Source organism: Bradyrhizobium sp. JYMT SZCCT0428, from assembly GCF_018131075.1.
In the GTDB taxonomy this organism is placed as follows: domain Bacteria; phylum Pseudomonadota; class Alphaproteobacteria; order Rhizobiales; family Xanthobacteraceae; genus Bradyrhizobium.
Genome location: NZ_JAFCLS010000012.1, coordinates 111,357 through 200,773 on the forward strand (window position 1 = coordinate 111,357; position 89,417 = coordinate 200,773).

At 62.4% G+C, this 89,417-nt stretch carries 72 protein-coding genes and 2 pseudogenes (1 of these 74 only partly in view); 40 read left to right on the plus strand and 34 right to left on the minus strand.

Going from position 1 to position 89,417, the window contains the following annotated elements; translation table 11 throughout:
• Positions 1 to 1,134, plus strand: the 3' portion of a protein-coding gene (locus JQ575_RS14570) for an NAD(P)/FAD-dependent oxidoreductase (RefSeq protein WP_212033893.1). Its footprint begins 372 nt before the window's first position; only the last 1,134 of its 1,506 coding nucleotides appear in the window; the start codon falls outside the window, past its left edge; its stop codon occupies positions 1,132 to 1,134.
• 45 nt (positions 1,135 to 1,179) lie between these two features.
• Here JQ575_RS14570 and JQ575_RS14575 read toward each other — a convergent pair whose 3' ends face one another.
• Genes JQ575_RS14575 through JQ575_RS14585 form a run of 3 tightly spaced genes read right to left on the minus strand, consistent with a single transcriptional unit; the run spans position 1,180 to position 3,785 of the window.
• Positions 1,180 to 2,196, minus strand: coding sequence for a methyltransferase (locus JQ575_RS14575; RefSeq protein WP_212033895.1), 1,017 nt, complete (start codon positions 2,194 to 2,196; stop codon positions 1,180 to 1,182).
• A gap of 19 nt (positions 2,197 to 2,215) precedes the next feature.
• Positions 2,216 to 3,343, minus strand: coding sequence for a tripartite tricarboxylate transporter substrate binding protein (locus JQ575_RS14580; RefSeq protein ID WP_249166658.1), 1,128 nt, complete (start codon positions 3,341 to 3,343; stop codon positions 2,216 to 2,218).
• Complete coding sequence (locus tag JQ575_RS14585; RefSeq protein ID WP_212033896.1) at positions 3,282 to 3,785, minus strand: MarR family winged helix-turn-helix transcriptional regulator; 504 nt, start codon at positions 3,783 to 3,785, stop codon at positions 3,282 to 3,284. Before JQ575_RS14585 ends, JQ575_RS14580 begins: the two co-directional genes overlap by 62 nt.
• A 175-nt stretch (positions 3,786 to 3,960) precedes the next feature.
• Here JQ575_RS14585 and JQ575_RS14590 point away from each other — a divergent pair, with 175 nt between their 5' ends.
• From JQ575_RS14590 to JQ575_RS14600, 3 genes are read left to right on the plus strand one after another with little or no spacing between them, the layout of a single operon-like run.
• Positions 3,961 to 5,010 (plus strand): aromatic ring-hydroxylating dioxygenase subunit alpha, encoded by a 1,050-nt coding sequence (locus JQ575_RS14590; RefSeq protein ID WP_212033898.1) that lies wholly within the window; start codon positions 3,961 to 3,963, stop codon positions 5,008 to 5,010.
• Between the two features lie 4 nt (positions 5,011 to 5,014).
• Entirely contained in the window at positions 5,015 to 5,767 is a 753-nt protein-coding gene (locus JQ575_RS14595) for a GntR family transcriptional regulator (protein WP_212033900.1), read from the plus strand.
• 8 nt (positions 5,768 to 5,775) lie between these two features.
• A complete protein-coding gene (locus tag JQ575_RS14600; protein WP_212033901.1) occupies positions 5,776 to 6,753 on the plus strand; it encodes a PDR/VanB family oxidoreductase in 978 nt (325 codons plus the stop codon).
• Here JQ575_RS14600 and JQ575_RS14605 read toward each other — a convergent pair.
• The 7 genes from JQ575_RS14605 to JQ575_RS14635 form a co-directional block, all read right to left on the minus strand.
• Entirely contained in the window at positions 6,750 to 7,604 is an 855-nt protein-coding gene (locus JQ575_RS14605) for an arylamine N-acetyltransferase (RefSeq protein WP_212033903.1), read from the minus strand. The two genes, JQ575_RS14600 and JQ575_RS14605, sit on opposite strands and share 4 nt — an antisense overlap.
• A 19-nt stretch (positions 7,605 to 7,623) precedes the next feature.
• Entirely contained in the window at positions 7,624 to 9,261 is a 1,638-nt protein-coding gene (locus JQ575_RS14610) for a GMC family oxidoreductase (RefSeq protein WP_212033905.1), read from the minus strand.
• A 29-nt stretch (positions 9,262 to 9,290) separates the two neighbouring features.
• Positions 9,291 to 9,884 (minus strand): GNAT family N-acetyltransferase, encoded by a 594-nt coding sequence (locus JQ575_RS14615; RefSeq protein ID WP_212033907.1) that lies wholly within the window; start codon positions 9,882 to 9,884, stop codon positions 9,291 to 9,293.
• Between the two features lie 143 nt (positions 9,885 to 10,027).
• Positions 10,028 to 10,954 carry an SMP-30/gluconolactonase/LRE family protein gene (locus JQ575_RS14620; protein WP_212033908.1) on the minus strand — a complete coding sequence of 309 codons (927 nt, stop codon included), beginning with the start codon at positions 10,952 to 10,954 and terminating at the stop codon, positions 10,028 to 10,030.
• Between the two features lie 185 nt (positions 10,955 to 11,139).
• Positions 11,140 to 12,282 carry a hypothetical protein gene (locus tag JQ575_RS14625; RefSeq protein WP_212033910.1) on the minus strand — a complete coding sequence of 381 codons (1,143 nt, stop codon included), beginning with the start codon at positions 12,280 to 12,282 and terminating at the stop codon, positions 11,140 to 11,142.
• Positions 12,283 to 12,780: 498 nt separating this feature from the next.
• Entirely contained in the window at positions 12,781 to 13,617 is an 837-nt protein-coding gene (locus JQ575_RS14630) for an AraC family transcriptional regulator (protein ID WP_212033912.1), read from the minus strand.
• 132 nt (positions 13,618 to 13,749) lie between these two features.
• Positions 13,750 to 14,100 carry a hypothetical protein gene (locus JQ575_RS14635; RefSeq protein WP_409364788.1) on the minus strand — a complete coding sequence of 117 codons (351 nt, stop codon included), beginning with the start codon at positions 14,098 to 14,100 and terminating at the stop codon, positions 13,750 to 13,752.
• Positions 14,101 to 14,284: 184 nt separating this feature from the next.
• Here JQ575_RS14635 and JQ575_RS14640 point away from each other — a divergent pair, with 184 nt between their 5' ends.
• Positions 14,285 to 14,503, plus strand: a complete 219-nt coding sequence (locus JQ575_RS14640) for a hypothetical protein (RefSeq protein WP_212033914.1) — start codon at positions 14,285 to 14,287, stop codon at positions 14,501 to 14,503.
• A 237-nt stretch (positions 14,504 to 14,740) separates the two neighbouring features.
• Here JQ575_RS14640 and JQ575_RS14645 read toward each other — a convergent pair whose 3' ends face one another.
• Entirely contained in the window at positions 14,741 to 14,878 is a 138-nt protein-coding gene (locus JQ575_RS14645; RefSeq protein WP_212033915.1) for a hypothetical protein, read from the minus strand.
• A 264-nt stretch (positions 14,879 to 15,142) separates the two neighbouring features.
• Positions 15,143 to 15,796, minus strand: coding sequence for a glutathione S-transferase family protein (locus JQ575_RS14650; protein WP_212033917.1), 654 nt, complete (start codon positions 15,794 to 15,796; stop codon positions 15,143 to 15,145).
• Between the two features lie 193 nt (positions 15,797 to 15,989).
• Between JQ575_RS14650 and JQ575_RS14655 the strand changes: the two genes are divergently transcribed.
• Complete coding sequence (locus JQ575_RS14655; protein ID WP_212034004.1) at positions 15,990 to 17,213, plus strand: polyhydroxyalkanoate depolymerase; 1,224 nt, start codon at positions 15,990 to 15,992, stop codon at positions 17,211 to 17,213.
• Between the two features lie 812 nt (positions 17,214 to 18,025).
• Here the strand turns inward: JQ575_RS14655 and JQ575_RS14660 are convergent.
• Positions 18,026 to 18,955, minus strand: coding sequence for a helix-turn-helix transcriptional regulator (locus JQ575_RS14660; RefSeq protein WP_212033919.1), 930 nt, complete (start codon positions 18,953 to 18,955; stop codon positions 18,026 to 18,028).
• Between the two features lie 456 nt (positions 18,956 to 19,411).
• Between JQ575_RS14660 and JQ575_RS14665 the strand changes: the two genes are divergently transcribed.
• Entirely contained in the window at positions 19,412 to 20,992 is a 1,581-nt protein-coding gene (locus JQ575_RS14665) for a L,D-transpeptidase (protein ID WP_212033920.1), read from the plus strand.
• Positions 20,993 to 21,210: 218 nt separating this feature from the next.
• On the opposite strand, the gene JQ575_RS14670 is transcribed toward JQ575_RS14665, so the two are convergent.
• Both JQ575_RS14670 and JQ575_RS14675 read right to left on the minus strand, forming a co-directional pair.
• Positions 21,211 to 21,369 (minus strand): hypothetical protein, encoded by a 159-nt coding sequence (locus JQ575_RS14670; protein ID WP_212033922.1) that lies wholly within the window; start codon positions 21,367 to 21,369, stop codon positions 21,211 to 21,213.
• Positions 21,370 to 21,620: 251 nt separating this feature from the next.
• Entirely contained in the window at positions 21,621 to 21,998 is a 378-nt protein-coding gene (locus tag JQ575_RS14675) for a nuclear transport factor 2 family protein (protein WP_212033924.1), read from the minus strand.
• Positions 21,999 to 22,193: 195 nt separating this feature from the next.
• Between JQ575_RS14675 and JQ575_RS14680 the strand changes: the two genes are divergently transcribed.
• A complete protein-coding gene (locus JQ575_RS14680; RefSeq protein ID WP_283842615.1) occupies positions 22,194 to 23,450 on the plus strand; it encodes a M20/M25/M40 family metallo-hydrolase in 1,257 nt (418 codons plus the stop codon).
• 215 nt (positions 23,451 to 23,665) lie between these two features.
• Here the strand turns inward: JQ575_RS14680 and JQ575_RS14685 are convergent, their stop codons facing one another.
• A complete protein-coding gene (locus tag JQ575_RS14685) occupies positions 23,666 to 24,403 on the minus strand; it encodes a cupin domain-containing protein (protein WP_212033926.1) in 738 nt (245 codons plus the stop codon).
• 295 nt (positions 24,404 to 24,698) lie between these two features.
• Between JQ575_RS14685 and JQ575_RS14690 the strand changes: the two genes are divergently transcribed.
• On the plus strand, positions 24,699 to 25,493 hold the full coding sequence (locus JQ575_RS14690) for an extracellular solute-binding protein (RefSeq protein WP_212033927.1): 795 nt from the start codon (positions 24,699 to 24,701) through the stop codon (positions 25,491 to 25,493).
• A 187-nt stretch (positions 25,494 to 25,680) separates the two neighbouring features.
• On the opposite strand, the gene JQ575_RS14695 is transcribed toward JQ575_RS14690, so the two are convergent.
• From JQ575_RS14695 to JQ575_RS14705, 3 genes are all read right to left on the minus strand, one after another.
• On the minus strand, positions 25,681 to 27,420 hold the full coding sequence (locus JQ575_RS14695; RefSeq protein ID WP_212033929.1) for a bifunctional protein-serine/threonine kinase/phosphatase: 1,740 nt from the start codon (positions 27,418 to 27,420) through the stop codon (positions 25,681 to 25,683).
• Positions 27,421 to 27,484: 64 nt separating this feature from the next.
• Complete coding sequence (locus JQ575_RS14700) at positions 27,485 to 28,297, minus strand: formate/nitrite transporter family protein (RefSeq protein ID WP_212033931.1); 813 nt, start codon at positions 28,295 to 28,297, stop codon at positions 27,485 to 27,487.
• 599 nt (positions 28,298 to 28,896) lie between these two features.
• Positions 28,897 to 29,646, minus strand: a complete 750-nt coding sequence (locus JQ575_RS14705; protein ID WP_249166659.1) for a transporter substrate-binding domain-containing protein — start codon at positions 29,644 to 29,646, stop codon at positions 28,897 to 28,899.
• Between the two features lie 222 nt (positions 29,647 to 29,868).
• Between JQ575_RS14705 and JQ575_RS14710 the strand changes: the two genes are divergently transcribed.
• Positions 29,869 to 31,488, plus strand: coding sequence for a GMC family oxidoreductase (locus JQ575_RS14710; protein ID WP_212033935.1), 1,620 nt, complete (start codon positions 29,869 to 29,871; stop codon positions 31,486 to 31,488).
• A gap of 37 nt (positions 31,489 to 31,525) precedes the next feature.
• On the opposite strand, the gene JQ575_RS14715 is transcribed toward JQ575_RS14710, so the two are convergent.
• Positions 31,526 to 32,704, minus strand: coding sequence for an MFS transporter (locus JQ575_RS14715; RefSeq protein ID WP_212033936.1), 1,179 nt, complete (start codon positions 32,702 to 32,704; stop codon positions 31,526 to 31,528).
• 127 nt (positions 32,705 to 32,831) lie between these two features.
• Between JQ575_RS14715 and JQ575_RS14720 the strand changes: the two genes are divergently transcribed.
• The 4 genes and pseudogenes from JQ575_RS14720 to JQ575_RS14735 all read left to right on the plus strand — a co-directional run bounded on the left by JQ575_RS14720 (position 32,832) and on the right by JQ575_RS14735 (position 35,986).
• A complete protein-coding gene (locus JQ575_RS14720) occupies positions 32,832 to 33,632 on the plus strand; it encodes a helix-turn-helix transcriptional regulator (protein WP_249166653.1) in 801 nt (266 codons plus the stop codon).
• Positions 33,633 to 33,748: 116 nt separating this feature from the next.
• On the plus strand, positions 33,749 to 35,101 hold the full coding sequence (locus tag JQ575_RS14725) for a malonyl-CoA decarboxylase (protein ID WP_212033940.1): 1,353 nt from the start codon (positions 33,749 to 33,751) through the stop codon (positions 35,099 to 35,101).
• A gap of 40 nt (positions 35,102 to 35,141) precedes the next feature.
• Positions 35,142 to 35,234, plus strand: a pseudogene (locus JQ575_RS46425) (IS1595 family transposase); the annotation flags it as partial.
• A gap of 104 nt (positions 35,235 to 35,338) precedes the next feature.
• On the plus strand, positions 35,339 to 35,986 hold the full coding sequence (locus tag JQ575_RS14735; RefSeq protein WP_212033941.1) for a hypothetical protein: 648 nt from the start codon (positions 35,339 to 35,341) through the stop codon (positions 35,984 to 35,986).
• Between the two features lie 161 nt (positions 35,987 to 36,147).
• Here JQ575_RS14735 and serA read toward each other — a convergent pair whose 3' ends face one another.
• From serA to JQ575_RS14770, 7 genes are all read right to left on the minus strand, one after another.
• Positions 36,148 to 37,407 carry a phosphoglycerate dehydrogenase gene (gene serA / locus JQ575_RS14740; RefSeq protein WP_212033943.1) on the minus strand — a complete coding sequence of 420 codons (1,260 nt, stop codon included), beginning with the start codon at positions 37,405 to 37,407 and terminating at the stop codon, positions 36,148 to 36,150.
• A 175-nt stretch (positions 37,408 to 37,582) separates the two neighbouring features.
• The gene (locus tag JQ575_RS14745; RefSeq protein ID WP_192740083.1) at positions 37,583 to 37,840 is read right to left on the minus strand and encodes a DUF3297 family protein; all 258 of its coding nucleotides are present in this window, start codon (positions 37,838 to 37,840) and stop codon (positions 37,583 to 37,585) included.
• The gene (locus JQ575_RS14750; RefSeq protein WP_212033945.1) at positions 37,837 to 38,313 is read right to left on the minus strand and encodes a glutathione peroxidase; all 477 of its coding nucleotides are present in this window, start codon (positions 38,311 to 38,313) and stop codon (positions 37,837 to 37,839) included. Before JQ575_RS14750 ends, JQ575_RS14745 begins: the two co-directional genes overlap by 4 nt.
• A 73-nt stretch (positions 38,314 to 38,386) precedes the next feature.
• Positions 38,387 to 39,787, minus strand: a complete 1,401-nt coding sequence (locus tag JQ575_RS14755) for an amidase family protein (protein ID WP_212033946.1) — start codon at positions 39,785 to 39,787, stop codon at positions 38,387 to 38,389.
• A 70-nt stretch (positions 39,788 to 39,857) separates the two neighbouring features.
• Positions 39,858 to 40,424 carry a c-type cytochrome gene (locus JQ575_RS14760; protein WP_212033948.1) on the minus strand — a complete coding sequence of 189 codons (567 nt, stop codon included), beginning with the start codon at positions 40,422 to 40,424 and terminating at the stop codon, positions 39,858 to 39,860.
• Between the two features lie 103 nt (positions 40,425 to 40,527).
• Positions 40,528 to 41,811, minus strand: a complete 1,284-nt coding sequence (locus JQ575_RS14765) for a sorbosone dehydrogenase family protein (RefSeq protein ID WP_212033949.1) — start codon at positions 41,809 to 41,811, stop codon at positions 40,528 to 40,530.
• 248 nt (positions 41,812 to 42,059) lie between these two features.
• On the minus strand, positions 42,060 to 42,317 hold the full coding sequence (locus tag JQ575_RS14770; RefSeq protein ID WP_212033951.1) for a DUF6894 family protein: 258 nt from the start codon (positions 42,315 to 42,317) through the stop codon (positions 42,060 to 42,062).
• A 307-nt stretch (positions 42,318 to 42,624) separates the two neighbouring features.
• On the opposite strand from JQ575_RS14770, the gene pqqA reads away from it, so the two are divergent.
• From pqqA to JQ575_RS14830, 12 genes are all read left to right on the plus strand, one after another.
• On the plus strand, positions 42,625 to 42,705 hold the full coding sequence (gene pqqA, locus JQ575_RS14775; RefSeq protein ID WP_012029362.1) for a pyrroloquinoline quinone precursor peptide PqqA: 81 nt from the start codon (positions 42,625 to 42,627) through the stop codon (positions 42,703 to 42,705).
• Between the two features lie 150 nt (positions 42,706 to 42,855).
• The gene (pqqB, locus tag JQ575_RS14780; protein WP_212033954.1) at positions 42,856 to 43,785 is read left to right on the plus strand and encodes a pyrroloquinoline quinone biosynthesis protein PqqB; all 930 of its coding nucleotides are present in this window, start codon (positions 42,856 to 42,858) and stop codon (positions 43,783 to 43,785) included.
• 20 nt (positions 43,786 to 43,805) lie between these two features.
• Positions 43,806 to 44,561: a pyrroloquinoline-quinone synthase PqqC gene (gene pqqC, locus JQ575_RS14785; protein WP_249166660.1), complete on the plus strand. Its 756-nt coding sequence runs from the start codon at positions 43,806 to 43,808 to the stop codon at positions 44,559 to 44,561.
• A gap of 31 nt (positions 44,562 to 44,592) precedes the next feature.
• Positions 44,593 to 44,904, plus strand: coding sequence for a pyrroloquinoline quinone biosynthesis peptide chaperone PqqD (pqqD, locus tag JQ575_RS14790; protein ID WP_212033958.1), 312 nt, complete (start codon positions 44,593 to 44,595; stop codon positions 44,902 to 44,904).
• Complete coding sequence (gene pqqE, locus JQ575_RS14795) at positions 44,901 to 46,106, plus strand: pyrroloquinoline quinone biosynthesis protein PqqE (protein ID WP_212033959.1); 1,206 nt, start codon at positions 44,901 to 44,903, stop codon at positions 46,104 to 46,106. The genes pqqD and pqqE overlap by 4 nt, the downstream gene beginning before the upstream one ends.
• Entirely contained in the window at positions 46,096 to 47,076 is a 981-nt protein-coding gene (gene pip / locus JQ575_RS14800) for a prolyl aminopeptidase (protein WP_212033961.1), read from the plus strand. The genes pqqE and pip overlap by 11 nt, the downstream gene beginning before the upstream one ends.
• Before the next feature lie 11 nt (positions 47,077 to 47,087).
• The gene (locus JQ575_RS14805) at positions 47,088 to 47,759 is read left to right on the plus strand and encodes a DUF4286 family protein (protein ID WP_212033963.1); all 672 of its coding nucleotides are present in this window, start codon (positions 47,088 to 47,090) and stop codon (positions 47,757 to 47,759) included.
• A 238-nt stretch (positions 47,760 to 47,997) separates the two neighbouring features.
• Positions 47,998 to 49,797, plus strand: coding sequence for an FAD-dependent oxidoreductase (locus JQ575_RS14810; protein ID WP_212033965.1), 1,800 nt, complete (start codon positions 47,998 to 48,000; stop codon positions 49,795 to 49,797).
• Positions 49,767 to 51,617 carry a 2-oxoacid:acceptor oxidoreductase subunit alpha gene (locus JQ575_RS14815; protein ID WP_212033967.1) on the plus strand — a complete coding sequence of 617 codons (1,851 nt, stop codon included), beginning with the start codon at positions 49,767 to 49,769 and terminating at the stop codon, positions 51,615 to 51,617. The genes JQ575_RS14810 and JQ575_RS14815 overlap by 31 nt, the downstream gene beginning before the upstream one ends.
• A 97-nt stretch (positions 51,618 to 51,714) precedes the next feature.
• A complete protein-coding gene (locus JQ575_RS14820) occupies positions 51,715 to 52,770 on the plus strand; it encodes a 2-oxoacid:ferredoxin oxidoreductase subunit beta (RefSeq protein WP_211997397.1) in 1,056 nt (351 codons plus the stop codon).
• 286 nt (positions 52,771 to 53,056) lie between these two features.
• Positions 53,057 to 53,869, plus strand: a complete 813-nt coding sequence (locus JQ575_RS14825) for a DUF4344 domain-containing metallopeptidase (RefSeq protein WP_249166654.1) — start codon at positions 53,057 to 53,059, stop codon at positions 53,867 to 53,869.
• Between the two features lie 442 nt (positions 53,870 to 54,311).
• A complete protein-coding gene (locus JQ575_RS14830; RefSeq protein ID WP_212033970.1) occupies positions 54,312 to 54,716 on the plus strand; it encodes a hypothetical protein in 405 nt (134 codons plus the stop codon).
• A 34-nt stretch (positions 54,717 to 54,750) separates the two neighbouring features.
• Here the strand turns inward: JQ575_RS14830 and JQ575_RS14835 are convergent, their stop codons facing one another.
• The 3 genes from JQ575_RS14835 to JQ575_RS14845 are packed head-to-tail and all read right to left on the minus strand — an operon-like array spanning position 54,751 to position 59,522.
• On the minus strand, positions 54,751 to 56,289 hold the full coding sequence (locus JQ575_RS14835) for a SpoVR family protein (protein WP_212033971.1): 1,539 nt from the start codon (positions 56,287 to 56,289) through the stop codon (positions 54,751 to 54,753).
• The gene (locus JQ575_RS14840; protein WP_212034006.1) at positions 56,286 to 57,557 is read right to left on the minus strand and encodes a YeaH/YhbH family protein; all 1,272 of its coding nucleotides are present in this window, start codon (positions 57,555 to 57,557) and stop codon (positions 56,286 to 56,288) included. The genes JQ575_RS14835 and JQ575_RS14840 overlap by 4 nt, the downstream gene beginning before the upstream one ends.
• Positions 57,558 to 57,578: 21 nt before the next feature.
• Positions 57,579 to 59,522 carry a PrkA family serine protein kinase gene (locus JQ575_RS14845; protein ID WP_192740101.1) on the minus strand — a complete coding sequence of 648 codons (1,944 nt, stop codon included), beginning with the start codon at positions 59,520 to 59,522 and terminating at the stop codon, positions 57,579 to 57,581.
• Between the two features lie 951 nt (positions 59,523 to 60,473).
• On the opposite strand from JQ575_RS14845, the pseudogene JQ575_RS14850 reads away from it, so the two are divergent.
• The 8 genes and pseudogenes from JQ575_RS14850 (at position 60,474) to JQ575_RS14885 (ending at position 69,293) form a co-directional block, all read left to right on the plus strand.
• A pseudogene (locus tag JQ575_RS14850) lies at positions 60,474 to 61,084 on the plus strand (hypothetical protein).
• Positions 61,085 to 61,115: 31 nt separating this feature from the next.
• Positions 61,116 to 61,565: a DsrE family protein gene (locus JQ575_RS14855; protein ID WP_212033973.1), complete on the plus strand. Its 450-nt coding sequence runs from the start codon at positions 61,116 to 61,118 to the stop codon at positions 61,563 to 61,565.
• 270 nt (positions 61,566 to 61,835) lie between these two features.
• Positions 61,836 to 64,682, plus strand: a complete 2,847-nt coding sequence (locus JQ575_RS14860) for a bifunctional transaldolase/phosoglucose isomerase (RefSeq protein ID WP_212033975.1) — start codon at positions 61,836 to 61,838, stop codon at positions 64,680 to 64,682.
• 29 nt (positions 64,683 to 64,711) lie between these two features.
• Positions 64,712 to 65,707 (plus strand): phosphogluconate dehydrogenase (NAD(+)-dependent, decarboxylating), encoded by a 996-nt coding sequence (gene gnd, locus JQ575_RS14865; protein WP_212033977.1) that lies wholly within the window; start codon positions 64,712 to 64,714, stop codon positions 65,705 to 65,707.
• Between the two features lie 5 nt (positions 65,708 to 65,712).
• Positions 65,713 to 67,224: a glucose-6-phosphate dehydrogenase gene (zwf, locus tag JQ575_RS14870; RefSeq protein WP_212033979.1), complete on the plus strand. Its 1,512-nt coding sequence runs from the start codon at positions 65,713 to 65,715 to the stop codon at positions 67,222 to 67,224.
• A 2-nt stretch (positions 67,225 to 67,226) separates the two neighbouring features.
• Positions 67,227 to 67,979: a 6-phosphogluconolactonase gene (gene pgl / locus JQ575_RS14875; protein ID WP_212033981.1), complete on the plus strand. Its 753-nt coding sequence runs from the start codon at positions 67,227 to 67,229 to the stop codon at positions 67,977 to 67,979.
• Between the two features lie 28 nt (positions 67,980 to 68,007).
• Positions 68,008 to 68,493, plus strand: coding sequence for a gluconokinase (locus tag JQ575_RS14880; protein ID WP_212034007.1), 486 nt, complete (start codon positions 68,008 to 68,010; stop codon positions 68,491 to 68,493).
• Positions 68,490 to 69,293 carry a Cof-type HAD-IIB family hydrolase gene (locus JQ575_RS14885; RefSeq protein ID WP_212033983.1) on the plus strand — a complete coding sequence of 268 codons (804 nt, stop codon included), beginning with the start codon at positions 68,490 to 68,492 and terminating at the stop codon, positions 69,291 to 69,293. The genes JQ575_RS14880 and JQ575_RS14885 overlap by 4 nt, the downstream gene beginning before the upstream one ends.
• 261 nt (positions 69,294 to 69,554) lie before the next feature.
• Here JQ575_RS14885 and JQ575_RS14890 read toward each other — a convergent pair whose 3' ends face one another.
• Entirely contained in the window at positions 69,555 to 71,354 is a 1,800-nt protein-coding gene (locus JQ575_RS14890; RefSeq protein WP_212033985.1) for a glycoside hydrolase family 15 protein, read from the minus strand.
• Positions 71,355 to 71,378: 24 nt separating this feature from the next.
• Positions 71,379 to 73,325 (minus strand): 4-alpha-glucanotransferase, encoded by a 1,947-nt coding sequence (malQ, locus tag JQ575_RS14895; RefSeq protein ID WP_212033986.1) that lies wholly within the window; start codon positions 73,323 to 73,325, stop codon positions 71,379 to 71,381.
• 300 nt (positions 73,326 to 73,625) lie between these two features.
• On the opposite strand from malQ, the gene treS reads away from it, so the two are divergent.
• The 5 genes from treS to treY are packed head-to-tail and all read left to right on the plus strand — an operon-like array spanning position 73,626 to position 85,693.
• On the plus strand, positions 73,626 to 76,916 hold the full coding sequence (gene treS, locus JQ575_RS14900) for a maltose alpha-D-glucosyltransferase (RefSeq protein WP_212034008.1): 3,291 nt from the start codon (positions 73,626 to 73,628) through the stop codon (positions 76,914 to 76,916).
• Entirely contained in the window at positions 76,913 to 79,060 is a 2,148-nt protein-coding gene (gene glgB, locus JQ575_RS14905) for a 1,4-alpha-glucan branching protein GlgB (RefSeq protein WP_212033988.1), read from the plus strand. Before treS ends, glgB begins: the two co-directional genes overlap by 4 nt.
• A 3-nt stretch (positions 79,061 to 79,063) precedes the next feature.
• Positions 79,064 to 81,139, plus strand: a complete 2,076-nt coding sequence (gene glgX, locus JQ575_RS14910; protein ID WP_212033990.1) for a glycogen debranching protein GlgX — start codon at positions 79,064 to 79,066, stop codon at positions 81,137 to 81,139.
• A complete protein-coding gene (gene treZ, locus JQ575_RS14915; RefSeq protein ID WP_212033992.1) occupies positions 81,136 to 82,893 on the plus strand; it encodes a malto-oligosyltrehalose trehalohydrolase in 1,758 nt (585 codons plus the stop codon). The genes glgX and treZ overlap by 4 nt, the downstream gene beginning before the upstream one ends.
• Positions 82,894 to 82,897: 4 nt before the next feature.
• Entirely contained in the window at positions 82,898 to 85,693 is a 2,796-nt protein-coding gene (gene treY, locus JQ575_RS14920; RefSeq protein ID WP_212033994.1) for a malto-oligosyltrehalose synthase, read from the plus strand.
• On the opposite strand, the gene JQ575_RS14925 is transcribed toward treY, so the two are convergent.
• A complete protein-coding gene (locus tag JQ575_RS14925) occupies positions 85,690 to 86,001 on the minus strand; it encodes a polyhydroxyalkanoic acid system family protein (protein WP_212033995.1) in 312 nt (103 codons plus the stop codon). The genes treY and JQ575_RS14925 overlap by 4 nt on opposite strands.
• A gap of 164 nt (positions 86,002 to 86,165) precedes the next feature.
• Between JQ575_RS14925 and JQ575_RS14930 the strand changes: the two genes are divergently transcribed.
• Complete coding sequence (locus JQ575_RS14930; RefSeq protein ID WP_192740124.1) at positions 86,166 to 86,330, plus strand: DUF3309 family protein; 165 nt, start codon at positions 86,166 to 86,168, stop codon at positions 86,328 to 86,330.
• A gap of 134 nt (positions 86,331 to 86,464) precedes the next feature.
• On the opposite strand, the gene ligD is transcribed toward JQ575_RS14930, so the two are convergent.
• Positions 86,465 to 89,131, minus strand: a complete 2,667-nt coding sequence (gene ligD, locus JQ575_RS14935; protein WP_212033997.1) for a DNA ligase D — start codon at positions 89,129 to 89,131, stop codon at positions 86,465 to 86,467.
• Positions 89,132 to 89,417 lie beyond the last annotated feature (286 nt).

The following is an 89,417-nucleotide window of genomic DNA, read 5'->3' on the forward strand; positions in this document are numbered from 1 at the left end:
CAGAATCTCTGGACCATCGAGGCCACGCGGAGCGACACCGGCGAAAATCTTCGCTTCACTACCAATTTCTTCTGGATGTGCCAGGGCTATTACCGCCACACCGAAGGCTATACGCCGGAGTGGAAGGACATGGCCAGGTTCAAGGGCCAAATCGTCCATCCACAGAAATGGCCTGAAGATCTCGACTACAAGAACAAGCGCGTCATCGTGATCGGCTCCGGCGCCACGGCCGCAACGCTGATCCCGGCGCTGGCCAATGACGTCGCGCATGTCACCATGCTGCAGCGTTCGCCGACCTATTTCCGCACCGGCCGCAACGCGATCGAGATCGCCGAGCAACTGCGGCAGCTGCAGGTCGACGAGAAGTGGATCCACGAAATCACCCGGCGGAAAATCCTGTTCGATCAGGACGCGTTCACCCGCAAGACGTTCGAGGAGCCGGAAGCGGCGAAGAAGGATCTGCTGTCGGCGGTGGAAGCCCATCTCGGCAAGGACTACGACATTGCCACCCACTTCACGCCAAAATACCGGCCGTGGCGGCAGCACATCGCCTTCATTCCCGACGGCGATTTGTTCCAGGGCATCAAGTCGGGCAAGGCTTCGGTCGTCACCGACGAGATCGAGCGCTTCACCGAGAAGGGCATCCTGCTGAAATCCGGCAAGGAGCTGGAAGCCGACATCATCATCACCGCGACCGGTTTCAACCTCTCGGCCAATGGTGACATCGAATTCGCGGTCGACGGCAAGAAGCTGGATTTCGCCGATACCGTGACCTATCGCGGCATGATGTTCACCGGCGTGCCCAACCTGGTCTGGGTGTTCGGATATTTCCGCGCCAGCTGGACCTTGCGCGTCGACCTCGTCGCCGACTTCGTGTGCCGGCTGCTCAACCACATGAAGAACACCGGCGCCAAGAAAGTGGTGCCGCAGCTTCGGCCGGAAGACCACAACATGCCGCTATTGCCGTGGATCGACCCGGAAAATTTCAATCCAGGCTACATGATGCGCGGCATGCACTTGTTGCCCAAGCGCGGCGACAAGCCGGAATGGCAGCACAACCAGGACTACTGGGCGGAGAAGGATGAATTCCCGGCCATCGACCTGAAGGACCACGTCTTCGTCTACGGCTCCTGATGATGGGCTGCCCGAGTGACGGAGACATCCGTCACTCGGCCGATATCAGCGGAGATGAGCCTCAATCACGTTGAAGCGGCCGGCTGGATAAATCGCGGCGAGGACAAAACCGCTTTGGGCCAGCAGTTCGGCATACTGCCGCTCGGTGCGCTCGAGCCCGCCCGGCCCGCGAAGCATGTTCAGATCGCTCAGTGCGTGCGCCCTGTGCTCTTCGGTCGTCGTTGGCGATTCCGGCATCAGCCGTTCGACCAGCAGCAATTTGCCGCCGCCCGGCAGCGCCTGGCGGCAGTTGCGCAGGATTGAAGTGCTGCGGGCGTCGTCCCAATCGTGGATCACGCTCTTGAGGATGATCGCGTCGGTGGCCGGCGGAACGCGCTGAAAGAAATCGCCGGCTACGAAATCCACGCGGTCGCTCACGCCGATATGTCGAAGATGGCTGGTCGCGGCCTCCGCGCATCGCGGAAGGTCGAAGACAGTGCCGCGCAGCTGCCGGTGTTGCTTCGCGATAGCGCCGAGCAATTCACCGGACCCGCCTCCCACATCCATCAAATGCGACAATCCGCTGAAGTCGTAGCATCGCAGAATTTCCGGTGTTACAGCCCGCGTCAGGTCCGTCATCGCAGCATTGAATTTGGCGACGTTAGCAGGCGTTTGAGCCATCAGATCAAAGCTGTTCTCGATGCCCAGAAGTTGCGCGGCGGTTTTGCCGGTCATGACCGATTCGAGCATGCCGCTCCAAGACTTCGTGAGCATCTCCGCTTCCAGGATGGCCCACGCCTTGAATGATTGCTCGGATGCGCCGTCGAGGCAGGCACCCACGTCGGTCAATGCGTAGGAATCCTCGCCGGTTCGCGCGCACAGGCCGATGGTGGAAAGCGTGGTGAGCAGACGTCCGAGCGCTCGCTCCTCGGCGCCGGCCGCCTCCGCAAGCTTGCCCACGGTCTGCGGGCCGCCTCGCAGAAGCTCCGCCAGCCCCAGTCGCACCGCGACATGGATCGCCGCTGTAACGCGGTGCGACTGTATTAAGTCGAGAAGCTTGAGGGCCGGCTGTTGTGACGACATGGCTTCTCCGATCGCAGGTTTATTGCGGGTTCCGGATATCAATCACTTTGGTGAGTTGGTTGACCGCGGCTCGTTGCTTTTCGATCGCTTGTTTCAGCTCCTCGGTCGTTCCGCTCAGCACGTTATGCCCGCTTGTCTCCAGTTTGCGGCGAACATCGGCGTCGCGGCAGATCGCGGCGACATCAGCGGCAATCCGGTTTCTCACGGCTTCGGACAAGGCCTTGCCGCCATAAATTCCTGCCAGCCCATCGATTTCAAGCTCGGGGTAACCGAGTTCGCGCACGGTCTTGATGTCCGGCAGCGTAGCTGCGCGGCTTGGATTGACTACGGCAAGAAAGCGCGCCTTTCCGGCCTGAACAGGCGAGGACGAGGCGGTCAAGGAGGTCAGAAGCGCCTGTATCCGGCCCTCACCCAGATCAGCCTGCGGCTGGGAGGCGTCGCGATAACTGACGAAATTCATCTTCAGATCGTGTTGTTTCAGGAATGCTGAAAATACAAATCGCGGCAGCGTGGGTCCGGACGCCCAGGCATATTTCTCGGGGCTGGCCCGCAGCGCCGCGATCAGTTCCGGAATGCTGTTGACCGACAGCTGGTTGCTGACCGCAAGTGTCAAAACGATCGCTGTGGTCGACGCAATCGGCACCAGATCGTGGTTGACGTCGTATGGCAGCCGGTCGACGAGCAGTGGCGCCACCGTGATGGAGCCGGCCACCGTATACAACAGCGTATGATCGTCCTGGCTTGCGACGAACGATCCGACACCAATCGTGCCTTCGGCGCCAGGCCGATCCTCAACCACGACTGGCTTGCCCCATTTCTTGCCCAGAGCATCGGCGAAGATCCGGGCAGCGGCATCATTGGCGCTTCCGGGCGGAAAGGTCACGATCAGCTTGACCTGCCGCTCGGGCCAATCCGCTCTTGCGGACATCGGCGCAACAAGCGCCGTGACACAAGCCGCAAGAACAGCGATCGAGCGCAGCCCTCGCGCCTTGCACGAGGCGGATTTTCCTTGAGCTGGGCGATGGGCCGACCATGTTGAACCATGAGACATTTGCGAGAACATTGTCACGACTGCCTCCCATTCTTTACTGGCTGAATTTGCGTTGCGGCTTTCGGCGACCGTTTCCGGGACGGGCGTAGGAATCATTCGCTTCAATGACGCGCACGAGCATGTCCAGCATCGCGCGCCGTTCCTCTGGCGATAGCGGCGCCAGCAGGCGTTCCTGAGCGGCGAGCAAGTCGGGACTCAAGCGGCGGCGCAACGCCGCGCCTCGTTCGGTCACGTAGAGTTTGCGCGCGCGCCGGTCATCGGGATCGATCTTCCGCTCGACGAGACCCTTGCCCTCCAGTTCGTCGATCATCTGGCCAAAATTGACCACATCGACGCCCATGCGCTCGGCCACCTGTCTCTGGCCTCTCCCCGGCTGCTCCAGGACGGCCACGAGAACGCCAAAAATCATCGGCGTCAGATCTTCCCCGCCCAGGATTTCGGCGGTGACACCAAGGCAGATTTGATTGAAGCGACGGGCCAAATGAGCCGGCACCCGGTGAGACGGCAATACTTCCGGAGAAGTGTGCGGTTCGGCCATGATCATCTCAAAAGATAAGAATTATTATTATAATAATTCACACGATATGTCAAAAGCAGAACGGTTTTATATATGTATACTATGTAGGTATTATATAGCCTTCAACTTCTAATATTTGCCATCGGATAGCAGCTTATGTATACATCTTGAATTCATAGTGTGATGGAGTGCAGCCATGCCGTCATCGTTCGCGCTCAATGCCTGGTACGCCGCCGCCTGGGACGTCGATCTCAAGCACGCACTGTTTCCCCGCACGATCTGCGGCAAGCATGTGGTGATGTACCGTCGCTCTGACGGCCAGGTGGCCGCGCTTGAGGACGCCTGCTGGCACCGGCTTGTGCCGCTATCGAAGGGGCGGCTCGACGGCGACACCGTCGTCTGCGGCTATCACGGGCTGAAATACAACGCGCAGGGCCGCTGCACCTACATGCCCTCGCAGGAGACCATCAATCCGTCGGCCTGCGTGCGCTCCTATCCCGTGGTCGAACGGCATCGCTTCATCTGGCTGTGGATGGGCGACCCGGCGCTGGCCGATCCGGCGCTGGTGCCTGACATGCACTGGAACGACGATCCGGCCTGGGCCGGTGACGGCAAGACCATTCAGGTGAAATGCGACTACCGCCTCGTGGTGGACAATCTGATGGACCTCACCCACGAGACCTTCGTGCACGGCTCCAGCATCGGCAACGACCACGTCGCCGAGGCCCCGTTCGACGTCACCCATGGCGAGCGCACCGTGACGGTGACGCGCTGGATGCGCGGCATCGAGGCGCCGCCGTTCTGGGCCGCGCAGCTCGGCAAGCCCGGCCCGGTCGACCGCTGGCAGATCATCCATTTCCAGGCGCCTGGTACCGTCAATATCGATGTCGGGGTGGCGCCCGCCGGCACCGGCGCGCCGGAGGGCGACCGCTCGCAGGGCGTCAACGGTTTTGTCCTGAACACCATGACGCCGGAGACCGACACCACCTGCCACTATTTCTGGGCCTTCGTCCGCAACCACCGGATCACCGAACAGAAGCTGACCACCGAGATCCGCGAAGGCGTCTCCAACATTTTTCGCGAGGACGAGATCATCCTCGAGGCGCAGCAGCGCGCCATGGACGAGAACCCGGACCGCACCTTCTACAATCTCAACATCGACGCCGGCGCGATGTGGGCGCGGCGCGTGATCGATCGCATGGTGGCTCACGAGACATCGCCGCCGACCGCGCAAGCGGCGGAGTGAGGCCATGAGCGAACGCGATTCCGAACGCTCGATCTCGCAGACGGTGCGGGCCCAGCTCGCGCTGCGCGACATGATCCTGTCAGGACAGTTGCGGCCGGGCGAGCGCATCAGCGAATTGCAGGCGGTCGAGATCACCAGCGTGTCGCGGACGCCGGTGCGGCTGGCGCTGGTCCGGCTCGAAGACGAAGGCCTGTTGCAGGCGATCCCGTCCGGCGGTTTCATGGTGAAGGCGTTCACCGAGCGCGACATCCTCGATTCGATCGAGCTGCGCGGCACGCTGGAGGGCCTCGCCGCCCGCTTCGCCGCCGAACGCGGCGCCAGCGCGCGCAGCCTCGAGCCGCTGAAGGAGTGCCTCGCCGACCTCGATCAGCTGGTTCGGCAGGATCCGGTCTCGGTCGAAGCCTTTTCCGCCTATGTGACCATGAACGCGCGCTTCCACGCGCTGCTCACCGAGCTATCCGCCAGCCCGCCGCTGATCCGGCAGATCGACCGCGTCTCGGCATTGCCGTTCGCGTCGCCGAGCGGCTTCGTGATGGCGCAGTCGGCGCTGCCGGAAGCGCACCAGATCCTGCTGATCGGCCAGGACCATCACCGCATCGTGGTGGACGCGATCGAGAACCGCGAGGGTGGGCGCGCCGAAGCCATCATGCGCGAGCATGCGCGCCTCGCCGCACGCAATCTGCGGCTGGCGCTGCGCAATCGCACCCATCTCGATTTGCTGCCCGCGCTCGCTCTGCTTCAATCCCCAGCCCAATAGAGGCCATCATGCGCTTTGCCGAACATTGGAGCTGGTGCACGGTCGACGCGATCCGTGACGTCACGCCTGGCATCCGCGAATTCCGCCTGCGCCCGGACGGCGGCGTGGCGCCCTACCCGGCCGGCAGCCATCTCAACGTCGCGGTGCTCATTGATGGACAGCCAGCGCGGCGGTCCTATTCGCTGGTCGGCGATCGCGATCCGGAAGTGTATCGCATCGCGGTGCGGCTGGCGCCGGACAGCCGCGGCGGTTCGCGCGCGATGTGGACCCTCAAGCCGGACGCGCGGATCGAAATCTCCAATCCCACATCGCTGCTCGATATCGACTGGAACAGAAAGAATTATTGCCTGATCGCTGGAGGCATCGGCATCACCCCGATATCAGGCATCGCCAGCGCGCTGCAGCGGCGGAATATCGACCTCACCCTGCACTACGCGGTGAAGTCGCGCGGCGACGCCGCCTATCTCGACGAATTGTCTTCCGTACTCGCCGACCGACTGGTCGTCCACGCCAGCGACGAAGGCGAGCGGCTCGATCTCGATGCCACTTTCCGCGCACTGCCGTTGGACGCGATCGCCATCATGTGTGGCCCGATGCGGATGCTGGAAGCCGCGCGGCGCGCCTGGAACGATGCCGGGCGAGCCCCCGCCGATCTGCGCTACGAAACCTTCGGCTCCAGCGGCCTGCTGCCGACGGCCGAATTCCGTGTGCGCCTGAAGGACACCGGCGCCGAGCTTGTGGTCTCGCCCAACAGCTCGATGCTCGACGTGCTCAACGATGCCGGCTTCGAGGTGATATCGGACTGCCAGCGCGGCGAATGCGGCGTCTGCGCCGTCGATGTCATCGCCGTTGATGGCGAGATCGATCACCGCGACGTGTTCTTCAGCGACCAGCAGAAGAAAGACAACCGCAAAATCTGCCCCTGCGTGTCACGCGCGGTGGGCGTGGTCACGATCGACACCCTGTACCGGCCCGAAGCAGTCTAGGCGAAAAACGGATGCGGCGCGCCATGCACGCCCTTCTGCGCGACGGTATTGAGCGCAGTCGAAAGCTCCTCATCGGATAGCACGATGCCAAAGGTTTCGGTCAGAACGTCGCGATACTCACTCTTGTCACCCAGCATTCGCCGTTCAGCTTCGCCCGTGGCGTGACGCACATTCAGCCTTGCATTGAACAGCGTGATGCGGGTCCTGTTTAGTCCGGGACGCGCCGCGATCAGGTTGCTGCGATAGGGGCTGTCGGGATGGCTGGCGGTAAACCAGTTGCAGATCTCGTATTCGGCGTCGACGCGCGGCAGCAGCACGACGCGATAGATGTGCTCCCACCGGTTGCCCAGACGCGACTGCAGGGTCAGCTCGTCTCCCATTCGGATGAAACGCATGACCTCGTGCGGCGTGTCCTGTTCGACGTCGGCCACCAAATGCAGCGGCGCCGTCGGCGCCAGATTGCCGAAGCCGACGTCAGCCAGATATGTACCTTCCGGCAAATTGACCAGCAACACCATGTGAAACATGGGCCGCGGCGCGTCGATCGCCAATCCGCGCACGACGCGGGCCTGCAGACTGGTGACGTCGAAGCCCAGGGAACGCAGCCCGCCGCGAAACAGCATGTTCTGCTCGAAACAATAGCCGCCGCGGCGGCTGCCGATCATCTTCCGCTGCAGTGATGCCAGATCGAGCTTCGGCGCCCGGTCCAGCAGCACGTCGATACTCTCATACGAGATCGCGCTCGAATGCGCGTCGACCAGGCCGCGCAACGTCGTAAGCGTGGGTGCACGCGATCCCGAGTAGCCGATGCGACCGAGCCAGGCGTCCTGATCGAAAAGGTCATCTGGCATGGCAAAATCCACCCGGGGTTTACGCCGGCAGTCTTGCCGCCTCCGGCGCGGCCTTGCCGCGGATCATGTCGGAGGCCTTGTCGGCGATCATCATGGTCGAGGCGTTGAGATTGGCCGAGATCATCCGCGGCATGATCGAGGCGTCGACCACCCGCAGGCCCTGCAGCCCGTGCACGCGCAGCTGGTCATCGACCACAGCCCATTTGGTATCCGCCGGCCCCATCCGGCAGGTGCAGCCGGGGTGGAACGTGGTGGTGCCGCGCTCGGTGGCCGCGGCGAGAAACTCGTCGTCGCTCTGAACCTTGGGCCCGGGGAAATCCTCATAGGCGTAATATTGCGCGAGTGGCGCGGAGGCGAGCAGCCGGCGCGCCAGCTTCATGCCGGCGACGACGACGCGGCGATCGAGCTCCTCGACGAGATAATTGGTCTGAATGATCGGCGGCGCAAACGGATCGGCTGAGCGGATCCGGACATAGCCGCGGCTTTCCGGGCGCTGCTGCCATGATGCGATGGTCATGCCGGGCTCGTCTTCGAGCTGGCCCTGCACGCCCTCCTTGTAGCTCGCGGGCGTGAACGTCAGCTGCAAGTCGGAGCTTTCGGTGGTCTCGCCGGAATGCCAGAAGCAATAGACCATGGTCGGCGACAGCGACAGCAGCCCGCGCCGCGTCGTCGCCCATTTCAGCGCCTCGACCCAAAGACTGAGCCCGCGCCGAAGCTCGTTAATGGTCTTGATGTTCTTGACGCGCGCGACCGAACGCGGCGCGTAATGATCCTGCAGGCCCTCGCCGACGCCGGGCAATGCATGACGGACCTCGATGCCGTGCGACTGCAACAGCTCCGGCGAGCCGACGCCGGACAATTGCAAGACTTGAGGTGAATTGTAGGTACCGCCGGAGAGGATGACTTCCTTGCTGGCGCGCACTTCGGTGGGCGTGCCGCCCTTGCCGCCCTTCAGGTAGCGAACGCCGACCGCGCGCTTGCCCTCGAAGATGATGTTGGTGACATGTGCATGCGTCCGCACGTCGACATTCCCGCGTTTTACCGCCGGATGCAGGAACGCGGTCGCGGCACTGACGCGCAGGCCGTTCTGAATGGTGCGCTGGGCGTAGGAAACGCCTTCCTGAATCGCGCCGTTGTAGTCGGGGTTGCGCGGAATGCCCAGACTCATGGCGCCCGCCATGAACGCCTCGCACAGCGGATCCCGCCAGTCCATAGTCGTGACGGTCAGGTTGCCGTCGCGCCCGCGATAGGTTTCATCGCCCTCGCCGACGCGCCGCTCCAGCCGCCTGAAATAGGGCAGAATGTCCGGGTAGCCCCAGCTGCGATTGCCGAGCTGCGCCCAGGTATCGAAGTCCTGGCGCTGGCCGCGGTTGTAGATGTGGCCGTTGATCGACGACGAGCCGCCGAGCGTCTTGCCGCGCGGCGCGTAGATGCTGCGGCCGCCGGTCCACGGGCCGGGCTCCTGCTGATACGCCCAGTTGATGCTCTTCATGTGGAACGTCTTGATGAAGCCGGCCGGCAGATGGATGTAGGGATGCCAGTCCTTGCCCCCTGCTTCGAGCACACACACGCGGGTGCCCGCGTCTTCGCTGAGCCGGTTGGCGAGCACGCTGCCTGCGGAGCCCGCGCCAATGATCACATAATCGAACGTTTCCATCACACTTTTTTCTGCCGCGGACTGAAAAACTACCGCAGTCTATCGTTGAGTTGATAATTGAGATGCGCCTTCACCGTCGGCCACTCGCTGGCGATAATGCTGAAGACGACGGTATCGCGCAACGTGCCATTCGGCGCGATCACATGGTTGCGCAAGATGCCATCCTGCTTGGCGCCCAGGCGTTCGATGCCGCGGCGGCTCTGCTGGTTGAAGAAGTGCGTGCGGAATTCCACCGCAATGCAATCGAGCGTCTCGAAGGCATGCGTCAGCAACAGCAATTTGCACTGCGTATTGACGGCGCTGCGCTGCACACGCTTGGCGTACCAGGTGGAGCCGATCTCGACGCGCCGGTTGGCGGCATCGACATTCATGTAGGTCGTCATGCCAGCGATCTTGCCGTCAGCATCGAACACCGTGAACGGCAGCATCGAGCCTGACGCCTGCAAGCCGAGCCGGCGGTCGATCTCCTTGGTCATGTCATCAGGCGCCGGCACGAAGGTGTACCAGAGATTCCACAGCTCCCCGTCCCGCACCGCTTCGGACAGGCCGTCGCGTTGATCGTGCGACAGCGGTTCGAGCCGCGCGTGAGCGCCGCGAAGGGTAACCGGTTCAAGCCAGGGCATCGTATTTGTCCTCTCCCCCTCATCCTGAGGAGCGCTTCACTTGAAGCGCGTCTCGAAGGATGAGGCCATCGCAATTCATTCATGGTTCGAGACGCGTCGCAAGTGCGACGCTCCTCACCATGAGAGTATCGCAAGCAGCGCCATTATCTGTTCAAGAAATTCAGCGGCAGGCCGGGGCGCGGCCAGTCCATCGCGACCAGTTCGCCCTTGCCTGACAGCGTAATGTAGGCGGTCTTCAGGTCGGGCCCGCCGAAGGCGATATTGGTGGTCATGCGGTCGCCGGTCGGCACCTGCTCGACCAAGGTGCCGTCGGGCGCGATCACGGAGATGCAGCCCGAGATCAGCGTCGCGACGCAGATATTGCCTGAGGCTTCGACCGCGAGCGAGTCGAACATCTGGTAGCCGCCGAGGCCCGTGATCGGCTTGCCGCGTTCACCGCGATAGATCGGCTCGCGCGGCTTCAACGTGCCGGGCGCGGAAAGTTCGTAGGCCCATAGCCGCGCAGTCGGCGTTTCGGCGATGTAGACGGTGTTTTCGTCTGGCGACAGCCCGATGCCGTTGGCCGGGAGTACGCCGTGCACGACTTCGACGATCTCCTTCATGCCGGGCTTGACGTAGTAGACGCCGCCGACATCCATGTCGCGAGCCCGGCGCTTGCCGAGTTCGGAGAACCACAGCCCGCCGTGCTTGTCGAACACAAGGTCGTTGGGACCCCGCAGCGGGTACTCGCCGCATTTGTCGACCACCGTCTCGACCTTGCCGTTCGAGAGGTCGACGCGCTGGATCGAGCCCCCGAGATAGTCATCGGGCTGCGGACCAGGCATGATCACCTTGCCCGTCGGAATCCAGCTAAAGCCGCCATTGTTGCAGAAGTACATTTTGCCGTCGGGGCCAAGCGCCGCACCATTGGGGCCACCGGGGACCTCCGCGACCACCTCCTTGCGGCCGTCCGGCCAGATCCGTGTCAGCCGCCGGCCACGGATTTCGACCAGCACGACCGATCCGTCCGGCATGACCACAGGGCCTTCCGGAAACTCCAGATCGGTGGCGAGAACGCGGACATTTCCCATGAAATCCTCCCGGCTTTTTATGGCTGCAGGCGGACTCCAAGCTCATTTCCGCACGCGCAACGCTGACGTTGCGTCATGTTATGGCAAAGCAGATCAGGCTTGCCAACCCGACGACCTGCGCAACAGGTATGCCGCGCTCCCCGGCCTCGCCACCAGCGAACGCAGGCGTATGCGCCTTTTTCCGTTCACTCGTACAAATACCCGACCGGCTTGCCTTCGTTACGCAGCGGACGAACGTCCTTCCGCGTAATGATTTGACCAGCCAGGCCGTCAATTTCGTCGCGCTGCGTCGGCGTCCAGCTGCGAAGATTTTCCATACCTTTCAGCAAGCCCAGCCGGAGGATTTGGGTATTTTCGCTTAAGCCCACCAGATCGATCGTGTTCTTGCCCGCCGTGACCGTATCGCCGGTCGCAAGTTCAAAATTCTCCCCCGCGCTATTCGTGAATTGGGCCGTGCCGCGAATGACGCGATAGATGACGACCTCACCTTTCCCGAGAAAGGCGGTTTCCGCTGCTGCGGAGGTGCTCTTCGGCAACAGTGACTGGCCACGCGGGTCGGTCGCGATGATATGTCCGGTTGTAAGGCGGCCGCTCGGAATCTCGATGCCGATATCGCGCACGTAGACCGGCCCGGCGGATTTGATCGACGAGCCTGCCGCCAGCGGCTTGTAGAGCGCTTCCAGCTCCAGCGGATCCTGCAGCCAGAAACAGGCATCGGCAGGACGGTCATGCAGCGGATGGCTCCAGGCTACACGCGGCGTTTCCTCTTCGTTGATGTGCTCATGATCAACCACCGTCGGATTGGGGAAGGTCGTGGGATCGGTGATGAAGGCTTCAAGAAATTTGCCGGAATAGCCCATCGACATCGGATCCGGCACCACCGTCTGCGGCGTTTTCAGGTTTTCTTCGGTGGACAATCCCGACCATGTGTAGAAGAGCTGGCGATGCACGATCGCGCTCTGCAGCATCACCGCACCGGGACCGACGTAGTAAAACCGGCCATCGTAATCGAAGGTGAACACGCCGGACGTGACCAGCACGAGCTGGTAACCGCCGGGTGGCAGGTGGAGATGGAAATCGGTGGGGCCTGTATCGGCGCGGTAAATCGGCAGATTTGTAGAGACTTCGTGGAGGAGGAAGGTTTCGTTGTTCGCGTGAAAGCCTTCGTTCGCGCGATTGTAGAGGGCTTGCGGGCGATAGGTCGGCTCGTGCAAGGCATCCCGATCGCGATCGATAGCCACGAAGTTCGTTTTATTGAGGCGGAGGGCATCGCCGTCCGGGCGAGTAAGGCCAGGCCATTTGAGATCAACCGCGGCATGTATATTCATGACGTCCTCCAATCCCTGAACTTCAGCGCGACCCAGCCCTGTTCAAATGTTCAAATGCGCTGCTCAGCTTTGGCAGAGCGCTTGGAGGCACCGGTCGACGCTGACGGGCTCATGCTGCAATGCGAATTCCGGGCCAGTTCGCGCACGGGGCATGGCGCCGATTCCCAAGGCACGCTTCGGGGCGGGGCGGTTGAAGAAAATACAAGGCGCACAGGACGTTAGACAGCCCGCCGCTTGGCGCTGCCTTGCCCCTCGTCGCCAACCTCGCAACTCCAGGGGGAATTGGCGAGAGTTGCCTTGCGTAAATTGTCAGCAAGCATTGCCAGGAAACGCGCAGCTGGATGCCGCGAGACTGATCTGCCGCCACGCGCTGCTTTGGTTGGTCATGCGGTCGAAATCAACCAGAGAGAGCTCATGCTCGGCGCGTCGGCCTCGCGCTCCGGCGCTCACCTCGAAGGTGATGGATTTCGCTTCCGCCAACCCATTCCACGAGCTGTCCTACTCCCTCACCGGTATCCATATCTCGAGCCCGCCATTGCCGGTCGCGGGATCGAACTTCCCGTCATAGCGCTCGAAGCACGGCGCGTCGGCGGCCTTCATGCCGGACGCCGGCAGCCAGTGATTCCAGATCGTGTTGACGGTACGGCGAATGGTCGAGATGTGCTCGGCGTGGGTAAACACGGCGTATTTCTGTTCGGGAATCCGCACCCGCTGGAATTCGCGCGGCAGGTCGGAGAAGTCGGCCACTTCGACGGCGGCGACATAGTCGAAATTGCCGGCATCGTCGGCGTTGCAGCAGACGCCATAGGCGACCTTGCCGATCCGGCCCGGTACACGGTCGATGGTCTGATTGAAACGCTGCCACAGGCTCGGAATGAAGGCGCCTTCGTTTTCGTGGGTGCAGCGTTCGCCGATGCCGGCGACTAGCAAGGCCTTGCCGGTCTCGAAACGCGGGGGCTTGAGATGATCGAGCGCGGTTGAAATCATGACGATGGGCTCCTGAAGCTTGAGACGATCAAGGCACGTTCCTGATCGAACCATCTCGGGCGTGATGCCGAAATGGTCGCGGAACGCGCGGGTGAAGGCTTCGTGAGAGCTGTAATCCGCATCCAGCGCGAGGCTGAGAATGTCAGGCGCGCCGGCGCCAAGCGCACGCGCCGCGTTGCTGAGGCGACGCGCACGTACATAGCGCATGACCGAATATCCGGTCGCGGCGGCGAACGCCCGCACCAGATGGAAGCGCGAGACGCCGGCGACCGCGGATATCTCGTCGAGGGTCAACGAACTGGCGAGATGACTCTCGATGTACCAGAGCGCCTTCTGGGCTGGGTTCATCGGTGACGGCTTTCATTCGAAGCGGCCGCATCATGAACGCTTGCTGCGCGCTGCATTTGACCGGCGTTGCTCTTGCGGTCGCAATTGCGCAGCTAATGACCGAGGCCGGGCATTATCCCGCAACGGCGGCAATTATTTCGCCGCAGGCGCCGCATCCTTGGCCGCCGGCGCGTCGGCCTTCTTTTTCAATTCCTCCGCCGTCTTCTTCTGCAGATCGTCCACGAACTTCTGCAGTGCGATCACCGTTCCCTTCAGCGCCTCGATCTGCCGGTTGGCGGCATCGAGCTTCTGCTGATTGTCCTGCGTGATCTTGTTGATGGTCTTTTGCAGGAAGTCGACATTGCTCTGCAGGCAGGAGGTGCGCCGCTCCATGGTTTTTTCGACGGTGCAGATTTCGATGCCGGGAACATCCTGCGCGTAAGCCGCGCAGGGCATCAGCAGCGCTGCAACGGCGGCGGCGGTTCTTGCAATCCGGGCGATCATCCAATCCTCACTCAAACTTCATTCGGTCAATCACATCAATTTGCTCGTATCAGGCCGCTGGCTGCAGCGATACCACACTGATACCGCATTCAGGCGGTGAGCTTCCGCTTTATTGGTGTGGATGGACTTTCGCCGGGGAACCCAAACGCAAGGTTTGCACGCCCCGGCAGTGGAGATTGAACCTATGGCAACGCGCGAGAAGCGGCTGGCACAGTTCGATGGCAACGGGGAACCGCCGCCGGACCGGCCGGTGGAGGTGCTTTGCGAGGATCACAGCGGCACGTATCAGTTACCATTCGCCTGCCGCTGGATCGAGGGGCAATGGCGCAATGAGCGGACCGGCGGCGCCCTCGAGGCGACCGTGGTCGGCTGGCGGCTGCCGCGGGTGAGCAGTCAAGTTTGACCGGCATTTTCCGAGGCTAGAGCCTTTTCCGTTCCGATGGAATCGGAACGGAGCTCTAGATTCTTGTTTTGACGCGTTTTCTTCGCGCGAACCGGTGTCCACTTCGCTGGAAAACGCTCTGCGCGGCTTGCAGGCGCAGCCGGACGCGCGGCGCATTGTTCCAGAATGCGACGATATCGCGCGTCATCCGGAGCGGCTTTAAGTTTCGGAACGCGGACGGAACGAATCGCGCCCGAATCACTGCTTGGCGGATGTACTCGCCTGTTCACGGCTAGATATCGGCTGGAACGTGATGCGGCGCACCACATGCAGCACCGCCACGATCGGCCGCAACCAGCGGCCAACGACAAAGGTTAATTCCTCCGGGGATGACATGGCATCACCTCCAGGGGGTCGGCGTAATGCCGAGGTCGCGATAGCGGAAGTCGTTGCGCACGATTGCGGTGTGATTCATCGAAGCCTCCACGGTTCTTCGCGATCGCGACCACGCAAGGCGTCCAGATTTTCAGGCAGCGCCGCATCGTCGCGTTCACAGCTGCAAGCTGCCATGCGAAATCCGCGCCAGTCGCGTTGCGCTGCAGCGATCACGACGGTCACCGCTGAAAGCCCGTCAAACGGGCACAGCGCCGGGTGCGCTGCCTAATATTCGACCTCGAGCTCCTCGATGTCGGCGGGCTCGGCCTTGGCAGCTTCGATCCACTCGACCATCTCGGGCATCGCCATGATGGTTTTTGCGTAGGCAGCTAGCTTCGGGTCGAGCTTGACGTCATAGGTCATGAAGCGGGTGACGACCGGCGCATACATCGCGTCCGCCATGGTGCGCTCGCCGAACAGGAACGGTCCGCCGGACTGGGCCAGGCACTCGCGCCAGATGGTGCAGACCCGGTCGATGTCGGACTGTGCGCGCGACCAGATCTTGAAGTTCGGGAAATGGCCCTTGAGATTGACCGGCAGCGAGGCCCGCAGCGTGGTGAAACCGGAATGGATTTCACCGCAGATCGAGCGGCAATGCGCCCGCTGCACGCGGTCCGCCGGCAGCAGACCGGCGTTGGGCATCACCTCGTTGAGGTATTCGGCGATCGCCAGCGTGTCCCAGACGGTGGCGCCCTCGTGCCGCAGGCACGGCACCAGGATCGACGACGACAGCAGCAGGATTTCCGCCCGCGCCGACGCGTCATCAGGTGCGGTCACGACCTCTTCGAAGGGAAGACCTGAGAATTTCGCGAGCAGCCAGCCGCGCAGCGACCAGGACGAATAGTTCTTGCTGCTGATGGTCAGTGTCGTATTCGCCATAGGGCCTTCCCTCACGCCTGAACGTCTACTGCAAGGCTAAGTGGCCGGCCGCGCCAGCGCGCCGCCGCCGATAGCTTACGCCGGTCACATGCGCCGGTCACGTTCCGCAGCAAGCCACGTGCCAGTTTTTCGGGCGGTTCGCTCCGCTTTGGCTTCGATATTGCATGGCATCATCGGGCAAGGGCGGATGCGTATGATGTCATTGATGTACCAAGCTTATCAGAACCATATGGACCTCACGGCGCCGTGGCGGACCGGGGCCGGAGCGGCGCTGAAATATCTCAACCTCGTGCCGCAAGGCGTGTCCGACAAGGCGTTCGGGCGGCTGGCCGCAGCGCTCGAACTGATCTCGCGCACCTCGCTGACCTACACCCGCCCGGCCTACGGTATCGACAAGGTCATGGTCGGCAATCAGGAATTGGAGGTGACCGAGGAAGTCGCCTTTGCCACGCCATTCGGATCGCTGCTGCGGTTCAAGAAGGAGCACGCGCCGGAGCAACCCAAACTGCTTTTGGTGGCGCCGATGTCCGGCCATTTCGCGACCCTGCTGCGCGGCACCGTGAAGACCCTGCTTCAGGACCACGACGTCTACATTACCGACTGGCATAATCCGCGCGAGATCCCGCTCAATGCCGGCCGCTTCGGCCTCGAGGATTATACCGACCACCTCATCACCTTCCTCGACAAGATGGGCCCGCGCTCGCACATGGTGGCGATCTGCCAGCCCTCGGTCTCGGCGCTGGCGGCGGCCGCCGTGATGTCGGAGCAAAATCACCCGGCGCGGCCTGCGACGCTGACGCTGATGGCGGGGCCGATCGACACCCGCATCCAGCCGACCAAGGTCAATGATTTCGCCAACAGCAAGCCGATCAAATGGTTCGAGGAAAATTTGATCAACTACGTGCCCGTTCAATGCAAGGGCGCGTTCCGCCAGGTCTATCCGGGCTTCGTGCAGCTCACCGCGTTCGTCTCGATGAACCTCGAGCGTCACATCAAGCAGCACATCGATCTTGCCCAGCATCTGGCCAAGGGCGAGAAGGAGAAGGCGAAAGTCATCAAGACCTTCTACGACGAATATTTCGCCGTGATGGACCTGCCGGCGGAATTTTACATCGAGACCGTGCGCGACGTTTTTCAGGAGCATCTGCTGCCGCTGGGCAAGCTGATGCATCGTGGCAAGCCGGTGAACCCGGCCGCGATCAAGCGCATGGGCCTGATGACGGTCGAAGGTGAAAAGGACGACATCTGCTCGATCGGCCAGACCCTGGCCGCCCAGGACCTCTGCACCGGCGTGCGCGCCTATCGCCGCGTCCATCACATGCAGGCCGGCGTCGGCCATTACGGCGTGTTCTCCGGCAAACGCTGGAACAACGAGATTTATCCGCTGCTGCGGGATTTTGTTCATGTGAATTCGTGAGGGGATGCGCTTTCGCTTGGCGCGATTGCGCAAACTTTCTCGTCGTCCCTGCGAACGCAGGAACCCATGACCACCAGCGATAATTGCTTTTGTACGCAGTCGTTATCTTCCTTTTTCAACAACGAGAGCCGTGGCGTATGGGTCCCCCGATGCGCAATTGCGCATCTGAGCCTTCGCCGGGACGACAAGATACAGTTTCGCCTTCTCGCGACGCATTGCGCCCGAGCTTTGCTGGAAACTTCCCGCCCCCAAAATGAGAGGGCGCAGGGAAGACCGGGTGCGCGCTGCACCCGCGGTCCCGTGTGCGATTTGCACTAAAAAAGCTGCACACGAGCATACAGGGCAGCGGAGAACACCCGGCCTTCCCTGCGCAGTGGCTTTACGGCTTATGCCGTGATCTCCCCGGAGACGAGTTCTTGGTTGACTCCGTCGCTGCCGGTTCAGCTCACGCCTATCCGACAGCTTGACGCCAGCAACGGGCGCCAGGACCACACGGTTTTGCCGTACGCTTTTGTCGCGTTACGTCTTCGCGACATCAGCGTCCACCGCAACCCGTCCAACGTCCGTGACGACGGCCGACGCCCTTCTGAGTGGGACGGGATGCGATATACGTGCACCTGATTTGCCGTTCTGTAAAAGCGAAATATTTTTTATTTCGGGGCTTGACACGATTTCCGTAAATCAGAACTGATTTGCCCGACGGGTTGTTTTGCCGCACCCGCCGCGCTCACAATGCTCTTGCGCACGAGGCGACGCAGTTCGCAGGGCATCGGTGGGCGGCAACATTCAAGTGCGACAGCCATCGTCCCAGTTCACGTCTCGCTTTCCGCCGCACCCTGTGCTTCGCGGCGCCACACGGCCGGGCTGACGCCGACCAGCGCCGAAAATACCCGCGTAAAGTGGCTTTGATTGGCAAAGCCGGCCGATATTGCGATCTCCGCAAGCAACAGGCCACGGACGGTCATCAACTGCTTGGCGGCGTTGATGCGCTGGCGAAGGAGCCACTGATGTGGCGGCAGGCCGACGGACGTCCGAAACGCTCGAGAAAAATGGCTAACCGAGAGATCCAACTCAGCCGCGATTTCCTGCAGCGTAAGTTTTCCGCTGAGGTCCGATGCAAGCCTTTCGCAGGCCCGCTTCACTTGCCACGGCGCAAGGCCGCTGCTCACCGGTTCGGCATTGTGCAGTCCGCCATAGGTCTGAGCGACATGCGCCGTGAGCGCCAGCATCATGTGATCGACGAAAAGCTGGTTCGCTTCGGATGGCCGGCGCAATCCCTGCAGGAGCGCTGCGCCGATGTGATGCACAGCGTTGTCGTCAAAGCCGGTACCGAACTGACAGTCGAGCTGGCCGACACGCCGCGCGCCGAACCGCTCCGCGACGCCGTTGAGCGCCAAGGCCGGAACATAGAAATGAACGGAGTGGAACGGCTTTTCGATCACAAAGCGCGGATCGCACTTCATGTCGTACAGATATGTCGTGCCTGCCCGGATATTGGGCTTGCCCACGCACTTGCCGTGCTCCCAGTATTCGCAGTCGGGATAATCGCGAAGTTTCAGGCTAACGAGATAGGCATCCTCGGGTGCGATGGCGCCGCAAAGGCCGGGCACGGGATTGTCATCCCGCGTTTCGGTGGCTGTGACCTCGACACCGCGCATGGACCGCGTGATCAGCGACGACGGTGTATCCTGAAGGTGCAACAGGTCCTTGAACGCCTGACCGTGAAAACCGCTCTGTGTCATATGCGTCTACCAACGCGGACCGGCGGATCAGCATCATTGCTGCGCCGTCCCGCATTATCGTAGATCAGCGAGGGGCCGTCCAGCGCGGCCGATGACAGGACCGTTTACCCTGCGATTTCAAGGTACCGTGGATTCCACGGTTCGCTTCGAGCGAATTTCGGAACCTGGACTCCATGACGGGAAGCTTATCCACCTCAGGACCGGCCGTGATTAGAGCGAGAGACTGTTGGTGATCCGCCCGTCCGGGTTGTTTTGTCGCACCGATGTATCCGGATCGTTACAATCCAAGCCGCGGGCCGCTCTTTCTCCTGCGCAGGCTGTCGTATAAAAGTGAATCGCCCCCGGAACGGGCCGAATTCGCGGCGTCGATAGTGGTGGCGATTGGTTGATCCAAAATTCATGAATCTGACATCTGATCGACGCACGCGCGGACAGACATTTGAACCGGGGCAAGGAATGGCAATTCGATTGGCGACGGCGCGATCCTCCGTGGCGATGCGGCGTCGGGGTGTTCCTGCCCGGGGTGTTCCTGCCATTGTGACATTCGCGGCAGTGGCCGCACTGACAGCCTTGACGGGACTGGCCGCCGACGCCGCGCCGAAACAGGCGCGCCCGAAGCCCGCCACCGAGGCGACGGCGCCGCGCGATGCCGGCGAGCCGCTGATGGCGATCGTGTCGATCAAGAGCCAGCAGGTCACTTTCTACGACGCCGACGGCTGGATCCTGCGCGCACCGGTGTCGACAGGCACCAAGGGACGCGAGACGCCCGCCGGCGTCTTCGCCATCCTCGAGAAGAACAGGGAACACCGCTCGAACATGTATGACGATGCCGAGATGCCGAACATGCAGCGCATCACCTGGAACGGCATCGCGCTTCATGGCGGGCCGCTGCCCGGCTATGCGGCCTCGCACGGCTGCGTGCGGATGCCGTTCGGCTTTGCCGACAAGATGTTCGACAAGACGCGGATCGGGATGCGGGTGATCATCTCACCCAACGACGCCGAGCCGATGGAATTCTCCCATCCGGTGCTGTTCTCGCCGAACCGCGAAGCCATCGCGGCCGCGCCGGCCAAGGCCGAAGCGCTGCCCCGCGAGGCGGCCGAGGCTGCCAAGGCGGCCGACGAGGCGAAGAAAGCCATCGCGACGACGACGCGCGAGACCGCGTCGCTGACGGCGTCGCTGCGCAAGCTGCAGGGACTGAAGGCCCGCACCGATGGCGAGCTTGCCTCCGCCGAGAAGGCGGTCGCCGGTGCCAAGACAGACGAGGCCAAAGCGAAGGCCGAGGACCTCAAGCAAAAGGCCGCCGCCAGGGCCGCGGACCTCGGGACCCAGCTCGAGACCGCCAAGGCCGACGCGAAATCGAAGCTCGACGCCGCCGCCGCCGCCAAGGAAGCGGCCAAGGCGGCCCAGACCAGGAAGGCCGACACCGCCAAGGCGGCGAGCGAGGCCAAGCTCGCGCTCGAGCCGGTCTCGATCTACATCAGCCGCGCGACGCAAAAGCTGTACGTGCGCCGCCCGACGCATAAGCCGGCACCTGATGGCGGCGGCATTGTGTTCGATGCGACGATCGAGGTTCCGGTCACGATCCGCAATTCCGACAGGCCGATCGGCACGCATGTGTTCACCGCGGTGGCGCAAACCGGTTCGGGCCTGCGCTGGACCGCGGTCACGATCGATGACGCCGACAACGCCAAGGCCGCGCTCGACCGCATCACCATCCCGCAGGAGGTGCTCGATCGCATCGCGCCGACCGCCGTACCGCGATCCTCGATCATCATCTCGGACGAGCCGCTGAGCGTCGAGACCAACTATCGCACCGAGTTCGTGGCGGTGCTGAGCACCCAGCCGCAAGGCGGCTTCATCACGCGCAAGCCGACGCCCCCGGTCGATGTCTACGCTTCGAGCGACCCGGTCCAGGGCGACGGCTTCAACCCGTTTTTCCAGCGCAGTTGGGAACCCCAGCCGCCCCAACCCGCCAATACGCGCCGGCGCGGCGGCGGCCAACAGTACTGGCAACCGGGCACGAACTGGTGGTAGGGCAAGGCACGCTGGGCGCGCTCAGGGTCATTCGCGCGATTTGATCTGCCTCTCGATGTCCGACTAGCGGCGCGGCTCAATCCGCCCGCGAGGGCCTCGGTCTCAGCAAGTAGCCTTAAGCGACGCACCAAACGGGATCACGTTACCGCGAAACCCCGGATGTCGCGGAGCCTGTCATCGGGCGCGCATTTGGCTCATCCGGGATCCGCTCGCTGAATTCAGTCGGCGTCCGTAATTCTTCCCTTGCCGGCACAGGCTTCGCACTTCGCCGGATAGATCTTGCGAGTTGCCAGCACGGGCTGCTTCACCGCAGGGAATCCCGTTCCATTGCAGGCAGCGCAAGTGTGCTCTTTGATCTTTTGCGTCATGGCGTTCATTCGAACCCCTTCCACGCCGCCATGTTTGGCAGCCCTCGTACAGTATGTATGGCAATGAGACGCGGCCAGCGATTTTCGCCCGTGTGATTGCGGAGACCCCAAACGCGCGCATGGGAGCGCACAGGTGTGAGCGCCTCAGCAAGTAGCCCGAACAAGCGAAGTGCCATACGGGCTCACGTCACAGCGAAAACCCTGAAATCGTGGAGCCTGTCATCGGGCGCGCATTCGCGCGGCCCGTTGGCTCAGCCGCGCTAGACTCGCTCAACAAGATGCGCACGCGAGGCTGCAGGGTCAAAACGATCGGCGAAATATTGCGTTTCGTGGGCCACCAGTCCTTCGCGGAACTCCATGATGCTCACGGTGTAAGACGGTATGCCGTCATAGGTAAGCACGAATTCAGTGATCCAGAGATCGCCGCTGCCGATCATTCGCCGCACCGCAAAATGTTTCTTGTTTGGCTGGACGGTTCGGCTCTCCTGAATGTTGCGCCGGCCGCGGATCCGCTCGCCCGATTGCGGATAATCAAGCACCGCATCCTCGCGGTAGATTTCATGTTCGGCCTCGAAATCGCTCGCGTCCGAAGCATCCCAATGGCGCTGCAGTCTCGCCCGCACGGTTCGATCATCCATCGCAATCTCCTACCAGCGCTTCCGGCTATTATTTTCCGAAACCATCGCATTCATTTAGCTGTAAACTCCAGAACGCCTCGCTCGAATGCTTGAAGCAAGGACCGTAGGTGGGTAGAGCCACCCTACGAACAATCAATATGGTCAGATCATTCGAAAGGCTCGCCGCGTCCCCTCCGGTTCCCTCTGCGTTTCCCGCTGGCCTGTATCGCCGCCTGCACCCTGGCCTTGTCGCCCCTGCCCGCACCGGCCGCGCCGGTGGCCAGCATCCACGAGCTGGCGCAGCAGGAAAAGGCCCCGCTGCTCGACACGCTGCGCGACCTCGTCAACATCGAGTCCGGCAGCAAGGATGCCGAAGGCCTGGCGCAGCTGGCGGCGTTGATCGCCGAACGCCTGACCAAACTCGGCGGCAAGGTTGCGATCATCGAGCCTACCGACATCTACCGGATGGAAGACACGCCGCCGAAGCCGGGTTCCATGGTGCATGCGGAGTTCAAGGGCACGGGAACCAGGAAGATCATGCTGATCGCCCACATGGACACCGTCTATCTGAAAGGCATGCTGAAGGACCAACCCTTCCGCATCGACGGCGACCGCGCCTATGGCCTCGCCGTCGGCGACGACAAGCAGGGCATCGCGCTGATCCTGCACGCGGTGGCGATGCTGCAAAAACTGAAGTTTACGGATTACGGCATGCTGACCGTGCTGATCAACGGCGACGAGGAGATCAGCTCACCGGGCTCGCGCAGCACCATCACCCGCATGGCGGGCGAGCACGACGCGGTGTTCTCCTATGAGGGCGGCGGAATGGACGGCAATTTGCGCCTGGCCACCAGCGGCATCGGTGCGGCGTACCTGACGGTGGACGGCAAGGCCTCGCACGCCGGCGCGGCGCCGGAAAAGGGCGTCAACGCGCTGTACGAGCTGTCGCACCAGATGCTGCAATTGAGCGACCTGTCGCGGCGCGAACAGGGCCTGTCCCTGAACTGGACGGTCTCGCAGTCCGGCACCAACCGCAACGTGATCCCGGCGCAGGCCACCGCGCAAGGCGACGCAAGGGCGCTGAAGGTGTCTGACTTCGCCGAGCTCGAGGCCACGCTGCAGCAACGCATCAAGACCCAGCGGATCCCCGACGCCAAGGTCCAGCTGCGGTTCGAGATGCGCCGCCCGCCGCTCGAAGCAACCCCCGCCTCGCGCCGCCTGGCCGCCCACGGCACCGCGATCTACGAAGAACTGGGGTTGCCGTTGAAGGTGCTGGAGGTTGCCACCGGCGGCGGCACCGACGCCGCGTTCGCGGCGCTGAAGACCAAGGCCCCCGTCATCGAGGGTTTTGGTCTCAGCAGCTTTGGCGCCCACTCCAACGACGCCGAATACGTCAAGCTCGAGACCATCGTGCCGCGGCTTTATCTGTCGGCGCGCATGATCATGGATGTGTCGCAGGACAAGGTGAAATAATGCGGTGCAGCGGTGGCTGCGCCGCTGGAACCTGCCTCGTTGTCACGAGTTCCAAAATTAAAAGGCCGCTGAGTGATGTCAGCGGCCTTCGTTAAAATTTTTAAGTATGAAATCCTGCCTGGCAGTTTGATAGCGCAGAACCGTTCTGTTGTGGATTCCGGGCTAATACGGTGTCCTGAGCTGCGAAGGCAGTCGCGCCGCCAACAGCGCAAGTGCTAGCCGCGCTTGCCGCCGATCGAGACGAAGGCCATCAGACAGGGCTCCGATAGCGGGTTGCGCCAGCGATGCCTTGTGCCGTTCTGCACGATGCAATCGCCCTGGCGCAGATGGACCTTCTGGCCGTCGTCCAGTTCCAGCGTCATCTCGCCGCGAACCACGACGCCGTAGTCGATGGTATCGGACGTATGCATGCCCGGCGCGCTGCGGTCGAAAACGTCACCCATGCCGGGGAGCTTGTCGGACAATTCCTTCAGCCCGCTTTCGAACGTGACGCCGGCCGGCGGCTTGTAGCCTTCGGGCCGCCTCGGCGGATACGAGATCAGGCGGAACATCGTGCCGCCCGGGCCGGGAAAGCCTATTGTGCCCTTGAGCATCGGGTCCGGCTCGAGGCCGGTGAGCTGCGGCACGCCCTCGGTCATGTAGAGTTCGTAGAATGTCAGCCCCGGATTGCTATCGATCTCCACGACCTTGGACGTGACGTCAACGGACTTGAACACCGACTTGCCGGCCTCATTGCGGCCGGTCAGCGCCCGCTTGGGCGGCGGCAGGTCGCTCGAATCCTTGGCTCTAGCGGGTTGCGAGAGCGCGGCCAGAGCGCCGCTGCCGGCGATGGCGGAAAGCGCCTGGAGCAACTGGCGCCGGTCCCCGCCTGCAAATTCTTCGGACGGGGGCGTCCTCTCGCTTACGGATTTGTCCTTGTTTCGTGTCCACCAGCGCCACGAGAGCCTGCTCATCTGTGTCCTCCGCCCGTTTGGTTTTCGTTGTCGTCGGTGCCAGTTGTGCCGAAGCAGGCAGGCCCGTGGAACTAGACCTTAGGCGTAACGTGCAACCAGTGAGGGTGTGCTGTTTGGGCCCTCCGGCGTCATTGCGAGCGCAGCGAAGCAATCCATGGCTCGGCAAGACGAAGCATGGATTGCTTCGCTTCGCTCGCAATGACGGGGCGGCCATTTGAGGTAGCCGCTTCGCTCTTTGCGCGCTAACATCCCTGGCAAGGACGTCCGCTCAAGAAGCGCCCCGGGAGGAATAACCATGCGGCTGAATTCAACTATTTTCCGCAGCATCGCACTCGGCTTCGTTGCCGCCTTCGCGTTTTCAGGCGCAGCCTCTGCCGCCGAGGTGCGCGTCATGATCTCCGGCGGATTGGCGGCCGCCTACAAGGCGCTGGTCCCTGAATTCGAGCGTGCCACCGGCCACAAGGTGCTGACCGCCTACGGTCCGTCGATGGGCACGACGGCGAATGCGATCCCGGTGCGGCTGGAGCGCGGCGAGGCCGCAGACGTCCTGATCATGGTCGGCTATGCGATCGACGATCTCGCCAGGCAGGGCAAGGTGATTGCGGAAAGCAAGATCGACCTGGTCAAATCGCCGATCGGGGTTGCGGTGAAGTCAGGCGCGCCGAAGCCGGACATCAGCAATGCGGACGCGGTCAAGCGCGCGCTGCTGGCCGCGAAGACCATCGCCTATTCCGACAGCGCCAGCGGCGTCTATGTCTCGACCGAGATGTTCGACAAGCTCGGCATCAAGGACGCCATGAAGGACAAGGCGCGAAAAATTCCGGCGACCCCGGTCGGCGAAATCGTCGCGCACGGCGACGCCGAGATCGGCTTCCAGCAGATCAGCGAGCTGCGGCCGGTCGAAGGCATCGACATCGTCGGTCCCCTGCCCGACGAATTGCAGAAGATCACGGTGTTCTCCGCCGCGATTGCCAGCGTCTCGAAGGAGCCCGACGCCGGCAAGGCGCTGATCAAATTCCTCGCTTCGCCCGCGGCCCGGCCGGAGATCGTCAAGAGCGGGATGGATCCGATCGTGGGGGCGGGGAATTAGCCCACTTGTTACTCCCTCGCCCCGCTCTTGCGGGGAGAGGGTTGGGGTGAGGGGCTCTATCCGCTAGCGCAAATGCCAATTGATAGACCGGTACCCCCTCACCCGGATTGCTTCGCAATCCGACCTCTCCCCGCAAGCGGGGCGAGGTAAGCTGAACGCTGGCACCTATTCTCTGAAGTCACGCTATTCACCGATGCATCCCGTGCTGCATCGCCAGCAGCACGATGATCGCCAGCGCCAGCACGATGGTCGTGCTCTTCCAGAACAGCAGCGGGTTGCGCTCGATCAGCGGCGTCGATGAGGTACCGAGATAATTGGCGTTGGGATGACGCAAATCGTGCAGGAATTCCGACAGGCTGTCGTATCGCTTGTAAGGGTTCGGATGCACCGCGCGCTCCAGCGTGCCGTCGACCCACACCGGCACTTCGCGGTCGCGGTGCGAGGCCGGATTGTAGATCAGCCTGTTGAACTGCGAGCGGGTTCGGGCTTTCGCCGCTGCCGCGCCATAGGGCAGCTTTCCCGTCAGCATGTGATAGGTGATGACCCCGAGCGAGAACAGGTCGGAGCGTGACGAGACCGGCTCGCCCAGAAAATATTCCGGCGCGGTGTATTGCGCGGTGCCGAGAATATCGTTGCGGTTGCCGGATGGAGCGGCCTCGATGACGCCGGTGATCTTGGTCGAGCCGAAATCGATGATCTTCACCGTTCCGGTCCTGTCGATCATGATATTGTCCGGCCGCAGGTCCTGATGCAGCATCTCCGTGCGGTGAAAGGCGCGCAGGCCCTTGGCGATCTGCTCGACGATGCCGCGCACCGTCTCCAGCGTCGGCCGGGGATTGTCGATCATCCATTGCGTCAGCGTCTGGCCGTCGATGTACTCGGTCGCGACATAGAGGAAGCTGCGCTTGCGTGACGGCAGGCACGGCTTCAGCACGTGCGGGCTGTCGATCCGCCGCGCCACCCATTCTTCCATCATGAACCGCTTCAGATATTCCGGGTCGTCGCGCAGGTCGATCGACGGAATCTTCAGGGTGACGACATCCTCGCTCTCGATGTCGACGGCGAGGTAAATGTGGCTGCGGCTGGAGCCGTGCAATTCCCTGACGATCCGGTAGCCATCGAAAACCTGCCGCGCTTCCAATAGCGGCGGCAGCGGCAGTTCTCTCGGCTGCCCGAACACTTCGCTGGCGGCGCTTTCGGGCAGCTCATCGACGCGCACGATCTGGATGGTGAGATTGTCCTTGCTGCCGAGTTCGAAGGCCAATTCGGCGACGGCTTTAGCCGCCTGGTCGAGATCGGCGGCGTTATCCCGGACCGTTCTGGCGATATGGCGATCGCCGACATGTTCGTAGATGCCGTCGGTCACCAGCACGAAGGTGTCGCCCTTCTCGACCCGGGACATCAAATAGTCGATTTCGATCTGCGGATTCACCCCGAGCGCGCGGCCGAGATAGGACTGTTCCGACGAAATGATGACGCGATGGTCGTTGGTGAGCTGCTCCAGCGAGTTGCCGGACACGCGATAGATCCTGGAATCGCCGACGTGAAACAGATGCGCCGTGGTCGACTTGAGGACGATCGCGCTCAGCGTACAGACGTAGCCGCGGTCCCGCTCGTAGGAATACTGGCTTCTCCGCGTTTGCGAATGCAGCCAGGAATTGGTCGCCTCCAGCACGCGCTGGGCAGAGGTTCGCACCGACCAGGATTCCGAGGTGCAGTAATAGTCGGTCAAAAAACCCTTGACGGCGGACTCGGCTGCGATGCGGCTGACATTGCTGCTCGAGATGCCGTCCGCCAGCACGATGGCGATGCCCTTGAGGCTCAATAGCGGCTCGGCCGGAATCAGGACGCCGTGAAAATCCTGATTGGTCTCCTTGCGACCTTTGTCAGAATATTGCCCGACCGATATTTTCAGTTCACGCGGCATCTGTCCCGTCAAAGGATAATGGTCTCAACCCTTGGAAGAGTTGAGACCCCGAAGACCAATACGGTCAACCCACCGCGCGCTTCGGCGCGGTCTTCACGTGTGTCGTGTAGAGCGTCAGGCCGGTGAAGGCGAGGCCGCCGACGAGATTTCCGACCACGGTCGGGATCTCGTTCCAGACCAGGTAGTCCACGATCGTGAACTTTCCGCCGAGCAGCAGGCCGGCGGGAAACAGGAACATGTTCACGATCGAATGCTCGAAGGTCATCGCAAAGAACAGCATGATCGGCATCCACATCGCGATCACCTTGCCGCTGACCGTCGTCGAGATCATCGCGCCGACGACGCCGGCCGATACCATCCAGTTGCAGAGCATGCCGCGAACAAACAGCGTCAGCATGCCGTTGATGCCGTGCGCCGCGTAGCCCACGGTGCGGCCCTCGCCGATATGGCCGAGCGCGACGCCGACCTTGTCGGGCGGCGTGGAGAATCCGAAGGTGCAGACGATCGCCGCCATCACCGCGACGGTGAAAGCACCGCCGAAATTGCCGATGAACACCAGACCCCAGTTGCGCAGCACGCCGCCGAGCGTCACGCCCGGACGCTTGTCGATCAGCGCCAGTGGACACAGCACGAACACGCCGGTCAAAAGGTCGAAGCCGAACAGATAGAGCATGCAGAAGCCGACCGGAAACAGGATCGCCCCGATGATCGGCTGGCCGGTTTGGACGCCCATCGTGACGGCGAACCACGCCGCCAGCGTCAGGATGGCGCCGGCCATATAGGCGCGAATCACGGTGTCGCGCGTCGACATGAAGATCTTGGATTCTCCGGCATCGACCATCTTGGTCACGAATTCCGAAGGCACGAGATAGGCCATTGCAGTTCCCCCTGTTTCGCAAAAATCTAACTGGCGCCGGCAGCCATATGGCCCGCGCCGATGTGAGGTGTGGCGAGCCGTCCTCGCGCGCGCATGCCGCAACCAACACCATCAGCAGAAGCAAAACGCTTCTGCTTGGCGCCGCGGGTCACACGCTCACGCTTGATCTGAGACAGAGATGTTTGTGGAGTGGTCCCGATGACTGCTCCAGGCGCCTCATGGAGGTGGCCTGATCCCTGCGCCTTGGCCAACACTGGCTTTGGCAATCCGTAGGACGGCAGTCGTCATTGACTGAGATTTAATTAAGCAATCGATGTGCCAACAGGGCGCAGGCGCGGAAGTGGCAAAAACCCCGTGATTTTACAGGATTAATCGCCACGGATCGCATCCGGGGGCATTGGCCTCATGCCTTGTAATTGTGCAGTTGCACAGATGTAGCGCAGGTCGCCGAAGCAGGCGAAGCTAGTTCGATTTGGCGCGTCCGTCATCCTGAGGTGCGAGCGCAGCGAGCCTCGAAGGATGGCCACGGGCCCTGCTCATCCTTCGAGGCGCGCAAGAGCGCGCACCTCAGGATGACGGGAAGACTCATCGCACTCGGCTCACTTCGTCTGAGTTCTGATCGGCGAGTCCTTCAGGCCGTTATTGTCATAGGCCTTGCGCAGCGTGCCGTTCGAGATCGACTCGGTCAGGAACTTGACCGCAAACGCGTGCGACAAAGGATGATTGAGCGGCACCGCGACCGCGGTCACGGTCTGCTTGAAGGTTTCGTCGAGCACGCGCGTACCCGGAATCTTTTTGGCCATGGCATTGAGCGTCTCGCGCGACAACGCGAAGGCATCGATTTCTCCCTTCGCAAGCAGGCCGGCGATTTCGTCAAAGGTCTGATAGCCGGTGACCTTGGCATTCTTCAGATGCGCCATCGCGCCGCGCATGGTCGTGGTGTTGTTGACGGCGGCGATCTTGACGCCGGGTTGATCGAGGGTCGCAAAGTCAGTCACCGTCGAGCCTGGCTTGACGATGTAGGTGGCGTCCGCGACCTCATAGATCGGCCCGAACGACATCTTGCCCTCACGTTCCGGATCCTTCGGCAGGAAGGTGACGTCCCAGGTGCCCTTCGACGCGGCGTCAACGATCTGGCCGGAATTCTGGTGCACGACATATTCGACGGGAACGCCGAGTTGCGCCGCCATCGCCTTGCCGAGATCGACCGGGACACCGGCGTAGCCGGATTCGGTTTTGGTCGACCAGAACGCGCCGCCCGCCGGGCTGATCGCAATCGCCACCCGCAGCTTGCCGGTCGGCGCGATTTCATCTTTCAGGGCATCTGCATGTGCCGGCATGGCTATCATCATGGCTCCAAGGACGAGGCCGGCAAGTCGCGGCAATTGATGGGACATAGCTTTCCTCCACGCCGGGTCTTCGCCCGGTCAGTTCCGGAAGTTTGCTTTTAGCTCAGGGACGATCGGGCGTACAGCGATCCGCCACGCACGCCGCATATGACGCAAAGCCCTATCCAGACCATCTGCAGGCCACTATCGTCTGCAGCAAAAGCAGATCGGGAGCGAAACGTCTTGACGGGTAAATCCGGTTTCGATGCGGAATTCGATGTCGTCGTGGTAGGCGGCGGCTCGGCCGGCTGCGTGCTGTCGGCGCGACTGACGGAAAATCCAAAAGTGTCGCTTTGCGTCATCGAGGCCGGCGGACGCGATCGCAATCCCTGGATTCACATTCCGATGGGTTTCGGCAAACTGGTCCCGAACCCGAAGATGAACTGGGGCTACGAAACCGAACCCGAACCGGGTCTGGGCGGCCGAACCGTGATCTGGCCGCGCGGCAAGGTTTTGGGCGGCTCCGGCTCCATCAACGGCCTCGTCTTCCTGCGCGGCGCGCCCAGCGACTATGACGAATGGCAGCGCCTCGGCGCGCGTGGCTGGAGCTACAATGACGTGCTGCCCTATTTCAAACGGATGGAGCACAGCGTTGACGGCGCCAACGAATGGCGCGGCACCGGCGGCCCGATGACGGTGTCGAACATCAAACGCCCTTCGACCGCGGCGAAGGCCTTCGTCGAGGCCTGCGAGCGCCTGCAATACCAGCGCAACCCTGATTTCAACGGCGAGCGTATTGACGGCGTCGGCTTTGCGCCGCTCAACGTCCACAATGGCTGGCGCCGCTCGACGGCGGTCGGATATCTAAAGCCGAACCTTGCCCGCAAAAATCTCGAACTGATGACGAAGACCCGCGTCCGCCGCATCCTGTTCGAAGGACGCCGCGCCATCGGCGTGGAGGTCGAACGCGACGGCCAGATCCAGCGCATCGGCGCGCGGCGCGAGCTCATCGTCTCAAGCGGCGCGATCAATTCTCCGGTGCTGTTGCTCGCCTCCGGCATCGGCCCGGCCGCGGAACTGGCAAAGCTCGGCGTTGAGGTGAAATGCGACCTGCCCGGCGTCGGCAAGAATCTGCAGGACCATTATCAGTCGAACTTCACCTTCAAGACCACCGCGACGGATACCTTGAACGAAGCCGTGATGAGCCCGGCCAAGTCGGTCAAACTCGCGCTCGAATGGCTGCTCAGGGGATCCGGACAGCTCTCGGTCGGCGCGACCGAAGCGACGCTGTTTGCGAAATCAGACCCCTCCGAGCCGGTGCCTGACATCCAGTATCAGTGCCTCAATTTCTCGACTGACGGGTTCAAGAACGGCCTGCATCGCTGGCCGGGCTTTACCTTCATCTTCAGCGTCTGCCGGCCGAAGAGCCGCGGTGAAATCGCGTTGCGCGACGCGGAGGGCCGCACGCCGCCGCGCATCCGCGCCAACTATATGACCGACCCTGATGATATGCGCATCATGCTGGCCGGCTTGCGCATTGCCCGGCAAATCGTCGCGACCGAGCCGTTCCGGTCGCTGGTGGTCGAACAGATCAGGCCTGGTCCTGATGTCACCAACGACGAACAGGCCGCCGATTATATCAGGAACGTCGGCTCGACCGTCTATCATCCCTGCGGCACCTGTCGGATGGGCGAGGATGACGGCGCCGTCGTCGATAGCAGCTTGCGCGTTCGCGGCATCGATAGCCTGCGGGTCGTCGACGCGTCCGTCATGCCGGCGATGCCCTCGCCGAACATTCACCCGGCGACGATCATGGTCGCCGAGAAGAGCTCCGATATCATCGGCAAGGCACTGGCCAACTGACGCTGGCGAGCTGACAGAAGCGAAAGCTCGACTGCGATCAATTCGTCCGCGCCGCCGGCACCTTGATTTCCTGCGGCAGGATGATGGCGGCGACGATCACCAGCAGGCACAGCGCGCCGAACGCCTGCAGCATGGTGACGAAGCCGCCCTTCTCGTACAGCCACGCCACGAGGCCAACGGAAGCGCCCGCCGCCGTGAAGCCGATGAAGTAACGCACGGAGTAAGCGCGCGAGCGCCATTCATCTGTCGTGTATTTGCCGACCATGGCGTCGTTGACCGTAACCTGGCCGAACGCGCCCATCACGATGCCGATCGAGGCTATGATCAGCGGCAGATTCGACAGCGTCGCCGCGAGATACAGGAACGGCGCCAACAGGAACGACAGCGGCAACATCACGGTCTTGAGCGAGTAGTGATCGATCAGCTTGCCGATGGTGTATTGCGTCATCGCGCCGAACACATAGACGCCGGCGGCGATCACGCCGAGCAGCGCCGGGCTCGCGGTCAAGTCGGCCAGCCGCTCCGCGAACAGCTTTGGCAGCGCCACGGTGACGGCGTTGAATGTGGTCGAGATCGCGATCACGACGATCAGCAGCGCCAGGATCACCCGCCACATGTCCTCTTTGGCGATGCGCGCCTGCGCCGCCGCCTGCCTGGAGCCGGTTCGATCCTCGTGCACGACCAGCATGGCGAAGGCCACGCCGATCAGCATGGTGACGACCCCCGGCACGATGAAGGCCCAGCGCCAGCCGAGATATTGCCCGATCACGCCGGTGACCAGCGCCGACGACGCCACGCCAAGATTGCCCCAGACCCCGTTCAGCCCCATCTCGCGGCCGAGCTTGTCGGCATAGGATACGATCATGGCGGTGCCGACGGGGTGATAGATCGAGGCGAATAGTCCGATCGAGAGCAGCACCGCCCCGAGCTCCAGCGGGGTCCGCACGAAGCCGACCGCTATCATCGAGGCGCCGATGCCGGCAAAGAAGATCACCATCATGTGGCGGCGGCTCCAGCGGTCGCCGAGCCAGCCGGTGATCAGCGATCCCGCGCCGAAGGCCACGAAGCCCGGGGTGGCGTAAGGCAACAGCTCCGAATAGGCCATGCCGAACGCCGGCCCCATGATGATGACCGCGGCGGCGAAGATCAGCATCGCGTAATGGTCGATGAAATGGGCGGCGTTGACGAAGCTGATCACCCGGCTGGGGCTGTTCATGGTCTGGTCCAGTCATTGGCACTTGTTGGGCGTTTCTTGGCGGGCGGGTCCCGGTCAGAGGCCTGGGCCCGAATCCCGCAACTTTCCAAAATAGGTTATAGGGAGTTGTCCTGACGGGATGTCGCCAATGAATATCGCCGAAAAGCCAATCGCCGCCATTATCGGGCGCCGCATCTCGACCGGCGACGGCATCCATATGATCGCCAACAACTACAAGAAGGGCTTCCGGATCGACACCCACATGCACCGCGAGGCCCAGCTGGTTTACGCCGCCCGGGGCACCATGCAGGTGACCACCCCGAAGGGCCGCTGGCTGGTGCCGCCCGACCGCGCGGTCTGGGTGCCGGCGCGGCTGGCGCATGCCATCGACGTGCTCGCCGACATCGAAATGCGTACCCTGTATTTCGACCTCGACTGGCTGGCCCGCGAGGACCGCAGCGAGAGCCTCGGCTCAGAGTTCGTGGTGCGGGTGTCGCCGCTGTTGCATCAGGCAATTCTGGCGCTGTTCGACGAGCACACCACGGCCGAGCGCACCGGCCTTTTGGTCAAACTCGCCATGCTGGAGCTGCACCAGGCCGAAGATTCCGCGACCTTCATCCCGCTGCCGCACGAGCCGCGCTGCCGGCGCGCCGCCGACATCGTGCTGTCGGATCCGACCGGCGCCCATGAGATCGAAACGCTGGCGCGCGAGGTCGGCACCTCGGCGCGGACACTGTCGCGGCTGTTTTCCGCCGAGACGCAACTCAGCTTCAAGAGCTGGTGCCAGCGCGCCCGCGTCGCGGCCGCGATCGAAAAACTGTCCACCGACGCCAATGTCTCGGTCAAACAGCTGGCTTCCGACCTCGGCTATGCCAGCGTGCCGGCGTTTTCGCACGCCTTCCGGCAGGTCACCGGCAAGACGCCGACCGAATTTGCGGAGAAGGCCTGAATTGTACCTTCGTCGAAGCCTGACATATTTCCGTACGATCCATGCGCTTGAATAAGATCGGCCGCGCCCTAGATTCGATATAAGGTTCGGCATCACATCCGGAATCGACTTAGCCCATGGCCAACGCCTTCTTCTCCGACCTGCTTTCGACGATTTCCGAACGCGGCCGTACGCTGCTACGGCGCGGCGGATCTTCGGATACCAAGGAAGACGCCTCCGAACTGCTTGAACTGTGCGAGGCGCTGCTGTCGGGCCGCGGCGAGGCTTCGGGCACCGCGATGGCCCGCGAAGTGCTCGATCGCTACCATGACCTCGACACGGCCGGCCGGCTTTCGTTCTTTGCCGCCCTCGCCCGCGACTACGGTCCCGACCGCGAACGGCTTTCGCGGGCGATCGAGAGCTGGCGCGCGCAGCCGAGCGACGCCGACGCCAGCGATCTTCATTTTGCTTCCGAGCCACGGCGCCAGGAACTGGTGCGCCGGCTCAACCGCGCGCCGGGCGGCACCAGCGATCTGGTGGCGATGCGCGCCGATCTGCTTTCGCTCATGAAGGGCAACAAGGATCTGGCAGCGCTGGACCGCGACGTGGTGCATCTGCTGTCTTCTTGGTTCAACAGGGGATTTCTCGTGCTGCGCAGGATTGACTGGTCGACGCCAGCGAACATTCTGGAACAGATCATCCGTTATGAAGCAGTGCATGAAATCCATGACTGGAACGATCTGCGCCGCCGCATCGACCCGATCGACCGCCGCTGCTACGCGTTCTTCCATCCGCAGCTGACCGACGAGCCGCTGATCTTCGTCGAGGTCGCGCTGACCGAGACGATCCCGACCGCGATTGCGCCGCTGCTCGCCGCCGAACGCCAGCCGGTGGCGATCGAGCGCGCCCGCACCGCCGTGTTCTATTCGATTTCGAACACCCAGAAGGGGCTTGGCGGCATCTCGTTCGGCAGCTTCCTGATCAAGCAGGTGGTCGAGGAATTGCGGCGTGAATTGCCGAAGCTCGACACCTTCGTGACGCTGTCGCCGGTGCCGGGCTTCATGCAATGGCTGAAGGAAGCCGACGACGTTCCCTTATCCGACGACGAACGGACGCTGCTGGAAAAGCTCAACCAGCCCGACTGGTTCGGGAACGCGGAGACCACCACGCAACTGCGCGCGGTGCTCGAGCCCCTGGCCGCGCATTATTTCCTCAAAGCCCGCACCTCAAAAGGCCGGCTGATCGATTCGGTGGCGCGCTTCCATATCGGCAACGGCGCACGGCTGGAGCGCATCGACTGGCTCGGCGATCTCTCGCCGAAGGGCGTTCGCGAGTCCGCCGGCATCATGGTCAATTACCTCTACCGGCTCGACGATATCGAAAAGAACCACGAGGCCTACGCCAACCAGGGCGAGATCGCCGCCTCCAGCGCGGTGAAGAAGCTACTGAAGACCGAAGGCCGGCGGCTGCTGGACATGCGGCTGTCGTAGGGCAGCACTTCACCGTCATTGCGAGCCACCGGGTCGCACGAAGGGCATCTATCAGCACTGCGCTGAGAAGCACCTGTATCGCTACCTCTTAGTATTCGATTCCCGTTATTCCAACCGTATCGCCTTGGGCATCGCTGGCGCACGCGCTAGGTTGTGCAACCGCCGCGCAAGGCAACCTCAAAACGCTCTTGAGCTTCTTTCTCGCTGCAGTCGCTGCATTATTTCAAGGATTCAGCCATGGCCAATATCGACCTAAGCAAGGTTATCGGTCTAGCCGAGAACCATGAATTTTGGGCAGTTAGAGGTAAAGCAATTCAGTCTTACGCCAACTTGGAGCAGGGTCTCGCCGGGTTACTTTCCCATCTCGCGGGAGCCTCACGCGAGGCCGCAGCAACCATTTTATTTAGGATCTCTAGTTCAGACTCTAGAGGCAAGATTCTTGAAAAACTGTTTCGCCAAAAATATAGCACAGAGTTCAATCTTTTCAGAAATTCATTCTTTGACCAGTTACGACCTCTCGACATCGCTCGAAATGAAATAGTTCACTGGAACGCTGCTTGCGAAGCGGGCTGCGACGAGCACGGCAACGAAACCGCAGTAGTGTTATTAATTCCACCGGCAGCAACCGCCGGAACATTCGCGAAGAATACGCCCAAAAAGTACGTGAGCGACATCCGCTTATTCTCAGACAAGTGCAGCTTCTACACAGGTCTGATAGGTATGTTCCCGCTAATGATGGAGCCTAACCCCCACATTCCTGAAGATGTGCGGCGTACATGGCTCGAAGTATTCGAGCTACCAGTAGCTTATCCACCTCCCACGGGTCATCCGCTATTCCGAACTGAACCAGTTCCAGAAAATCACATCGTAACATTTCTGGTGTGACTTCTATTTCGGGCGCGCCACTATCCGCGAACCGGTACATTGGTTGAACTTGGACCCCTGTCGTAACAAGTACTCTGCCCTCATCTACAGCGGAACGAAGCAAGAATGGATTGCTTCGTCGCTATCGCTCCTTGCAATGACGCTGGGACGCCAGAGGCGGCTCAAATCTTGTATTCGTAAAGCAGCCGGGCGCGGATGGTGCCTTCCAGAGCCCGGATGTCCGCCAGCACGCGCTGGCCGTCGGCCGCGGAGGCGTCGGCGTCGAGCACGACATAGCCGACGTCATGATCGGTCTCGTAATATTGCGCGGCGATGTTGACCGAGTGGCGCGCCAGCACTTCGTTCAAGCGCCCGAGCATGCCCGGCAGATTGCGCTGCACCTGGATGAACCGCGTGCCCGACGGCCGCGCCGGCAATTGGACCTGCGGGAAATTGACCGCGCCCATGGTGGAGCCGGAATCGCTGTAGTCGACCAGCTTGCGCGCCACTTCGGCGCCGATGCGCTCCTGCGCCTCCTCGGTTGAACCGCCGATATGCGGCGTCAGGATAACGTTTTCCAGACCCTGCAGCGGCGAGACGAAGCGGTCCGCATTCGAGCGCGGCTCGACCGGGAAGACGTCGACCGCGGCGCCGCGAAGCCTGCCTTCGCGCAGCGCGTCGGCGAGCGCCTCGAGGTCGACGACGGTGCCGCGGCTATTGTTGATGAAATACGCGCCAGGCTTGATCGCCGCAATCTCTTCGCGACCGATCATGCCAGCCGTGGCTGATGTTTCCGGCACATGCAGCGACACAACGTCGCTTTGCGCCAATAGCTCATGCAAGCTCGCGACCGGCTCGGTATTGCCGTGGCGAAGCCGGTCGGTGTGATCATAGAAGATGACCTTCATGCCCAGCGCTTCGGCGAGATTGGAGAGCTGCGAGCCGATATTGCCGTAGCCGATGATGCCGAGCGTCTTGCCTCTCACCTCATAGCTGTCGTTGGCGGACTTGTCCCAGCGCCCCTGATGGGCGGCGTTGGAACGCGCCACGATCCGGCGCAGCAGGATGACGATCTCGCCGATCACCAGTTCGGCTACGCTTCGCGTGTTGGAAAACGGCGCGTTGAACACGGGGATCCCGACCCGGCGCGCAGCGTCGACATCCACCTGGTTGGTGCCGACGCTGAAACATCCGATCGCGATCAGGCGGTCCGCGGCTTCCAGAACATCCGGGGTGATCTGCGTGCGGGAGCGGATGCCGAGCAGATGCACACCCTTGATGGCTTCCTTGAGCGCATCGCCCTCCAGCGCCTTCGACAGGCGCGTCATGTTGGAATAGCCGGCCGTCTCGATCAGCTGCACGGCACTGTCGTTGACGCCTTCAAGCAGCAAGACGCGAATCTTGTCCTTGGCGAGCGAGAGTTGGGGAAGTTTGCTGGTCAAGATCGCGGCGTCCTTTGGCGATAGAAATGGATGTTGATCTATGCCGTCATTGCAAGCGAAGCGAAGCAATCCATCTCACGGCAGAAAAGAAAGAATGGATTGCTTCGTCGCCTCGCTCCCGTGCGCAAACGCTTCGCGTTTGTCGCAGGCAATGACGGAGGTAAATCGTTCGGGATTACGCCTTATCCCGGAAGTACGGCTCGACCGGGCCATGAACCTTGATCGTCAAAGGATTGCCGAACCGGTCCTTGGCATTGCCCGCGGTAACGCGGATCCAGCCTTCGCTGATGCAGTATTCCTCGACATTGGTCTTCTCGGCGCCCTTGAAGCGAATGCCGACGTCGCGCGACAGCAGTTCTTCGTTGTAATAGGGGCTGCTCGGATTGGTCGACAGGCGGTCGGGGAACGCGTCGGTTTCGGTTTTCTCGTTCATAGCAGTGCCTCGATTTCTCTTCTCAGTGCTTCGGGTGTCACGGTTGGGGCATGGCGTCCCACCACCTTGCCCGAACGGTCGACCACGAATTTGGTGAAATTCCATTTGATCGACGAGCCCAGCAGGCCCGATCGTTCGTTCTTCAGATATTCATACAGCGGGTGCGCCTTGCTGCCGTTGACGTCGATCTTGGCGAACATCGGAAACGTCACCTGAAATCTGGTTTCGCAGAACGCCTCGATTTGTTTGGCGTCGCCCGGCTCCTGCGCACCGAACTGGTTGCAGGGAAAACCGAGCACCGCAAAACCGCGCGGCGAAAGTTCGCGGTGCAGGGCTTCCAGGCCCTTGTATTGCGGCGTGAACCCGCAGGCGCTGGCGGTGTTGACGATCAGCAGCACCTGACCCTCGAACCGCCTGAGCGGAACCTCTTCGCCGGCCAGCGACTGCGCCGTGAAATCATAGATAGCTGACATCGAACTCTTTCGGTCTCTTGTTTGACGCGTTTTCTTTACGCGAACCGGTGTCCACTTCGCTTGAAACGCTCCGTTAGCTCGCAGGATCGATCGCTGCCGACGGCGTTCCGCCGGCCTCGATCGCCTCGCCCGCGGCAAGGCAGAGATCCTCCCGGTAACGGCCGGAGACCAGCTGAACGCCGACCGGAATCCGTCCCACCAGTCCCGTCGAGACCGTTAGCCCGGGCAGGCCCATGAAGGGAATGGCGATCTGCGGCAATTGGGCGTGCCAGACCCTCGCAAAAGACGCCTCGTCCTTGCGGTCGAGATGGTCGGGGAACGGCAATTCGCCGGATACCGGCATCAGCAGCACCGGGCATTTTTCGAAGAATTCCAGCCATTCGCGGGTCAGCGTCGCGCGCCGGGTCAGCGCCTTCGAGAACGAAGCGGCATCGAACGGAAACACTTTTGTCCGGTTGCCGCGCAGACAGGCCAGCGCGCCGGGATCGCCCTCACGCTCGGCGGTCTCCAGCTGCGCCTCATAGCTGTCGCCGAGCCAGAGCTTGGTCTGCAGATTGGCGGGCTCGCGCAGCGGCGGCGTATTGGCGATTTCCTCGACGATCCAGCCCGCGCGCTCCAGCCGCTTGCCGGCATCGGCCACAGCGGCTTTCACCTCCGGAACGGGATCGAGTCCATCCGGATTGAGGCACATCGCGACGCGCTTTGGCACCGGCGGGCCTTCCAGCGGCGCCGGCACCCACCAGGGATCGCGATAATCCCTCGCCGACATCGCCGCCAGGGCAATCCTGATATCACCGATGGTCCGCGCCAGCGGGCCTGACACCGCGCTGATCTGAGGACCGATGGTGCGCTCGGGGAGTGCGGCGTTGAACGCCGGAATCCGGCCCATCGTCGGCCGCAGGCCATGGACGCCGCAGGCATAGGCGGGGTAGCGGATCGAGCCCGCGATGTCGGTGCCATGGGCGATATGCCCGATGCCGGCCGCGACCGCAGCACCCGCGCCGCCGGAGGAGCCGCCCGGCGTGATGCCGGGATCGCGGGGATTTTTGGTGTCGCCATGCACGAGATTGGTGGTGAACCAGCGATAGGAAAAGGCCGGGCAATTGGTGCGCCCCAAAATGACGGCGCCAGCCTTGTAGAGATTATCGATCACGGGGCTGTTGTCCGCCGCAATGGCCTCGCGCTGCAGCTTCAGGCCGTTGGTGGTGGCAAAGCCCTTCTGGTCGATATTGACCTTCACCGTAATGGGTACGCCGCCCAGGGGGCCGACATCTTCGCCCCGCCCGATCGCGGCGTCGATCGCCGCGGCCTGCGCCAGCACCTCGGCCGGCTTGTGGTCGACCACGGCATTGATCCTGGGATTGACCGCATCCAGCCGCGCCAATGCTGAAGTGGCAGCCTCCGTTGCCGAGACCTTTTTTGTCTTGATCAGCGAGGCCAGCTCCGCGGCCGACAGGCGCCAGATTTCTTGCATGGGAAACTCCGTTTGACCGCCTTGTAGCGCCGCGCGAACGGCAACGCCAGCCGGGGCCGTGCACGAAGGTTTAGCGCAAATGGGCTATGAAATGAGCGAGATCGGCGATCTGCTCTGATGTGATCGGGCCCATCACGTCGGCCATGCTGCCGTCATAGCCGTGGCGGCTATTGTCCTTGTATTCACTGAGCGTCTTGGCGAGATAATCCTCGCGCTGGTTGGCGATCCGCGGCACGTTTTCCTTGCCGGAATAATCCGGGTTGTGACAGCTGTTGCAGCGATGCTGCTGCCCCAGCGCCTGGCCGCGCTGCATCCGCGCGGGATCACCGGCCTCAACTGGTGGTGCGGGTTTGGGTATCGTGGCGATGAAATCAGAGAAGGTGCGCAGATCATCGTCGGTCAGGGCCTTCGCCATCTCGTTCATCGGCTCGAAGCTGCGCAGCTTCTCGCGAAACATGAAGAGCTGGATCAGCGTGTAAGGCGCCTGCTGCGCGCCGAGCGAGGGCGTGTTTTCGGTCAGGGATTGTCCACGCTCGCCGTGACAGGCCAGACACGGCGCGATGCGATCCTGAAAGGTTTCCGCGCTTGCTACTGAGGCGATCACGGCGAACGCCAGCGCTGTTATTGTTCTATGCATTGATTTTTCCGACGTCATTGCGAGGAGCGAAGCGACGAAGCAATCCACACTTGCTTTGTCGCAGCATGGATTGCTTCGCTTCGCTCGCAATGACGGATCTGGGTTACTGCTTTCCAGCCACCTTCTGCTTGCCGTAGGTGATGCGATAGACGGCGCCGTTATAGTCGTCGGAGACCAGCAGCGAGCCGTCCTTCAGCTGCAGCACGTCGACCGGGCGGCCGATATACTTGTTGTCCTCGACGAACCCGGTGAGGAACGGCTCCACGGATTTGACTGACCCGTCCTTGTTCAGCCTGGCGACGAGGACGTCACCGCCAACCTTCTTGGTCCGGTTCCAGGAACCATGGCGGGCGATGAAGATCGCGTTCTTGTAGGTCTTCGGGAACATGTTGCCGGTGTAGAACCGCATGCCCAGCGCGGCGGAATGCGGGCCGAGCAGGCCGACCGGCGCGGTGTAGTCGCTGCAGGATTTTCCCCAGCCGAATTCGGGATCGACGATGTTGCCCTGCAGGCAGTAGGGCGCGCCGAAATGTTCGCCGACCTTGGTGATGCGGTTGAGCTCATCCTCGGGCAGGTCCTCCGACATCCAGTCGCGGCCGTTGTCGGTGAAATAGAGCTGCTTGTTCTCCGGATTCCAGTCGAAGCCGACGGTGTTGCGCACGCCCCTGGCGATCACTTCGGCACCCGAGCCGTCGAGATTGATGCGCTTGATCAGGCCGTGGGCGTCGCTGTGCAGCACGTTGTTGCCGGGTTGCCCGACCGGAATGTACAGCTTGTTGTCCGGGCCAATGCCGATGAACTTCCAGCCGTGGGCTTCATCCTTGGGCAGATCGGAGTAGATCACGGTCGGCTTCGGCGCGTTGTCGAGATTGTCCTCGATCTTGTCGATCCTGGAAATCTTCGACAGTTCGGCGATGTAGAGCGTGCCGTTCTTGAACGCGAGGCCGTTCGGACGGTAGAGGCCGGAGGCGATCACCTTCACCGAGCGCTTGCCGTCCTTGTTGACGACCGCATAGACCTTGTCGATCAGGCGGGTGCCGGCAAACACCGTGCCCTTGTCGCCTTCGATCAGCGAGCGCGCGTTGGCCATGCCGGCGGCGTAGACTTCGATGTTGAAGCCGGCCGGCACCTTCAGCTTGGCGGTCGGCAATTTGTCTGGCGCGGCGGGGATCGGCGGCGGTGCGATCGGCGCGAGCTTGGCGGCCGCTTCATTGTCGGCAGGCCGACCGATCAAGGGCGAGCCCGGCGGAAGCGGGGCTGCGGCTGCCGGCGCCGCACCTGCCGCAGGCGGCGTGGCAGGCTGCTGCGCTGCAGCGTTCAATGTCAATGCACCGAAAAAAGCACCGGCCACCAACAGGCTGCGCGGCGCCGACGAATAGCTCATCATGGCATTCTCCCTGGCGGGAGCCTTATCCTCGCGCGGCAAACATCATCCGCCGGTGGCCCCCCGGGCGGCACTCTCTAATATTTGTCCGTACATTTTCAATCGGAAAACATCGGTGGCGATTGGCCACTCACCGTCATTCCGGGGCGATGCGCAGCATCGAACCCCGAATCTCGAGATTCCCCGGGGGCGCAATTGCGCCCCTGAGGTCTGGTCCTTCGGACCATTCCGGAATGACGGCGTTCATTTCATCAATGCCGGGTGATGGAGCGATCCGGCGTGTCGAGAATGGCCTCCGTGAACGGAAACTTGAGCACGATCTCGCCCTCGTCGTCGGTGACCTCGATGGTCGCGTTCAGCAGCGCGCCATCAGTGCCTTCGGTCTTGAGCAGTTCCCGGATCATGGCGCGCGCCATTTCCCAGGCGCGGTCGGGATCCCGCAGCACTTCGCCATCGGGATCGGAAATCAGCTCATCGCCGATACGGGTGTTGAAAAAATAGCGTGGCATCGGCGGTAACCTACTCCTTGGCTGGCCCCGCAGCCGGAGGCCCGCCCATTTTTCACAAGTTCTTTATCTGAAGCCGGCAGCGCTCCTTAGAACGGAAAGTCAGCATTCGCGGCGCTGCGATCAACCCGGAAACGCCTGATCCCACGCCGTTTTGACCGCGGGCCTCCGCACAAAAACGTGAATTATCTCGCGATGCAACATGAAACCGCGGAAGGCATAAGGCAGAAAGATTTCACTGGCGAACTTTCTGATCCGCAGTACCTTATCTCCGAGGGCGAAGTTCGTCCGGTATCAAAAGGAGCGCCTAATGGCCTGGAAAGCACCGAAAATCGTCGAAGTGCCGGTCGGCATGGAAATCAACATGTATGCGTGCGCCGCCCGGAAGTAACCGGCAGCGATCGCCAAGGCTTTAGCGAGGTGGATCTTTGGGCCTGACACGTTCCCGAACGCGGAACTGTGTCTTTGGCCCGGATTCACCTCGTAGCGTTTTGACCTCACCCTTCGTGCCCCACGTTTTGAGTTTGCCAGGAGACGGATCATGCTTCGCGTCGTCGTCCTGGGCGCCGCGGCGGGCGGCGGCGTTCCGCAGTGGAACTGCGGATGCCCGGTGTGCAGGACCGCCCGCAACGAACATCCCGAACTCCAGAGCACGCAGGCCTCGATCGCGGTCAGCGCCGATGGCGCGCACTGGTTCCTGATCAACGCCTCGCCGGATCTGCGCCAGCAATTGACCGCGACGCCGCAGCTGCATCCCAAGGCAGGCCAGCTCCGTCACAGTCCGATTGCGGGCGTCATTCTGACCAATGGCGAAATCGACGCGGTCGCAGGCCTGTTGTCGATGCGCGAAGGATCGCCCTTCACCCTCTATGCGCATGAGCGGGTGCTTGCGATCCTCAAATCCAACAGCATCTTTAATGTGTTGAGCGAAACGAACGTGAAACGCCAGCCGATCGCGGTCGACCAGGCGTTCGAGCCTGACTTGCCCGATGGTTCGCCATCCGGCATCGAAATCCTCCCCTTCGAAGTTCCCGGCAAAGGCGCGTGGTATCTCGAAGGCAAGGCGCATCCGGCCGGCGGCGGCGGTGTGGGCGATACGCTCGGGCTTCGCATCCTGGACAAGACAAGCGGAAAATATCTCTATTTTGTTGCCGCCTGCGCGCGGGTGACCGACGATCTGAAGGCACGGCTGAAAGGTGCCGCACTGGTGTTCTTTGACGGCACGGTGTGGCGCGACGACGAACTGGTTGCCGCGGGCCTCGGCAACAAGACCGGACAAAGCATGGGACACATCTCGATGTCAGGCGAGGACGGCGCGATCGCAAGCCTTGAAGGACTCGACATCGCCCGCAAGATGTTTTTGCATATCAACAACTCCAACCCCGCCTTGCTGCACGGCTCGGACGAGCGCAAAACCGCCGAGCAGGCCGGCTGGCACATCCCCGCCGATGGAATGGAGATCACACTGTGAGCGTCGTGCCCGTCACCAGAATGACCGCGCTATCGATCGGCAAAGGCATTTCGCTCAATAACGCCGAGGAACTGGAGGCGACGCTGCGCCACATCGGCGCGACGCGCTATCACAACCTGCATCCGTTCCACCGGCTGCTGCATGGCGGCAAGCTCGACAAGGGCCAGGTGCAGGCCTGGGCGCTGAACCGCTATTTTTACCAGAGCACGATCCCGCTCAAGGATGCGATGGTGATCTCGCGGTTCCGCGACCGTACGACCCGCGTCGAATGGCGGCACCGGATCGAGGACCATGACGGCGATCTCGGCTCCGAAGGCGGCATCGAGCGCTGGCTCAAGCTGACCGAGGGCCTCGGGCTCGACAGCGCCTATGTGGAATCGACCGAAGGCATCCTTCCCGCGACGCGTTTTGCGGTCGAGGCCTACGTGCATTTCTGCCGCGACAAGACGCCGCTTGAGGCGATCGCCTCCTCGCTGACGGAACTGTTCGCGCCGAACCTGCATGAAGAGCGCATCTCGGGCATGCTGCAGCACTATGATTTCGTCAATCCCGACATCATGAGCTATTTCAGCCGCCGCCTGCAGCAGGCGCCGCGCGACGCCGGATTCGCGCTCGACTACGTCAAGGCGCACGCCAGGACGCCGGCGGAGCGCGAGGCGGTCTGCAACGCCCTGATCTTCAAAACCAATGTGCTATGGGTTCAGCTCGATGCGCTGTATCATGCCTATGTCGAGGGCCATATACCGCCCGGCGCGTTCGTCCCCCAAGAGGGCTAAAGCCAAACCAATAACCAGGAATTAGCGATCGATGGCTTTGAGCCGCAACATCAGTGTCAGCGAGGCGAGCCGGCCGAAATTGCCGCGGCACGCCAAGCTGAAATTCGATGAGACGCGGCAGGTTTGGGTGATCCTGGCGCCGGAGCGCGTGCTGGCGCCGGACGAGATCGCGGTCGAAGTGCTGCAGCTTTGCGACGGTGTTCGCAGCGTCTCTGACATGATCGATCAACTGACCGCGAAATACGCCGCGCCCCGTGAGGCAATTGCAACCGACGTCATCACGATGCTGCAGGACCTCGCCGACAAGGGCTTTCTGACCGAAGCGCGCGAGAAGACGTCATGAGCGACATTCTCACCGACGGCAAAGCGGCAACTGCGCCCCATGACGGGCTCTCGGTGCTGGAGCAGCGGCGCTCGACGGCGGAGACGTTCGGCATTCCGCTCGCGGTGCTGGCCGAGCTGACGCACCGCTGCCCGCTGCAATGCCCCTATTGCTCCAATCCGCTCGAACTCGACCGCGGCGGCACTGAGCTGACCACCGAGGAATGGAAGAAGGTTTTGACCGAGCTCGCCGAGATCGGCGTGCTGCAGATCCATTTCTCCGGCGGCGAGCCGACCGCGCGCAAGGATCTGGTCGAACTGGTCCAGCACGCCACCGATGTCGGGCTCTACAGCAATCTCATTACTTCCGCTGTGTTGCTGACAAAACCAAAACTGTCTGATCTGGCCGATGCCGGGCTGTGCCACGTGCAGATCAGTTTTCAGGGCAACGAGCCCATGGTGGCCGACCGCGTCGCGGGCCTGAAGAAGTCGCATGAGAAAAAGCTGGAGGTCGCGAAGTGGACGCGCGAACTCGAGCTGCCGCTGACGGTCAACGCCGTCATGCACCGCCAGAACCTGCATCAGCTGTCCGACATCATCCAGATGGCGGTCGATCTCGACGCCGACCGGCTCGAGGTCGCCAACGTGCAGTATTACGGCTGGGCGCTGAAGAACCGCGCCGCCTTGATGCCGACCGTGGCGCAGATCGAGGAGACCAGCCGCATCGTCGAGGAAGCCGAAGTGCGGCTCAAGGGCATTCTCGCGATCGACTACGTCGTGCCGGATTATTACGCGCTGCGGCCGAAGAAATGCATGGGCGGCTGGGGCCGGCAATTCTTCAACATCTCGCCAGCTGGCAAGATCCTGCCGTGTCATGCCGCCGAGAGCATCACCGGGCTGGAATTCCTTTCGGTGCGATCCAATCACTCGATCGCCTGGATCTGGCAGAATTCCGAAGCTTTCAACCGCTATCGCGGCACCGGCTGGATGCCTGAACCGTGCAAGAGCTGCGAGTTCAAGGAGATCGATTTCGGCGGCTGCCGCTGCCAGGCCTTTGCGCTGACCGGCGATGCCGGCAACACCGATCCGGCCTGCACGCTGTCGCCGATGCATGAGCAGATCTTCAAGCAGGCCGAGCAGGAAGCAGCCTCCGACAATAACCGTTTCCTCTATCGCAATTTCGCCGGCGGCACGCTGGAGACGGAAGGCGAGCATGGCGCCTGACGCCGACGCCGGAAAATCCGCCAAGCGCGCCGATCCGTTTGCACCGGTGACCTCGGAGCAGCTCGATGTCGGCGATGGCCACGACATCTATGTCGAGAGCGTCGGCCGCATCGGCGGCATTGCGGCGGTCTATCTGCATGGCGGGCCCGGCAGCGGTTGCCAGCCCGATCACCGCCGGCTGTTCGACCCTGAAAGATTCCATGCCGTGCTGTTCGACCAGCGCGGCGCCGGCCGCAGCCGCCCCAAGGGCCGGCGTGACGACAATACCCTGCCGCATCTGATTGCGGACATGGAGAGGATCCGCGAGAAATTCGGCTTTGAGCGCTGGATGATCGTCGGCGGCTCCTGGGGCGCGACGCTGGCGCTGGCCTATGCGCAAGCGCACCCCGACCGCGTCACCGGCATCGTGCTGCGCGCCACTTTCCTTGGCACCCGCAAGGAGATCGAGGATGGATTCCTCGACGTACTGCCGCGCTTCTATCCGGCGCTGCATGCGGATTTCCTCGACGTGTTGCCGCCAGCAGAACGCACACACCCGATCGACGCATATTTCCGCCGCATCCTTAATCCCGATACCGCCGTGCATAGCCCGGCGGCACGGGCCTGGGGCGAGACCGAACGCATTCTCTCCGAGCACACGCCGGGCCGCGCCCGGCTCGATCCGGTCAACTCGTCGCGCGCCCTGCCCGCCACGCCGTTCATGGAAGCGCACTATTTCGCCAATGACTGCTTCATGCGGCCGAACCAGCTGATCGAAGAGGCCGGCAGGCTCGCTGACATTCCCGGCATCATCGTGCAGGGCCGTTATGATCTGCTGTGCCCGCCGGCGACCTCGCATGCGCTTGCCGCGGTGTGGCGCGAAGCCGAAATTCGCATGGTCGAGGGCGCCGGCCACACGCTGTACGATCCCGGCGTCCGCGACGCCGTGATGAAAGCGGTCGCGGACATGGCTTCCAGGATTAGCAGATAGGGGTTTTCGAAATGCCGATAGCCGGAAAAGGCATGCTGCTGACGTCGATGAATATCGACGCCGCCGACGAGGCCGAATTCAATCGCTGGTACGACCGCGAACATCTCGAAGAGCGCGTCGCGATGCCGGGTTTCCTCGAAGCGCGGCGCTATGTCGCGCACGACGGCGACCCGAAATATCTCAGCCTTTATTCCACCGAAACCATCGAGGTACTGGACAGCCCGTTCTACCGCACGGCACTCGCCAACCAGACCGCCTGGTCGAAGGCCAACATTGCCCGCTTCAAGAACATGATCCGGGGCGTTTCGCGTATCACCATCAGCCGCGGCACCGGCCGCGGCGCCGTGCTCGGCATCATCCGGCTGCGGCCTTCGGCCGGCGGAGAGGACAAACTACGTACCGCACTGCGGGATCAACTCGATCCCGCAAAACTCGACGGCATCATCTCCATGCACCTGCTGGAGAACAATCCAGCGCTGTCGAAGCCGATCACCGATGACCCCGCAGCGCCCAATCCCGGCGCCGGCGACTGGTTCGTGCTGATCGACGCCACCGCTGTCAGCGCGGTCCCGGCGGCCGCAGCGCGCTTCAAGGACAACGCCGCGATCAAGCCGCTGGTGGTTACAAGCGGTATTTACCGGCTGATGTGGGACCTCGCGAAGAGCGATCTGCCCAGCGCGTAGCATTGGCGACAATGCGCTGCGTTCATGCTGCACCGCCATATAATATCAGCGAGTATTAACGTTCACGCGTGCCTGCATTGAAAGCTGGCGATCGCGCAAAATTGCCTTTGTGACTCGTCTGGAATGGCTCTAAGCTCCGATAAGATAAGCCTATGATCCAATTCAAAAACCACAAGAACGCCTACTGAGCGTTCAGGCATCAAGGCCGCGTTCGGATTGCTGACGCGGAAAGGTAGGAATGAAACCGACTGACATCTCGGCGCCGGACTACTTTCACAAAGTGGTTGATTGCCAATGGGCCTGCCCCGCTCACACGCCAGTTCCCGAATACATCCGTTTGATTGCCGAGGGGCGTTATAGCGACGCCTACATGATCAACTGGAAATCGAATGTGTTTCCCGGAATTCTGGGACGCACCTGCGATCGCCCGTGCGAGCCGGCCTGCCGACGCGGCCGCGTCGAGGAAACACCCGTTGCGATCTGCCGGCTGAAGCGCGTCGCCGCCGACTTCAAGGACGACGTCAAGCATCGCATGCCGAAGGTATCGGCGAAGAACGGCAAGCGCATCGCGCTGGTCGGCGGCGGTCCCGCTTCGCTTGCGGTGGCGCGCGATCTTGCGCCGCTCGGCTATCACTGCACGGTGTTCGATGCCGATCCCAAGGCGGGCGGCATGATGCGCAGCCAGATTCCAAAGTTCCGGCTGCCGGATTCGGTGATCGACGAGGAAACCGATTACATCCTGGGCCTCGGCATCGAGTTCAAGGGCGGTCATCGCATCGACAGCCTGAAACAGCTGATGGCTGAAAATTATGATGCGATCTTCGTCGGCTCCGGCGCGCCGCGCGGCCGCGAGCTAGACATCCCCGGCCGCAAGGAGGCCGCCGCCAACATCCATATCGGCATTGAATGGCTGGCTTCGGTTTCGTTCGGCCATGTCGAGAAGATCGGCCGCCGCGTGATCGTGCTCGGCGGCGGCAACACCGCGATGGATTGCTGCCGCACCGCGCGCCGCCTCGGCGGCGAAGACGTCAAGGTGATCGTGCGTTCCGGCTTCGAGGAAATGAAGGCGAGCCCCTGGGAAAAGGAAGACGCCATTCACGAGGACATTCCGATCCTCAATTTCATGGTTCCGGTGGGATTCAAGCATGTAGCCGGCAAGCTCATCGGCGTCACCTTCCAGAAGGTGAAGGCGGAATATGACGCCAAGGGCCGGCGCAACCTGGTGCCCGCGGGCGAACCGGACCAGACCATTCCCTGCGATGATGTGCTGGTGGCGGTCGGGCAGGAAAACGCCTTCCCCTGGATCGAGCGCGACTGCGGCATCGAGTTCGACAAGTGGAACATGCCGCAGGTCGATGCCAAGACTTTCGCTTCGACCAACCCAAAGGTGTTCTTCGGCGGCGACGCGGCGTTCGGCCCCAAGAACATCATCTGGGCGGTGGCGCACGGCCATGACGCCGCGCTGTCGATCCACAAGATGCTCTCCGGCGAGGATATCACCGAGCGCCCGCTTCCCGAAGTGAATGTCTCCTCGCAGAAGATGGGCATCCACGAGTGGAGCTACGACAACGACATCTCCGCCGACAAGCGCTACAAGGTGCCGCACCGCGACAAGGTGATTGCGCTCAAGGACATCCGCGCCGAGGTCGAACTCGGCTACGACGTCAAGCTCGCGCTCGGCGAGGCGCAGCGCTGCCTGAACTGCGACATTCAGACGATTTTCAGCGCGCCCGCCTGCATCGAATGCGACGCCTGCGTCGACATCTGCCCGATGGATTGCATCACCTTCACGGATAACGGCGAGGAAGAAGATCTGCGGACACGGCTGAAAGCGCCCTCACCGCATCACGACCAGGCGCTCTATGTCGCCGACGGGCTCAAGACCGGGCGGGTCATGGTGAAGGACGAAGACGTCTGCCTGCATTGCGGACTCTGCGCCGAGCGTTGTCCCACCGGAGCCTGGGACATGCAGAAGTACCTCATCGATATGACTTACGCGGGATCAACATGTCAGTCCAAAGCCCGATCAGCAGCGTAAACGACTTCGTCGTCCGTTTCGCCAACGTCAACGGCTCGGGTTCGGCCAGCGCCAACGAGCTGTTCGCGCGCTCGATCCTGCGTCACGGCGTGCCGGTGAGCCCGCGCAACATCTTCCCCTCCAACATCCAGGGGCTGCCGACCTGGTACGAGGTGCGGGTGACCGAGGAAGGCCATCTCGGCGCCCGCGGCGGCGTCGACATGATGGTGGCGATGAACCCGCAGACCTGGGACAAGGACGTCGCCTCGATCGAGGCTGGCGGCTATCTGTTCTACGATTCCACCAAGCCGATGCCGACGTCGAAATTCCGCGCCGACATCAACGTCATCGGCGTGCCGCTGACCGCGATCACCAACTCGACCTATACCGATCCGCGCCAGCGCCAGCTGTTCAAGAACATCATCTATCTCGGCGCGATGTGCGCCCTGCTCGACATGGACCCGAAGATCGTCGAGCAATTGATATCAGAGCAATACAAGGGCAAGGAGAAGCTTCTCTCCTCGAACGTCCACGCCCTGCATCTCGGGCGCGACTGGGCGCTGCAGAACCTGAAATGCCCGATCGGGCTGCAGGTGAAGAAGGCCGACAAGGTCGGCGACCGCATCTTCATGGAAGGCAACAGCGCGGCCGCGCTCGGCGCCGTCTATGGCGGCGCCACCGTCTGCGCCTGGTATCCGATCACCCCGTCGTCGTCGGTGGCGGAAGCCTTCACCAGCCACTGCAAGAAGCTGCGGCACGACCCGGAAACCGGCAAGGCCAAATACGCCATCGTGCAGGGCGAGGACGAGCTTGCATCGATCGGCATGGTGATCGGCGCCTCCTGGAACGGCGCGCGCGCTTTCACCGCGACTTCCGGGCCCGGCGTCTCGCTGATGACGGAGTTCATCGGGCTTTCCTATTTTGCCGAAATTCCCGGCGTGATCATGAACATCCAGCGCGCCGGCCCCTCGACCGGCATGCCGACGCGCACCCAGCAATGCGACATCATCGCCTGCGCCTACGCTTCGCACGGCGACACCAAGCACATCCTGTTGTTCCCGGAAGACCCGGCGGAAGCGTTCGAGTTCGCGGCGCAATCGTTCGATCTCGCCGAGCGGCTGCAGACCATGATCTTCCTGATGCTCGACCTCGACATCGGCATGAACCACCGGCTCTGCCGTCCCCTGAAGTGGGACGACGCCAGGCAGTATGACCGTGGCAAGGTGATGACCGCAGAGATGCTCGACGAGCCCGGCCGCGACTTCGGCCGCTATCTCGACGTCGACGGCGACGGCATTCCCTACCGCACCTATCCCGGCACGCACCCGACCAAAGGCTCGTTCTTCACCCGCGGCACCTCGCGCGACCGCTATGCGCGCTATTCGGAAGAAGGCGCCGTTTACGCCGACAACATGCAGCGGCTGGTGCGCAAGTTCGAGACCGCGCAGGACATGGTGCCGCGCCCCCTGCAGGCCAACGCCACCAAGCCGACCAAATACGGCGTGATCTATTTCGGCTCGACTGCGCCGGCGATGGACGAGGCGATCGGCCTGCTGGAGGCGCGCGGACACCAGCTCGACCGCATGCGCATCCGCGCCTTCCCGTTCCACTCCAGCCTCGCCAGCTTCATTGCCGACCATGACTTCGTGTACGTGGTCGAGCAGAACCGCGACGCCCAGCTGCGCCAGTTGATCGTCAACGAGAACGACATCGATCCGGTGCGGCTGGTGCCGATCCTGCACTATGACGGCACCCCGATCACCGCGCGCTTCATCGCCAGCGCCATCGGCGACCATCAGGACCATCTGAAAGTGACTCCTCTCCGCAAGGCCGTGTCATGATCCGTCCTTTGACCTCTCCGTCATGCCCGGCCTTGTGCCGGGCATCCACGTCTTCCTTTTTCCCGGCCATGACGAGCCGGGAGCTGCAGGTGTTGTCATGACCTACATTGCAAAACCGAAATTCCACCATCCCGGCCTGCCGAAGAACGATCTCGGCTACACCCATCGGGACTACGAGGGCAAGATTTCGACGCTGTGCGCCGGCTGCGGTCACGACTCGATCACCGCTTCGATCATCGAGGCCTGCTTTGAGCTGTCGATCGAGCCGCATCGCGTCGCCAAGATCTCCGGCATCGGCTGTTCCTCGAAAACACCGGATTATTTCCTCGGCAATTCGCACGGCTTCAACTCGGTGCACGGCCGCATGCCGTCGGTCCTGACCGGCGCCAACCTCGCCAACCGCGACCTGATCTATCTCGGCGTCTCCGGCGACGGCGATTCCGCGTCGATCGGCTTCGGCCAGTTCGCCCATTCGATCCGGCGCGGCGTCAACATGACCTATATCGTCGAGAACAACGGCGTTTACGGCCTGACCAAGGGCCAGTTCTCGGCCACCGCCGACCGCGGCTCGAAATCCAAGAAGGGTGTGATGAACACCGACAACGCCATCGATCTGGTGGCGATTGCGCTGCAGCTCGGCGCCAGCTTCGTGGCGCGCAGCTTCTCCGGTGACAAGACCCAGCTGGTGCCGCTGATCGCGGCCGCCATCCGCCACAAGGGCGCGTCATTCATCGACGTCATCAGCCCCTGCATCGCCTTCAACAACCACGCCGGCTCGACCAAGAGTTTTGACTACGTCCGCGAACATAATGACGCGGTCAACCGCCTCGACGTCATCACCAGCCGCGACCCCATCACCGTCGATTATGCCCCGGGCTCGGTGCAGGTGGTGGAGCAGCACGACGGCACCAGGCTGGCGCTGCGCAAGATCGACGCCGATTACGACGCCAACGACCGGCTGGCGGCGATGACCTTCCTGCAGAAGCACGCCGCCAAGGGCCAGGTGGTGACCGGCTTGCTCTATGTCGATCCCGACGCCGAAGACATGCACACGCATCTCGACACCGTCGAGACGCCGCTCAACACGCTGGAAGCCAAGGAATTGTGCCCCGGCTCGTCAGCGCTGGACAAGATCAACGCCAGCCTGCGGTAGGGCATGCAGTCGTCAGGTCGCAACGTCGATGCATCCTGCGATATGGCTTAGCCTCGGAGGCAGGCATCGGTTAGCGTGCCTGCTTGCGTCCAAGCGGTCAACACGACCGCGCTTCTGACAACAAACCCGACCGGATTCGCGATCCACGGAATCCGACGGGCGTGCTATGATTGCTCGACCACGCGTCGATACACATGCCGCCGTAGATTTTTATCATTCATAGTTGAGAAGTATGATGTGGCATAAACCTGCTGCGATCGTCGCAATTCTGGCGGCAACGATCTTTTTGACCTCCAGCAACGCAAACGCAGCCTCCAGGAGCAAGTCCAACCAAATCAAGTACGAGTACGTGCCGCCAAAGGATCCGGCGCACCAGCCGATCCTCGACCAAATGAAGCAGGGTCGTGCACTCGAGCACCTGCAGGAATTGCTTAGTCCGATCCGCCTTCCCTACCCGCTGACGCTCAAGGTCGCGGGTTGCGACGGCGTCCCAAACGCCTGGTACAACGATGAAGTCATCACCGTGTGTTACGAAATGCTGGCGGAAATTTTGAAGAGCGCGCCGAAGCAAGATCTTCCCATCGGGGTTTCCCGGGCGGATACGGTCCTGGGCTCGAGTCTGGCGGTGTTTTTGCACGAAACCGCGCATGCGGTTTTCAACATGCTGCAAATACCGGTGCTCGGCCGGGAGGAAGACGCCGCCGATCAGTTCGCCGCCTACGTGATGCTCAGACTAGGCAAGGATGAGGCCCGCAGAATGATCCTGGGCTCCGCCTATCACCATGCGATCCAGATGCCAGGACCGCAGGTCACCGTTCCGATCCAGGCGCTTTCAGCTGAGCATTCGACGCCGGCGCAGCGGACGTTCAACATCTTGTGTGTCGCCTATGGTGCGGACAAGAAACTGTTCGCCGACATCGCCGAAAAGGAATTCCTCCCCAAGGACCGGGCCGAAGTCTGCGCGCGGGAGTATGATGATCTCAACTTTGCCATGACAAAGCTGATCGGTCCCCACATTGACAAGCGTCTGGCCGGGAGATTTCACGAAGTCTGGGCGCGAACCGTCAGTACCCGTCGCGCATTCCTTGCGCGCCAGTAAGATTTTCGACGTCTGAGCACCGCGACCGGCCAGGGAGTTGTGCCCCGGCTCGTCAGCGCTGGAAAAGATCAACGCCGGCTTGCGGCAGAGCGGGACGTATCAAGAATGGGCCTGCGGGGTGCAGCCGACCTTATTGTGCGCGTCTCAATGCGGTTGCACTGGTAGCAACAGAAAACCTTGATGAGTGGCTTGGCCCCGATAGCGGGCAGCTTGCCCAACAGCCGCATCTCGGCGTGGCACTTTTCGCATACTCGGATTTCCAGTACTGGCTGGCCCATCTCGATAGGATGTGTACGAAACCAGTCGGAACAATGGAGTTTTGCTCCGTAAGACTACGGCAAACGAAAAGCCGCCTATTCCGAGAGGGCGGCGATTAAGGGAGTCTTAGGCCAGTCGTGCCGATGATCGACCTCTTGTGAACGCTCAAGGACGAGGTTCCGCCGTGCTCAAGGACGGCACTTATTCGGCATGGTTCAAGACCCCGGCAGGCCAAGGCACTGGCATCGTCCATGTTGCAGACGGCAGGATCTGGGGGCGCGACGGCGTCATGACCTACGAGGGGTCATGCGAAGTCGACGGCGACCGATTCACCGCGGTCGTCATCACAAGAAAACACACAGGCGGGCTGCCAACCGTGTTTGGCGATGATCAGGAGCTCGAGCTCAAGCTGCAGGGAACGTGCACCGGCAAGATAGCCACCTACACCGGAACGGCGGAACAGTTTCCAGGCCTGCTCCTGGAGGGAACGCTGATTTACAACGAGCAGGCGCGCGCCCCGGAGGCGAGCGAGCCCATACCAGCATTCGACCCGCACAAACTGCCGAAATTGCCGACGCGCGGGCGCTGATCGCTCGGGATCGCAAGGAACGCCGGGAGTGTAGCTACGCCACCGCGGCCAGCCCGCGCGGGTTGGCGACGTATTCCTTCAGCACCTTGCCGGTCGCGTCGACCTCGACCAGCGAGACGTTGTAGGTCCAGAGGTCGGCAAGGTGCTGCAGCACGCGCTTCGCATCGGTGTCATTGAGCTGCGCGCCTTTCAGCACGGTGTGGCGCAGCATCAGATGGCGATCACCGGCGAGATCGACATCGACGACTTCGATGTTGGCATCGATGAAGCCGACGTCGTATGTCCGTGACAGGGCGCGGCGCACGCGCCGATAGCCGCGCTCGTCGTGGATCGCATCGACCCTGATGCCGGCGGTCTCGGCCGGATCGTCATGCAAGTGGAACATGCGGAAGTGCCGCATCAGCCGCGGTGAGAGGAACTGGCTGATGAAGCTCTCGTCGCGGTAATTGGCCCAGACATCGCGGAGCACGCCCATCGTATCGCCCTTGCCGGCGATATCCGGAAACCATTCGCGATCCTCGTCCTCGGGATTGGTCACAATGCGCTCGATGTCCTGCATCATCGCAAAACCGAGCGCGTAGGGGTTGAAGCCCGAGAAATACTTACTGTCGAAGTCGGGCTGGAACACGACGTTGGTATGCGACGACAGGAATTCGAGGAAATTGCCGTCGGAGAGCTGCCCCTGCAGGTGCAGCCGGTTCATGATGCGGTAATGAACGTAGGTCGCGGTGCCCTCGTTCATGACCTTGGTCTGGCTCTGTGGGTAAAAATACTGTGCGATGTGCCGCACGATGCGCAGCAGCTCGCGCTGCCAGGGCGCCAGGCGCGGCGCGGTCTTTTCCAGGAAGTACAGGATGTTTTCCTGCGGCAGGCCGAGCAGCGCGCGGCGGCGATCGGCGCTCAGCGTTGCCACGCTCTTGACCGGTCCGGTCGGAATGGTCCGCCACAAATCATTGAACACGCTTTCTTCGTGCTGGCGGCGGTACTGGGCCCGTTTCTCCTCGACGCGCAGGTCGGGCAGCTTCTTGCCGGGATAGCGGTTGATGCCATGCGACATCAGCGCGTGCGCCGCGTCCAGCGTCTGCTCGACCGCCAGCCGGCCGTGGCGATCCTCGCACTGCGCGACGTAGGTCTTGGCGAATTCGAGGTAATCGAGAATGCCGTCGGCGTCGGTCCACTGCTTGAACAGGTAATTGTTCTTGAAGAAATGATTGTGGCCGAAGGCGGCGTGCGCGATCACCAGCGTCTGCATGGTCGCGGTGTTCTCCTCCATCAGATAGGAGATGCACGGCGACGAGTTGATGACGATCTCATAGGCCAGACCCATCAGGCCCTTGCGGTAGGAGGCCTGCTGATAGGCAAAGTGCTTGCCGAACGACCAATGCTTGTAGAACAAGGGCATGCCGACCGAGCAATAGGCGTCCAGCATCTGCTCGGCGGTGATCACCTCGATCTGGTTCGGATAGACATTGAGCCCGAGCTCGGACTCCGCGATCTCCTCGCAGGCGTCATGGATCCGCTGCAGCGTCGGGAAATCCCAATCAGCACCCTGAAACAGCCGTTCGCCTGTCATGGTGCCCTCTCCTGTCTTACGCGGCGCTGGAAGAGATCGTGAAACACCGGGAAGATTTCGCTGCGCTCGCAGACCTTGCGCATCGACAACGGCGCACCGGCGAGGCGCAGGCGCTCATACAGCGTCCATAGCGACGAATCCGGCATCTCGAAGGTCAGACCGGCATCCTGGCCGACCTCGAGATAGGCAAAAAACTGGCTGACGGGGAGAATCTTCTCGGTCAGCAGCCGGCCCGCCACCTCGCCGTCGGATGTGGAATTGTCGCCATCGGAAGCCTGCGCGGCGTAGATATTCCAGTCCGCCGGGCGGAACCGCGAACGCACGATCTCGTGCATCTCCTGCAACGCACTCGAAACCAGCGTGCCGCCCGATGCCGGGCCATGGAAGAATGTATCCTCGTCGACCTCTTCGGCGCGGTCGGTATGGCGGATGAAGACGATCTCGACGTGGCGATAGCGCCGCTTCAGGAAGACATAGAGCAGCGTGTAGAAGCGCTTGGCGAGGTCTTTCATGTGCTCGGTCATCGAGCCCGAGACGTCCATCAGGCAGAACATCACGGCCTGGGCAATCGGCTTCGGCGTGGTCTCGAACCGCCGGTATCGGATGTCGATCGGGTCGATGAACGGGATCCGCTTGGCCTTGGCTTTCAGGGCTTCGATCTCGGCCAGCAGTTCGGCGCGGCGCGCCTCGTCGCCGCAAATCAGCAACTCGGCTTCAAGGGCCGCGATCTCTTCCGGCTTCGGCCGCCGCAATGCCACCCGCCGCGCCATCGCGCGGCTCACGGTACGGGGAATGGAAATATTCGCCGGCGAACCCGACGTCGCATAACCGGCGCGGCGGATTCCTTCGCTCTCCACCTCGGCAAGCTTGCGCTTGGCGAGGTCAGGCAATTCGAGATCGTCCAGGAACAGGTCGACGAATTCCTCGCGGCTGAGAACGAAGCGGAATGCGTCTTCGCTGTCGCCCTCCCCCGCGCCGCCGGCCTTGCCGCCCGAGCCGCCCGAGCGCGGCAGCATGTCGCCTTCGATGAACTTCTTGTTTCCAGGAAGTATCATGTCCCGGGTGCCGCCTTCACGGCGGAACCGCGGCTCGTCCATGCCATCCAGGGGGATGCTGACCTCGCCGCCTTCCAGGACATCCTTGATGTCCCGGTCGTGCGAGGTCTTCTTGACCGCCTGCTGAACCAGCGCCTTCGCCCGGCGCAAGAACCGCTGACGGTTCTCGAGACTCTTGCTGCCCGGATTCAGCCGCCGATCAACGATGTGAATAGCAACCACTTCGCATCCGCCTCAGCCGGCTTGCTTCACGCGCATGTACCATTCGACGAGCCGGCGGACCTGCCGTTCGGTGTAACCGCGGTCCACCATCCGCGCGACGAAATCGTCGTGCTTCTTCTCGGTTTCGCCGTCCTTTTTCGAGCCGAACGAAATGACGGGCAGCAGATCTTCCACTTGCGAGAATATCCGCTTTTCGATCACCTCGCGAACCTTTTCGTAAGAGGTCCAGCCCGGATTCTTGCCGCCGTTCTGGGCTCGCGACCGCAGCGAGAACTTCACGACCTCGTTACGGAAGTCCTTCGGGTTGGCGATGCCCGCAGGCTTCTCGATCTTGGTCAGCTCCTGATTGAGCAATTCACGGTCGAGCAATTGTCCGGTGTCGGGATCCTTGAAGTCCTGATCTTCGATCCAGGCGTCGGCGTAATCCACGTAACGGTCGAACAGGTTCTGGCCATAATCCGAATAGGATTCGAGATAGGCTTTCTGAATCTCGTTTCCGATGAACTCGGCATATCGCGGCACCAGTTCGGCCTTGATGAATTCGAGGTAACGCTTCTCGGTCTCATCAGGGAGTTGCTCGCGACGGATCGACTGTTCCAGCGCATACATCAGGTGAACGGCATCCGCGCCGACCTCCGACGTATCGTGATTGTAGGTTGCGGCGAGCACCTTGAACGCGAAGCGGGTCGAGACGCCGTCCATGCCTTCGTCGACGCCGGCGGCATCCTTGTATTCCTGGACGCTGCGGGCCTTGGGATCGGACTCCTTCAGGCTTTCGCCGTCATAAACCCGCATCTTTGCAAACACGGTGGAGTTTTCGTGACGGCGCAGCCGCGACATGACAGAGAAGCGCGCCAGCGTCTCCAGCGTCGACGGCGCGCAGGGCGCGGCGGCGAGTTCGGAGCCCTGGATCAGCTTCTCGTAGATCTTCTGTTCTTCCGTGACGCGCAGGCAATACGGCACCTTGATGACGCAGATGCGGTCGATGAAGGCTTCGTTGTTCTTGTTGGTCTTGAAGCTCTGCCACTCGGATTCGTTGGAGTGCGCAAGAATGACGCCGGTAAAGGGGATCGCACCGATATTCTCGGTTCCGATATAGTTGCCTTCCTGCGTCGCCGTCAGCAGCGGATGCAGCATCTTGATCGGCGCCTTGAACATCTCGACGAATTCGAGGATGCCCTGGTTGGCGCGGTTCAAGCCGCCGGAATAGCTGTAGGCGTCGGGGTCGTTCTGGGCGAAGGTTTCCAGCTTGCGGATGTCGACCTTGCCGACCAGCGAGGAGATGTCCTGGTTGTTTTCATCACCCGGCTCGGTCTTGGCGACCGCGATCTGCCGCAGCCGCGACGGCTGGATCTTGGCGACACGGAATTGCGAGATGTCGCCGCCGAACGATTCGAGCCGCTTGTAGCACCACGGGCTCATCAGCCCGGTGAGGCGGCGGCGCGGAATGCCGTATTTTTCCTCGAGCATCGGCCCGAGTGTTTCCGGGTCAAACAGGCTGAGCGGACTTTCGAAGACGGGACTGAGTTCGTCGCCGGCCTTCAAGACATAAATGGGGTGAACTTCCATCAACGCCTTGAGGCGTTCGGCAAGCGATGACTTGCCGCCGCCGACGGGCCCGAGCAGATAGAGGATCTGCTTGCGCTCTTCGAGACCTTGAGCGGCGTGCCGGAAGAACCCGACGATGCGCTCGATGGTTTCTTCCATGCCATAGAAGCCGGCAAAGGCCGGATAGGTGCGCATGGTGCGGTTCAAAAAAATACGGCCAAGGCGTTGATCCCTGGCCGTGTCGATCATCTGAGGTTCGCCGATTGCCGCTAGCAACCGCTCGGCCGCATTCGCATATTTAAGCGGATCGCTTCGACACGATTCCAGATAGTCCGCCATCGACATGTCGCTCTGACTTCTGGCTTCGAAGGAGCGAGCAAACGCGTTGAACAGAGAATCGTTGTACATAGATTCATCTCCTCATGGTTCAGCTATAACGTAGGATGCGCTGGCCAAGTTCCAAGCCCCGGCAAGCCTCCTGCGTATCCAATCGCGAATCACCAACAGCAGATGTGATATCTGACACGCGACTGACTCCCTCACGCAATGCAATAGTCGTGCTAAGCGACTCGGCAGCTCAAGAATTTGCTGGAATCCACTGAATCTGTAACCGGCGTGCAACATGCGGCATCCGGAGAAGTACTGGTTTTTCAGGTAGATGAACGAACCTGCAGAATTCGCGCGGTTGAACACGCGCCGCCGCAATGCTTGTCGATTCATTAACGCACGCCGCGCGCGGCGTCCGTTCAGCGCGTCGGACCATAACGGACGATCTGAGATCCAGATCACTCCAGGCTGCGTCATCCTCGGTAGATCATCTCTCTGTTCGGTGTCGTTCGAGGAATCCGAACGCGCGAATTCCGTTTCCAGGGCTTATGCCGCTCACCACAACGCCTGACGTTTGCGCTCTCGTTGGCACGAATGCCATCAAGGCGGCGTGCATTGCGACTGTAATCAAGTCCCGAGCGCGGCGAACCGATACAAGAGGCTCGCGCGCTAGTACTTTTGGATTAGTCCGGCGCAACCAATTCGCGGATCCCTCCTGAGTGCGGCGCAAAACGAAACCGGCGCTGCCGTCGATCGGCACAGGTGTGCTCCACGTCATGGTCCGAATTGGACACCTGCCGGGATTTATTGTGCAAGGCACAATGCGGGCAAATCATGGGGCGAGAATGGGCGCGTCGCCCAATTTTTAGGCAACCGACCGCCTGCAGTAAGGTTTTCCCGCCAACTGCCTGAAATTGAACGCAGCCGCAGCCGCCTGCGACCAATCAGCAGATCGAAGCCGCACCATGGCGGCGCCTGGCACCGCACCGCTTCCGTGCGGACGGCCGGTGTGTCACGCATTTAGGGACGATCATGAAGCGCATCTTCCTGTGTACCCTCACGCTGGCCGCGATGGCCTCGCTTGCCGGCCCCAGCCATGCCCAGGGCGACGTCGACAAGGCAAGAGCTGCCGCCTTCGACAACAGGATGTTCGCCGGCCCCCTCGGTCAAAAGACCTATGCCTGCTTCGTGCGCCGCTACGACGCCAACCACCTGGCGCAGCACCCCAAGCAAAAAGTCAGCGCGATGAAGCTGCTGGTCACGGCCGAGAATCCGCCGGAAGAGAAGATCACCAATTACTCCTTCCGCATCGGCGTCAAATATCGGCATCGGCCGGGCAATTTCGACGCCAGCGGCTATTGCAACCACGTCATCGCTGAAGACAAAGGCAACGAGATCCGCTTCGGCTGCGGCGTCGATTGCGACGGCGGCGGCATCGCTATCGCGATGAAGGACGACAAATCAGCCGTCATCCAGCTGGAGCGGATCAGGATCTGGGACCGCAACAAGCCCGATGACGATTCCGAAAAAGAACTGGTGGCAGGCGCGACGACAAGATTTTCCGGGTCGATCGCACCGATCTGCGCGAATGTGCCGAGCTGGTGACCGACCGCAAGGAACTCGCGGCGCTCAGGCATAAGTGACAGCTTTAAGGCCATCGAATTGGAGGACGCCATGCATCGACGCAGCATCTTGTGGGCCGCGGCTTCCGCTTTCGGCGCCGCCTTTGCTGCCTCGCGCGCCGGCGCGGCGACCGAGGCGCCGCCGACGAGAAAACTGAAAGTGGTCTATCACCTCAACGACCTCGACAAGGTCAGCTCTGTCGTCGGCAACATCCAGAACCACCTCGACGGCGTCGGCGGGCCCGACAACGTCACCATCGCTCTGGTCGTTCACGGCCAGGCGCTGCGCGCGTTCCACGCCTCCGCGGCCAATCCCGATCTGACGCGGCATATCGGCCAGTTCGCCAGGGGCGGAATTGAACTCGCCGTCTGCGGCAACACCATGAAATCCCAGAAGGTCGGCCTCGCCGATCTCTTGCCCGGCTTCATTTCCGCCGACCAGGGCGGCGTGGTGCGCATCGCCGAGTTGCAATCGCAGGGCTATCTCTATCTGCGACCCTGATCGCAATCTGGGACCCTAACGCAATCCGCGATCGTGATCGCGGCGTCCGCTTTCCCGTCACAAAATCGTGCTGGATTTCGGCAACCCTCCAGGTGCTCGTCCCGGGGATCGAACTGACGTAAATGGCGTTATCCGACCGAATACTCCCAATCCGACCGGCAGCCATTCCATCACTTGCCATCCACTTGCCATCCAATTGTTGACATTCCCGCCTCGCACCCGAAAGCTGCCGGGGAACCCGAAAACCGACGACCGGACAGAACAGGCATCATGAATCCCGTCAAAGCACTCGAAAACCACGGTCAGGCCGTCTGGCTGGATTTCCTCGCCCGAGGCTTCGTCGCCAAGGGCGATCTGAAGAATTTGATCGATACCGACGGCGTCAAAGGCGTGACCTCGAACCCCGCGATCTTCGAGAAAGCCATCGGCAGTTCGGACGAATATGACGGCGCGATCGGCCAGGCGCTGAAAAAGGGCGACCGCCCGGTCGCCGACCTGTTCGAACACGTCGCCATTGAGGACATCCAGAACGCCGCTGACGTGTTGCGACCGGTGTACGACCAGTTGAAGGGCGAGGACGGTTTCGTCAGCCTCGAGGTCTCGCCCTATCTGGCGATGGACACCAAAGGCACCATCGCCGAGGCCGAGCGGCTGTGGAAGGACGTCAAGCGCAAGAATTTGATGGTGAAGGTGCCGGCGACGCCGGAAGGCCTGCCTGCGATCGAACATCTGATCGGTGAAGGCATCAGCATCAACATCACGCTATTGTTCTCGCAAAAGGTCTATCGCCAGGTGGCGGAAGCCTATCTCGACGGGCTGGAGAAACTCGTCGCCGGCGGTGGCGATCCCTCGCGTGTGGCCAGTGTCGCCAGCTTCTTCGTCAGCCGGATCGACAGCGCCGTCGACAAGCAGCTCGACGACAAGATCGCAAGGGCCAACGACCCCAGCGAAAAGGAGCGCCTGAGCGCGCTCAAGGGCAAGGTCGCGATCGCGAACGCCAAGATGGCCTATCAGGACTACAAGGGCCTGTTCTCGGGCGCACGCTGGGACAAGCTCAAGGCCAAGGGCGCAAAGCCACAGCGGCTGTTGTGGGCTTCGACCGGCACCAAGAACAAGGACTACAGCGACGTGCTCTATGTCGAGGAACTGATCGGCCCCAACACCATCAACACGGTGCCGCCGGCGACACTCGACGCGTTCCGCGATCACGGCACGCCGCGCGACAGCCTCGAGGAAAATATCGAGGACGCGCGCCGCGTGCTGGAAGAGCTGGAAAAATCCGGCATCTCGCTCGATGCGATCACCACCGAGCTGGTCAAGGATGGCGTCAAGCAATTCGCCGATGCCGCCGACAAGCTCTACGGTGCCGTCGCGCACAAGCGCGCGGCTTCGCTTGGCGGCGGAATCGACAAGCAGCACCTCGTGCTCGGCGACGGCATCAAGAAAGCCGTGGAGAAGAGCACCGAGGACTGGCGGGCGTCAGCCAAAATCCGACGGCTCTGGCACAAGGACAAATCGGTCTGGAGCAATGACGACGAGAATAAGTGGTTGGGCTGGTTGAACAGTCCGGCTGCAGCAGATGTCGCCGATTACGAGGATTTTGCCAGGCGCGTGAAGGGGCAGAACTTTTCGGACGCCGTCGTGCTCGGCATGGGCGGATCGAGCCTTGGTCCGGAAGTGCTGGCGGAAACCTTCCCTAAGAAATCGGGCTTCCCGAAACTGCACGTGCTCGACTCCACCGACCCCGCGCAGGTGCGCGCGATGGAGAAGAAGGTCGACCTGGCAAAAACCCTGTTCATCGTCTCCAGCAAATCCGGCGGCACTACCGAGCCGAATGCGATGAAGGATTATTTCTTCGATCGCGTTTCCAGGACCATCGGCGCTGACAAGGCGGGCCATCGCTTCATCGCGGTGACCGACCCCGGCTCGTCGCTGGAGAAGGTCGCGACCAAGCAGGGCTTCGCGCGCATTTTCTACGGCGATCCATCGATCGGCGGACGTTACTCGGTGCTGTCGCCGTTCGGGCTGGTGCCGGCGGCTGCCGCCGGCATCGATGTCAAAAGCCTGATCAAGCACACGCTGGCGATGGTGCGCTCCTGCGGCGCCGACGTGCCGCCGCACGAAAACCCCGGCGTACAGCTTGGGCTTGCGCTCGGCCTAGCCGGGCTCGAAGGCCGCGACAAGGTGACAATATCCTCGTCGACGAAGATCGCCGATTTCGGCGCCTGGGCCGAGCAATTGATCGCGGAGTCCACCGGCAAGGACGGCAAGGGCCTGATCCCGATCGACGGCGAACCGCTGGCCGATCCCGCGATCTACGGCGACGACCGCTTCTTCATCGATATCCGGACCGAGGGCGAAGCCGATTCGGCGCACGACGACAAGCTTTCCGCCCTCGAGGCCGCCGGGCATCCGGTGGTCCGCATCGTGATGAAATCGATCAACCATATCGGCCAGGAGTTCTTCCGCTTCGAGATGGCGACCGCAGTGGCCGGCGCCGTCCTCGGCATCAACCCGTTCAACCAGCCTGATGTCGAGGCGGCCAAGATCAAGACGCGCGAACTGACCGCGGCGTTCGAGAAGACCGGCGCACTGCCGGCTGAACAGCCGGTGGTCGCCACCGCCGAAGCCGACATCTACACCGACGAAGCCAATGCCGCCGCGCTGCGCAAGGCCGGCGCCAATGGCACGTTGGAATCCTGGATCAAGGCGCACCTCTCGCGTCCCGGCAGCGGCGACTATTTTGCACTGCTGGCCTATATCGCGCGCGAAGGCGGATCGATCGACATGCTGCAGAAGATGCGGCTGGCGGTGCGTGACGTCAGGCATGTCGCGACCTGCGCCGAATTCGGACCGCGCTTCCTGCATTCGACCGGCCAGGCCTACAAGGGCGGGCCCGACAGCGGCGTGTTCCTGCAGATCACCGCTGACGACGCCAAGGACCTGGCCGTGCCCGGCCAGAAGGCGAGTTTTGGCGTCGTCAAGGCGGCCCAGGCGCGCGGCGATTTCGACGTGCTGACCGAACGCGGCCGGCGCGCATTGCGGGTTCATCTCAAGGGCGACCTCAAGCCGGCGCTTGCCGCGCTGGATGCCGCGATATCGGAAGCGCTCAACTAGAGAGAGCGCGCAATAAGGGAAGTATTGGCATGCAGCTTGGCATGATCGGCCTCGGCCGGATGGGCGGCAACATCGTGCGGCGGCTGATGAGGAACGGCCACACGTCGGTGGTCTACGACAAGGACGCCAAAGCCGTTGCCGCGCTGGCCGCCGAAGGCGCTGCTGGCGCCGAGACGCTGGAAGCGTTCGTCGCGAAGCTGGAGAAGCCGCGCACCGCCTGGGTGATGCTGCCGGCCGGCAAGATCACCGAGGCCACCATCGAAGCACTCGCCAAACTGATGGAGCCCGGTGACGTCATCATCGACGGCGGCAACACATTCTGGCAGGACGACGTTCGCCGCGGCAAAGTGCTCAGGGAGCGCGGACTGCATTATGTCGACGTCGGCACCAGCGGCGGCGTCTGGGGCATCGAGCGCGGCTATTGCATGATGATCGGCGGCGACAAGGCCGTGGTCGACCGGCTCGATCCGATCTTCAAGACGCTGGCGCCGGGGATCGGCGACATCCCGCGCACCGGCGGCCGCGACGGCCGCGACCCCCGCATTGAGCAGGGCTATATCCATGCCGGCCCCAGCGGCGCCGGGCATTTCGTCAAGATGATCCATAACGGCATCGAGTATGGGCTGATGCAGGCCTATGCCGAGGGTTTTGATATCCTGAAGAACGCCAATATCGAGGCCTTGCCGGCGGAGCATCGTTTTGATCTCGACATTGCCGATATCGCCGAGGTATGGCGGCGCGGCAGCGTGATCCCTTCCTGGCTGCTCGATCTCACTTCGTCGGCGCTCGCCGAGAACCAGACGCTGGATAATTATTCCGGCCATGTCGAGGATTCCGGCGAGGGCCGCTGGACCGTCAATGCCGCGATCGACGAGGCGGTGCCGGCCGAGGTGCTGACGGCGGCGCTCTATGCCCGCTTCCGTTCGCGCAAGGATCACACATTCGCGGAGAAGATCCTTTCCGCGATGCGCGCAGGCTTCGGCGGTCACAAGGAGCCGCCGAAGAAGCCGGGCTCGAAGGCTTAACGCCCATGGCGGTCGGAAAACTGGCACAGACGAAACCCGATCCCTGCTCCTTCGTCATCTTTGGCGTCACCGGCGACCTCGCGCATCGGCTGGTGATCCCTGCCCTCTATAATCTGGCGGCGGCCGATCTGCTGCCGGAAAAATTCTGCGTCGTCGGCATTGCCCGCAAGGGCATGACGAGCGACGGCTTGCGCGACAGCCTGATGAAAGGGCTGCAGCAATTCGCCACGCGCCAGGTGGACGAGGAGATCGCGATGCGCCTGCTCGCATGCGTCACCTGCATCGAGGCCGATCCGAGAGAGCCCGCCTCGTTCGACGCCATGAGCGAGCAGCTCGACAAATTGGAAGCCGCGCGAAACACCCAAGGCAATCGCCTGTTCTATCTCGCGACGCCGCCGAGCGCCTTCCTGCCGATCAGCCGCGAACTCGGCCGCACCGGCATGCTGGTCGAGAACGGCACATGGCGGCGGCTGGTGGTCGAAAAGCCGTTCGGTACCGATCTGGCATCGGCAAGAGAGCTCAACAGCGAACTCCTGAAGCTGGTCGAAGAGCATCAGATCTACCGGATCGATCATTATCTCGGCAAGGAGACCGTCCAGAACATCCTGGTGCTGCGCTTTGCCAACGGCATGTTCGAGCCGATCTGGAACCGCAACCATATCGACCACATCCAGATCACGGTCGATGAAAAACTCGGCGTCGGCCATCGTGGCAGCTTCTATGATGCGACCGGCGCGTTGCGCGACATGGTGCCGAACCATCTGTTTCAACTGCTGTCGCTGGTCGCGATGGAGCCGCCATCGAAATTCGACGCGCATTCGGTGCGCTCGGAAAAGGCCGACGTGCTGGCCGCGATCCAGACCCAGAGCGAGCCGGAGGCGCTGCATAATTCGGTGCGCGGGCAATATCGCGCCGGGATGGTCGGCGACACCGAGATCGAGGACTATCGCAGGACCGCCGACGTCAAGCCTGCCAGCACCACGGAAACCTATGCCGCGCTGAAACTGACCATCGACAATTGGCGCTGGGCCGGCGTTCCCTTTTACCTGCGCACCGGCAAGGCGCTCGGCATCAAGCGCACCGAGATCGCCATCAAGTTCAAGCAGGCGCCGTTCGCGATGTTCCGCGACACGCCGGTGGACCGGCTCTCGCAGAATTACCTGATCATCTCGACCGAACCGACCGAAGGCATCGCGCTGCAGTTCAACACCAAGGTGCCGGGCCCGACCATCAATATCGACGGCGTCGAGATGAAGTTTCGCTACAAGGATTACTTCAAGGCCGAGCCATCGACCGGCTATGAGACCCTGATCTACGACTGTATGATCGGCGACAACATCCTGTTTCAGCGTGCCGACAGCGTCGAGGCCGGCTGGCGGGCGGTGCAGCCATTTCTCGATGCCTGGAAGAACGCCGGCGGCAAGGGGCTCAAGGTCTATGAGCCCGGCAGCGAGGGCCCGGAGGAAGCCAACGATTTGCTGGAGCGAGACGGCCGCAGCTGGCGCAAGCTCAGTTAGAGATGATGTCGAACGACAATCGCCATGTGACGTCAGTTGCCGATCCAGCCGCGATGGCCGAGGCCGCCGCCGAGCGCGTCATCGCGCGGATATCGGAAAACCCCGGCCGCGTCGCGATCTGCCTGACCGGTGGATCGAGCCCGAAACAGCTCTATCAATTGCTCGGCACTGACCCCTGGCGAAGCCGGATTCCGTGGCAGCGCGTGCACTGGTTCATCGGCGACGAACGTTTCGTGCCCGCGGATGATCCTCTCAACAACATGCGCGTGGCACGGAAAACCTTTCTGGACCGGTGCGCGCCGGCATCCAACATTCACCCGATCCCGACGAGTACAGCCGACCCCACCGATCCCGATCGCGGCGCGGCGCTTTACGAGGGCGAACTCAAAGCGTTCTATGGCGCAGACGACCTCGACCCTGGCCGGCCGCTGTTCGATCTCGTGCTGATGGGCGTCGGGCCCGACGGCCATACCGCGTCGCTGTTTCCCGGCGATCCCTTGCTCGACGAGGTCAGGCGTTGGGTGGTCGGCGTACACAAAGCCAATGTCGAACCGTTCGTCCCGCGCATCACGCTCACGCTGCCGACGCTGGCTTGCTGCCGCGAAATGCTGTTCGAGGTCGCAGGATCTGACAAACGCGCGATCTTGACGCGCGTGTTCGCAGGCGAGAACCTGCCGGCGACCCGCGCACGATCCAGCGGCGAGACGATCTGGCTGGTGGATCAGGCGGCATTGCCGGAGAATTTTCGTGCGTGATGCGACAAGCCCCTGCGCGCTGGTGGTGATGGGCGTCTCCGGCTCGGGCAAGAGCACAATCGCGGACCGGCTGGCCGCGCGGCTGGGCTGGCGCTACGAGGATGCGGACAAATTTCACCCGCCCGCCAATGTCGCGAAGATGAGCGCGGGCCAGCCGCTGACGGATGAAGACCGCTGGCCCTGGCTGCAGGCGATTGCCGACGAGATCGACCGCCTCTCGGCTTCCGGACAACGCGCTGTTGTCGCCTGTTCGGCGCTCAAGCGCAGCTATCGCGACATTCTCGTGCATGGACGCGATGATATCCGTATCGTCTTCCTGAACGGGACGCAGGACCTGATCGCGGACCGGTTAGCTGTCCGCAAGGGGCATTTCATGCCGCCGGGGCTGCTCGCCAGCCAGTTCAGGACGCTGGAGCCGCCGCAGCCAGGCGAACGTCCCATCACGGTGTCGATTGCCGCGCCGATTGAGACCATCGTCGACGACATCGTCCGTCAATTGAAAGTGCCCACATGAGCCGCATTGCACTTGTCGTTTCCGATGTCGATGGCACGCTGTTGACCAAGGACAAGATCCTCACCGACGACGCAAGGAACGCCGTGCGGGCGCTGCACGCCGCCGGCATCGGCTTCACCATCGTATCCAGCCGCCCGACCATCGGCATGGGCTTTCTGATCGAACCGCTTGCAATCACGCTGCCGGTCGGTGCCTTCAACGGCAGTTCGATCGTCAATGCGAAGTTGCAACCGATTGAACAGCATCTGATCGCGCCCGCGGTGGCACAGCGCAGCCTCGATGTGCTCAATGAATTCGCCGTCGATATCTGGCTGTTCAGCAACGAGCGCTGGTACACCCGCAATCCCGACGGCGAATACGTTCCGCACGAGAAGCGGGCGATCAAGGCCGATCCGACCATCATCGCGGATTTCACGCCGCATTTGCCAGAGGCCTGCAAGATCGTCGGCGCCAGTTCCGACGCGGCGCTGCTGGCGCGCTGCGAAGCGGCAATGCAGCGGGCGGTGGGCGCAGAGGCCACCGCGGTCAGGTCGCAGACCTATTACCTCGATGTCACCCCCGCGGGCCACGACAAGGGCACGTTCGTCGAGAATATCGCCAAGCGGCTCGGCATTGCGACCGACGCCGTCGCCACCATCGGCGACATGCAGAACGATCTGCCGATGTTTGCCAGGAGCGGCATGTCGTTCGCGATGGGCAACGCGGCCGATGACATCAAGCAGCGCGCGACGCATGTGACTGAAACGAACGAACGTGACGGCTTTGCCCGCGCGATGGAGACGATTCTGAAGGCCGGCTAGCCGACCGTTTCGTATCGTCGCTGTGAGAGTGCGAAATCAAGCACGTCTCAAGAATAAATCCATAAGTCGCCAAAGCTTTCGCTCGGCAAATCCGCTTTATTGCATTGGTCGCCCCGATTTTCGGGGTTGTCGATATCCCACACCATTTCCCGTCGGGTGTGAATCGGCAAGCGCGAGCCGGTATTCATCCAGAGGTACGCAGGCACCCAGCCCCGCCTGCAGCCGTGCGAGGGCTCGCCTGACGTTGATTTAGGGATAGCGCTACTTCGACCGCTGCATCGCCGGCTTCTCGGTCGTCTGCTTCGCCGCGCTGAGGTTATGGGCGGTATTGATCAGCGCGATATGCGTCAGCGCCTGCGGAAAATTACCGGTCTGGCGGCCAGCGCCGGTGTCGAACTCCTCGGCCAACAGGCCGACATCATTGGCAATCGCGACCACGCGCTCGAATAACGCCCGCGCCTTGTCGAGTTCTCCCGTCAGCACATAGGCATCGGCGAGCCAGAGGCTGCAGGCCAGGAATGCGCCTTCCGCCGGCTGCTGCTCGACTTCACGGGGATCATGCCGCAGCACGAATCCATCCCGCATCAGGTGTTTCTCGATTGCGACCAGTGTGCCACGCACGCGCGGGTCTGTTGGTTCAAGGAACCCGACCGAGGGGAGCAACAGGATACTGGCATCCAGCATTTTCGAACCGTAGGATTCGACGAACGCGTTCAGCTCGCGATCAAAACCCTTTTCGCAGACGTCGCGATGGATGGTGTCGCGCAGCGTCCGCCACTTTTCCAGCGGCGCCTTGAAGCCGAATTTTTCGGCGCTCTTGATGCCACGGTCGAAGGCGACCCAGCACATCACCTTGGACGAGACATAGTGCTTGCCGTCGCCGCGGCGCTCCCAGATGCCGTGATCCGGCTGATCCCATTGTTCGGCGAGATGCTCCAGCACCGTGCATTCCAGCGCCCAGCTTCCTTCATAGAGTTCGAGCTTGGCTATTCGCCACTGATGGAAGGCGTCGATCAGCTCGCCATAGACGTCGAGTTGCAGCTGCGCATGCGCGGCGTTGCCGACCCGGACCGGCTGCGCGCCCTCATAGCCCGGAAGCCAGCCGGCCTCCCATTCCAGGAGCCGCCGCTCCCCCATGATGCCGTACATGATCTGCATGTTGGCCGGCGATCCCGCCACCGCGCGCAACAGCCAATTGTGCCAGGCGAGGGCTTCCTCGGTATAGCCCGAGTTCATCAGCGCCAGCAGCGTAAAGGTGGCATCGCGCAGCCAGCAGAAGCGATAGTCCCAGTTGCGCGGCCCCCCGAGCTGTTCCGGCAGCGAGGTGGTGGGCGCCGCGACAATGCCGCCGGTCGGCGCATAGGTCAGCGCTTTGAGCGTGATCAGCGAGCGCATCACGAGATCGCGATGTTCGCCTTCGTAGCTGCAGCGAGCGCTCCATTCGCTCCAGAACGCTTCGGTTTCCTGCAAAGCGACCGCGGGATCGATCGGCGCCGGCACCGCCAGATGCGAGGGCCCGTAGGTAAGGACAAAGGGCACGGTATCGCCCTCGCCCACCTCAAACTCCGCCACCGTGGTCAGGTCCTCGCCGCGGGTGGCGACCGGCGTTCGCAGCACGGTCATGTCAGGCCCGCAAATCGCGAGCAGTCCCGAGCCGTCTTCGGTTTTCCTGACCCAGGGAATGTCGGCGCCAAAACCAAAGCGGATCACCAACTGCATCCGCAACTTGACCCGGCCGCTGACCCCGCGCACCAGCCGCACCACGTCGGACGCGTTGCCGCGCGGCGGCATGAAATCGATCAGCTCGACCACGCCGTTGGCGGTTTCAAACCGCGTCTCCAGGATCAGCGTGTTGCCCCGGTAGCGGCGTGACGTGTTGGTGATCTCTTCTGCGGGCGCGATCAGCCAGCGGCCATGCTTATGTGTGCCGAGCAGCGCGGCGAAGCAGGCGTCGGAATCGAACGCCGGCCAGCACAGCCAGTCGATCGAGCCGTCACGACCGACCAGCGCCGCCGTCTCACAATCGCCGATCAATCCGTAGTCTTCTATCCTGCACGACAAGGCTTGCCACCACCTGGATCGGGCCTATCCGCGCGACCGCTCGCGTGTCGCGGCCTTCAGCGCGGCAACGTCGATCGTGGACGCGATCTGCTCGAGCGGCACCGGCAGCCGGCGACGCCAGTTCGGGTGTTCGTCGACCGTGCCGGGAATATTGGGCTGGTCCACCAGACCCAAAAAGTCCTCCAGCGCGATCGCGAGCAGCCGTGATGGCGTGCGCGCGAGGAAATTTGCCACCGAATAAAGGTCGTTCCTGTCGATGCCGTTGTGGCGCAGCACATCGTCGAGCATTGCCAGCGCATGCCATCGCGCATCGTCGCTCTCGCCGGGATCGATGCCGAGCGCACGCTTGGTCTTGAGGTCGCCGAACGAGCGCCAGCCGGCATAGGTCGAAAGATCGTGGGTGTTGAAGGTGACGAGCGCGTTGGCGAGGTAGTGATCGAGGCTTTTGAACGGACCGTGGTCCTCGCGCTCGAACATCATCACCAGATAGGACCAGATGCCCCACCCGGCAATCTGGTCGCGAAAACCTTCCGGCACGGTGCCGAGGTCTTCGCCGATCACGACGCAGCGCTGCGCGATGCTTTCCTGCGCGGTTGCGGCCAATAACGCCTCGAACGGCATCGGCACATAGACGCCGTCGGCGGCGCTGAAGCCTTGCGGCACCAGATAAAGCCGCTTCAAGCCCAATACGTGGTCGAGCCGGATCGCGCCGGCGTGCCGCATCGAGGCGCGCAGCATTTCGCGATAGGGCGCGAACGATTTCAGCTCCAGCCCGGTCGCGTTGAAGCCGGCAAGGCCCCAGCTCTGGCCGGCGGTGTTGAGCGGATCGGGCGGCGCGCCGACGCCGAGATGCCGCGAGATCGCGACCTGTTCGTTCCATGCATCGAAACCGTCGGCCTGCACGCCGACGGCGACGTCGAGATAGAGCCCGACTCTCATGCCGAGCTCAAGCGCGCGGTCTTTCGCAGCCGCCAATTGCCGGTCGGCCGTCCATTGCACGAATTCGACAAACGCGATTTCGGCCGCGTCCGGGCCCTTGCGCAGTTCAGCGCATTTGGCGTCGTCCGGTTGCCGCCATTCGTCCGGCCATTCCCACCACGGCTTTTTGAATTTGTGCCGGAGCGTCTCGAAGCAGGCGAAGTGCGACAACAATGACCCGCGCTCGGCCCGAAATTTTTCAAATTCCTGCCTGCGCCGTTGTGTCGCATCGGCTTCGAAGGCGGCGAATGCCGATCGCAGTGCGCGCCATTTCAATCCGGCGACAGCAACATAGTCGATCATTTCGCCTTCTCTGACCCGCGCCAGCGCATCCCTTGTCTCGGCGCCGATGCGGAATTCCGGGATGTTCTCGACATCGACATAGAGCGCGTTGAGAAACAGCCGGCTGTTCGGCGAATACGGACTGCAATCGCCGGGACGATCGTCGAACAGGGCATGCAGCGGATTGAGGCCGACGCCATCGGCGCCCAGATGGTTCGCGAGTTCGATCAGCCCCTTGAGATCGGTGAAATCGCCGATCCCCCAGTTGCGCGCCGAGCGGACCCCGTAAAGCTGGACCGCGAGCAGCCAGCAGCGGTCGAAATCGCCGCCAAAAGCCCTTGGCGGCGCCGATAGCAGCGGCACGTCTTCGGTGGTGGATTCGGCATCGGTCAGTTGCAGCCGATGGACGCCCAGCGGCAGATCGAGCGGCCAGGCAATGACGCGATCGACGGCCTCGCCCTCCGCGATAACCTTGTGATCGGCCACGATTTTCCATCGAACCGGAAGCCTTGCGGCGGCCGAAATCTCGGTCCGCGCAGGCAGCCCCGACCGCACCACGACCGGCCCGCCGATGAACGGGCCCGGGGTCTGCGGCGGCAAGGCATCGAGGATAATCTTGAGGGCGGCCGCGTCCGTCACACGGCGGTGACCCTGACCGTCCACGAATTCGGTCTGGATTCCCTGGCTGGCAGCTTGAGCGAAAAGGTCCATTCGGCACGCGGTTTGCACGCAAACGTCTCAGAGGCGTCGCGAAATTGTCCAAATACAGGAAGGGGATAGACGGTGTCTAACGCTCAGCCCCTCAATCGGTTCCCAAGGGAACCAAAGTCGGCCGAGCGGCATTCTACATATCTCCGGAACGTCTCCTTTCTCGCAAGTGAATGGGGGCGTCGTTTCCATGGCTATGGCATCACCGTGAACAAAAAAGTCCAAACCGGCGAAAGCACCAAGGCCGGCGTCTCCTTCCGATTCGATGCTGCCGATCCGCTGCATGACGGCGGCAGCTTTGCGATCGATGCAAGCGAGGTGCCAGCCGTCGAGTCCAGCGACGATGAGCTTTGGTACAAGGATGCCATCATCTATCAGCTCCACGTCAAGGCCTTTGCCGACAGCAACAATGACGGCATCGGCGATTTCGCAGGACTGACGGAGAAGCTGGGATACCTGCAGGACCTCGGCGTCACCACATTGTGGCTGTTGCCGTTCTACCCCTCACCCGGGCGTGATGACGGCTACGACATCGCCGACTATGGCGACATCAATCCCGATTTCGGGACGATGAAGGATTTCCGGCGCTTCATCCAGGAAGCCAAGCGGCGCGGCCTGCGCGTCATCACTGAGCTCGTCGTCAATCACACCTCCGACCAGCACGACTGGTTCAAGCGCGCCCGGCGCAGCGGCCCGGATTCGAGCGCCCGCAACTGGTATGTCTGGAGCGATACCGACCAGAAATACCAGGGCACGCGGATCATCTTCACCGATACCGAGAAGTCGAACTGGACCTGGGACCCGGAAGCCGGCCAGTTCTACTGGCATCGCTTCTTCGCGCACCAGCCGGATCTCAATTTCGACAATCCGCGCGTGGTCAGCGCGCTGGTAAAGGTGATGAAGCGCTGGCTCGATACCGGCGTCGACGGTTTCCGTCTCGATGCGATTCCCTATCTGTGCGAGCGCGACGGCACGAACAACGAGAACCTGCCCGAGACCCACGCCATCATCAAGCGGCTGCGCATCGAGCTCGACGCCTATGCCAAGGGCAAGGTGTTGCTGGCGGAGGCCAACCAATGGCCCGAGGACGTGCAGGAATATTTCGGCCGCAGCGATGAATGCCACATGGCCTATCACTTCCCGCTGATGCCGCGGATCTACATGGCGATCGCGCAAGAAGACCGCTTTCCGATCACCGACATCCTGCGGCAGACGCCCGACATTCCGAGCAATTGCCAATGGGCGCTGTTCCTGCGCAACCATGACGAACTGACGCTGGAAATGGTCACCGACGTCGAGCGCGATTATTTGTGGTCGACCTACGCCAACGACCCCCGCGCCCGCATCAATGTCGGCATCCGCCGGCGCCTCGCGCCGCTGATGGACAACGACCGGCGCAAGATCGAGCTGATGAATTCGCTGCTGCTGTCGTTCCCGGGCACGCCGATCATCTATTACGGCGACGAAATCGGCATGGGCGACAACATCTATCTCGGCGACCGCAACGGCGTGCGCACGCCGATGCAATGGAGCCCGGACCGCAATGGCGGGTTCTCGCGCGCCGATCCGGCGCGGCTTTACGCGCCCACCATCATGGATCCCGTCTACGGCTATGAATCCGTCAACGTCGAGGCGCAGTCGCGCAGCCTGTCGTCGCTGCTTTCAGCCACCAAACGGCTGATCGCGGTCCGCAAATCGACGCTGGCTTTCGGCCGCGGTACCATGACGTTCATCCGCCCGGAAAATCGCTCGGTGCTTTGCTATGTGCGCCAGTACGAGGACGAGGCCATTCTCTGCGTCGCCAATTTGTCGCGCTCCGCACAGGCCACCGAACTCGATCTCTCGGCGTGGAAGGACCGGATTCCCCTGGAGATGCTCGGCCGCACGCGTTTCCCCGCGATCGGCGAACTGCCCTACATGATCACGCTGGCGCCGTACGGCTTCTACTGGTTCGAGCTACAGGAGCGCGACAAGTCCGAGCCGGTGGTGCAGCGGGCGGTGCCCGAATTCGAAACGCTGGTGGTGCCGCTGGGCGCGACCTGGGTATCGCTGGCGCGCACCCGCGGCGTGTTCGAGCGCGACGTGCTGCCCGGGCATCTGGCGCGGACGCGCTGGTACCCGGAGCGATCGGCCAAGGCAATCCAGCCGACGCTGATTTCGGCGATCCCGTTCTGCGATATCGGCGACAACCGGCCGTGGCTCGCTTTCTTCAAGTCGACGCAACGCGGCGTCACCACGCGCTACGTGCTGCCGTTGCAGATCGAATGGGTGCGGTTCGACCGCGAGCGCTACAACCCGCGCGCCTTGGCGGCCGTGCGTCAGGGCGCCCGCGAAGGAACGCTGCTCGACGTCGCCAACGATCAGATTTTCATCGCGATCCTGCTGCGAAACCTCAAGGAATCGCTGATCGTCGACGAAAGCGAGCAGGGTTTGAAGCTGGAATTCCGGCCGACCAGCCGTTTCTCCGACAAGGCGATCAAGCAGCCCGAACACATCCGCACGATCGAGACCGAGCGGGCCGACAGTACTGCGCAGGTGGATGACGATTATGTCGTCAAGATTTACCGCACGCTGCAGGCCGGCATCAGTCCCGAGATCGAGATGGGCCGCTTCCTGACCGAGATCGCCGGCTTCGCCAACACGCCGGCGCTGCTCGGCAGCGTTGAACTGATCGATGGCGACGAACGAAACGCTATCGGCGTCCTGCATGCTTTCGTCGCCAATCAGGGCGACGCCTGGGCCGTGACCGCGGCCTATCTCGACCGCTTCGTCGACGAGCAGCGCCTGCTGGCGGCAAGCGAGCGTGTCAGGGAAAGCGAGGATCAGGTCTCTTTTCTGCGCTACATGTCGCAGGCCGGCCGGCGCGTCGCCGAGATGCATGTCGCACTGGCCAGCAATAATGAGCTTCCCGACTTCGTGCCGGAGCCTATCAAGCACGAAGATGTCCAGCGCTGGTACGGCGACACCCTGGCCCGCGTCGAGCGCGTCTTCGACACGCTGAAGCAGCGACGCGATACGCTGAAAGAAGCGGATCGTCCGCTGGTCGATCAGCTACTGGCCCAGCAATCCGGCCTACCCGATCGGCTGAAGGCGCTGCTGTCGCAGGAAAACGCCGGGCTCAATATCCGCCATCACGGCGACTTCCATCTTGGCCGGCTGCTGATCGTCAAGGACGACATCTTCATCGTTGATTTCGACGGCGACCCGCGGCGCTCCATCGCCGAGCGTCGGCGCAAGGCGCCCGCGGCGCGCGACGTCGCCAGCATGGTCCGTTCGATCGATTATTCGACGACTGCAGCCCTTGAGCGGGCGCTCAAGGTAGCCCACGATGAAAACGGCAGGCTCGGGGCTGCGCTCGCCGAGTGGCGCAATCGGGCGACCGCCGCGTTCCTGGCCGCCTATCGCGAAGCCATGGTTAACAAGCGCCTTTGGCCAGCCGACCCTGAAGCCGCCGAGTCGATGCTCAACTTCTTCCTGCTGGAGAAGGCATGCTACGAGATCGAATATGAACTATCCTACCGGCCGGATTGGCTACGAACGGCCTTGACCGGAATGCTCCGTATTTTGCCGCAACAGTCGCTTGAGGCCTTATGACCAAGCTACCCGCCGAGGCCTATGCGATCATCCAGGGCAATCACACCGACCCCTTCCATTATCTCGGTCTCCATACCGAGGGCGGCCGCAAGATCGTGCGTGCGTTCCTGCCCGAAGCCTCCAATGTCGAGGCAATCGGTGAACATGGTGAACGGGCGCCGCTGGTACGGATCCATGACGCCGGGCTGTTTGCCGGTGCGCTGCCGAACGGCTCCACGCGCTATCAATTGCGCGCCCGGTTCGGCGACAAACTGGTCGAACTCGACGACCCCTACCGCTTTCCGCCCGTCCTGAGCGACTTCGACCTTTATCTGCTCGGCGAAGGCACCCATCAGCGTATCTACGACAAGCTCGGCGCCCATCCGATGACGCTGGAAGGCGTCGAGGGCGTGGCCTTCGTCGTGCTGGCGCCGAACGCCCGCGGCGTCAGCGTGGTCGGCGATTTCAATTACTGGAATCCGCGCCGGCACCCGATGCGGGTGCGCGGCGTCGGCTATTGGGAGCTGTTCATTCCCCACGCCAGCGTCGGCGACCACTACAAGTTCGACATCATCGAACCCAACGGACAACATTTGCCGCTGAAGTCCGATCCGGTCGCCTTTGCCGCCGAAGTGCGTCCCAGGACTGCCTCGATCGTTTTCGACCAGGCCAATCTGCCGCGTCCGCGCCCGGCACCGACGGGAATGAATGCGTTGAACGCGCCGATGTCGATTTACGAGGTTCATCTCGGCTCATGGCGGCGCAAGGGCAGCAACGAGTGGCTGACCTACCGCGAACTCGGCGAGCAGCTTCCGGCCTATGTCAGGGATCTCGGATTTACCCATGTCGAACTTCTTCCCATCAGCGAACATCCGTTCGACGGCTCGTGGGGCTATCAACCGACCGGCATGTTCGCACCGACCAGCCGGTTCGGCACGCCCGAGGATTTTGCCGCGATGGTCGATGCCTTCCATCGTGAGGGCATTGCCGTGCTGCTCGACTGGGTGCCCGGACACTTCCCCGACGATCCCCATGGCCTCGGCCATTTCGACGGCACCGCATTGTACGAACACGCCAACCCCTTGCAGGGCCGCCATCTCGACTGGGGCACGCTGATCTACAATTACGGCCGCACCGAAGTGGTGAACTTCCTGGTGTCGAACGCACTGTTCTGGCTGGAACGCTACGCCATCGACGGGCTGCGCGTCGATGCGGTCGCCTCGATGCTCTATCTCGACTACTCGAGGCCTGCCGGCGAATGGGTTCCGAACCAGCATGGCGGGCGGGAAAATCTCGAAGCCATCGGCTTCCTGCGCCGCTTCAACACCGAAGTGTTCGGGCGCTTCCCGGACGCCACCACCGCGGCGGAGGAATCCACCGCATGGCCGCAAGTGTCCCGCCCGGTCGAATATGGCGGGCTCGGCTTCGGCTACAAGTGGAACATGGGTTGGATGCACGACACGCTGAAATACATCGGCAAGGATCCGATCCACCGCAAATTCCATCACGGCGATATCCTGTTCGGCCTGCAATATGCGTTCTCGGAGAACTTCATCCTGCCGCTGTCGCATGACGAAGTCGTGCACGGCAAACGCTCGATCCTGGGACGGATGCCCGGCGACGACTGGCAGCGTTTTGCGAATTTGCGCGCCTATTACAGCTTCATGTTCGGCCATCCCGGCAAGAAGCTGATGTTCATGGGCTGCGAATTCGGCCAGGAGCGCGAGTGGGATCACGATCACTCGCTGGATTGGCACCTGCTACAACAACCAAGGCATGCCGGCATCCACAGCCTGGTCCGCGACCTCAACCACCTCTATCGCACGGTGCCGGCGCTGCATGAGCTGGATTGCAGTCAGCCGGGCTTCGAATGGGTGATCACCCATGATTCCGGCGGCAACGTCTTTGCATGGGTCCGCAAGGGCCTTGATGCGCGCGCGCGCTGCCTCGTGGTCGTGAACTTTTCGCCCAACGTCTACTACGATTACCGGGTACGTGTGCCGTTTGCCGGCAAATGGAAAGAAGTGTTCAATTCGGACTCCGCGCATTATGGCGGCAGCAATGTCGGCAATATCGGCGAGGTCCGGACGCTGGAGGGCAACATCCCCGAACTCAACCTGACCATTCCGCCGCTGGCCGCGATCTTTCTCGTACCGGAAAGCTGACGCATGCGCCTGACCGCGGGAACGCCCTCACGCCTCGGCGCAAGCTGGGACGGAAGAGGCACCAATTTTGCGCTGTTCTCGGCCAACGCAGAGAAGGTCGAACTCTGCCTGTTCGACGGCCAGGGCCGCCGCGAACTCGAGCGCATCGAATTGCCCGAGCGTACCGAAGATGTCTGGCACGGCTATCTCAACGACGTCTCGCCCGGGCAGCTCTACGGCTATCGGGTCCACGGGCCCTACCATCCCGAACACGGGCACCGCTTCAACGCCAACAAGCTGCTGCTCGATCCCTATGCAAGGCGGCTGGCCGGCCGGCTGGTCTGGAGCGACGCGCATTTCGGCTATCGGGCCGGCAGTTCGCGCGAGGACCTCTCCTTCGACCGGCGTGACAACGCCCGCGGCATGCCCAAGGCGGTCGTCGTCGACGAGACCTTCAATTGGGGCCGCCGCGAGATGCGCCCCAACATTTCCTGGGAAGACACCATCATCTACGAGGCCCACGTCAAGGGCCTGACGCAGAAGCGCGACGACGTCCCGCCGGGCCTGCGCGGTACCTATAGCGGGCTCGCCTCGCCTGCGATGATCGATCATCTCAAGCGCCTTGGCGTCACCACCATCGAATTGCTGCCGGTCCACGGGCTGATCGACGACCGCGTGCTGGTCGAAAAGAAGCTGGCGAATTACTGGGGCTACAACACATTGGCGTTCTTCGCGCCCGAAGGGCGCTACGCGCAGGACAATCCGCTCGATGCGTTCCGCACCACGGTGGCGCGGTTGCACGATGCCGGCATCGAGGTGATGCTCGACGTCGTCTACAATCACACCGCCGAAGGCAATCATCTCGGCCCGACGCTATCGTTTCGCGGCATCGACAATGCGTCCTATTACTGGCTCAAGCCGGACAATCGGCGCTTCTATGACGACTTCACCGGCTGCGGCAGTTCGGTCAATCTGACCCATCCGCGCGTGCTGCAAATGGTGATGGATTCGCTGCGCTACTGGGTCGAGGTCTGCCACGTCGACGGCTTCCGCTTCGATCTCGCCACCACGCTGGCGCGCGGGCCGAACGGTTACGACCGCAACGCCGCCTTCCTCACCGCCGTGCGGCAGGATCCGGTGCTGGCAACCGTCAAAATGGTCGCCGAACCCTGGGATCTCGGTTTGGGCGGCTATCAGGTCGGCGCGTTCCCGTCACAATGGTCGGAATGGAACGACCGATACCGCAGCGCGATGCGGCGCTACTGGAGCGGCGAAGGCAGCCTGATCGGCGAAATATCGAGCCGCATGACCGCCTCCTCAGACCTGTTTCACCATGACAATCGCGCCCCGCGCGCCGGCATCAATCACATCACCGTTCATGACGGCTTCACGCTGGCGGATCTGTTCAGCTACAACGAGAAGCACAACGAGGCCAACGGCGAAGACAACCGCGACGGCTCCAGCCACAACGACAGCAACAATTGCGGGCATGAAGGCCCGACCGACGACGTTGCGATCATCGCGTTGCGCCGCCAGCTCCGCAAGAACCAGCTGGCGTGCCTGATGCTAGCGCAGGGCACGCCGCTGATGCTGGCCGGCGATGAGGTCGGCAACTCGCAAAGCGGCAACAACAACGCCTATTGCCAGGACAACGAGATCGGCTGGGTTGGTTGGGAAAACCTCGGCAAGGAAGGCGAGGACCTCACCGATTTCATCGGCCATCTAACCGCCCTGCGCCGGCGGTTCGGCCAGATCCGCTGCCAGCGCTGGCTCGACGGCCGTCGCGCCGACGGCTCCTACGGCGTGCTGTGGCTGACGCCGGCGGCCGAGGAAATGAAGGAATCCGATTGGAAGTTTCCGGAAGGACGATTCCTCGCCTATGTGCTCGGACCGATGGAACAAGGACAGGCGCCGATCTTTATCGTTCTGAACGCCGCCCCCGAAGAGATCGCATTCAGATTGCCCAAGATGAGCAAATACAAGAGCTGGCAGCGGGTGCTGAATACCACCGAAATCGCACAAGCGACGGCCGACTTCGCCGCGGGCGCCGACCTGAAGGCACCGCCGCGCTCGGTGCTCGCCTTTGCGGGCTCAGCATGAATGACCGACAATTTGGCCCCAAGCTGACGAAAGACGGCACGCGCTTTCGCCTGTGGGCGCCGGCGGCCAAGCGCGTCGATCTGCTGCTGCAACAACCCCATGCGATGCAGCGCGGCGACGATGGGTGGTTTTCCACCAATATCTCCGGCGCGAAATCGGGCGCCCGCTACAAATTCCGCATCGACGACGAGATCGATGTCCCCGACCCCGCCGCCGATTTTCAGCCCGAAGACGTCTTCGGTCCGAGCGAGGTGATCGACCACGCCGCCTTCTCCTGGCGCGCGACGGAGTGGCGCGGGCGGTTCTGGCAGGAAGCCGTCATCATCGAGGCTCATGTCGGAACCTTCACGCAGGACGGCAGCTACCGCGCCATGATCGGCAGGCTCGATCATCTCGTGCAGACCGGCATCACCGCGCTGGAATTGCTGCCGCTGGCGGACTTCGCCGGCAGCCGCAACTGGGGGTATGACGGCGTGCTGTGGTACGCGCCCGACAGCGCCTATGGCCGGCCTGAGGATCTCAAGGCGCTGATCGACGAGGCGCATCTGCGCGGCCTGATGGTGTTTCTCGACGTGGTCTATAACCATTTCGGTCCCGAGGGAAATTATCTCGGCCGTTACGCGCCGGGGTTTTTTACGGAAGCCCACACCCCGTGGGGCAGCGCGATCGATTACCGCGTGCCGCAAGTGCGCGCTTTTGCGATCGAGAATGCGCTGCATTGGCTGAGCGACTACCGCTTCGATGGATTACGGCTGGATGCGGTGAACAGCATCGTTGAGCCCGGTGGGCTCTCGCTGCTACACGATCTCAGCGCGGCGGTGGGCCAGCTCGCCGCGGCAACCGGGCGGCACATTCATCTCGTGCTGGAAAACGGCGACAACCGCGCCAGCATCCTGGACGCTGCGCAGGACCCGCCGCGCGGCAAATATCGCGCGCAGTGGAACGATGATTATCATCACGCCTGGCGCGTGCTGATGACCCGCGAGAAGCAGGGATATTATTGCGACTATCAGCGCTCGCCGCTGGGCGACATCGCCAGATCGCTATCCTCAGGGTTTGTCTACCAGGGCGAAATGTCGGAATTTCGCGGCGGCAGGCGCGGCGAACCGAGCGGAAAGCTCGCGCCGACGGCCTTCATCAATTTCCTGCAGAACCACGACCAGGTCGGCAACCGCGCCTTTGGCGACCGGCTCGAAGCGGTGGCGGATCCTAGAGCGATCGAAGCGGCCCTCGCCGTCATGCTGTTGGCCCCAGCGATCCCGATGCTGTTCATGGGGGAGGAATGGGGCTCGAAAACTCCCTTCCCATTCTTCTGTGACTTCAAGGGCGGACTGGCGGACGCGGTCCGCAAGGGCCGCCGCAGCGAATACGCCTGGGCCTATGCCGAGTATGACGACGAGGTCCCCGACGCGTTGGCGCCGTCCACCTTCCAATCGGCTGTCCTCGACTGGAATGAACGTGCCGCGCCGGCGGCGCAACGACGGCAGTCGATGGTGCAGCAGATGCTGGCGATCCGCAGGCGGGAGATTGTGCCGCGCCTCGCAGGCGCGGCGTTCGGCGATGCAAAGGCCGCCAGCAATGGCCTGATGACGGCCAGCTGGCGCATGGGCGATGGCGCCACGCTTCGCCTGCTCGCCAACCTGTCGGACCTCGAGATCGCCAATACTGCGGGTGAATTCAAGGGAACCCTGATCTGGGGCAGCGAGTTGGGAGAGCGCGTCCCGCCATGGTCGGTGCACTGGCGCATCGGATAGGAAAATGCCCCCGGCGATCCCGATCGCGACCTACCGCCTGCAGCTTTCGGCGGATTTCGATTTCGACGCGGCCGCTTCCGTCGTCCCCTATCTTGCGGCCCTCGGGATCACGCATCTCTACGCTTCGCCCTTCATGACGGCGCGCAAGGGCAGCACGCATGGTTACGACATCACCGATCACACAAGGTTCAATCCCGAACTCGGCGGTGAAGCCGGCTTCGAGCGGTTGAGCGCGGCGCTGCGGAAATACGATCTCGGACTGATCCTCGACTTCGTACCCAACCATGTCGGGGTGCACTTTGCGGACAATCCGTGGTGGATCGACGTGCTGGAATGGGGCCAGGCCTCGCCGCACGCGGCATCCTTCGACATCGACTGGGAGCTGCTGCCGTATCGCGCGCGTGGCGGCGTGCTGCTTCCGATCATCGGTTCATCCTATGGTCAGGCGCTGGAAGGCGGCGAGATCGAACTGCGTTATGATGCGAGCGAAGGCAGCTTCTCGGCATGGTATTTCGAGCACCGGCTGCCGATCGCACCCGAGCGCTACAGCGAAATCCTGCGAACCGTCATCAGAGAAGCAGGCGCCGAAGATCGTCCAGCCGGCAAGGACATCCTCGCCCTCGCCGCGCGCTACCACGGGCTGCGCCGCCCCAACCGGAAGGAAGCCCCGACGTTCAAGGCGGGGCTACGGGCGATCGCTGGAAGCACTGAGGCCATCGCGCACGGGATCGACGCCTATCGCCCCGGACCGGATCGTCCCGCCCAGACGCTGGCGCTACATCACCTTCTCGAACGCCAGCACTACAAGCTCGGGCACTGGCGGCTTGCCTCCAGCGACATCAACTATCGCCGCTTCTTCGACGTCAATTCGCTCGCGGGATTGCGCGTCGAGGACGCCGGCACCTTTGAGGCCATCCATCAACTCGTGAGACGTCTGGTCGCGGAAGGAAAGCTGCAGGGCCTGCGGCTCGACCACATCGACGGCCTGCGCGATCCCGTCCAATACTTTCAACGCCTGCGCCGGCTGATCCGCGGCGCACAGGGTGCCAAGCCATTCTATCTGGTGATCGAGAAGATTCTCGGCGAAGACGAGAGGTTGCCTTCCTTCACCGGGGTTCACGGCACCACCGGCTACGAGTGGATGAACACGATCACGCAAGCGCTGGTCGACGGCAATGGCCTCGAACCGCTCAGCGAAATCTTCCGCCAGATCAGCAGCCAGTCGCCGAAACTCGAGCCGATCCTGAAGGAGGCCAAGCGCCGGGTGCTCGAAACCCTGCTGACCAGCGAATTCACGGTGCTGACGCGCCTCCTGGCGCGCATCGCCAGCGGACACTACTCGACACGTGACTATTCCGCCGACAGCCTGCGGCAGGCGCTGGAACTCTATGTGTTGCATTTCCCGGTCTACCGAACCTATCTGACATCGTCGGGTCCGAACGCCCATGACCGCGCGCTGATCTCGCAAACCATCGCGAAGGCACGCGCCGACTGGTTCGCCGCCGATGACGGCATTTTCGAATTCCTGCGCGACACCCTGACCATGGACCTGCTCAAGCCTGGCCGGCCGCCACACAGCGCACCGCGCGTACGGCGGTTTGCGCTGAAGGTGCAGCAATTCACCGGGCCGATGATGGCGAAATCGCTCGAGGACACCACGTTCTATCGCTACCACCGCCTGCTTGCACTCAACGAGGTCGGCGGCGACCCATCTGCCGGGGCGCTCGCTGTCGATGATTTTCATCAGCTCATGCAGACGCGCGCCCGGGAATGGCCGCATGGCATGACCGCGACCGCAACCCATGACACCAAGCGGGGCGAGGACGCCCGCGCCCGGATCATGGCGTTGTCCGAGATCCACGGCGAGTGGACCAGCGCCGTGGCGCGGTGGAAGGTTCTCAACGCGCCTCATCTGGTCATCGACGGCGAGATGCGCGCGCCGTCGGCGACGTTCGAATACATGCTCTATCAGGCCCTGCTGGGCGCTTGGCAGCCGGACGACGAGGCGTTCCTGGAGCGGATGCAGGCCTATGCGCTGAAGGCGGCGCGCGAGGGCAAGGAGGAGACCAGCTGGCTCAATCCGCACGACGCCTATGAGGCGGGACTGAAGACCTTCATCGAGCGCATTCTGGACCGCTCCATTTCCGCCGAGTTTCTGGACGCGCTTGATGCGCTGGCGCGGCGCGTATCGCTATTGGGCGCCCTGAACTCACTGAGCCAGATCACGCTCAAGGCAACGATGCCGGGCGTACCCGATTTCTATCAGGGGACCGAGCTTTGGGATTTCTCGCTGGTCGATCCCGACAACCGGCGGCCGGTCGACTTTGCCAAACGTGCCGACCTGCTCGCTTCACTGCAGACACCGGACTGGGACCAGTTGGTGCAGGATTGGCCGAGCGGCAAGTTGAAACTGGCCTGGACGCGGCATCTCCTCAAATTGCGCACCGAGCTCGCCGATGTCTTCACGAACGGCGATTATCAGCCACTGGATATCAGCGGACCTCATCGCGACCACTTTATCGCCTTTGCCCGCCGTCGTGGCCGCGAGGCCGCAATCGTCGTCGTCACGAAATCGTTCGCCGCGTTCTCCGAGACTGGCCGGGCGTGGCCCCGTGCGGAAAGCTATGATGCCACCCTCGATGTCGGCGGCTATTCGGCGGAAGGATTTGCCGACGCCGATGCCTCGCAATTGCGGATTTCCGACCTGTTGGGGCACCTGCCCGTGGCCGTGCTGAAAGCCAGATATTACGGCGCGGTGCAGCGTGCGCCAAAGCGCAGGCGCCTGATGCCAACGCCCTAGTTCTTCTTGGTCAGCAACAGATTGCCGCGGCTCCGGATCGCGGCCTGCGCCACTTCGGCAAAACGCTGCAGCAGCCATGGCAACACGACCTCTACCTTCACATGATCGTCGGCGACATCGACATGCCCGGCAGCGGCCTGCCCGAGCGCGCGGACGCGAAAGATCATGCGGTTGTCTTCCCATCGCTCCTCATCGACGCTCAGCACCGGCACGCTCGACGCCGCGCGCGATAAACCTGTTTTGAGGCGGCGCATCGCTTCCTCGCGGCCGAGGCTGTGCGGAATCGAAACGACGAGCGGTGCGGACATCGGAAAATCCTCAGGTCTGATCTTGTCGATGTAATTCCGTTCCGCGCGAAAGGAAGAGGCAAGCCCGATATATGCACTGCAATAGACGGAACTTTCACAGGCGCCGTTTGTTTTCCGGTTGAGGGCTACGTACAGGCGCCCAATGCCGGGCTGAGGAGAACTACATGTCACTCGGAACAATCATCCTGATCATTCTTATCATCGCCCTTCTCGGCGGCTTTAGCGGCATCGGCGGCGGACCGTTCTACGGCACCGGCTATTACGGCGGCGGCGGCCTCGGCCTGGTGATCGTGATACTGCTGATATTGTTGCTGCTCGGGAAGCTGTGAGCTCTGAGTAAAGAGATTTTCCGTCATGGCCGGGCTTGTCCCGGCCATCCACGTCCTTTGGCGCGATCGAGTAAAGACGTGGATGCCCGGCACAAGGCCGGGCATGACGACTTGGCTGTGTTCGCGGCCCTCCATCACTGCCCCGCCAGCTTCTTCATCGCCCCCTTGATCGACGCCGCCGCCTCATCATAGCCCTGCCATGCCTTGGTTTTGGCCAGCAACGCCGGCACCGTGCGCACGGTGTATTTCTTTGGATCGAGATCGCCGCGCACCTGCGCCCAGGTCAGCGGCATTGACACCGTGGCGCCTTCGCGCGCGCGGGGCGACAGCACGGCGACCGCGGTCGCCATCCGGTCATTGCGCAGATAGTCGAGGAAGATCTTTCCCTGGCGCTGCTTCTTCGACATATTGAGCAGATAGCGCTCGGGATCGTCGTTCGCCATCCACTGGCAAACGCCCTGCGCGAACGCCTTGGCCTCTTTCCACGTCACCTTGTCCTTAGGCCCGTGAAGTAACGGCGTCACCACGTGCAGTCCCTTGCCGCCGGTGGTCTTGCAGAAGCTCTCGAGGCCCACGGCGGCCAGCCGATGCCGCATCTCCTTGGCAGCCTCGATCACGTCGGCAAACCCGACATTGGGTGCGGGATCGAGATCGAACACCAGCCGGCCCGGCACATCGGGCGCGTCAGGCGCGCAATTCCAGGGATGCAGCTCCAGCCCGCCGCTCTGTGCGACGGCGGCCAGGCCCTCGATGCGATCGATCTGCAAATATGGCTTGCGATCTCCCGACACGTTGACGAGTTCGAGCAGCTCCGACTTGCCCGGCATGCCATGGCGCTGAAAGAACGTTTCTCCCTTGATGCCATCGGGCGCGCGAACCACCGAGCACGGCCGCCCCTTGAGATAACCGATCATCCATTCACCGACCGCCTCGAAGTAACGCGCAAGATCGAGCTTGGTTACGCCCTTGCCGTCCCCACCGTCGGGCCACAGCGCCTTGTCGGGTTTTGAGATAACGACGCCCATCACCTCAGCGGATTTGCTGGCCGACGACTTGCCGGACCTGATCAAAGGTTTTGTCACCTTGGTCATGACAGGCCTCTCCGCTTCAACCTCATTCGCCGGCTTGTCCTGCCGCAGCCCCTTGAACGCCGCCTGCCTGATGTTGCCGCCATCGGTCCACCCCGCGAACTCGATCTCGGCGACCAGCTCCGGCTTCAGCCAATGCACGTCGCGGGTCTTCTTCGGCGCGTCCTTGCCGCTGAATGGGTTCTCGTCGGAAGCGGCCGCCTTCAGCGCCGGCATGATGCGCCGGACCGTATCCGCGCCAAAGCCGGTGCCGACGAGGCCGACAAAGGCGAGATGACCGTCGCGATAGACGCCCGCCATCAGCGAGCGGAATTTGCCGTTGGTGGTCTTCCAGCCGCCCAGCACCACCTCGTGGCCAGCTCGCGTCTTGGATTTGGTCCAGCTTTCGGACCGCCCGGATCGATACGGCGCATCCAGCTTCTTGGAGATGATCCCTTCGAGCGCCAGTTTGTTGGCGGCTTCCAGGATGGAAGCGCCGTTTTCCTCGAAATGCTCGACATACTGAATCAGGCGACCCTTGCCCTTTCGGGCTTCGAGCAGCTTCCTCAAACGCGCCTTGCGCTCGCCGAGCGGCAGGCCGCGTAGATCCTCACCGCCGGCGAACAGCAGATCGAATGCGAAGAAGATCAGCGCGCCGGTTTTGCCGTCGGAGATCGCGGCCTGCAGCGTCGAGAAATGCGGCACGCCATGGTGATCGAGCGCGGCGATTTCGCCGTCGATCAGCACATCCGACAGCGATGTCGCCTCCTTGGCAATGGCGCCGAACTTTTCGGTCCAGTCCAGTGCTTTACGGGTTTTCAGGACGGCGTCGCCATCCTCGACCCGCAATTGCATGCGGTAGCCGTCGAATTTGATCTCGTGGCACCAGCCGTCCGAATTGGGTGGGCTTTCGGCCGAGGCGCAAAGTTGCGGCGCGACGAAATCCGGCATCGCATCGACTTTCTTAGCCTTGGCCGCCTTAGTCTTGGCCGCGGCGCGCGCCTTCGTTGGAGGGGCGGACCGCGCGATCGATGTCCTGATAGGTGTTTTTCCCTGCGCCCGCGCTTCCGCCGCCTCGCCGCGGTTGGAATTCCACACCGCATCGGCTTTGGTCTTGCCGCCCTTCGCCAGCATGAACGGCTTTGGCGCCCTTCCCTTGCCTGTCGCGATCTGATCCATCGAGCGGCCCGACGCGACCGATCTGTCATCGTCGAGGATGTCGTTGGCGTCGCCTTCCCTCACGAATTCGTCGCGGTGCTTGATCAGCAGCCAGTTGGTGCGCTTGCCGCCATAGCGGTCGCCCTTCATGCGCACCAGCACCCAGCTGCCATGCAGCTTCTCGCCGTGCAGGTTGAATTTCAGGTCGCCCTTCTTGAAGCCGCGATCGGGATCATCGGATTCCCAATAGCCGCGATCCCAGAGTTGCACGGTGCCGCCGCCATACTGGTCATCGGGAATGGTGCCTTCGAAATCGCCGTAATCGAGCGGATGGTCCTCGACCTCGACCGCGAGCCGCTTGTCGCGCGGATCGAGCGAAGGACCGCGCGTCACGGCCCACGATTTGAAGACGCCGTCGAACTCCAGGCGGAGATCGTAATGCAGCCGGGTCGCGTCATGCTTCTGGATCACGAACCGCCGCTGCTTCGACGGCGCCACCTTGACGTCGCCGGAGGGCTCGCTGGTCTTTTCGAAATCGCGTTTTTTCCGGTAGGTGGTCAGGTTTCGTAGGGACACGGTCAAGCCTCACATCCGGCGCCCTGCGAGGCGACGCGTTATCCAAAACCCATGGTAACCGTTGAAGTTCCGAAACCAAAGCCCGCCAGATGCGGCCTGAGCTCCATCAACGCGTCGTCCCGGCCTTGAGCCGGGACCCATAGCCACCGGCGGCAATTGTTTAGCACCGTAGTCGTTATCTTTCTTTTTCAACAATAGGGGCCGCGGAGTATGGGTCGTAAGTCTTGGTGCCTCGATTAAGATGAGGCGATCGAGGCGGGCGTTGCGGGGTTTATGGGAGGTCGTT

Coding starts and splice junctions, on each gene's coding strand:
- JQ575_RS14575 (WP_212033895.1), bottom strand. CDS start 2,196: ATGTCGTCACAACAGCCGGCCCTCAAGCTTCTCGACTTAATACAGTCG.
- JQ575_RS14580 (WP_249166658.1), bottom strand. CDS start 3,343: ATGATTCCTACGCCCGTCCCGGAAACGGTCGCCGAAAGCCGCAACGCA.
- JQ575_RS14585 (WP_212033896.1), bottom strand. CDS start 3,785: ATGGCCGAACCGCACACTTCTCCGGAAGTATTGCCGTCTCACCGGGTG.
- JQ575_RS14590 (WP_212033898.1), top strand. CDS start 3,961: ATGCCGTCATCGTTCGCGCTCAATGCCTGGTACGCCGCCGCCTGGGAC.
- JQ575_RS14595 (WP_212033900.1), top strand. CDS start 5,015: ATGAGCGAACGCGATTCCGAACGCTCGATCTCGCAGACGGTGCGGGCC.
- JQ575_RS14600 (WP_212033901.1), top strand. CDS start 5,776: ATGCGCTTTGCCGAACATTGGAGCTGGTGCACGGTCGACGCGATCCGT.
- JQ575_RS14605 (WP_212033903.1), bottom strand. CDS start 7,604: ATGCCAGATGACCTTTTCGATCAGGACGCCTGGCTCGGTCGCATCGGC.
- JQ575_RS14610 (WP_212033905.1), bottom strand. CDS start 9,261: ATGGAAACGTTCGATTATGTGATCATTGGCGCGGGCTCCGCAGGCAGC.
- JQ575_RS14615 (WP_212033907.1), bottom strand. CDS start 9,884: ATGCCCTGGCTTGAACCGGTTACCCTTCGCGGCGCTCACGCGCGGCTC.
- JQ575_RS14620 (WP_212033908.1), bottom strand. CDS start 10,954: ATGGGAAATGTCCGCGTTCTCGCCACCGATCTGGAGTTTCCGGAAGGC.
- JQ575_RS14625 (WP_212033910.1), bottom strand. CDS start 12,282: ATGAATATACATGCCGCGGTTGATCTCAAATGGCCTGGCCTTACTCGC.
- JQ575_RS14630 (WP_212033912.1), bottom strand. CDS start 13,617: ATGAACCCAGCCCAGAAGGCGCTCTGGTACATCGAGAGTCATCTCGCC.
- JQ575_RS14635 (WP_409364788.1), bottom strand. CDS start 14,100: ATGATCGCCCGGATTGCAAGAACCGCCGCCGCCGTTGCAGCGCTGCTG.
- JQ575_RS14640 (WP_212033914.1), top strand. CDS start 14,285: ATGGCAACGCGCGAGAAGCGGCTGGCACAGTTCGATGGCAACGGGGAA.
- JQ575_RS14645 (WP_212033915.1), bottom strand. CDS start 14,878: ATGTCATCCCCGGAGGAATTAACCTTTGTCGTTGGCCGCTGGTTGCGG.
- JQ575_RS14650 (WP_212033917.1), bottom strand. CDS start 15,796: ATGGCGAATACGACACTGACCATCAGCAGCAAGAACTATTCGTCCTGG.
- JQ575_RS14655 (WP_212034004.1), top strand. CDS start 15,990: ATGATGTCATTGATGTACCAAGCTTATCAGAACCATATGGACCTCACG.
- JQ575_RS14660 (WP_212033919.1), bottom strand. CDS start 18,955: ATGACACAGAGCGGTTTTCACGGTCAGGCGTTCAAGGACCTGTTGCAC.
- JQ575_RS14665 (WP_212033920.1), top strand. CDS start 19,412: ATGGCAATTCGATTGGCGACGGCGCGATCCTCCGTGGCGATGCGGCGT.
- JQ575_RS14670 (WP_212033922.1), bottom strand. CDS start 21,369: ATGAACGCCATGACGCAAAAGATCAAAGAGCACACTTGCGCTGCCTGC.
- JQ575_RS14675 (WP_212033924.1), bottom strand. CDS start 21,998: ATGGATGATCGAACCGTGCGGGCGAGACTGCAGCGCCATTGGGATGCT.
- JQ575_RS14685 (WP_212033926.1), bottom strand. CDS start 24,403: ATGAGCAGGCTCTCGTGGCGCTGGTGGACACGAAACAAGGACAAATCC.
- JQ575_RS14690 (WP_212033927.1), top strand. CDS start 24,699: ATGCGGCTGAATTCAACTATTTTCCGCAGCATCGCACTCGGCTTCGTT.
- JQ575_RS14695 (WP_212033929.1), bottom strand. CDS start 27,420: ATGCCGCGTGAACTGAAAATATCGGTCGGGCAATATTCTGACAAAGGT.
- JQ575_RS14700 (WP_212033931.1), bottom strand. CDS start 28,297: ATGGCCTATCTCGTGCCTTCGGAATTCGTGACCAAGATGGTCGATGCC.
- JQ575_RS14705 (WP_249166659.1), bottom strand. CDS start 29,646: ATGATAGCCATGCCGGCACATGCAGATGCCCTGAAAGATGAAATCGCG.
- JQ575_RS14715 (WP_212033936.1), bottom strand. CDS start 32,704: ATGAACAGCCCCAGCCGGGTGATCAGCTTCGTCAACGCCGCCCATTTC.
- JQ575_RS14720 (WP_249166653.1), top strand. CDS start 32,832: ATGAATATCGCCGAAAAGCCAATCGCCGCCATTATCGGGCGCCGCATC.
- JQ575_RS14725 (WP_212033940.1), top strand. CDS start 33,749: ATGGCCAACGCCTTCTTCTCCGACCTGCTTTCGACGATTTCCGAACGC.
- JQ575_RS14735 (WP_212033941.1), top strand. CDS start 35,339: ATGGCCAATATCGACCTAAGCAAGGTTATCGGTCTAGCCGAGAACCAT.
- JQ575_RS14745 (WP_192740083.1), bottom strand. CDS start 37,840: ATGAACGAGAAAACCGAAACCGACGCGTTCCCCGACCGCCTGTCGACC.
- JQ575_RS14750 (WP_212033945.1), bottom strand. CDS start 38,313: ATGTCAGCTATCTATGATTTCACGGCGCAGTCGCTGGCCGGCGAAGAG.
- JQ575_RS14755 (WP_212033946.1), bottom strand. CDS start 39,787: ATGCAAGAAATCTGGCGCCTGTCGGCCGCGGAGCTGGCCTCGCTGATC.
- JQ575_RS14760 (WP_212033948.1), bottom strand. CDS start 40,424: ATGCATAGAACAATAACAGCGCTGGCGTTCGCCGTGATCGCCTCAGTA.
- JQ575_RS14765 (WP_212033949.1), bottom strand. CDS start 41,811: ATGATGAGCTATTCGTCGGCGCCGCGCAGCCTGTTGGTGGCCGGTGCT.
- JQ575_RS14770 (WP_212033951.1), bottom strand. CDS start 42,317: ATGCCACGCTATTTTTTCAACACCCGTATCGGCGATGAGCTGATTTCC.
- pqqA (WP_012029362.1), top strand. CDS start 42,625: ATGGCCTGGAAAGCACCGAAAATCGTCGAAGTGCCGGTCGGCATGGAA.
- pqqB (WP_212033954.1), top strand. CDS start 42,856: ATGCTTCGCGTCGTCGTCCTGGGCGCCGCGGCGGGCGGCGGCGTTCCG.
- pqqC (WP_249166660.1), top strand. CDS start 43,806: ATGACCGCGCTATCGATCGGCAAAGGCATTTCGCTCAATAACGCCGAG.
- pqqD (WP_212033958.1), top strand. CDS start 44,593: ATGGCTTTGAGCCGCAACATCAGTGTCAGCGAGGCGAGCCGGCCGAAA.
- pqqE (WP_212033959.1), top strand. CDS start 44,901: ATGAGCGACATTCTCACCGACGGCAAAGCGGCAACTGCGCCCCATGAC.
- pip (WP_212033961.1), top strand. CDS start 46,096: ATGGCGCCTGACGCCGACGCCGGAAAATCCGCCAAGCGCGCCGATCCG.
- JQ575_RS14805 (WP_212033963.1), top strand. CDS start 47,088: ATGCCGATAGCCGGAAAAGGCATGCTGCTGACGTCGATGAATATCGAC.
- JQ575_RS14810 (WP_212033965.1), top strand. CDS start 47,998: ATGAAACCGACTGACATCTCGGCGCCGGACTACTTTCACAAAGTGGTT.
- JQ575_RS14815 (WP_212033967.1), top strand. CDS start 49,767: ATGTCAGTCCAAAGCCCGATCAGCAGCGTAAACGACTTCGTCGTCCGT.
- JQ575_RS14820 (WP_211997397.1), top strand. CDS start 51,715: ATGACCTACATTGCAAAACCGAAATTCCACCATCCCGGCCTGCCGAAG.
- JQ575_RS14835 (WP_212033971.1), bottom strand. CDS start 56,289: ATGACAGGCGAACGGCTGTTTCAGGGTGCTGATTGGGATTTCCCGACG.
- JQ575_RS14845 (WP_192740101.1), bottom strand. CDS start 59,522: ATGTACAACGATTCTCTGTTCAACGCGTTTGCTCGCTCCTTCGAAGCC.
- JQ575_RS14855 (WP_212033973.1), top strand. CDS start 61,116: ATGCATCGACGCAGCATCTTGTGGGCCGCGGCTTCCGCTTTCGGCGCC.
- JQ575_RS14860 (WP_212033975.1), top strand. CDS start 61,836: ATGAATCCCGTCAAAGCACTCGAAAACCACGGTCAGGCCGTCTGGCTG.
- gnd (WP_212033977.1), top strand. CDS start 64,712: ATGCAGCTTGGCATGATCGGCCTCGGCCGGATGGGCGGCAACATCGTG.
- zwf (WP_212033979.1), top strand. CDS start 65,713: ATGGCGGTCGGAAAACTGGCACAGACGAAACCCGATCCCTGCTCCTTC.
- pgl (WP_212033981.1), top strand. CDS start 67,227: ATGATGTCGAACGACAATCGCCATGTGACGTCAGTTGCCGATCCAGCC.
- JQ575_RS14880 (WP_212034007.1), top strand. CDS start 68,008: ATGGGCGTCTCCGGCTCGGGCAAGAGCACAATCGCGGACCGGCTGGCC.
- JQ575_RS14885 (WP_212033983.1), top strand. CDS start 68,490: ATGAGCCGCATTGCACTTGTCGTTTCCGATGTCGATGGCACGCTGTTG.
- malQ (WP_212033986.1), bottom strand. CDS start 73,325: ATGGACCTTTTCGCTCAAGCTGCCAGCCAGGGAATCCAGACCGAATTC.
- glgB (WP_212033988.1), top strand. CDS start 76,913: ATGACCAAGCTACCCGCCGAGGCCTATGCGATCATCCAGGGCAATCAC.
- glgX (WP_212033990.1), top strand. CDS start 79,064: ATGCGCCTGACCGCGGGAACGCCCTCACGCCTCGGCGCAAGCTGGGAC.
- treZ (WP_212033992.1), top strand. CDS start 81,136: ATGAATGACCGACAATTTGGCCCCAAGCTGACGAAAGACGGCACGCGC.
- treY (WP_212033994.1), top strand. CDS start 82,898: ATGCCCCCGGCGATCCCGATCGCGACCTACCGCCTGCAGCTTTCGGCG.
- JQ575_RS14925 (WP_212033995.1), bottom strand. CDS start 86,001: ATGTCCGCACCGCTCGTCGTTTCGATTCCGCACAGCCTCGGCCGCGAG.
- JQ575_RS14930 (WP_192740124.1), top strand. CDS start 86,166: ATGTCACTCGGAACAATCATCCTGATCATTCTTATCATCGCCCTTCTC.